This is a genomic window from Aeromicrobium sp. P5_D10 (assembly GCF_054049535.1).
On sequence record NZ_JBFUME010000008.1, the window covers coordinates 1 to 114,701 of the forward strand.

At 65.2% G+C, this 114,701-nt stretch carries 105 protein-coding genes and 1 tRNA gene (1 of these 106 running past the window's edge); 81 read left to right on the top strand and 25 right to left on the bottom strand.

The window, feature by feature from the left end; all coding sequences use genetic code 11:
* On the top strand, window positions 1-579 hold a 579-nt coding region (locus tag ACXJKC_RS15425), incomplete at its 5' end, for an aldehyde dehydrogenase family protein (protein ID WP_456697626.1).
* Between the two features lie 99 nt (window positions 580-678).
* On the opposite strand, the gene ACXJKC_RS15430 is transcribed toward ACXJKC_RS15425, so the two are convergent.
* The gene (locus tag ACXJKC_RS15430; protein WP_456697627.1) at window positions 679-2,112 is read right to left on the bottom strand and encodes an NAD-dependent succinate-semialdehyde dehydrogenase; all 1,434 of its coding nucleotides are present in this window, start codon (window positions 2,110-2,112) and stop codon (window positions 679-681) included.
* The gene (gene gabT / locus ACXJKC_RS15435) at window positions 2,109-3,443 is read right to left on the bottom strand and encodes a 4-aminobutyrate--2-oxoglutarate transaminase (protein WP_456697628.1); all 1,335 of its coding nucleotides are present in this window, start codon (window positions 3,441-3,443) and stop codon (window positions 2,109-2,111) included. Before gabT ends, ACXJKC_RS15430 begins: the two co-directional genes overlap by 4 nt.
* A 70-nt stretch (window positions 3,444-3,513) precedes the next feature.
* Here gabT and ACXJKC_RS15440 point away from each other — a divergent pair, with 70 nt between their 5' ends.
* Window positions 3,514-4,404 carry a LysR family transcriptional regulator gene (locus ACXJKC_RS15440; RefSeq protein ID WP_456697629.1) on the top strand — a complete coding sequence of 297 codons (891 nt, stop codon included), beginning with the start codon at window positions 3,514-3,516 and terminating at the stop codon, window positions 4,402-4,404.
* 260 nt (window positions 4,405-4,664) lie between these two features.
* Here the strand turns inward: ACXJKC_RS15440 and ACXJKC_RS15445 are convergent, their stop codons facing one another.
* The gene (locus ACXJKC_RS15445; RefSeq protein WP_456697630.1) at window positions 4,665-5,387 is read right to left on the bottom strand and encodes a hypothetical protein; all 723 of its coding nucleotides are present in this window, start codon (window positions 5,385-5,387) and stop codon (window positions 4,665-4,667) included.
* 230 nt (window positions 5,388-5,617) lie between these two features.
* Window positions 5,618-5,959, bottom strand: a complete 342-nt coding sequence (locus ACXJKC_RS15450; RefSeq protein WP_456697631.1) for a DUF3817 domain-containing protein — start codon at window positions 5,957-5,959, stop codon at window positions 5,618-5,620.
* Window positions 5,960-6,014: 55 nt separating this feature from the next.
* On the opposite strand from ACXJKC_RS15450, the gene ACXJKC_RS15455 reads away from it, so the two are divergent.
* Window positions 6,015-6,659, top strand: a complete 645-nt coding sequence (locus ACXJKC_RS15455) for an amino acid-binding protein (protein WP_456697632.1) — start codon at window positions 6,015-6,017, stop codon at window positions 6,657-6,659.
* A gap of 13 nt (window positions 6,660-6,672) precedes the next feature.
* Here ACXJKC_RS15455 and ACXJKC_RS15460 read toward each other — a convergent pair whose 3' ends face one another.
* Window positions 6,673-7,554: an SDR family oxidoreductase gene (locus tag ACXJKC_RS15460; RefSeq protein ID WP_456697633.1), complete on the bottom strand. Its 882-nt coding sequence runs from the start codon at window positions 7,552-7,554 to the stop codon at window positions 6,673-6,675.
* Between the two features lie 58 nt (window positions 7,555-7,612).
* On the bottom strand, window positions 7,613-7,996 hold the full coding sequence (locus ACXJKC_RS15465; RefSeq protein ID WP_456697634.1) for a DUF4180 domain-containing protein: 384 nt from the start codon (window positions 7,994-7,996) through the stop codon (window positions 7,613-7,615).
* 52 nt (window positions 7,997-8,048) lie between these two features.
* Here ACXJKC_RS15465 and ACXJKC_RS15470 point away from each other — a divergent pair, with 52 nt between their 5' ends.
* A complete protein-coding gene (locus tag ACXJKC_RS15470; RefSeq protein WP_456697635.1) occupies window positions 8,049-8,954 on the top strand; it encodes a 1,4-dihydroxy-2-naphthoyl-CoA synthase in 906 nt (301 codons plus the stop codon).
* A 92-nt stretch (window positions 8,955-9,046) separates the two neighbouring features.
* Here the strand turns inward: ACXJKC_RS15470 and ACXJKC_RS15475 are convergent, their stop codons facing one another.
* A complete protein-coding gene (locus ACXJKC_RS15475) occupies window positions 9,047-10,777 on the bottom strand; it encodes a glycine-rich protein (RefSeq protein WP_456697636.1) in 1,731 nt (576 codons plus the stop codon).
* Between the two features lie 165 nt (window positions 10,778-10,942).
* Here ACXJKC_RS15475 and ACXJKC_RS15480 point away from each other — a divergent pair, with 165 nt between their 5' ends.
* The 4 genes from ACXJKC_RS15480 (at window position 10,943) to pntB (ending at window position 15,511) form a co-directional block, all read left to right on the top strand.
* The gene (locus ACXJKC_RS15480; protein WP_456697637.1) at window positions 10,943-11,653 is read left to right on the top strand and encodes an APH(3') family aminoglycoside O-phosphotransferase; all 711 of its coding nucleotides are present in this window, start codon (window positions 10,943-10,945) and stop codon (window positions 11,651-11,653) included.
* A gap of 25 nt (window positions 11,654-11,678) precedes the next feature.
* Entirely contained in the window at window positions 11,679-12,497 is an 819-nt protein-coding gene (locus ACXJKC_RS15485; protein WP_456697638.1) for an SDR family oxidoreductase, read from the top strand.
* Between the two features lie 74 nt (window positions 12,498-12,571).
* Window positions 12,572-14,113: a Re/Si-specific NAD(P)(+) transhydrogenase subunit alpha gene (locus ACXJKC_RS15490; protein WP_456697639.1), complete on the top strand. Its 1,542-nt coding sequence runs from the start codon at window positions 12,572-12,574 to the stop codon at window positions 14,111-14,113.
* Window positions 14,114-14,122: 9 nt separating this feature from the next.
* Entirely contained in the window at window positions 14,123-15,511 is a 1,389-nt protein-coding gene (pntB, locus tag ACXJKC_RS15495) for a Re/Si-specific NAD(P)(+) transhydrogenase subunit beta (RefSeq protein ID WP_456697640.1), read from the top strand.
* A gap of 340 nt (window positions 15,512-15,851) precedes the next feature.
* On the opposite strand, the gene upp is transcribed toward pntB, so the two are convergent.
* A complete protein-coding gene (gene upp / locus ACXJKC_RS15500; RefSeq protein ID WP_456697641.1) occupies window positions 15,852-16,493 on the bottom strand; it encodes a uracil phosphoribosyltransferase in 642 nt (213 codons plus the stop codon).
* A gap of 41 nt (window positions 16,494-16,534) precedes the next feature.
* Between upp and tadA the strand changes: the two genes are divergently transcribed.
* From tadA to ACXJKC_RS15530, 6 genes are all read left to right on the top strand, one after another.
* Complete coding sequence (gene tadA, locus ACXJKC_RS15505; protein ID WP_456697642.1) at window positions 16,535-16,984, top strand: tRNA adenosine(34) deaminase TadA; 450 nt, start codon at window positions 16,535-16,537, stop codon at window positions 16,982-16,984.
* Window positions 16,985-17,031: 47 nt separating this feature from the next.
* Entirely contained in the window at window positions 17,032-18,003 is a 972-nt protein-coding gene (locus ACXJKC_RS15510) for an MsnO8 family LLM class oxidoreductase (RefSeq protein WP_456697643.1), read from the top strand.
* 50 nt (window positions 18,004-18,053) lie between these two features.
* Window positions 18,054-19,265 carry an acyl-CoA dehydrogenase family protein gene (locus ACXJKC_RS15515; RefSeq protein WP_456697644.1) on the top strand — a complete coding sequence of 404 codons (1,212 nt, stop codon included), beginning with the start codon at window positions 18,054-18,056 and terminating at the stop codon, window positions 19,263-19,265.
* A gap of 57 nt (window positions 19,266-19,322) precedes the next feature.
* A complete protein-coding gene (locus tag ACXJKC_RS15520; protein ID WP_456697645.1) occupies window positions 19,323-20,441 on the top strand; it encodes an acyl-CoA dehydrogenase family protein in 1,119 nt (372 codons plus the stop codon).
* Window positions 20,416-21,306: an alpha/beta fold hydrolase gene (locus ACXJKC_RS15525; RefSeq protein WP_456697646.1), complete on the top strand. Its 891-nt coding sequence runs from the start codon at window positions 20,416-20,418 to the stop codon at window positions 21,304-21,306. The genes ACXJKC_RS15520 and ACXJKC_RS15525 overlap by 26 nt, the downstream gene beginning before the upstream one ends.
* A gap of 70 nt (window positions 21,307-21,376) precedes the next feature.
* A complete protein-coding gene (locus ACXJKC_RS15530; RefSeq protein ID WP_456697647.1) occupies window positions 21,377-22,126 on the top strand; it encodes a FadR/GntR family transcriptional regulator in 750 nt (249 codons plus the stop codon).
* A gap of 15 nt (window positions 22,127-22,141) precedes the next feature.
* Here ACXJKC_RS15530 and ACXJKC_RS15535 read toward each other — a convergent pair whose 3' ends face one another.
* Window positions 22,142-22,978, bottom strand: a complete 837-nt coding sequence (locus tag ACXJKC_RS15535) for an SDR family NAD(P)-dependent oxidoreductase (protein ID WP_456697648.1) — start codon at window positions 22,976-22,978, stop codon at window positions 22,142-22,144.
* A gap of 65 nt (window positions 22,979-23,043) precedes the next feature.
* Between ACXJKC_RS15535 and ACXJKC_RS15540 the strand changes: the two genes are divergently transcribed.
* Entirely contained in the window at window positions 23,044-23,526 is a 483-nt protein-coding gene (locus ACXJKC_RS15540) for a MaoC family dehydratase (protein ID WP_456697649.1), read from the top strand.
* An 8-nt stretch (window positions 23,527-23,534) separates the two neighbouring features.
* On the opposite strand, the gene ACXJKC_RS15545 is transcribed toward ACXJKC_RS15540, so the two are convergent.
* The 4 genes from ACXJKC_RS15545 to ACXJKC_RS15560 are packed head-to-tail and all read right to left on the bottom strand — an operon-like array spanning window position 23,535 to window position 27,650.
* Window positions 23,535-24,314 (bottom strand): enoyl-CoA hydratase/isomerase family protein, encoded by a 780-nt coding sequence (locus ACXJKC_RS15545; RefSeq protein WP_456697650.1) that lies wholly within the window; start codon window positions 24,312-24,314, stop codon window positions 23,535-23,537.
* Window positions 24,311-25,339: an acyl-CoA dehydrogenase family protein gene (locus ACXJKC_RS15550; RefSeq protein WP_456697651.1), complete on the bottom strand. Its 1,029-nt coding sequence runs from the start codon at window positions 25,337-25,339 to the stop codon at window positions 24,311-24,313. Before ACXJKC_RS15550 ends, ACXJKC_RS15545 begins: the two co-directional genes overlap by 4 nt.
* Window positions 25,336-26,469: an acyl-CoA dehydrogenase family protein gene (locus tag ACXJKC_RS15555; RefSeq protein WP_456697652.1), complete on the bottom strand. Its 1,134-nt coding sequence runs from the start codon at window positions 26,467-26,469 to the stop codon at window positions 25,336-25,338. Before ACXJKC_RS15555 ends, ACXJKC_RS15550 begins: the two co-directional genes overlap by 4 nt.
* On the bottom strand, window positions 26,466-27,650 hold the full coding sequence (locus ACXJKC_RS15560; RefSeq protein WP_456697653.1) for a CaiB/BaiF CoA transferase family protein: 1,185 nt from the start codon (window positions 27,648-27,650) through the stop codon (window positions 26,466-26,468). The genes ACXJKC_RS15555 and ACXJKC_RS15560 overlap by 4 nt, the downstream gene beginning before the upstream one ends.
* Before the next feature lie 75 nt (window positions 27,651-27,725).
* Here ACXJKC_RS15560 and ACXJKC_RS15565 point away from each other — a divergent pair, with 75 nt between their 5' ends.
* The 3 genes from ACXJKC_RS15565 to ACXJKC_RS15575 are packed head-to-tail and all read left to right on the top strand — an operon-like array spanning window position 27,726 to window position 29,967.
* Complete coding sequence (locus ACXJKC_RS15565) at window positions 27,726-28,142, top strand: Zn-ribbon domain-containing OB-fold protein (RefSeq protein ID WP_456697654.1); 417 nt, start codon at window positions 27,726-27,728, stop codon at window positions 28,140-28,142.
* Window positions 28,139-29,305: a thiolase gene (locus tag ACXJKC_RS15570; protein WP_456697655.1), complete on the top strand. Its 1,167-nt coding sequence runs from the start codon at window positions 28,139-28,141 to the stop codon at window positions 29,303-29,305. The genes ACXJKC_RS15565 and ACXJKC_RS15570 overlap by 4 nt, the downstream gene beginning before the upstream one ends.
* Before the next feature lie 14 nt (window positions 29,306-29,319).
* Complete coding sequence (locus ACXJKC_RS15575) at window positions 29,320-29,967, top strand: GntR family transcriptional regulator (RefSeq protein WP_456697656.1); 648 nt, start codon at window positions 29,320-29,322, stop codon at window positions 29,965-29,967.
* Window positions 29,968-29,991: 24 nt separating this feature from the next.
* Here ACXJKC_RS15575 and ACXJKC_RS15580 read toward each other — a convergent pair whose 3' ends face one another.
* Both ACXJKC_RS15580 and ACXJKC_RS15585 read right to left on the bottom strand, forming a co-directional pair.
* Window positions 29,992-30,618: a cysteine hydrolase family protein gene (locus tag ACXJKC_RS15580; RefSeq protein WP_456697657.1), complete on the bottom strand. Its 627-nt coding sequence runs from the start codon at window positions 30,616-30,618 to the stop codon at window positions 29,992-29,994.
* On the bottom strand, window positions 30,615-31,079 hold the full coding sequence (locus ACXJKC_RS15585) for a nuclear transport factor 2 family protein (RefSeq protein WP_456697658.1): 465 nt from the start codon (window positions 31,077-31,079) through the stop codon (window positions 30,615-30,617). The genes ACXJKC_RS15580 and ACXJKC_RS15585 overlap by 4 nt, the downstream gene beginning before the upstream one ends.
* 76 nt (window positions 31,080-31,155) lie before the next feature.
* On the opposite strand from ACXJKC_RS15585, the gene ACXJKC_RS15590 reads away from it, so the two are divergent.
* Window positions 31,156-31,998 carry a TIGR03619 family F420-dependent LLM class oxidoreductase gene (locus ACXJKC_RS15590; protein WP_456697659.1) on the top strand — a complete coding sequence of 281 codons (843 nt, stop codon included), beginning with the start codon at window positions 31,156-31,158 and terminating at the stop codon, window positions 31,996-31,998.
* A gap of 58 nt (window positions 31,999-32,056) precedes the next feature.
* On the opposite strand, the gene ACXJKC_RS15595 is transcribed toward ACXJKC_RS15590, so the two are convergent.
* Window positions 32,057-32,785 carry an SDR family NAD(P)-dependent oxidoreductase gene (locus ACXJKC_RS15595; protein WP_456697660.1) on the bottom strand — a complete coding sequence of 243 codons (729 nt, stop codon included), beginning with the start codon at window positions 32,783-32,785 and terminating at the stop codon, window positions 32,057-32,059.
* A gap of 86 nt (window positions 32,786-32,871) precedes the next feature.
* Here ACXJKC_RS15595 and ACXJKC_RS15600 point away from each other — a divergent pair, with 86 nt between their 5' ends.
* From ACXJKC_RS15600 to ACXJKC_RS15660, 13 genes are all read left to right on the top strand, one after another.
* Window positions 32,872-34,041, top strand: a complete 1,170-nt coding sequence (locus ACXJKC_RS15600) for a thiolase domain-containing protein (protein ID WP_456697661.1) — start codon at window positions 32,872-32,874, stop codon at window positions 34,039-34,041.
* Window positions 34,038-34,484: a Zn-ribbon domain-containing OB-fold protein gene (locus tag ACXJKC_RS15605; protein WP_456697662.1), complete on the top strand. Its 447-nt coding sequence runs from the start codon at window positions 34,038-34,040 to the stop codon at window positions 34,482-34,484. The genes ACXJKC_RS15600 and ACXJKC_RS15605 overlap by 4 nt, the downstream gene beginning before the upstream one ends.
* Window positions 34,481-35,809, top strand: a complete 1,329-nt coding sequence (locus tag ACXJKC_RS15610) for a phenylacetate--CoA ligase family protein (protein WP_456697663.1) — start codon at window positions 34,481-34,483, stop codon at window positions 35,807-35,809. The genes ACXJKC_RS15605 and ACXJKC_RS15610 overlap by 4 nt, the downstream gene beginning before the upstream one ends.
* A gap of 140 nt (window positions 35,810-35,949) precedes the next feature.
* Window positions 35,950-36,711 (top strand): ABC transporter ATP-binding protein, encoded by a 762-nt coding sequence (locus tag ACXJKC_RS15615; RefSeq protein ID WP_456697664.1) that lies wholly within the window; start codon window positions 35,950-35,952, stop codon window positions 36,709-36,711.
* Between the two features lie 38 nt (window positions 36,712-36,749).
* Window positions 36,750-37,982: an ABC transporter substrate-binding protein gene (locus tag ACXJKC_RS15620; RefSeq protein ID WP_456697665.1), complete on the top strand. Its 1,233-nt coding sequence runs from the start codon at window positions 36,750-36,752 to the stop codon at window positions 37,980-37,982.
* 76 nt (window positions 37,983-38,058) lie between these two features.
* Window positions 38,059-38,988: a branched-chain amino acid ABC transporter permease gene (locus ACXJKC_RS15625; protein WP_456697666.1), complete on the top strand. Its 930-nt coding sequence runs from the start codon at window positions 38,059-38,061 to the stop codon at window positions 38,986-38,988.
* 24 nt (window positions 38,989-39,012) lie between these two features.
* Window positions 39,013-40,776: a branched-chain amino acid ABC transporter ATP-binding protein/permease gene (locus ACXJKC_RS15630; RefSeq protein ID WP_456697667.1), complete on the top strand. Its 1,764-nt coding sequence runs from the start codon at window positions 39,013-39,015 to the stop codon at window positions 40,774-40,776.
* Between the two features lie 58 nt (window positions 40,777-40,834).
* Window positions 40,835-41,584 carry an SDR family NAD(P)-dependent oxidoreductase gene (locus ACXJKC_RS15635; RefSeq protein WP_456697668.1) on the top strand — a complete coding sequence of 250 codons (750 nt, stop codon included), beginning with the start codon at window positions 40,835-40,837 and terminating at the stop codon, window positions 41,582-41,584.
* The gene (locus ACXJKC_RS15640; protein WP_456697669.1) at window positions 41,581-42,390 is read left to right on the top strand and encodes an SDR family NAD(P)-dependent oxidoreductase; all 810 of its coding nucleotides are present in this window, start codon (window positions 41,581-41,583) and stop codon (window positions 42,388-42,390) included. The genes ACXJKC_RS15635 and ACXJKC_RS15640 overlap by 4 nt, the downstream gene beginning before the upstream one ends.
* Window positions 42,387-43,160, top strand: coding sequence for an SDR family NAD(P)-dependent oxidoreductase (locus ACXJKC_RS15645; RefSeq protein ID WP_456697670.1), 774 nt, complete (start codon window positions 42,387-42,389; stop codon window positions 43,158-43,160). Before ACXJKC_RS15640 ends, ACXJKC_RS15645 begins: the two co-directional genes overlap by 4 nt.
* Window positions 43,161-43,197: 37 nt before the next feature.
* On the top strand, window positions 43,198-43,998 hold the full coding sequence (locus ACXJKC_RS15650) for an SDR family NAD(P)-dependent oxidoreductase (RefSeq protein WP_456697671.1): 801 nt from the start codon (window positions 43,198-43,200) through the stop codon (window positions 43,996-43,998).
* Window positions 43,991-44,794, top strand: coding sequence for an SDR family NAD(P)-dependent oxidoreductase (locus ACXJKC_RS15655; RefSeq protein ID WP_456697672.1), 804 nt, complete (start codon window positions 43,991-43,993; stop codon window positions 44,792-44,794). Before ACXJKC_RS15650 ends, ACXJKC_RS15655 begins: the two co-directional genes overlap by 8 nt.
* Before the next feature lie 39 nt (window positions 44,795-44,833).
* On the top strand, window positions 44,834-45,292 hold the full coding sequence (locus tag ACXJKC_RS15660; RefSeq protein ID WP_456697673.1) for a VOC family protein: 459 nt from the start codon (window positions 44,834-44,836) through the stop codon (window positions 45,290-45,292).
* A gap of 74 nt (window positions 45,293-45,366) precedes the next feature.
* Here the strand turns inward: ACXJKC_RS15660 and ACXJKC_RS15665 are convergent, their stop codons facing one another.
* Complete coding sequence (locus ACXJKC_RS15665) at window positions 45,367-46,293, bottom strand: SDR family NAD(P)-dependent oxidoreductase (protein ID WP_456697674.1); 927 nt, start codon at window positions 46,291-46,293, stop codon at window positions 45,367-45,369.
* A gap of 36 nt (window positions 46,294-46,329) precedes the next feature.
* Window positions 46,330-47,895, bottom strand: coding sequence for an acyl-CoA synthetase (locus tag ACXJKC_RS15670; protein WP_456697675.1), 1,566 nt, complete (start codon window positions 47,893-47,895; stop codon window positions 46,330-46,332).
* A 119-nt stretch (window positions 47,896-48,014) separates the two neighbouring features.
* Here ACXJKC_RS15670 and ACXJKC_RS15675 point away from each other — a divergent pair, with 119 nt between their 5' ends.
* From ACXJKC_RS15675 to ACXJKC_RS15720, 10 genes are all read left to right on the top strand, one after another.
* Window positions 48,015-49,178 (top strand): acetyl-CoA C-acyltransferase, encoded by a 1,164-nt coding sequence (locus ACXJKC_RS15675; protein ID WP_456697676.1) that lies wholly within the window; start codon window positions 48,015-48,017, stop codon window positions 49,176-49,178.
* A gap of 50 nt (window positions 49,179-49,228) precedes the next feature.
* Window positions 49,229-49,975 (top strand): enoyl-CoA hydratase/isomerase family protein, encoded by a 747-nt coding sequence (locus ACXJKC_RS15680; RefSeq protein WP_456697677.1) that lies wholly within the window; start codon window positions 49,229-49,231, stop codon window positions 49,973-49,975.
* A 13-nt stretch (window positions 49,976-49,988) separates the two neighbouring features.
* Window positions 49,989-50,597: a nitroreductase family protein gene (locus ACXJKC_RS15685; RefSeq protein ID WP_456697678.1), complete on the top strand. Its 609-nt coding sequence runs from the start codon at window positions 49,989-49,991 to the stop codon at window positions 50,595-50,597.
* A complete protein-coding gene (locus ACXJKC_RS15690; protein WP_456697679.1) occupies window positions 50,590-52,161 on the top strand; it encodes a class I adenylate-forming enzyme family protein in 1,572 nt (523 codons plus the stop codon). Before ACXJKC_RS15685 ends, ACXJKC_RS15690 begins: the two co-directional genes overlap by 8 nt.
* Window positions 52,162-52,253: 92 nt before the next feature.
* A complete protein-coding gene (locus ACXJKC_RS15695; RefSeq protein ID WP_456697680.1) occupies window positions 52,254-54,200 on the top strand; it encodes a flavin-containing monooxygenase in 1,947 nt (648 codons plus the stop codon).
* Window positions 54,142-54,822, top strand: a complete 681-nt coding sequence (locus ACXJKC_RS15700; protein WP_456697681.1) for a TetR/AcrR family transcriptional regulator — start codon at window positions 54,142-54,144, stop codon at window positions 54,820-54,822. Before ACXJKC_RS15695 ends, ACXJKC_RS15700 begins: the two co-directional genes overlap by 59 nt.
* A gap of 126 nt (window positions 54,823-54,948) precedes the next feature.
* Window positions 54,949-57,819, top strand: a complete 2,871-nt coding sequence (locus ACXJKC_RS15705) for an ATP-binding protein (RefSeq protein ID WP_456697682.1) — start codon at window positions 54,949-54,951, stop codon at window positions 57,817-57,819.
* 132 nt (window positions 57,820-57,951) lie between these two features.
* Window positions 57,952-61,617 (top strand): hypothetical protein, encoded by a 3,666-nt coding sequence (locus ACXJKC_RS15710; protein ID WP_456697683.1) that lies wholly within the window; start codon window positions 57,952-57,954, stop codon window positions 61,615-61,617.
* A gap of 73 nt (window positions 61,618-61,690) precedes the next feature.
* Window positions 61,691-62,782, top strand: coding sequence for an LLM class flavin-dependent oxidoreductase (locus tag ACXJKC_RS15715; RefSeq protein ID WP_456697938.1), 1,092 nt, complete (start codon window positions 61,691-61,693; stop codon window positions 62,780-62,782).
* Window positions 62,779-63,387, top strand: a complete 609-nt coding sequence (locus tag ACXJKC_RS15720; protein WP_456697684.1) for a CE1759 family FMN reductase — start codon at window positions 62,779-62,781, stop codon at window positions 63,385-63,387. The genes ACXJKC_RS15715 and ACXJKC_RS15720 overlap by 4 nt, the downstream gene beginning before the upstream one ends.
* A gap of 79 nt (window positions 63,388-63,466) precedes the next feature.
* Here ACXJKC_RS15720 and ACXJKC_RS15725 read toward each other — a convergent pair whose 3' ends face one another.
* Window positions 63,467-65,410, bottom strand: a complete 1,944-nt coding sequence (locus ACXJKC_RS15725) for an amidase (RefSeq protein ID WP_456697685.1) — start codon at window positions 65,408-65,410, stop codon at window positions 63,467-63,469.
* 122 nt (window positions 65,411-65,532) lie between these two features.
* A complete protein-coding gene (locus tag ACXJKC_RS15730) occupies window positions 65,533-66,153 on the bottom strand; it encodes a nucleoside/nucleotide kinase family protein (protein ID WP_456697686.1) in 621 nt (206 codons plus the stop codon).
* A 111-nt stretch (window positions 66,154-66,264) separates the two neighbouring features.
* Here ACXJKC_RS15730 and ACXJKC_RS15735 point away from each other — a divergent pair.
* Window positions 66,265-66,351 (top strand) — tRNA-Ser (locus ACXJKC_RS15735).
* 173 nt (window positions 66,352-66,524) lie between these two features.
* Here ACXJKC_RS15735 and ACXJKC_RS15740 read toward each other — a convergent pair.
* Window positions 66,525-66,959, bottom strand: a complete 435-nt coding sequence (locus tag ACXJKC_RS15740) for an NAD(P)H-dependent oxidoreductase (protein ID WP_456697939.1) — start codon at window positions 66,957-66,959, stop codon at window positions 66,525-66,527.
* Between ACXJKC_RS15740 and ACXJKC_RS15745 the strand changes: the two genes are divergently transcribed.
* The 3 genes from ACXJKC_RS15745 (at window position 66,944) to ACXJKC_RS15755 (ending at window position 68,834) form a co-directional block, all read left to right on the top strand.
* On the top strand, window positions 66,944-67,246 hold the full coding sequence (locus ACXJKC_RS15745; protein WP_456697687.1) for a hypothetical protein: 303 nt from the start codon (window positions 66,944-66,946) through the stop codon (window positions 67,244-67,246). The two genes, ACXJKC_RS15740 and ACXJKC_RS15745, sit on opposite strands and share 16 nt — an antisense overlap.
* Window positions 67,247-67,286: 40 nt before the next feature.
* Window positions 67,287-67,424 (top strand): hypothetical protein, encoded by a 138-nt coding sequence (locus ACXJKC_RS15750; RefSeq protein ID WP_456697688.1) that lies wholly within the window; start codon window positions 67,287-67,289, stop codon window positions 67,422-67,424.
* Window positions 67,425-67,595: 171 nt separating this feature from the next.
* Window positions 67,596-68,834, top strand: a complete 1,239-nt coding sequence (locus ACXJKC_RS15755; protein ID WP_456697689.1) for an amidohydrolase family protein — start codon at window positions 67,596-67,598, stop codon at window positions 68,832-68,834.
* A 25-nt stretch (window positions 68,835-68,859) separates the two neighbouring features.
* Here ACXJKC_RS15755 and ACXJKC_RS15760 read toward each other — a convergent pair whose 3' ends face one another.
* Window positions 68,860-69,780: a LysR family transcriptional regulator gene (locus ACXJKC_RS15760; RefSeq protein WP_456697690.1), complete on the bottom strand. Its 921-nt coding sequence runs from the start codon at window positions 69,778-69,780 to the stop codon at window positions 68,860-68,862.
* Between the two features lie 296 nt (window positions 69,781-70,076).
* Here ACXJKC_RS15760 and ACXJKC_RS15765 point away from each other — a divergent pair, with 296 nt between their 5' ends.
* The 5 genes from ACXJKC_RS15765 to ACXJKC_RS15785 all read left to right on the top strand — a co-directional run bounded on the left by ACXJKC_RS15765 (window position 70,077) and on the right by ACXJKC_RS15785 (window position 75,685).
* Window positions 70,077-71,504 (top strand): amidohydrolase family protein, encoded by a 1,428-nt coding sequence (locus ACXJKC_RS15765; RefSeq protein WP_456697691.1) that lies wholly within the window; start codon window positions 70,077-70,079, stop codon window positions 71,502-71,504.
* Between the two features lie 60 nt (window positions 71,505-71,564).
* Window positions 71,565-72,455: an SMP-30/gluconolactonase/LRE family protein gene (locus tag ACXJKC_RS15770; RefSeq protein ID WP_456697692.1), complete on the top strand. Its 891-nt coding sequence runs from the start codon at window positions 71,565-71,567 to the stop codon at window positions 72,453-72,455.
* A complete protein-coding gene (locus tag ACXJKC_RS15775; RefSeq protein WP_456697693.1) occupies window positions 72,452-73,291 on the top strand; it encodes a mycofactocin-coupled SDR family oxidoreductase in 840 nt (279 codons plus the stop codon). Before ACXJKC_RS15770 ends, ACXJKC_RS15775 begins: the two co-directional genes overlap by 4 nt.
* A 35-nt stretch (window positions 73,292-73,326) precedes the next feature.
* Window positions 73,327-74,853 (top strand): AMP-binding protein, encoded by a 1,527-nt coding sequence (locus ACXJKC_RS15780; protein ID WP_456697694.1) that lies wholly within the window; start codon window positions 73,327-73,329, stop codon window positions 74,851-74,853.
* A gap of 139 nt (window positions 74,854-74,992) precedes the next feature.
* A complete protein-coding gene (locus ACXJKC_RS15785; RefSeq protein ID WP_456697695.1) occupies window positions 74,993-75,685 on the top strand; it encodes a GntR family transcriptional regulator in 693 nt (230 codons plus the stop codon).
* Between the two features lie 22 nt (window positions 75,686-75,707).
* On the opposite strand, the gene ACXJKC_RS15790 is transcribed toward ACXJKC_RS15785, so the two are convergent.
* Window positions 75,708-76,643, bottom strand: coding sequence for a fumarylacetoacetate hydrolase family protein (locus tag ACXJKC_RS15790; protein ID WP_456697696.1), 936 nt, complete (start codon window positions 76,641-76,643; stop codon window positions 75,708-75,710).
* Window positions 76,644-76,821: 178 nt separating this feature from the next.
* Between ACXJKC_RS15790 and ACXJKC_RS15795 the strand changes: the two genes are divergently transcribed.
* The 17 genes from ACXJKC_RS15795 to ACXJKC_RS15875 all read left to right on the top strand — a co-directional run bounded on the left by ACXJKC_RS15795 (window position 76,822) and on the right by ACXJKC_RS15875 (window position 94,060).
* Window positions 76,822-77,982 carry a sugar ABC transporter substrate-binding protein gene (locus ACXJKC_RS15795; protein WP_456697940.1) on the top strand — a complete coding sequence of 387 codons (1,161 nt, stop codon included), beginning with the start codon at window positions 76,822-76,824 and terminating at the stop codon, window positions 77,980-77,982.
* A gap of 3 nt (window positions 77,983-77,985) precedes the next feature.
* A complete protein-coding gene (locus tag ACXJKC_RS15800; protein ID WP_456697697.1) occupies window positions 77,986-79,506 on the top strand; it encodes a sugar ABC transporter ATP-binding protein in 1,521 nt (506 codons plus the stop codon).
* Complete coding sequence (locus ACXJKC_RS15805; RefSeq protein ID WP_456697698.1) at window positions 79,503-80,546, top strand: ABC transporter permease; 1,044 nt, start codon at window positions 79,503-79,505, stop codon at window positions 80,544-80,546. The genes ACXJKC_RS15800 and ACXJKC_RS15805 overlap by 4 nt, the downstream gene beginning before the upstream one ends.
* Window positions 80,543-81,010: a MaoC/PaaZ C-terminal domain-containing protein gene (locus ACXJKC_RS15810; RefSeq protein WP_456697699.1), complete on the top strand. Its 468-nt coding sequence runs from the start codon at window positions 80,543-80,545 to the stop codon at window positions 81,008-81,010. Before ACXJKC_RS15805 ends, ACXJKC_RS15810 begins: the two co-directional genes overlap by 4 nt.
* Before the next feature lie 187 nt (window positions 81,011-81,197).
* Complete coding sequence (locus ACXJKC_RS15815) at window positions 81,198-82,142, top strand: SDR family oxidoreductase (protein ID WP_456697700.1); 945 nt, start codon at window positions 81,198-81,200, stop codon at window positions 82,140-82,142.
* On the top strand, window positions 82,139-83,575 hold the full coding sequence (locus ACXJKC_RS15820) for an amidohydrolase family protein (RefSeq protein WP_456697701.1): 1,437 nt from the start codon (window positions 82,139-82,141) through the stop codon (window positions 83,573-83,575). The genes ACXJKC_RS15815 and ACXJKC_RS15820 overlap by 4 nt, the downstream gene beginning before the upstream one ends.
* 45 nt (window positions 83,576-83,620) lie before the next feature.
* The gene (locus tag ACXJKC_RS15825; RefSeq protein WP_456697702.1) at window positions 83,621-84,154 is read left to right on the top strand and encodes a cupin domain-containing protein; all 534 of its coding nucleotides are present in this window, start codon (window positions 83,621-83,623) and stop codon (window positions 84,152-84,154) included.
* Window positions 84,141-85,151: an amidohydrolase family protein gene (locus tag ACXJKC_RS15830; protein ID WP_456697703.1), complete on the top strand. Its 1,011-nt coding sequence runs from the start codon at window positions 84,141-84,143 to the stop codon at window positions 85,149-85,151. Before ACXJKC_RS15825 ends, ACXJKC_RS15830 begins: the two co-directional genes overlap by 14 nt.
* Window positions 85,148-86,032: an SMP-30/gluconolactonase/LRE family protein gene (locus ACXJKC_RS15835; RefSeq protein ID WP_456697704.1), complete on the top strand. Its 885-nt coding sequence runs from the start codon at window positions 85,148-85,150 to the stop codon at window positions 86,030-86,032. The genes ACXJKC_RS15830 and ACXJKC_RS15835 overlap by 4 nt, the downstream gene beginning before the upstream one ends.
* Window positions 86,029-86,865: an SDR family NAD(P)-dependent oxidoreductase gene (locus ACXJKC_RS15840; RefSeq protein ID WP_456697705.1), complete on the top strand. Its 837-nt coding sequence runs from the start codon at window positions 86,029-86,031 to the stop codon at window positions 86,863-86,865. Before ACXJKC_RS15835 ends, ACXJKC_RS15840 begins: the two co-directional genes overlap by 4 nt.
* Before the next feature lie 6 nt (window positions 86,866-86,871).
* Complete coding sequence (locus ACXJKC_RS15845; protein WP_456697706.1) at window positions 86,872-88,410, top strand: class I adenylate-forming enzyme family protein; 1,539 nt, start codon at window positions 86,872-86,874, stop codon at window positions 88,408-88,410.
* 144 nt (window positions 88,411-88,554) lie between these two features.
* On the top strand, window positions 88,555-88,713 hold the full coding sequence (locus ACXJKC_RS15850; RefSeq protein ID WP_456697707.1) for a hypothetical protein: 159 nt from the start codon (window positions 88,555-88,557) through the stop codon (window positions 88,711-88,713).
* 369 nt (window positions 88,714-89,082) lie between these two features.
* Window positions 89,083-89,571: a hypothetical protein gene (locus ACXJKC_RS15855; protein WP_456697708.1), complete on the top strand. Its 489-nt coding sequence runs from the start codon at window positions 89,083-89,085 to the stop codon at window positions 89,569-89,571.
* A gap of 159 nt (window positions 89,572-89,730) precedes the next feature.
* Window positions 89,731-90,783, top strand: coding sequence for a lipoate--protein ligase family protein (locus tag ACXJKC_RS15860; RefSeq protein ID WP_456697709.1), 1,053 nt, complete (start codon window positions 89,731-89,733; stop codon window positions 90,781-90,783).
* 208 nt (window positions 90,784-90,991) lie between these two features.
* Window positions 90,992-91,909: a patatin-like phospholipase family protein gene (locus ACXJKC_RS15865; RefSeq protein WP_456697710.1), complete on the top strand. Its 918-nt coding sequence runs from the start codon at window positions 90,992-90,994 to the stop codon at window positions 91,907-91,909.
* A 58-nt stretch (window positions 91,910-91,967) separates the two neighbouring features.
* On the top strand, window positions 91,968-92,603 hold the full coding sequence (locus ACXJKC_RS15870; RefSeq protein ID WP_456697711.1) for a TetR/AcrR family transcriptional regulator: 636 nt from the start codon (window positions 91,968-91,970) through the stop codon (window positions 92,601-92,603).
* Entirely contained in the window at window positions 92,600-94,060 is a 1,461-nt protein-coding gene (locus ACXJKC_RS15875) for an MFS transporter (protein ID WP_456697712.1), read from the top strand. The genes ACXJKC_RS15870 and ACXJKC_RS15875 overlap by 4 nt, the downstream gene beginning before the upstream one ends.
* A gap of 13 nt (window positions 94,061-94,073) precedes the next feature.
* Here the strand turns inward: ACXJKC_RS15875 and ACXJKC_RS15880 are convergent, their stop codons facing one another.
* A complete protein-coding gene (locus ACXJKC_RS15880; RefSeq protein WP_456697713.1) occupies window positions 94,074-96,524 on the bottom strand; it encodes a LuxR C-terminal-related transcriptional regulator in 2,451 nt (816 codons plus the stop codon).
* Between the two features lie 429 nt (window positions 96,525-96,953).
* Here ACXJKC_RS15880 and ACXJKC_RS15885 point away from each other — a divergent pair, with 429 nt between their 5' ends.
* The 3 genes from ACXJKC_RS15885 (at window position 96,954) to ACXJKC_RS15895 (ending at window position 104,162) form a co-directional block, all read left to right on the top strand.
* Window positions 96,954-102,407 (top strand): DUF7927 domain-containing protein, encoded by a 5,454-nt coding sequence (locus ACXJKC_RS15885; RefSeq protein ID WP_456697714.1) that lies wholly within the window; start codon window positions 96,954-96,956, stop codon window positions 102,405-102,407.
* Window positions 102,408-102,674: 267 nt separating this feature from the next.
* A complete protein-coding gene (locus ACXJKC_RS15890) occupies window positions 102,675-103,406 on the top strand; it encodes a helix-turn-helix domain-containing protein (protein WP_456697715.1) in 732 nt (243 codons plus the stop codon).
* A gap of 12 nt (window positions 103,407-103,418) precedes the next feature.
* Window positions 103,419-104,162, top strand: a complete 744-nt coding sequence (locus tag ACXJKC_RS15895) for a hypothetical protein (RefSeq protein ID WP_456697716.1) — start codon at window positions 103,419-103,421, stop codon at window positions 104,160-104,162.
* Here the strand turns inward: ACXJKC_RS15895 and ACXJKC_RS15900 are convergent.
* Window positions 104,159-104,581 (bottom strand): GNAT family N-acetyltransferase, encoded by a 423-nt coding sequence (locus tag ACXJKC_RS15900; protein ID WP_456697717.1) that lies wholly within the window; start codon window positions 104,579-104,581, stop codon window positions 104,159-104,161. The two genes, ACXJKC_RS15895 and ACXJKC_RS15900, sit on opposite strands and share 4 nt — an antisense overlap.
* 43 nt (window positions 104,582-104,624) lie before the next feature.
* Here ACXJKC_RS15900 and ACXJKC_RS15905 point away from each other — a divergent pair, with 43 nt between their 5' ends.
* The 10 genes from ACXJKC_RS15905 to ACXJKC_RS15950 all read left to right on the top strand — a co-directional run.
* Window positions 104,625-105,032, top strand: coding sequence for a RidA family protein (locus ACXJKC_RS15905; RefSeq protein ID WP_456697718.1), 408 nt, complete (start codon window positions 104,625-104,627; stop codon window positions 105,030-105,032).
* A gap of 95 nt (window positions 105,033-105,127) precedes the next feature.
* Window positions 105,128-105,721: a glucose-6-phosphate isomerase family protein gene (locus ACXJKC_RS15910; protein ID WP_456697719.1), complete on the top strand. Its 594-nt coding sequence runs from the start codon at window positions 105,128-105,130 to the stop codon at window positions 105,719-105,721.
* 8 nt (window positions 105,722-105,729) lie between these two features.
* On the top strand, window positions 105,730-106,551 hold the full coding sequence (locus ACXJKC_RS15915) for a transketolase (protein WP_456697720.1): 822 nt from the start codon (window positions 105,730-105,732) through the stop codon (window positions 106,549-106,551).
* Window positions 106,502-107,458: a transketolase family protein gene (locus ACXJKC_RS15920; protein WP_456697721.1), complete on the top strand. Its 957-nt coding sequence runs from the start codon at window positions 106,502-106,504 to the stop codon at window positions 107,456-107,458. The genes ACXJKC_RS15915 and ACXJKC_RS15920 overlap by 50 nt, the downstream gene beginning before the upstream one ends.
* Window positions 107,455-108,837, top strand: coding sequence for a phosphomannomutase/phosphoglucomutase (locus tag ACXJKC_RS15925; protein ID WP_456697722.1), 1,383 nt, complete (start codon window positions 107,455-107,457; stop codon window positions 108,835-108,837). Before ACXJKC_RS15920 ends, ACXJKC_RS15925 begins: the two co-directional genes overlap by 4 nt.
* Window positions 108,837-110,060, top strand: coding sequence for a hypothetical protein (locus tag ACXJKC_RS15930; RefSeq protein WP_456697723.1), 1,224 nt, complete (start codon window positions 108,837-108,839; stop codon window positions 110,058-110,060). Before ACXJKC_RS15925 ends, ACXJKC_RS15930 begins: the two co-directional genes overlap by 1 nt.
* 223 nt (window positions 110,061-110,283) lie before the next feature.
* Window positions 110,284-111,102: a lysylphosphatidylglycerol synthase domain-containing protein gene (locus tag ACXJKC_RS15935; protein ID WP_456697724.1), complete on the top strand. Its 819-nt coding sequence runs from the start codon at window positions 110,284-110,286 to the stop codon at window positions 111,100-111,102.
* Window positions 111,103-111,218: 116 nt separating this feature from the next.
* Entirely contained in the window at window positions 111,219-111,992 is a 774-nt protein-coding gene (locus tag ACXJKC_RS15940) for a phosphatase PAP2 family protein (RefSeq protein ID WP_456697725.1), read from the top strand.
* Entirely contained in the window at window positions 111,993-112,652 is a 660-nt protein-coding gene (locus tag ACXJKC_RS15945; RefSeq protein ID WP_456697726.1) for a glycerophosphodiester phosphodiesterase, read from the top strand. It begins immediately after the preceding gene.
* A 172-nt stretch (window positions 112,653-112,824) separates the two neighbouring features.
* On the top strand, window positions 112,825-114,701 hold the 5' end (the start) of the coding sequence (locus ACXJKC_RS15950; RefSeq protein WP_456697727.1) for an SdrD B-like domain-containing protein. 2,512 nt of this gene lie beyond the right edge of the window; the window shows 1,877 of its 4,389 coding nt (coding positions 1-1,877); it begins with the start codon at window positions 112,825-112,827; its stop codon lies beyond the right edge, outside the window.

Here is a 114,701-nt window from a genome sequence, read left to right on the forward strand (position 1 = left end):
ATGTACAACACGGGGCAGGCGTGCAACTCCAACAAGCGGATGATCGTGATGGAGGACCTGTTCGACGACTTCGTCGGGAAGTTGACCGAGAAGGCACTGGCGCTGGAGTCGTTCTCGCCGTTGTCGTCACGTGCAGCCGCGGAGTCATTGGCCGAGCAGGTGCAGGACGCGGTCGATAAGGGTGCGACGTTGCATGCCGGCGGTGTGTTGGGTGAGGGGCCGGCGGCGTTCTACTCGCCGGCGGTGCTGACCGGCATCACCAAGGACATGCGGGCGTATTCCGAAGAGCTGTTCGGGCCGGTCGCCGTGGTCTACAGGGTCGGTTCTGACGAGGAGGCTCTGGCTTTGGCCAATGACACGGCCTATGGCTTGGGTGGTTCGGTGTTCAGCGCCGATCCGAAGCGGGCGGAGTCGTTGGCGCAGCGGCTCGAGGTCGGCATGGCCAACGTCAACACGACCGCCGGTGAGGGTGCTGAGATTCCGTTCGGCGGGGTCAAGCGCTCAGGTTTCGGCCGTGAGCTCGGCCCGTTGGGTATGGACGAGTTCGTCAACAAGCGGATGTTCTACATCGCCGACTAACCCCATGGGTTTCGAGGCTCCGCTTCGCTCCGCACCTCAACCACCGTTGGTTGAGGTGCGGAGGCCGCTTGCGGTCGTAGCCTCGAAACCACCCCTGGATTAGGCCTCGGGCCAGGCGATGCTCATGTACTGGGTCTCCTGGAACTCCTCCATGCCGACCCGGGCACCCTCGCGGCCGATACCGCTTTGCTTCATGCCACCGAACGGCGCCGCCGGATCGGAGACCAGACCGCGGTTGACGCCGACCATGCCGGCTTCGACCTGCTCGCTCAAGCGGATCGCGCGCTGCAACTCCCCGGCGAAGACGTAGGCGGCAAGACCCATCTCGGTGCCGTTGGCCAGCGCGATGACCTCATCGTCCGACGTCCAGGTGACGATCGGCGCGATGGGACCGAAGATCTCCTCCTGCACGACCGAGGCGTCGGCCGGAACATCGACCAAGACCGTCGGGGGGAAGTAGAAGCCCTTGCTGTCGGACGGAATCGGCGACTGGTGGGCGATCTTCGCGCCCGCCGCGACGGCGTCCTCGAGCAGTGCCGTGATCTCGTCGACCGCCTTGGCATTGATCAAGGGGCCGATGTCGGAACCCTCGCTGGCCGGACCGACAGTCAACGCCTCGACCTTGGCGCCGAGCTTGGCCGTGAACTCCTCGGCGACGTCGGCATGGACGTACAGCCGGTTGGCCGCGGTGCACGCCTGGCCCCCGCCGCGGAACTTCGCGATCATGGCACCCGCGACGGCTGCGTCGATGTCGGCGTCCTCGGTCACGATGAACGGGGCGTTGCCACCCAGCTCCATCGACGAGTTGATGACCCGGTCGGCCGCCTGCTTGAGCAGCATCTGGCCGATTCCGGTCGAGCCCGTGAACGAGATCTTGCGGACCCGCTCGTCTGCCATCCAGGTACCGACGATCTTCGATGCCGACCGCGACGGCACGATGTTGACGACGCCGGCGGGCACACCGGCCTCGACCATGAGCTTGGCGATCGCGAAGGCCGTCAGCGGAGTCTCCGAGGCGGGCTTGAGCACGACGGTGCAACCGGCCGCGAGGGCCGGGGCGATCTTGCGGGCAGCCATCGCGGCTGGGAAGTTCCACGGGGTCACGAGCGCTGCGACACCGACCGGATGGTGGGTGACGAGCGTACGGGTGCCACCGGCGGGCGCGGTGCCGTAGTCGCCGCCCATCCGGACAGCCTCTTCTGCGAACCAGCGGAAGAACTCCGCCGAGTACGTGACTTCGCCGATCGCGTCGGACAGCGACTTGCCGTTCTCGGCAGCGATCAGCGCACCGAGCTCATCCCGGTCGCGGATCATGAGCTCGAACGTCCGACGCAAGATTTCGGCACGCTCGCGCGGTGCGACCTTGCGCCACGACGGCAGAGCCGCAGCGGCAGCATCGACCGCAGCGGTGGCGTCGGCTTCGGTGCCGTTGGAGGACTGGGCGAAGGCCTCGCCGGTCGCGGGGTCGACGACGTCGAACTCGCCACCTTCGCTGGCCAGCCACTCATTGTTGATGAACACGTCAGTGGTCACTGTGCAGTCTCCTTGAAGAGGTTGATCAGGATGTCGAGCGCCTCGGTCAGCAGATCGTCGCCGATGGCCAGAGGTGGCAGGAATCGCAGCACGTTGCCGTAGGTTCCACACGTCAAGACGATCACGCCTTGCTGGTGAGCGCTGCTCGCGATGCTCTTGGCCAGATCGGCGTCCGGTTCGTCGGTACCCGATTTCACGAGTTCTACCGCGATCATGGCGCCGCGACCGCGAACATCACCGAGACGGTCATCGTCGGCCTGCAGCCGGTTCAGAGTGTCGAGCATCAGCCGCTCGATCTCCAGTGCCCGGTCGATCAGTCCGTCGGCCTCGATCGTCTCGATCGTGGCGAGGGCCGCAGCGCAGGCCAGCGGGTTGCCGCCGTAGGTTCCGCCCAAACCGCTGACGTGCGAGGCATTCATGATGTCGGCGCGACCTGTGACGGCCGACAACGGCAGGCCGCCGGCGATGCCCTTCGCGGTCACGATCAGATCGGGCACGATGCCTTCGCGGTCGCACGCGAACATCGCGCCGGTGCGGGCGAATCCGGTCTGCACCTCGTCAGCGACGAACACGACGCCGTTGACGGTGCACCAGTCGACGATCGCAGCCAAGAAGCCGTCGGCGGGGACGATGAAGCCGCCCTCACCCTGGATCGGCTCGATCACGACGGCGGCGAGGTTGTCGGCGCCGATCTGCTTCTCGATGACGTTGATCGCACGCTTCGCGGCGGCCTGACCGTCGATGTTCTTGTCGTCGCGGTAGGGATATGACAGCGGCGCACGGTAGACCTCGGGCGCGAACGGGCCGAAGCCACTCTTGTAGGGCATCGACTTGGCCGTCATGGCCATCGTCAGGTTGGTGCGACCGTGGTAGGCGTGGTCGAAGACGACGACGGCCTGCTTCTTAGTGTGCGCACGGGCGATCTTGATCGCGTTCTCGACGGCTTCGGCGCCGGAGTTGAACAGCGCCGAGACCTTCTCGTGATCACCGGGCGTCAGCCGGTTGAGCTGCTCGGCGACGGCGACGTAGCCCTCGTACGGGGTGACCATGAAGCAGGTGTGGGTGAAGGCCTCGACCTGCGCCTGGACGGCCTCGACGACGCGGGGAGCGCTGTTGCCGACCGACGTCACGGCGATGCCGGACCCCAGGTCGATCAGCGAGTTGCCGTCGACGTCCTTGACGATTCCGCCGCCGGCTTCGACCGCGAACACCGGCATCGTGGTCCCGATCCCGGCCGCGACCGCGGCGTTCTTGCGAGCCATCAGCTCGACGGAGCGGGGCCCGGGCAGGGCCGTGACGAGTTGACGACGTTGTTCGATAGTGGCGCTCATACCCCTATTGTTCCGCGCTAGTCCTATGCCGTCCAATACTCAATTTTGATCGAGGCTATGCTTACTAGGCATGGAACTGAGAACGCTTGGATACTTCGTGGCGGTGGCCGATTCCGGGTCGGTCAGCGCTGCTGCGGACGTCGTCCATGTGACCCAGCCGGCGATCTCTCGGCAGCTGAGGCAACTCGAGCGCGATCTGGGGGTCGACCTGTTCGTACGGTCGGCGGGCCGGCTGCGGCTCAGTGCTGCGGGACGTGCATTCCTGCCGCATGCCGAGGACGTGCTGCGGCGGGCGCGGGGAGCGCAGGACGCGGCTCGTTCATATGCGGCCGGCCGGCTCGAACGTCTCACGATCGCCACGCCGACCACGACCTTGACCGACGTCATCGCGCCGTTCCTCGCGACCTTGGAGGCCGACGACCCGATGCCGACGGTGCTGGAGTCCGATCCGAGTGAGGCCTATGACTGGCTACGGCGGGGCGCAGATCTCGCGCTCGCGACCGAGGCGCCGGCCGCGTCACTGGCCAGAGCCGCGGTCGCGGTGTTGCCGGTGTGGGCCTACGTGCGCCCGGACCACCCGTGGCATCGTCGCGACGCCGTGCCGATCGCTGAGCTCGCGGCCGAGACGATCCTGGCGCTCAGTCGGACATATAAACCGCGACAGATTCTCGACTCCGCACTGGAGGCCGCAGCTCTGTCGACCGAGCATGTCGTCGATTGCAGCAATCCGCAGGTCGCCCAGGCGCTCGCCGCGGCAGGACGCGGCGTCGCCGTGGTCTCCGACGATCCGCGGTTCGACCTGCACCCCTTGGAGATCATCGGCCGGGACGGACCGTTGAGGATCGAGCTGTTCGCTGCCTGGGAGCCGAGTCACCACGCGGCGGCGACGATGGTCGGCCTGGCCGCCAGGCTGCGAGAGTTCTGCATCGTCCGTTACGGCGCGGACGTGGCGCCGCCCTGAAGGCCAGGACTCGCTACTTGTGGGAATTTACCTCGAGGATCATTTCCTGTGCGCTCTTGAAGTAGCGCGAATGTGTACGCATCAGACTGTCTTGTGAGTCGGCTCCCAGCACCACAATCTCGATGTTGGGGTCGTTTCTGAACTCATCCTCGAGCTCGAAACGAAGTTGCATGGCATGAGGGCGGTCCTGTGAACTGAAAGTCCTTCGGACTGTCGATGCTCCAGACGAGCGGTCGTAGACAACTAGAAAGTAGTTCATCTCAGCTCCAACCTCCTGACGCATCTGCAAGAGAATTGAGTAGTTTTCGCAATTCGTCCTGCCGTTCGGACCGTTCTTGCGTCCGCTGAAGAACGCGAGCCTTCATATCGTCAACCTCTTCCAGCATAGCTTTCGAGTCAACGTCCGGGCCGAGCTCGTCGGGATCTTGTTGGAGGCGTCGCTCAAGATCTGCCAGCTGGTCACCAAAGGCCTCGTCTTCGAGCCCGGCCACTGAGTCGGCTTCCAGGGCGTCGCTGAACTGCATCAGCGATCGGAGCAATCCTTCACGCGTCAATTCGCCCAATGCTGACTTTGTCGGGTGTGGTGGGGGCTCGCCATAGCGGATGCCCCGGCCCCAGACGTCGCCCAGCTTTTCGATGAGCTGAGCCCAAGCATCTTGTCCTGCGGTGCGAATCTGTATCTCCACCGGCAGGTCGTGCACCACCACGATGACGTGTAGCGCCCGGTATCCGTGTGAAGGTTCAACACGCCGATCGGAAAGTCGCGGAGGACGGGTAGTCCCGGAGAACTCGTTCAACAAAGCCGCGCCGAGTTCGTTCTGCTGGCCGCGACTTAGGTCTCCGGCAATGCGTATGCCGGCGATGTCCTGCATTCCTTTGAGGCCCATCCCCGCCTGTCGACGGAGCTTTTCGCGGATGGTGCCGGTGGTCTTGACCCTGGTCGCGATTCCAAGGGTTGGTCCGCCGGATGAAAAGCCGGCCACGATATGTCTAACCCTTTCTTCGGACTCGGCCAATACGACGTCGTACGCTGCCAGTACCGATCGAAGAAGAGCTCGATTACTGTCGCTTGGCTCCCCATCGTCAGCGAGACGCTGTCCAAGTTTGTCCAAGGCTGATCTGGAGCAGGGGAGGGCAGACTCGTCGCCAGCGGACATTCGCCGATGGTCCCACAAATCTTCTGGCAGCGGGGCCTCTATCGCACAGCTGAAAGCTAGGGAGTAGCGCGCGCGGCGGCGGGTCGGAGCAGACCCTCGCGATCAGCCTTGAGCTCGAACCACAGGGTCATGAATGGCGGGATGGCCGAGACCAGCGCCAGAAGGGCGGTCTTCACATTCCACCTGAACGTGAAGTAGGCGACAACGCACATCACGACATATGCCACGAAGATGCCGCCGTGGATCGGACCGGCGGTGGGGACTCCGCCTTCTGCGAGTCCGAAGGGTTCGGTCTCGAGGATCCACTTGCAGAGCATGGCCAGCAACAGCAAGAGCCAGGAGATGGCTTCGGCAATGGCTACGACACGAAACAGGGTGCGGACGATCGAGGGATTCACGCCCACACGCTACCCGGGTAACAGAAACGCAACACGGGCCGGTGACAATGACGTTATGGCTTTCCTGCTGCGCGTCGAACTGCCCGACGTGCCCGGATCGCTGGGAGCGCTGGCAACTGCTCTCGGTAGTGCGGGCGCCGACATCGAGGCAATCGAGATCGTGGAGCGTCGAGCCGACGGCTTGGTCGTCGACGACGTGCTGTTGGAGTTGCCGCCCCAGGTCATGCCTGACGCTCTGATCACGGCGTGCCATCGTCTTGAAGGTGTCAAAGTCGCCTGGATCTCGCGGTATAACGCCGGAGCGAATCTGAGTATGGACCTCGAGGCGGTCGAACGGTTCACCGACGATCCGGCGCGTGCGATAGAGCGGCTCATCGAGGTGATTCCGGAGACCTTCCGCACCGATTGGGCCATGGCGCTGGATCGGGTCGATGGCCAGATGCACGTCATGGCGACGTCGTCCACGGCGCCTGAGCTTGTCGCCGAGGCAGCCGACTGGCTGGGTCTGCGTAAGGCCAAGGTGCTGCGTGAAGTGCCGGCCTGGGACTCCACGGTGCTCGCCGCGTCTCCGGCACGCGATCGCCGCGGTGACGGTTTCGTGGTTGTCGTCGGTCGCCACGGTGGTCCGGAGTTCCTGCCGTCGGAGGTCGCCCGCCTCGGTCACATGGTTTCGCTCGCAGCGAGCGTCCAAACCGTATGACGGTGGTAAACCGTCAGGCCTTCGGTGCGGTCCCCGGGACGTGGGCGTGGTGGAACCGTCCCAGCGCGTCGACCTCGGACTCCATCTGAGGGACGGTCTTGACCGCGATCTTCCTCAAGATCGGCCAGACGGCAGGGGAGTTCACGAGCGCCTTGGTCCAGTTGGACGCCCCGACCTTGCCCGGGACGTAGACCCGGCTCTTGCGCTTGGCGAACCCTGCGAGGATCAGCGACACACACTCCTCGACGCTCGTGGTGCCGTTGGCCGGCCAGGGCAGTCTCTTGCGGGTCTCGCGGAAGGACGGCAGATCGCTTTCGGCGTTGCGGACGATATCTGTGTCGATCCATGACGGATGGCAGATGCCGACAGCCACGCCCAAGTGGGCGACTTCCTGCTTGTAGGCGAGTCCGAGCGACTCGGCACCGGCCTTGCTCGCGTTGTAGGAGGCCAGTCCGGCCAGCGGGGTGAACGAGGCCTGCGATGCGACGACGAGCGCGTAGCCGCGGCTCTTCGCCAGATGCGGGGTGGCGTACTTGAGGGTGCGGAACACGCCATTGACGTTGATGTCGACCACGCGCTCGAATGCGGCATCGTCGATCTGGCGGACCGTGCCGTACGACGCGATACCCGCGTTCGCCAACACGAAGTCGATTTGGCCGAAGTGTTGGGCGGCGGCGTCGATTGCGGCTTCGACCGCGGCGCCGTCGCGCACATCGGCCTCCCACCAGGCGGCGCTGTCACCCAAGTCGGCCGCGAGAGCCGTCAGCAGATCGGGTTCGAGGCCGACGAGAGCGACCTTGCCACCTTGAGCAACGAATTCGCGAGCGACGCCGGCACCGATACCGCGCGCCGCGCCCGTGATGAGTGCGACAGATCCGGCAAATTTCAAAGTCATGGCATCAACATACCGTCGGTATCTGGAATGTGCCAGTGCTGATGTCACATAGACGCGACTACCGGGATTTGTGCCGTCGGTCGAGCCGCTCGCGCAAGTTGTCGAACGTCGTGCAGAACCACAGGTCCGTCCCGCGGTTGGACTCTGTGACCCAGCTGCTGAGTGACTTGCTGGTGTCGAGGTGACCGGAGATGTCTCCGACGATCGCGAGACGCACGTGGTAATTGACGAACTTCTGGGCGATATCGCCGGCGACACCGGTCCGCAGATCGAAGAACTCGGGGACCAGACGTTCGGCAGGAATCGCGACCAGTTCGGCACGCTCGCCCAATGCCTCACCGATGACATCAGTGGCGCTGCTGGCGTCCGCGATCGGCGAGCCGTCGGGTGCGCAGAGCATCACGGTCGTTCCATACACGGTGACGAGGTGCTCAGCGGTCATGCGAAGACGATACCCAGCAGGCGCGGTCGGCGGGCGCGATACCCTCACGCCCATGACCGTTTCTGACATCTTCGACCCGACCGCCTGGAAAGAGATCCCCGGATTCGAGGGATTGACCGACGTCACGTACCACCGCGCCGTCGATCACGGAACAGTCCGCATCGCGTTCAACCGACCCGAGGTGCGCAACGCATTCCGGCCGCACACGGTCGACGAGCTGTTGTCGGTGCTCGAGCACGCGCGGGCGTCGTCGGACGTCGGTTGCGTGCTGCTGACCGGCAACGGTCCCTCGTCCAAGGACGGCGGGCACTCGTTCTGCTCCGGCGGCGATCAGCGCATCCGCGGCAAGGTCGGCTACCAATACGCAGACGGTGCCACCGCCGAGACGGTCGACAAGGGCAAGCTCGGCCGGCTCCACATCCTGGAGTGCCAGCGCCTCATCCGGTTCATGCCCAAGATCGTCATCGCGGTTGTCAACGGCTGGGCGGCGGGCGGCGGTCATAGCCTGCACGTCGTCGCCGACCTGACGCTCGCGTCCAGGGAGCACGGCAAGTTCAAGCAGACCGATGCCGACGTCGGTTCGTTCGACGGCGGTTTCGGGTCGGCTTACCTCGCCCGGCAGGTCGGCCAGAAGTTCGCCCGCGAGATCTTCCTGCTCGGCGACGAGTATTCCGCCGAGGACGCCCATCGCATGGGCATGGTCAACAAGGTCGTCCCGCACGCCGAGCTTGAGGCCGAAGCGCTGGAGTGGGGCCGCAAGATCAACGCGAAGTCGCCGACCGCCCAGCGCATGCTCAAGTACTCGTTCAACCTGATCGACGATGGACTGGTCGGCCAGCAGGTGCTCCTTGGCGAGACAACCCGCTTGGCCTACATGACTGACGAGGCCCAGGAGGGGCGCGACGCGTTCCTGGAGAAGCGCGATCCCGATTTCTCCGAATATCCCTGGTACTACTGAGCTCCCTCAGCTGAGGGCGGTGCGTTGGCGTCCAAGATCCTGCGCCACGTGGACGCCAGCGCACCGCTCAGCGGGGAGGTGGACTCGCGGGGTCAGCGGCGCTTCTTCTTCGGCTTCTTCTTCACGTTGATGACCTGGATCGCGGTGTTGGACGGGTAGTAGTCGGCGTTGCCCGTCTGGGTGGCCGTCAGGACGCAGGTGCCGGCCTTGCGGAACTTCACCAAGCCCTTCGCGTCGACTCGGCACGACGAGGTCAGCGTCGTGAACTTGGCACGCATGCCGGACGGGCTGCCCTTGGTGCGCGCTTGGTACTTGCCTCCGACGACAGGCTTCTTGGCCTTGGCCGCGAACGCCAACGTGCCCTGCGGACCTCGGTACGCCGTCACGGTCTGGCTGACGGGCGGCGTGTCGAACAAGTTGGGATCGGTGCCACGCGCTGCCGTGATGACGCAGGCGCCGACATTCTTGAACGTGACCCGGGCCGAACCGTTGCGCGGGTCCGACACCGTGCAGCGCGACGAACCGGTGGTGAACTTGATCGGCGTCTGCGGCGTGCCTCCGGATGCCGCCACCTGATAGCTGCCACCAGCCAAGGGGTTGCCTGGGGGTGACGAGGTGATGGCGACCTTGCGGGTGCCCTTCGTGATGTTGAACGTTGTGCTGTCGGAGAGCCCGGCGGCATGCGCGGTCACGGTGACAGGACCGACGTTGGCCGTGGGACCGGCCATGACCTTGACCGAGTAGTGGCCGGACCCCTTGGTGAACTCGGTGAAGGTCACGGCGGGATTGGTACTGCTGAACGTGAAGTCCTGCCCGGAGATGGGAGTGTCGGCCTGGTCGCGCAGCTCCATCCACAAGAGCACGTAGGACGGACCGCCGACCGCGATGTCGAAGTAGCCGTCACCCACGGACAAACTGCCCGGCAGGGTCTCGTACGTGAACGAGACGCCGGGTCCTTCGGTGGTCACTTCGTTGGTCGTGAGGGTGAACACCGAGGTGTCGACGTATGACGAGCCGCCTCCGCCGCCGGCCTGGGACGCGCCACCTCCGCCGCCGTAGTAGCCCCCGCCGCCACCAGCACCGCCGGAGCTACCTGAGACGGCGATCTTTCCTGTGCCGCCGGCACCGAGGACGCCAGAGGAGCCGACCCCGCCGTTGAGCATGTTTCCGGGAATGCAGACATTGGCGACGGCGTCGCCGCCCGCGCCGCCCGCGGTCTGGCTGCCGCCGTGAGCCACGGTCGCGGTATTGGTGCAGTAGCCGGTGTCGCCGGGCTTGCCGCTCTGGCCCTCGCCTGCCAGCCCGGCGTCGCCACCGCCACCTTTGCCTTCGTTCTGGCCCGGGTAGGCCCCGCCACCGCCACCGGCCACCAGCTTCCGGTCGGTCAGCTCGTTGCCGGCGAACCGGATGTCGGACGCGCCGCCACCGCGTCCGTTGAGCGAACCGAAGTTTCCTCCGGCGGCGCCGCCGTTGTAGCCGGCCCCTTGGCCACCACCGCCGCCGGTGTCGCCGTTTCCGGCGGTGGTGACGTAGAGCTTCTGACCGGGGGTCACGGTCATCTTTCCGGCGAGCTTGACGCCGAGACCTCCGCTGACGCCGGTTGCATTGCGGAGCCCGCGGCCGCCGATCGCCACGAAGTCGATCGAGGTCACGCCGGGGGGAACGGTCCACTCGGTGCTGGCGGCGGGCTCGAAGTGCTTGGTGTTGGGGAAGGTGGTCGGCGCGGCGGACGTCGGCGAAGCGCCGACCAGCGCGAGTCCACTGGCCGCGAGGGCGAGGGCGGTGACCCGGGCAACAGTGGGCACGAGGAAGGGCAGGGTCATTCGGACTACTCCTGGCTTTGCGGCGGCGAAAGCAGGCCGACGGACGACGAGGTGATGGGCGGAACAACTCTATTCGCCGATGGGGTCGGGCGGTCCCGAATGCCAAGAACCAGCTCAACGCTCAGCGAGAAGAGTGCTTGGCTGCGATGGTGGCATGCTGGGGCCATGCCATGGGAGCCGGTTACGACGGGCCGATCCGGGGCCCTGGTCACCCGAGCAGGTGATGTTTTCCGCAAGCAGACCGCGGACGAGTCGGAGGACCTCCGCCTCGAGGCAGAGCGCCTGTCGTGGCTGCGGATGCACGACATCCCCGCGCCGGAGGTCTTGGAGAGCCGACGCTCGTTGATCGTGACGCGGGCTGTGCCAGGGCTGACCGCAGACGATCCATGGCCCGAGGCCCTGCGGCCGCGTGTCGTCGCCGCACTCGCACGCCTCACTGCAGACATTCACGCACTCCCGATCGAAGCGTGTCCCTTCGACCGGCGGCTTGCTGCGGTGATCCCGGAAGCGCTGGAAGCTGATGTCGATCTGGACGACCTGGACCCGGAGCGGACGGGTTGGAGCCGGGACCTACTGGTGGAGGAATTGCTCGGTCGGCGGCCCAAGAGCGAGGACCTCGTGGTCTGTCACGGCGATCTCAGTCTGCCCAATGTCCTGCTTGACCCCGAGTCGGCGGAGGTCACCGGCGTGATCGACGCCGGCCGTCTCGGTGTGGCGGATCGGTGGACGGACCTTGCTCTGCTGACCCGATCTCTCGACGATCCCGACAACGACCAGTTCAGTCCAGGAGCGGTCGAGGCGTATCTGGCCGGGTACGGCATCGAGCCGGACCGTGAGAAATGCGACTACTACCGGCTGCTCGACGAGTTCTTCTGACCGGCAGAACTCGTAGTGTGATCCCGTGGCCAGACTCAGCTTCGTCGTCGGTGGATCCGAGGGCATCGGTTCGTCCGTCGCGGGGCGCCTCGCCGCACGCGGCGACGATGTCATTGTGCTGTCACGCTCGGAGACGAAACTGGCGGCTGCCGTGGAGCGCCTGGAGGGCCTGCGCCGGCATCCCGATCAGACGCTCATGTCCAGCAGCATCGATGTCACCGATCCCGTAACGATGTCGCGGACGATTGATGAGCTCGTCGCCGCCCACGGTACGCCGGACCTCGTCGTGAACACCGCTGGTTATGCCCGGCCGGGTTGGCTCGGTGAGATCCCGGCAGATGACGTCCGCGGCATGGTCGAGGTCAATCTCCTCGGCACGATCAACCTGGCCAGGGCCGTCGTGCCGTACCTGCAAGCGTCCGGACGCGGAATCTTCGTCACGACCTCGTCGATGGCAGGACTGGCGGGCGTGTTCGGCTACACGGTCTACAGTGCGACCAAGTTCGGTGTCATCGGCCTGTCCGAGGCGCTTCGGCGCGAAGTCGAGCCGTACGGGGTGCGGGTTCTGGTGCTCTGTCCGCCGAACACCCTGACGCCGGGCTTCGAGACCGAGAACCTCCACAAGCCGGCCGAAGTGCTGGCGGTCGAGGAGAAGGCCAGCACGATGACGGCCGATGAGGTCGCCGACCATCTGCTGCGTGCGCTCTCGCGTCGACGTGGCTTCTTGATCGTCCCTGGCCGAAGCAATCGGCTCGCGGCGTTCGCGATCCGCCACCTGCCCCGACTGGTCGACCGTGAGCTTCGGCGTCCGGTAGAAGGCGTTGCCCGCAGCACTGAGGCATAGCCTGCTTCTCGTGCAATGAGACGCAGGTCTCACTGGGTGGTCGGCTCAGGTGACGAACAGATAACGTTCGCCGAATGAGCATCATCGGAGTGGTTACGGAATCGGTTGCGGGTGAGACGCGGGTGGCTGCGACCCCTGCGACGGTCGCTCAGCTGATCGGCCTTGGCTATCAGGTGTCGGTCGAGTCAGGAGCAGGGGTGAAATCGTCCTTCACGGATGAGGCGTACACCGCTGCCGGCGCGTCGATCGGCAGCAGAGCCGACGTGTGGCGCAGTGACATCGTGTTCAAGGTCAACGCACCCAACGTCGATGAGATCGGCCAGCTGGCAGATGGCGCGACACTGATCAGCCTGATCAGCCCCGCCCTGAACCCCGAGCTCGTCGAGCAACTGTCGACCCGTCCCATCACTGTGCTCGCGATGGACGCCGTCCCGCGCATCTCGCGCGCGCAGTCGATGGACGTGCTCAGCTCGATGGCCAATATCGCCGGCTATCGCGCCGTCGTCGAGGCCGCCAACGTCTTCGGCCGCTTCTTCACCGGTCAGATCACTGCTGCGGGCAAGGTTCCGCCCGCCAAGGTGCTCGTCGCCGGTGTCGGCGTCGCCGGTCTTGCCGCGATCGGCACGGCCAACAGCCTCGGCGCGATCGTCCGCGCCACCGACCCGCGTGCGGAGGTCGCCGACCAGGTCAAGTCGCTGGGCGGTGAGTACCTCAAGGTTGAGGTCGAGACCGAGCAGTCGACCGACGGCTACGCGAAGGCGACGTCCGAGGCCTACGACGCGCGCGCTGCGGAGATCTACTCCGAGCAGGCCGCCGACGTCGACATCATCATCACGACTGCTCTGATCCCGGGCCGCGCCGCACCGATTCTGATCACGGCCGACGATGTTGCCTCGATGAAGTCGGGCAGTGTCATCGTCGACATGGCCGCAGCCAACGGCGGCAACGTCGTCGGTTCGGTGCCCGGTGAAGCAGTCGTCACCGCTAATGGCGTCACGATCCTCGGCTACACCGACCTGGCCGGACGTCTGCCCACCCAGGCCTCGCAGCTGTACGGCACCAACCTGGTCAACCTGATGAAACTGCTGACCCCGGCCAAGGACGGCCAGCTGGTGCTGGACTTCGAGGACGTCGTGCAGCGCACCATCACGGTCGTGCGTGCCGGTGAGACGACGTGGCCGCCTCCGCCGGTGCAGGTCTCGGCCGCCCCGGCTGCTGCGCCCGTCGCGGCCGTCGAGCCCAAGCCCGCCAAGCAGCCCATGACGCAGAGCAAGAAGCTGACGCTCGTCGGGATCGGCATCCTCGCGCTGTTCCTGATCAATGCCTATGCGCCCGCGCCGCTGCCGCAGCACTTCACGGTGCTGACACTCGCGATTGTGATCGGCTACTACGTCATCGGCAAGGTGCACCACGCGCTGCACACGCCGTTGATGTCGGTGACGAACGCGATCAGCGGCATCATCGTGGTCGGCGCGATGTTGCAGATCGGGGTGGACGGCACTGAGAACGACACCGTCATCCGGGTGCTGGCGTTCATCGCGATCCTGCTGGCCAGTATCAACGTCTTCGGCGGATTCGCCGTGACCCGTCGCATGCTCAGCATGTTCTCGAAGTAGGGGCTGACCATGGATTCACTGAGTATCTCCACCGCGGCGTACATCGTCGCCTCGCTGCTGTTCATCCTGTCGCTGGCCGGCCTCTCCAAGCACGAATCGGCCTCGCAAGGCGTCCTGTTCGGCATCGCCGGCATGACGATCGCGCTGGTTGCGACGTTCATCGTGATCGCCGATCTCGCTGACGGGACTGCTGTGGTCCTGTTGCTGGTCGCGGTCGCGATCGGTGCTGCGATCGGCCTGTGGCGGGCCCGCGTCGTTGAAATGACCGGGATGCCTGAGCTCATCGCACTGCTGCACTCATTCGTGGGTCTGGCCGCCGTGCTGGTCGGCTGGAACGGCTACCTCGAACACGGTTCGTTCGCCCTGCAGTCGCTCGAAGACATCCACAACGCCGAGGTCTTCATCGGTGTGTTCATCGGCGCGGTGACGTTCACGGGTTCGATCGTGGCGTACCTGAAGCTCTCGGCGAAGATCAAGTCGAACCCGTTGATGCTCCCGGGCAAGAACTACATCAACCTCGGCGCCCTCGGCCTGTTCCTGATCCTGACGATCTGGTTCGTCATCAGCCCCGCGCTGTGGCTGCTCATCGCGGTGACGATCGTGGCGCTCGCGCTCGGCTGGCACCTCGTGGCGTCGATCGGCGGCGGCGATATGCCGGTCGTCGTCTCGATGCTCAACTCGTACTCCGGTTGGGCTGCTGCGGCCTCGGGATTCCTGCTCAACAACGATGCGCTGATCGTCACAGGCGCGCTCGTCGGCTCGTCGGGTGCATACCTGTCGTACATCATGTGCCAGGCCATGAACCGCTCGTTCATCTCGGTCATCGCCGGCGGCTTCGGCATCGAGGCCGGCCCTGCCGATGACAAGGACTACGGCGAGCATCGCGAGATCAACGCCGCCGACACCGCCGAACTGCTCAAGAACGCTTCGTCCGTGATCATCACTCCTGGCTATGGCATGGCCGTCGCGCAGGCGCAGTACCCCGTCGCAGAGCTGGTCTCCAAGCTCCGCGAGCGTGGGGTCGACGTCAAGTTCGGTATCCATCCCGTCGCGGGTCGCCTGCCGGGGCACATGAACGTGCTCCTGGCAGAGGCCAAGGTTCCGTACGACATCGTGCTCGAGATGGACGAGATCAACGACGACTTCAAGGACACCTCGGTGGTCCTGGTCATCGGCGCCAATGACACCGTCAATCCGGCCGCGACCGAGGATCCGACCAGCCCGATCGCGGGTATGCCGGTGCTGACGGTCTGGGAAGCGTCCGACGTCGTGGTGTTCAAGCGGTCGATGGCCACGGGTTACGCGGGCGTGCAGAATCCGCTGTTCTTCCGCGAGAACTCGCAAATGCTGTTCGGCGACGCCAAGGAGCGCGTCGACGACATCCTCAAGGCGCTGTGACCACGTGACGCCGTAGACGGTCGGTCGTTACTGATCTCAGTAGCGACCGACCACTGACGGAGGAACGCCGTGGACAAGCCCGAGTACGACCGCCCCGAGGACGACGAGAGCAAGGGCAGCCGGTCGTTGATCTTCCTGGTCCTGGCGATTGTCGTGGTGGGCATCTTCTACTTCGGCTACTACCGTTGACGCTCGTGCCCGTTGGTTGAGGTGCGGAGGCCGCTTACGGCCGTAGCCTCGAAGCCACCGGGCTCGTAGTCACGCCTGGTGGTTTCGACAAGCTGGCGGCTTCGCCGCGCTGCGGCTCAACCCGTCGTCGACGTTCGCTCGCGGGGCGAGCTCAGTCGACGACGCCGTACAGTCTGTCGCCAGCGTCGCCCAGACCGGGGACGATGTAGCCCAGCTCGTTGAGCTTCTCATCGAGCCCTGCCGTCACGAGCGTCACCGGCACATCGATTTCGGCGAGTTCCTTCTCAAGACGCGCGACGCCCTCCGGCGCGGCGAGCAATGTGATCGCGGTGATGTTGTCGGCACCCCGCTTGAGCAGGAAGTCGATCGCGGCGGCAAGTGATCCGCCGGTGGCGAGCATCGGGTCGAGGACGTAGCACTGACGACCCGTGAGATCGTCTGGCAGGCGCTCGGCGTAGGTGACGATCTCGAACGTCTCGTCATTGCGGACCATACCGAGGAATCCGACCTCGGCGGTGGGCAGCAGGCGCTGCATGCCTTCCAGCATGCCGAGCCCGGCGCGCAGGATCGGCACAACGAGCGGGCGCGGATCGCTCAGGCGGACGCCTTTGGCGGCGGCGACCGGAGTCATGACGTCGACCGGCTCGACCCGGACGCCGCGGGTGGCTTCATAGGCCAGGAGCGTGACGAGCTCATCGGCGAGACGCCGGAACGTGGGCGAGTCGGTGGTCTCATCGCGCAGCACCGTGAGCTTGTGCGAGATGAGCGGGTGATTGGCGACGTGTACCTGCATGTCACGAGACTAGTCGCCAGAGACAGTGAGATCGTTGTCCGGTGACGAATGACGAGTGGATGGGCGAGGCCCTCGACCTGGCCAGGGCAGCTGTCGCCGACGGTGACGTGCCCGTCGGTGCGCTCGTCATCGACCCCGGCGGAGTCGTGATCGGTCGGGGACGCAACACCCGCGAGCGCGACGGCGATCCGACGGGGCACGCCGAGATCGTCGCGATCAGGGAGGCCGCAGCCGTCCGGGGCGAGTGGCGGCTGGAAGGCTGCACGCTGGTCGTCACGCTCGAACCCTGCACGATGTGCGCGGGTGCGATCGTCGCCTCGAGGCTGGCCCGTCTCGTTTTCGGCGCCTTCGACGACAAGGCCGGAGCGGTCGGATCGCTCTGGGACGTCGTCCGCGACCGTCGGCTCAATCACCGTCCCGAAGTCATCAGCGGCGTTCGTGCGCCGGAGTCGGCCGCGCTGCTGCAGGAGTTCTTCGCCTCCCACCGCTGACGGTTGCCCGCGGGAAGAGGGGAGCGACCGGAGGCGTTGAACCGGGTATGAGGCTCTCGCTCCTGGACCGTTCACGGACCCGCGCGAACCGTCCCGAGGCCGAGGGGCTGACCGGCTCGATCGACCGGGCGGTGCACGCCGAGCAACTGGGTTACGACCGGTTCTGGGTCGCGGAGCACCATGCGGTCCCCGGTATCGCGAGTGGTTCTCCGGCCGTACTTCTGGCGGCGATCGGTGCGCACACCGAACGCATCCGCATCGGCTCCGGCGGTGTCATGCTGCCGAGTCATCAGCCGCTGGTCGTCGCCGAACAGTTCCTGATGCTGGAGGCGATGTATCCGGGCCGGATCGACCTGGGTATCGGCCGCTCGCTGGGATTCACCTCGGTGGTACGCCGGGCGTTGCGTCACGACCGTGACTCCCTCGACACGTTCGAGGACGATCTCGACGAGCTGGGTCAGTTGCTCACGGCCACCGGAACCGTCACGGCACAACCGCGTTCGCCGCGCACAGTTCCACTGGAGCTGCTCGCGACCGGGAAGGGCCTGGAAATCGCCGCTCGCCACGGACTGCCAGTCGTCGTCGGCGGTCCGATCCTCGCCGACGCGTCGATCACCGACGCACTCGACACCTACCGGCGTGACTTCCGTCCCAGCAAACAGTCCGCCGACCCCTATGTGACGATCTCGCTCGACGTCACGGTCGCGGCAGACGATGCAACGGCCCGAGAGCTCGCGCTGCCCGAGGCCTGGGCGATGGCGAGATCGCGGCAGATCGGCGAGTTTCCGCCGCTGGAATCTATCGCCGCGATCCGTGCGCAGTCGTGGTCGGCGCAAGTCAGCAAGCGGGTCGAGGACTCCCTCGCCGCGGCGGTCGCCGGATCACCGCAGACCGTCGCGTCGATGCTCGACGAGCTGACAACTCGCACCGGCGCCGATGAGCTCATGGCGTCGACTTCGACGTACGACAGAGATGATCTGCTGGCATCGGATGCGCTGTTGCGAGAGTTGATCGCCTGAGGGGCACAAAAGGGTGACAACTATTCCTTCTATCTAGTAGCATAGTTGTTATGAATAACGGGGCGATGCTTCAAGGTGAAGATTTCCGTGGTCGAGTGCGGGCCATGCTCGAAGAAGAGCTGCCGCAGGAGTGGGCGGGTGTCGGCAAACTCGATCCCGAGGCGGCCGACGCTTTCGCCGAACGCTGGCGAGGTGTGCTCTCTGAGCGGGGATTCCTGGCGCCTTCCTGGCCGACGGAATTCGGCGGTGGGGGCCTGACCGAGCTGGAGCAGGTCGTCCTGGCCGAAGAGTTCGCGCGCGTCGGCGTGCCGACGGGCGTGCAGAATGACGTGTTCAGCATCGTCATGATCGGCAATACGCTGCTTCACTGGGGAACTGAGGAGCAGAAAAACCACTTCCTGCCTCGCATCATCTCCGGGGAAGACCGCTGGTGTCAGGGCTACTCCGAGCCCGGTGCAGGCTCCGACCTTGCGGCGCTGGCGACCCGCGCCGTGCTTGACGGCGACGAGTGGGTCATCAATGGTCAGAAGATCTGGACCTCCGGAGGGCAACTGGCCAACTGGATCTTCGTGCTCGTCCGCACCAATCCGGACGCTCCCGTACACCAGGGCATCTCCTTGCTCCTAGTTCCTATGGACCAGCCCGGCGTAGAGGTCCGGCCGATCCGCAATATGGGTGGCGAGACCGACTTCAACGAGGTCTACTTCACCGATGCGCGATGCCCTAGAGCCAATGTCCTCGGTGAGGTTGACGCAGGTTGGCGGGTGGCGATGACCTTGCTCGGTTTCGAGCGAGGTGAAGCCGCCGCAGTCCTGCCGATCATGTTCCGCACCGAACTCGATCGCCTCTTCGCATTGGCCAATGAGAGCGGCGCAGCTAACGACCCGATCATGCGAGACCGTCTCGCCGATGCCTACATCGGGATCGAGGTCATGCGGTACCTCGGTCAGGGTTCGCTCGCGAAGTACCTCGACGGCCAGCCGCCGGGCCCGGACGCTGCGGTGTCCAAGCTGTACTGGAGCGAGTACCACCAACACGTCACCGAACTGGCACTCGACGTGCTCGATCGCGAGGCGCTCGTGGCCGAAGGGCGCCGTCCAACGAATGTGACGATGTTCCAGACCGACGACGTCGGGGCTCCGAACAGCAGCGCTTCGTGGATCACCACCGCGATGATTTCGCGCTCGGGCACGATCTACGCAGGAACCACCGAGATCCAGAAGTCGATCATCGGCGAGAAGCTGCTCGGACTGCCCAAGTGACGTCAACCGCCCATCGACTTTATTCTGCCTGCACCCCACATACTGAAGAGGGAAACCATGGATCCGCTGCTCGATGACGGACAACAGTCTTTTCAGCGCAGCTTGCGCAAGTTCCTGGAAGCGCACTGGGCCGATGAGCAGGTCCGCGCTTCGATGGAGGGGCCGAATGCCGCAGACCGGGCGACCTGGTCACGCCTGGCCGGAGAGCTTGGCGTGGCCAGCCTGAACATCCCCGAGGAGTTCGGGGGCGTGGGCGCTGCCCCTGTAGAGGGACTGCTCGTGGCCGAAGAGTTGGGCCGCGTGTTGTATGGCGGCCCGTACCTGAGCACCGTCGTCATGGCGGCGAACGCGATCGTATTGAGCGGTGATGACGCGATTTCTGCTGAGCTTTTGCCGTCGATCGTCGAAGGTACCGTCACCGCGACGCTGGCATTGGCCGAGAGCGGACGTGATCGTTCCGCAGGCGCGATCCCCGAAGCACAACAACGGGGTGAGAGCTGGACGCTGACCGGCACCGTCCGACGGGTCATCGACGGCAGTACGGCCGATCGTGTGCTTGTGGAAGCTATGACGCCCGCCGGCAGGTCGTTGTTCCTGCTCGACGGCGAAGAGGGACTTGAACGAATCGCTGTCGAAACGCTCGACCCCACTCGGCGGATGGCAACTCTTGAACTCACCGCGGCACCCGCGCGCCTGGTCGGAGCGGCTGGCGGAGCGCCGCAGATCGCGGCACATCTGCGCCCGATCGTGTCGCTTGCGCTGGCCGCTGAAGCCGTCGGGGGCGCTGCTCGCTGCGTCGAGACGACCGCCGAGTATGCCAAGATCCGCCAGCAGTTCGGCCGTCCGATCGGATCGTTCCAGGCAGTCAAGCACCGCTGTGCCGAAATGCAGGTGCGCCTCGAAGGGGCGATGGCCGGCGTCAGGCATGCGGGGCGCGTGAGTGTCCGGGGCGATGAGGACCTCAACCTGATCTCGTCGGTGGTCAAGGTGTTTGCCACGCAGTCCTACTTCCGGACTGCAGCCGACACCGTTCAGCTCCACGGAGGCATCGGCTTTACCTGGGAGCACATGGCCCACCTGCACTTCAAGCGAGCCAAGTCCCTCGAACTCCTCGGGGGATCCCATCAGGAGCACCGAGCGGCCATCGCAGATGTCGTCCTTGCGCCCGCAGGCTGACTCGGCCCCACAGTGGTTCCTGACGGCCGTCGGAAACCGCGGCGAGCAGCGCTCGGTCGAAGTGGCCGGAGCGGACATCGCCTATCAGGTCTGGGGGCCGGCCGAAGCACCGGTGGTCGTCCTAGTGCATGGAGGCGCGGCGCACGGCGGGTGGTGGGATCACCTGGGTCCTCTGCTCGCCGACGGCCGCCGTATCGCGGCGCTCGATCTGTCCGGCCACGGGTCGAGTGCCTCGCGGGACTCGTATGACTTCTTGACCTGGGCCGATGAGGTGCTGGCGGTCGCACGTGCCGAGGGATCGCACCGGCCGTTCGTCGTGGGACACAGCATGGGCGGGATCGTGGCGTTGACCGCTGCATTCCGGTACGCCGGACAGTTGGCGGGCGTCGCCCTGATCGATCTTCCGCCGTGGGTTCTTCACGGTAGGGTGCCTCCGAATGTCAACGAGCTGCCACCTCGGCGTCACCATGAGACACGGTCGCTGGCGAAAAGTCGTTTCAGGGCTACTCCGGATGACCCTGCCCGACTCGACTACGTCGTGGAGCATGTCGCGGACCGGTCGGTGCGGCGGACCGATCTCGGCTGGACCTGGCGTTTCGATCATGTGGTGACGACGCACGGCTCATTCCCCGACGAGCTCTGGGGCACCGACAGGAGCCAGATCGTGCTGATCCTGGCCGAAAGGGGTCTCCTCGAGGCTGGCGACGTCGACGAGCTCGTGCGCCGGCTGGACGGCGTCGAGACGCTCGCGGTGCCTGACTCCGGTCACCACATCATGCTCGACCAACCTCTTGCACTGGCCGAAACTCTGGAAGAGATCCTGGCCACCTGCTCGTTCGCACCGGAGAACAACCACGTGCCGTGATAGTGAATTCGCGCACACTGACCTTGAAGACGGCCCATCCGAACATCAAACTCTGCGTATGATTGTGAGAATGAAGCCAGTTGAGATGCGCGCCTTCAAGCAACGGACCCCTAAGGCCTCGGAGCGTCTCGCGCGCCACCTTGCGACGTCGATCGTCGAGGGCGAATTCGAGGAGGGCGCGCGGCTTCCGCACGAAGGCGAAATGTTGGCGCAGCTTCAGGTTGGCCGTGCGACGTTGCGAGAGGCACTACGCCTGCTCGAGGTGTGGGGTCTCGTCGTCATCCGGACCGGGCCTGGCGGAGGGCCCACCGTTCGTCGCCCCAGTAATGGTGAGTTCGCCGAGCAGCTTGCCCTGATGCTTCAGTTCCAGCAGTTGACCTTGCAGGACGTCTCCGATGCGCGTCTTGCCCTTGAGCCGATGATGGCTCGGTTGGCAGCCGAACGCGTCACGGCCGAACAGTTGGCTGATCTGCGTGATTCGATCGAGATCATGGAACGCAGCTACAACGATCCGCAGGAGTTCTGGACCCAGAACGCCCGCTTCCATTCGGCTGTCGCCGAGGCCGGCGACAGCCGGGTCATCAGCATGATCGTCGATGCACTGAAGTTCATCGGTGACGGTGCCTCGAGTGGCGTTCCATATGGCCCCGCCGAATTTGAGGAAGTCGTCAACGCCCACACCAAAGTCGTCGACATGCTGGAGGCCGGTGACGTCGAGGGTGCCGCCAGCGCGATGCATCATCACCTCGATGCGGGGCGGCGTTACATCCTCAAGAACAGCCCGGTCGCACTGAAGACCCGTATCCTCTGGCCCGAGTGAGCAGCGCCGCGTCACTCAGATGAAATTGCGTGGCACGTTGGTGAACCTCCTCTCGTCGCGCCGGAACCAGCCGGCTGAGGCAAGTGTTCCGCCGTCAACGCGAATTGTCTCGCCAGTGATCCACTGCGCGGCGTCCGAGGCCAGGAAGGCGACGACCTCACCGTTGTCCCGGGGTGTGCCGAAACGTCCCATCGGAACCCAGCGACCGATCTGGTCGTGATACTCGGGTGCGATGAGTTGATGCATCGGGAACTGTGGTGTGTCTGTCAGGTCCGGTGCTATCCCATTGACCCGGATGCCGTGCTGTCCGATTTCGGTCGCGAGGCCTGAGGTGAAGTTGACGACCGCGGCCTTGTGGGCCGCATAGATCGCGCAGTTCGGGACGCCGCGGAAGGCTTCGACCGATGAGACGTTGATGATCGATCCGGATCGTTGCTGGATCATGCCTGGCAGGACCATGTGTGTCATCCGAAGCACGTGCTCGAAGTTGACCCGGTAGATGTCGGTCCAGTCTTCCTCAGTGCTGTCGACGAACGGGCCCCATGGCTGGTGGTCGCCTACGTTGTTGACCAGGATGTCAACTCGGCAGGCAGGCGAGCTGGCTTTGATTGCTGCGGCGATCAGATCGACTGAGCTTGAAGTTCGTACGTCAGCCGTCACGCCGACAGCGTCCTGTCCGGCCGAAGACATTGCATCGACTGTGGACGTCAGCGATTCGGCGTCGTTGTCCACGAGTATCAGGCGTGCTCCCCGACGCGCCAGGGCGTCGGCGACGCCCGCGCCGATACCGGCAGCGGCTCCCGTCACCACGGCAAGGCGTCCGTCGAGTCGGGTCAGGTCATCGTTGTGCATCAAAGTGCCTTCCGGTTTGGGCGAGTGACTGGCGAAAATCCAAGAGACAGGGAATAATTATAATTATGACTATAGAAGCGGAGAAATCTCAACCAACGCCGTTCACGATCGACATGGCCGACCTCGACGGTGCCGTCGGCACGGAGCTGGGCCCGGGCCCATGGCTCGTGATCGACCAGCGACGTATCGATGCCTTCGCTGAAGCAACGGGTGACCATCAATGGATCCATGTCGACGTCGAGCGTGCTGCTTCAGGGCCATTCGGCGGAACAATCGCCCACGGCTACCTCACAATCTCGATGGTTCCGCTGCTGTTGTCGGGGATCCTCGAGGTCACGGGCCGCAGCAGCGGGGTGAACTACGGCATCGAGAAGGTCCGGTTCATCAGCCCCGTTCGCGAGGGCGCACGTATACGGATGCGTGGCAGGATCGCGGGGGTGACTCCCCGGTCAGGCGGTGTGCAGTACCGACTCGAAGCCGTGATCGAACTCGAAGGTTCGGAGCGTCCGGCCATGGTCGGCGAGTTCCTGGTTCTCGCCTACCCCTGACCGTCTGCTCAACGACCGGTGAAAACCGGGTCCCGTCGTTCCAGGCTGGCCGCGATCCCTTCTCGGCTGTCGGCGGTGTCCCATAGGCGTGCCTGTTCGGACGCCTCACGGTCGAGGGACTTCATGACCTGGTCGGCGAGACCTTCCTTGAGGGTCTCGCGGATCGACCTGACGGCCAGAGGTGCGCAGGCCGCGAGCTCGTGGGCGAACGCAACTGCGCCCGCGAGCTCGCAGCCCGGCTCAGTGAGCTGGTCCACAAGACCCACGGCCAAAGCCTCGTCACCCGACAGGCGGTGGGCAGCAACGAGCATCCGAGCCGCGACCTGGTCGCCCACGATGCGCGGCAGACTCACCGAGAGGCCGAAGCCCTGGTGGAATCCGAGGCGGGCGAAATTGGCCAAGAAACGTGAGGACGCTGACGCGACCCGGAAATCTGCTGCGCAGGCGAGCCCGAGGCCGCCTCCGACAGCTGAGCCCTGAACTGCCGCGACGACGGGGATCGGCGTGCTGAACAGTCGAAGCCCCTCGGCGTACAGCCGGCGAGATTCTGTGGCGCGATCAGAGCCCTCGGCAGTCGCCCCGAAGTTGGCGCCGGCGCAAAAATGCCGGCCTTGTGACGCCAGCACCGCCACGCGAGTGTTGCCGTCAGTGGCCAGGGCGTCGATCGTGTCGGCAATCGCGGTGATCAGCGGCCGGTCGAAATAGTTGGCGGGTGGACGTGCGATCTCAAGCACCGCGACGTGGCCGTCATGGGTGATGGTCAGTTCGTCGAATGAGGGCATGGTCATGAGGTGATCTCCGGTCGCTGGTCGTCGAGAATCAGTCGGGCAAAAGAGGGAGCCTGTGTGGCCGCAGCGCCCAGACGGACCGACAAGTCGATGGTTTGAGCGAAGTCGCCGCTCCAGGTGTGGAGCCTGCGGGTCAACAGGTGCAGCCGGTACTCGCGCGTCATCCCGATCGCACCGTGGGCCTGATGCGCAGCGCGGGCCGCAGTGACGGCGTTCTCATTGGCCACGAGCTGTGCTGCTGAGACGTCGAACGCGGCCAACTCGGGTTCGAGCGCGAGGCGGTCGGCGAGGGTCGTTGTCATGACCGCCATTTGCTGCAGTTCGACCACGTGTGCTTGCACGGCCTGGAACGTGCCGATCGGCTTGCCGAACTGCACACGCTCGCCGACGTAGCGCCGGGTCAGCTCGGCCGTGGCCTGGAGCGCCCCTGCGATGAGTCCGACCCGTAGGGCTGTCGCCCTGATGCGCAGGTCATGTGCTGAGACGCCCGATCCCAGTGCCACGGGCCCGACAGAAGAGAGCTCCACGGTGTCGCGTGGTTGTCCGGCCAGGTCGTAGCCGCGCCGGATGAGCGCATCGCCTGGCTGAAAGACCGCAGTTTGACCGTCATCGGTGATGACCACAATGCGGTTTACCGAACTTGCCCAGGGCACCTCGTGCATGATGCCGTCAAGCGTTCCGTCCGGCCCGACAGAGACGTTCGACTCTGCGACCGCGATCGAATAGCTCGCATCGGGTTCCAGGGCGATACCGGCCCGGGTGAGTGCCCAGGCTGCGGTTGTGGCCTCTGCGACGGGCAGATCCGCGGCATGACGACCGGCGAGGACGGCCACTGCCATCAGATCGGCGAACGTGCCACCAGATCCGCCGTAGGACTCATCGACTCCGACGAGGTGGAGCCCGAGTTCGCTGAACGACGCCCAGGCCGAGTCGGTGAGATCGCCGGGCTCCGGGGGTGCAGTGTCCTGGGGCCAGGTCTCGGCGAAAAAGTCGCCGAGCGCGCGGGACAGTTCGGAGGTGCTCATCGGCGAACCAGGCCTTTCGCGATCACTGAACGGAGGATTTCTGTCGTGCCGCCCCGAATGGTCCACGAAGGTCCCACAAGGATCGCTTGAGCGAGCAGGGCCTCCCACTGAACCTCGGACGTCAGTGACGGCGTGCGGCCGAAATGGCGACGGACGAGCGCCAACGACTCCTGTTCGAAGCGCGTCGCCATCTCCTTGACGAGCGCCGCTTCGGCCACCGGGTAGTTGCCCTCGTCGACGAGTCGTGCGATCGACAAGCTCATGCCGCGGAAGGTCCACAGTCGGGCCAGAATTCTCCCGAGGTCGATCTGTGCCGGGACGGAGTCACGGACGGAGTCGGATTTCGCCCATGCCTCCAGGATCGGCATGATCGACATCCAGCGGTCCACACCTCCGCGCTCGAGGGCAAGTTCGCTCGTGTTCTGCCCCCAGCCTGAACCGACGTCGCCGAGTCTCGTCGAGTCGTCGAGCTGGACGTCCTCGAAGGACACCTCGCAGAAGTGCTGAGTTCCGTCGATGAAGGGAATCGGCGAGACCGTCATTCCGGGGGTGTCGCGGGGGATGATGAACTGGGTCAGGCCGCCGTGTCGTTCGTCCGAGGTGCGGAACAGGCCCAGGATGTGAGTGGCCGTGGTGGCACCTGATGTCCAGATCTTGGTCCCGTTGATGTGCCAGGTGTCGCCGTGCAACACCGCTTTGGAGCGCAGCGATGCCAGATCGGATCCGGCGTCGGGCTCACTCATTCCGATAGCGAACGACAGTTCTCCGCGGGCGATCCCCGGCAGCAGGCCGCGCCGCTGCTGTTCGGTGCCGTTGTGCAGGATGCTGAGTCCGGACTGCCGGTCGGCCACCCAGTGGTATCCGACCGGGGCCCCACGGGTGAGCAGTTCTTCGACGACGATCTGTCGTTCGACGGCGGTTCGTCCGCCGCCGCCGTACTCGCGGGGCAGTGCCATGCCGACCCAGCCCTGCGCGCCAAGATCGCGTGAGAACTCGGCGTCGACATCGGCGCCCATACCAAGTCCTGGCGAGTAGGTTCCAGGAGCCAACCGGATGTCGAGGAACGCGCGAACATCGCTACGCAGCGCGCGCTCGTCCCGGGTCAACTGCGTCGGGGTCAGGTGGATCACGGGGCCTCCTTCGTGAGGCTGACTGAATGCAGGGCGAGCGCGTCGATGACGTCGTCGGTGTGCTCGCCGATGAGTGGAGCCGGTGTCGGGCAGGACTCCGCGGCCCCATGGAAGATGGACATGGGCGGGATGACCCGGTACTGACCAGCATGGGGATGTTCGGTCAAGGGCAGTTCGTCAACGAGATCTTGCAGGCTGTTGACCGAAGTCGCCGGAATTCCGGCGGTGCGGCAGTACTCGAGCCACTGTGCGGTGGTTCGCCCGGGAGTCATTCTCCGGATGTCGCGGTAGAGCGAATCGGAGTTGGCGATCGTGGCGCGCTGGTCTGCGTATCGTGGATCGTCTGCGGCGCCGGAAACGCCCACCTCGCTGAACAGCGCGGCATAGTGTTGCGGGCGGTACGGCAGCAGGTGGATCCAGCCGTCGCTGGTGGGGTGAGGACGGCGGTCGGGTGACAGGACCCGTGGATAGCCGGTTGCTGCCCGGTCGGGCGCATTGACGGGCGGTTCGCTGATGGCGCCTGAGCCGTGCTCGACGAGCATGAATGCAGTCATCGCCTGGTTCATGGGGACCTCGACGTGTCGACCCCGTCCTGTCCGTGCACGATCCACAAGAGCCGCTGTGATCGCCTGGGCCATCACCAGACCGCACACTTTGTCGGCGAAGATCGTGGGGATGAGTCCGGGTGCCCCGGTGACCCGCTCCATGATGTCGGAGACTCCTGTCGCGGCCTGGATGATGTCGTCATAGGCCGGTTCGTCTGCCTGTGGGCTGTTGAGCGCGAAGCCCTGGGCCTGGCAGTAGACGATGTCCTCGCGCATGGACCGCACTGACGCATAGTCGAGTCCCAGTCGAGTGAGCGCCATGGGGCGCATGGTCGAGACGACGACGTCGCAGGTCTTGACGAGGGCTTGGAGTACTTCGCGTCCGCGATCGGACTTGAGGTCGACCGCAACGGAACGTTTGTTGCGCAGCAGGTTCAGTGCGATGCCGGAAAGTTCTGCGTGTGGTCCTGGACCCATGACGCGGTTTGTGTCGCCGCCGTCGGCTTCGAGGAGGATGACCTCGGCGCCCTGATCTGCGAGGACCTGGGTTGCCAGCGGACCCATCACGACCCGCGTGAGGTCGAGAATCCGAATGCCGTGCAAAGGGCCGTGTGTCGGTGCGTCGTCAGTTCTCATCTGCTCTATTCGGGTAGGTGGACTCAGAATGTATGCTTAAATGTATTCATTGTCAACGATGGTGGGAGTGACGGCATGACAGCAGATCTACCCGGCAGGGCTATCGAGGATGCGCCGCAAGGGGTATCTCCACATGCCACATACCTCGCTCTGCTCGACGCCGAGATGCTGGTGTTCCAGGGCTGTCGCGGGTGTCGCGCAGCGGTGTTCCCGCCGCGCCAGCGCTGCTCCTTGTGCGGTGCCGACGAGTTGTCGTGGCGCCGGTCCGCAGGATTTGGGACCGTGTACTCGACGACCGTGATCCGCCCACGCAACGAGCCGGCGTACTGCGTTGCCCTGGTGGACCTCGACGAAGGATTCCGGATGATGTCGAATGTCATCGAGACAGAGGCCGATCAGGTGCACATCGACGACCGGGTCGAGGTGCGTTTCGCGCGCGACACGGATCAGGTATTGCCGCTGTTCGCTCCGGCCGCAGGAGGACCCCGATGAACCACGAACGCGAATTGCGTGGCAAGACGGCCATAGTTGGCGTCGCCGAGTCCGATCTGGGCGAAGTGGGTCCTGGCGTGACGGCGCTCGATCTGGCGGCCCAGGCCGCCTATCGGGCACTCGATGACGCCGGACTGACCGTCAAGGACGTCGACGGGCTGTTCGCCCACTCGGCGTTCTTCGCGATGCCGACGGTCACCCTGGGTGAGCACCTAGGAATCCGACCGCGTTTCAGTGATGCGACGGCGACCGGGGGCAGCTCATTCCTCGCCCATGTGCGTCATGCGTCGGCTGCGATCGCTGCGGGACTGTGCGAGGTTGCGCTGATCGTCTACGGGAGCAATCAGCGATCCGCGTCCGGTGGCCTGATCGCCTCGGGGCAGTCGCTGATCCCGTCGTACGAGACTCCATTCAAGCCACGTCTGCCGGTCTCGGCCTATGCGCTTGCTGCGGCGCGTCACATGCATCAGTTCGGAACCACTCGAGCGCACCTGGCCGAGGTCGCCGTTGCTGCGCGTCGTTGGGCACAGCTCAATCCGGCTGCGTTCGAGCGGGGAGATCTCACGATCGACGATGTGCTGGGATCGCGGATGGTTTCGTCGCCGTTGACGGTGCGTGACTGCTGCCTGGTGACCGACGGCGGTGGCGCCATCGTGATCACGTCGGCCGAGCGGGCCCGCGATCTGCGGCACAAGCCCGTCTTCTATTTGGGCGGTGCCGAGGCGCAATGGCACATGAACATCTCCCAGCTGCCGGATCTGACCGTCACTGCGGCATCGGAATCTGGGCCCCGGGCATTCGACCTAGCGGGCCTGCGGCCCAGTGATGTCGACGTCGTCCAGTTGTACGACGCTTTCACGATCAACGTGCTGCTCTTCCTGGAGGATCTCGGATTCTGCGCGAAGGGCGAGGCGGGTGACTTCGTGAGCGCCGGAGGCATTGCCCCTGGGGGGCATCTTCCGGTCAACACGAATGGCGGCGGACTTTCGTACTGCCATCCGGGTATGTATGGCATCTTCTTGCTGATCGAGGCCGCACGGCAGATTCGGGGGACGGCTGACCAGCGTCAGGTCCCCGACGCCCACGTGGCACTCGCGCACGGCAATGGTGGCATGCTGTCGAGTCAGGTGACGGTTTTGCTTGGCGACGAGTCGGTGCTCTGAGGGGGTTTGGCCACATGAGCGCAGAGTCCACGGCGGGCGGGGATGCGTCCTGTCTGACCCGGATCCGCCAGCTCATCCTGACTGGCGTCCTGCTGCCGGGGGAGAAGGTCAATCAGGCTGATCTCGCGCAGCGCCTCGGTGTGAGCCGCGTGCCGGTGCGCGAGGCGCTGGCCTCATTGAGATCAGAAGGGCTGGTCGAGTCGCGGACCAACACGGGGTTCACGGTGGTGCGTCCGACGGTCGAGGACTTGGTCGAGATCTATCTCATGCGTGGCCTGCTCGAAAGTGCGCTGCTCGAGAGCGTCGATCTTGAACTGGTCGACGTCGAGGAACTGCGGCGGCTCAATCGGCGGCTGGGCAGCCTTGATCCCGTGGCCGACTTCGCGGCATATCGCGAGGCCAATGAGCGCTTTCACTTCGCGATCTTTGAGCATTCGCCCCAGCGAATGGTGCGACGCCAGGTCGAACAGTTGTGGACGTTGTCGGAGTTCTACCGGTCGATCTACATTCGCGGTGTCGGTGCGCATGAGCGTGTCATCGACGACCATGAGCGGATCATCGACGCGATCGCCCGCGCGGACCGTGACGAGCTCATCGCCATGAGCAATGAGCATCGGTCCGAGACCGAGGCCTGGATGGCGCAGGTGCTCGGACGGCGCTGATGCTCACCGCTGCGGTTGCAGAGATCAGCGCCTTCCGATTGCGGCGATGACCTCTGCCGACGTGGTGAGGGTGGCGAGTGCCGCAAGGATGTGCTGGAACGTGAACTCCTGGATCTCGGGCGTCGTCGCAGCAGTGGCATCTTCGGCTATGACAACTGGGAGACCGCGATTGACGGCTTCGACCGTCGTGCCGGGGATGGCGACGTTGGTCGAGATCCCGGCCAGCACCACGGTGTCGACACCGCGCTCGCGCAGGGCCGCTCCCAGGCCGCTGCGGAAGAAGGACGTCATGCCGGTCCGCCGTGGGAACACCAGATCGCCATCGTGTGGGGTGAGACCTGGGTGGATCTCGGGCATTGGCGTGCCTTCCCTGAATTCGCCGCGCCGTTGCGTGTGAACGGCCAAGGGGGACGAGAGATCAAAGCCGGCGAAGTCTGCGGCTGGATTGATCGTCGCGTGGGCAACGGGCAGACCCGCGGCCCGGAAGGTGTCGGCCAGCGCGCTGATCCGTCTGACGATGCCGCGCTCTTCGGCCTGCTGAGCCAGCGATTCCATGGTGGTCGCGAATTCGGGGTTGATCAGACCGTTCTGGCACTCCGAGATCAGGAGGACGGGATGGCGGCCGGCGCCGAGCCAGCGGTCGATGTTCATGCGTCCTCCTGTTGTCCGCGGGCAGCTTCATGCTTGTCGAGCCAGCCTCCGGGCGTCCGGCCCTCGAGTTGCAGCAGTCGATGGGTGATCTGCCAGCTCGCCCCGTCGTGCTTCAAGGTGTCGCGGTACCGCCCCCAGTGGTCGGGACCGGCGTCGGTGATGGCCAGGAAGTAGGACGTCGTGCGGGCGGCGCCCGGACCGGTGAGTTCGATGTTGATGCTGGAGAGGTGGTGACGCAGGGCAGGGCTGGTCATGTGGTGTCGGATGCTTCGTCCGGCTCGCTCGAAATAGCCGCGGATCTCGTCGCGTCCCGTGCAGGCGGGGTCTCCGGTCGCCTCCATGACTGCGTCGGGCGCGAAGAGTTCGAGCATGCGTGCGGTGCGGCCCCCATCGGCGCACTGTACGTATTCGATCAGCAGGGAGCGGATTTCCTCGCGGGCGATTGCGTCGTCTTCAGTCATGAGGCTCCTAGTTACTCGGCGAAGTATGCTAATTATAGTACTAATAATTTACCTACTTTGCGATAGCGAGACGACCATGCATATCGGCATCATGATGTTCTCCACCGATCAGACGGTGCAGCCCGCCCCATTGGCCCGAATGATTGCCGAGCGTGGCTTCGAGGCGATGTTCCTACCCGAGCACAGCCACATTCCGCTGGCCCGGACCACGCCGTATCCGCGTGGAGGGGACCTGCCTCCGGAGTACTACCGCACGCACGACATGTTCGTGGGGCTCGCCGCGGCCGCGGTGGCGGCTCCGACGCTGACCTTCGGTACCGGGATCACGGTCGTGCCGCAGCACGATCCCATCTATCTGGCCAAGCAGGTCGCAAGCCTCGACCACATCGCACAAGGGCAGCTGATCTTCGGTATCGGGTTCGGCTGGAACCAGGACGAGATCGAGGATCATGGCGTGGAGTACAAGAAGCGCCGGGCGGTTGCACGCGAGAAGATGCTCGCAGTGCGACAGCTCTGGACCGAAGAGGTGGCGTCGTTTGAAGGCGAGTACGTCAACTTCGGGCCGTCGTACATGTGGCCCAAGCCGCTTCAGCAGCCTGGCCCGCCGGTCGTGGTGGGCGGCGCAGCTGGTCCCAAGCTGTTCTCCCATATCGCCGAGTACGCCGATGGCTGGGCGCCCATCGGGCCCCGCACGATCATGGAGGGTCTGCCCCTGTTGCAGAAGGCGTTCGAGGACGCCGACCGTGATCCGGCGAGCATCCGGCTGCATGCATTCGACAGTCGCAGCGAGCCCAGCCTGGTCGAGCACTATGCAAGCCTCGGGGTCGAGCGCATGGTCATCAACGTTGCGCCGCATGACGCTGACGGTTTGGCCCGGACGCTCGATGGGCTGGCACCTCTCGTGGATCTGGTCCGTTAGGCGGCAGTGGCAACAGGGCCTCGGAACGCCTGTGTTCCGAGGCCCTGGTGTGGCGCAGTCAGCTCGCGGTGTGTCCGCCGTCCACGACGAACTCGGCGCCGGTCACGAATGACGCCTCATCGCTGGCGAGGAAGACGATGACCGCAGCGACCTCATCGGCTGTGCCGAGACGCCCCGACGGTGTCGCGCTGGCGATGCGTTCGCGGTGGTCCTTGAGTAGCGGGGTGTCGATGAAACCGGGGTGCACCGAGTTGACCCGCACTCCTGCAGGCCACCAGGCGATCGCGGTGTTCTTGGTCAGGAGACGGACCGCGCCCTTGGCGGCGTGGTACGCCGGGCTCGTCCCGGTGCCGCCGACCAGGCCGTAGACCGAGCTGATGTTGACCACTGAGCCATGGCCGCTGGCATGCAATGCGCTACTCGCGGCGCGGGTGCCCAAAAAGACGCTGGTTTGACTGAGTGCGATGACTCGGTCCCAGGTTTCGGTCGAGGTGTCTTCGATTGATTCGTAGTGACCGCCGCCGGCGTTGTTGACCAAGATGTCGAGGCCGCCGAAGTGGTTGACCGTCTTGTCGATTGCTCGCTCCCAGTCCTTTTCGCTCGTCACGTCGAGGTGGAGGTAGTGCGCGGAATCGCCCAAGGATCGGGACAGGGATTCGCCCGGCTCGTCCTGGATGTCGGCAAGGACGACGCGTCCTCCCTCGTCGACGATCCGGCGAGCCGTCGCGGCACCGATGCCGCTGGCTCCGCCGGTGATGAGCGCTACGCGCTGGTTGAAGCGAGTCACGGCTTCTCCTCAAGTCTGGTGCATTTAGATGGTTTATGCATATAGTAATGAGAAATCACGAACCTGGCGAGAAGGCGGACTTACTGGTGGACAGTCTCAATGGGGCGGCGGTGATCGTCGGGGCCTACGAGCACCCGGGTCGCAAACTTGCCGGACACACGCTCGCGGGCGTGCACCGTGATGTCGTCGCAGGCGCATTGGCCGATGCGGGTCTTGGTCTGCGTGACGTCGACGGCTTCTTCTGCGACTCCTCGGCACCTGGGTTCGGCGCGAATGACCTCATGCAGTACCTCGGGTTGCAGTGCACGTACACCGAGTCCTCCGAGATGGGCGGGTCGAGCTACGTCGCGTACGTGGGCCATGCCGCAGCCGCGATCGCGGCCGGTAAATGCCGGGTCGCGGTGATCTCTCTGGCGGGTCTTCCCAATCAACGCCAACGGGTCTCCCCGCCCGACACGCCGTCACCGTCCGCGGCCTTCCAGGTCAATGGATACCTCGGCGGATACGGACCGGTCGCCGACTACGCGATGCTCGCGCGGCGTCACATGTACGAGTACGGGACAACCTCTGAGCAATTGGCGTGGATCAAGGTGGCCTCATCGCGGCACGCGAGCCACAACCCGAATGCGCTGTTGCGTGATGAGGTCACGCTCGATGAAGTCATGGCGTCGCCCCTGATTGCCGATCCCCTGCATCGTATGGACTGCTGCGTCGTCACCGACGGTGGCGGAGCTCTGGTCGTGGTCCATCCGGACGTCGCCCGGGAGCTGGGCCGGACCGGTGCGGTCCTGCGAGGCCAGGGTGAGAGTCACAAAGCGTCGATTGCCGGCGAGGTGGACCTGACGTACAGCGCAATCCGACGTTCGGGAGAGTTGGCCTACGCCGAAGCCGGCGTGAAGGTCGACCGCATCAAGTACGCCTCCCTCTACGACTCTTTTACGATCACGGTGCTCATGGCATTGGAAGATCTGGGCTTTTGTGCTGCAGGCGAGGGCGGGCGCCTGGTCGAAGACGGCGGACTGGTCAGCGGGGTCGGCCGGATCGCGGTCAACACCGATGGCGGAGGTCTGTCGAACAATCACCCGGGCAATCGCGGGGGGATGACCAAAGTCATCGAGGCCGTCAGGCAACTCAGGGGAGAGGCCCATCCCGCAGTCCAGGTGCCTGACTGTGACTGGGCCCTCGCCTCCGGCACCGGCTTCCGCCTTGCTACCAGCCACTACAGCTCGACGATCATCCTGGAGCGATTCTTGTGACCGAGTTCTATCCTGCCGGGCTCCCGACTCCCCGACCGTCGGTCGATCCGGCGACACAGCCCTACTGGAACGCTGCCGAACGCGGTGAGCTCGTCGTGCCGTACTGCGATGGGTGCGAGCTTTTGTTCTGGTACCCACGCGGCTTCTGTCCACGGTGCGGCGACGCCGCGGTGAGTTGGCGCAGCGCCTCGGGTCGCGGCGAGGTCTACAGCTTTTCTGTGGTCCGGCGGGCGGCCGGCCCCTGGGCCGAGCACACACCTTTCGTCCTGGCGTTCGTGACCTTGGACGAAGGAGTCACGGTTCAGGCCAACGTCGTTGATTGCCCGGCGGACCGGCTCGCCCCCGGGCTGCGCGTGAGCGCAGTGTTCGAGCGCGCGGACACCGAAGATCTGCCGGTGCTGAGATTCGTGCCACTGACTGACGAGAAGAAGGAGCAGCCATGACTGACGTTCTCGACGAGATCGAGACCTGGGAACCTGCGCGATTGCGTGAGCACGAGTCCGGGCTGCTTCGAAGTCAGCTCGCGTACATCGCCGAGAACTCGCCGTTCTATCGGCAAAAGCTCGCCGCCGCAGGCGTCCGGTCCGGTGCCGTCAGCACAGTCGATGATCTTCGGCGGCTGCCGTTCACCGAGAAGGAGGAGTTGCGTCACAGCCTGGCCCAGCATCCTCCGCTCGGTTCGCACCTGGCCGCGCCGTTGACGAGTCTGGCGCAGATCCAGGCGACGTCCGGAACGAGCGGCAGCCCGTCGTACTTCGGCCTGACGCACCACGACCTCGAAGTCTGGGGTACCGCCGGTGCGAGGGCGTTCTACGCGGCCGGGGTGCGTCCCGGCGATCTCGTGCTGCACGGCTGGGGCATGAGCAAGGGGTTCGCGGGTGGTGTTCCGGCCGTCAGGGTTTTGCAGCAATTGGGGTGTGTCGTCATCCCGATCGGTGGTGAGGCCGGTGCCGAGCGCCTGCTCACGGTGGCGGGCTCGCTGTCGCCGAAGGTGTTCTGTACAGGCCCGAATTTCGCGATGCACGCAGGACGCCTGGCCGAGGAAGTGCTCGGGCGCTCGGCGGCTGAGCTCGGCGTCGAACGGATCGTGGTCGGCGGTGAGCCGGGGGGAGGTGTCCCCGCTGTCCGTCAACAGATCGAGAGCATCTGGAACGCGACCAGCTGCGAGACGCTCGGCAATTCCGACGTCGTGCCGATCGTGTTCGGAGAGTGTCTGGAACGCGACGGCATGCATTTCGTGGCCCAAGGGCTGGTGCACATCGAGCTGATTGATCCCGACACGGGCGAGGACGTCCCGTTCGAGGCCGGCGCGAGCGGGGAGCTGGTGATGACCGCATTGGACCGTCAGGCGTCCCCGCTCATCAGGTTCCGCACCCGCGACCATCTGGAGGTTTTGGCGACCGAGTGTGTGTGCGGTCGTAGTAGTCCGCGTGTGCGGTGCGTCGGTCGTACCGACGACATGTTGATCGTGCGTGGCATCAATGTGTGGCCGTCTGCCGTGCGTGAGATCGTGATCGGCTTCCAGCCCAGACTCACGGGCAATGTGCGCATTGTCGCCGACTTCGAAGGTCACGCGACCGAGCAGCGGCTCAAGGTCCGGGCCGAATACCGTCCGGAGCTGTCGCACGATGAGCTGGCGACCGTGACCGACGAACTCGAACGCCGCATCACTCAGGTGCTGGCGTTTCGACCGCGGCTCGAAATGGTGCCGGTCGGAGTTCTGCCCGAGGCCGGAGTCAACAAGACCGCGCTGGTCGAGCGTCCCTGAGCCCGTCTCGTCCGGCGTGATGTCAGCAATGAGAAATTCTCGTCGAATACTCGGCTAATCATGCTAAGTATGATACTACTTAGCATGAACGTGATGTACCTAACATTCAGGCCCGTGAGGGCGGAAGGAGTCCGGCTGACATGGCTGAGACCGAAGGTCGGACCGTGAACGGTCCAGGAGCGGTGTCCACCGAAGCCCCGATGCTCAGGATCGACGACGTCACGGCAGGCTACGGGGCACACACGGTGCTCCGAGACGTTTCGCTGGCCGTGGGTGGCCAGGAGATCGTCTCCCTGCTCGGCCACAACGGAGCAGGCAAGTCGACCCTGCTCAGGGCCATCGCCGGAGTCATCGGGGTCGAGAGTGGCGACATCAGTTTCGGCGGAGTCAGCCAGATCGGTCGCGGCTCGGCGAAGATCGCCCAGGACGGCATGGCACTGGTCCCGCAGGGGCGCGGAATCTTCCCGACCCTCACGATCGGTGAGAACCTGCAGCTCGGCGCGGGCGTTGCGCGCCACGTCACCGACCGTGAAACCGTCACGATGGACTTCGTCCTCGACCTCTTCCCAGCGCTCGCACACCGTTTGCACGAGGACGCAGGCACGCTCAGTGGCGGCCAGCAGCAGATGGTCGCGATCGGCACCGCGCTGATGGCGAGCCCGCGATTCCTGCTGCTCGACGAGCCGTCGACCGGGCTCGCCCCCGTGCTGGTCCAGACGATGCTCGAACAGATTCGCTCGGTGCATCAGGAGTTGGGTATCGGGGTCCTGATCGTCGAGCAGAACATCAACGAGGCGCTGAAGGTCTCAGACCGCGCCTACGTACTCAGGCTCGGGGAAATTGTGCGGGAAGGTCCCGCTTCGACACTTCTGGACGACCCAGACATCTGGGGGCTGTTCTGATGTGGCGGCTGTCAGCACGACAAGAGATAGGAACACCAATGCGATTGATTCGATCGACACAGATCGCCGTTGCTGTGGCGGCGTTGTCGCTTGCGGCCGCGTGTACGACGGCCAGCGACGGCTCGGGATCCAAGGGTTCCGGCGACGTCAAGGACGCCAGCGGCAAGGCCGTCACGTCCAAGGAAACCTACAAGCTGGGTCTTGGCCTTCCGCTCACCGGCGCGGCGGCGTCCTACGGCGAGGAATACCGCGCAGCAGTTCAGGTTGGCATCGATGATGTCAACAAGCAGTTCGCCGCTGACGGCATCACGCTCAAGCTGGTCACTCAGGACACCCAGGCCACCGCTGAAGGCGGCGTGAGTGCCATGAACAAACTCGGCGCCGTCGAGAAGGCTCCGGCTGTGCTCACCGCGTGGAGCGCGGTCGTTGCCGCCGGCATGCCGGTTGCCCAGGACCTCGGCTTCGCGTTGTTCAACGCGGGTGCCCAGAGTCCGACGTTGATCGGTGCCAGCCCCAACCTCGCCAATGTCCTGCCCATGAACGATGAGCAGCTTGCGAACTTCACGCAGTACCTCGTCGAGGAGAAGGGCTACAAGAACTTCGCCACGATCTTCGTCGACAACGAAAGCGGCCAGGGCACCGCGAAGGCGTTCAAGGAAGCCATCGAGAAGCGCGGCGGCAAGATGGTCGCCGAAGAGTCGATCCGCCAGGACGCCACGGACGCGACGACTCAGGTCGCCAAGGTCAAATCCTCAGGTGCTGACTTCGTGTACGTGCAGACCCTCCTCGTCGAGGGTGCGGCCACCATGAAGTCGGTCCGTGAGGCCAAGCTCGACATACCGATCGGCAGCTACGCCGGATTCGGTGAGAGCCGGGTCATCCGCGATGCGGGCCAGGACGCGATGAACGGCCTGATCTACATGTCGCACATCCCTGAGGACATTTCCGGCGTCCGTAAGCTGCTCGAACGTATTCAGGCAGATCACCCGAAGATGGTGTTGGCGAACCAGTCGTACAACAGCTACTTCTACGCGGTGCCGTTCCTGTACGCCGAGGTCATCAAGAAATTGCGCGCTGAAGGTGCGCCGGTCACGGGCGAGAACATCCTTGCGCTCCTCAACAAGGACTCTGATTTCACAGTTCCGATCATCGGCTCGATGGATCTGACGAACAAGCTCACGTACACCGGTCCGACCCTGATTCAGGAGATCCAGGACTGGAAGAGCGATCCCTTGGATGACAAGACGATCGACGCAGTCACCGCCAACTGACCCATCTCCCACCGTGCCTGCCCTCCGTCCGACGGCGGAGGGCAGGCCCCCCAACACCTAGACGGAAGGCGTGAGCGTGGACCTCCTCATCACCCTTATCAAGACCGGGCTGGTCATGGGCCTGCTCTACGGTCTGTTTGCCTACGGCCTGAGTCTGATCTTGTCGGTCAACAAGGTCTTCCACGTCGCGCAGGGCGCCACATTCGTCCTTGCGGGATACGTGTTCTACACGCTCGGCACCAAGCTTGAGTGGCCGACGATCTTCGCCTTCCTCGGTGCCGTGGCATCAGCTGCGCTCGCGGCAGTGGCGATGCAGTACCTGATCTACAAGCCGTTGGCACGTCGCGACGCCGATCCGATGGTCGTCCTGGTCGCTTCGTTGCTCGTGGTCGCTTTCGCGGCCTATCTCATCGAGTTCATCTGGGGAGCCGGTGTGATCTCAACGGTCGCCCCATCGTGGTTCTCGTGGCAGACCGAAGTCTTCGGTGTCCGCATCGGGGTCTACGACATCAGTGTGCTCGTGATGAGCATTCTGCTATTCGTTCTGATGCACTGGTTCTTGACCAAGACGCACGCGGGGCTGGAGTTCAGGGCGGTCGGCGACAATCCTGAGCGTGCTCAGGCACTCGCGATCAATCTGGACAAGGTCTACCTGCGCTCGATGATCCTCGGATCAATCCTGGTCGTTCCGGCTGCGGTCCTGCTCGCCCTCAAAGCGCCGATCCACCCCAGCATGGGATTCGATCTGCTGCTCAAGGCCGTCATCGCACTCACGATCGGCGGAATGGGCCGCATGAGCGGTGCTCTGGTCGGCGGCATTCTGGTCGGTCTCACCGAGACTCTTCCGTTGTACTGGCTGCCCACCGAATGGGGCGAGTTCATCTTGTACATCGTCGCGTTCGCCTTCGTGATCTTCCGTCCGGCGGGTCTTGTCGGTGCCAAGAAGAAGCCGCGCAAGTCCCGGTCCACCACTACGACTGCGGCCGCGCCGGCTGTGGCCTCCTGACTTCGTCCGACCGAGAGAAGAGTCATGAGTTACTACCTGACCAGCCTGATGGGCTTGCTGCCCATCTTCATCATCCTTGGAATCTCGTTCAACTTGCTGTTGGGCTATGGCGGGCTTCTGTCCGTTTCGCACGGTGGCTTCTTCGGTATCGGTGCTTATGCGACCGCCATCTTGATCAAGGACCATCAACTCGAGTTCCTGCCCGCGGTCTTTGCCGGCGCACTACTGGCCGGTGTCATGAGCTTGTCGGTGGGATATGCCGCCGGCCGATTATCCGATGAGTTCTTGTTCATCGTGACGATCGCGGTTCAGGTCGCGCTCGTCGAGTTGTTCAACAACCTCGAGTTGACCGGCCGTTCGGCCGGCATCGCGGGTATCCCGCGTCCGACCGTGTTCGGCATGCAACTCGACAGCAATCTCAAGGTCGCGATCTTGTCGTGGATCTTCTGCCTCGTGGTGGCAGTCGTGTGCTGGCGAGTCGTCCGCTCGCCGTACGGACGCCTGCTCAAGTCGTTGCGAGAAGACGTTCCGGCCGCCCGGTCCTTGGGCAAGCGTGCCCTGTGGACCAAGGTCACGGTTTTCGCTTTCAGCTCGGCTATCGCCGGTATCGCCGGCGGACTCTATGCGGTGCACACGCTGTACATCAGCCCGTTGGAGTTCACCCTGGACCGCTCGGTCGAGATCTTGTCGATCACGATCATCGGCGGCATGGCCGCGTACTGGGGGCCGTTCCTTGGTGCCGCAGTGGTTCTGGCGCTGCCCGAGGCGCTGAGCTTCGCCAACATTCCCGACTCGGTGGCCGGTCCCATCAACGGGCTGATCTACACGCTCGCGGTGCTGTTGCTGTTGATCTACCGCCCGCGCGGACTTCTGGGACGCGATCCTGTCGTCGAGGCGCAGCGGAACGCGGCTCGACGTGACGCACGGACGGGCGCGAGGTCAAGCGATCGAGCGGATGACGCGAGCGAAGTCTCGGCCGCCAGTTTGCTGGCGGCGGTGCGTGGTCCGGGTGCCGAGGCTCCCGCCCTGAAGAGTCTGCGGTCCGAAGGAATCGGTATTGCCTTCGGTGGTCTCAAGGCGGTCGACGATGTGACGCTTGAGATCCGTCCGGGTCAGATCACCGCGTTGGTGGGCCCCAACGGTGCCGGCAAGACAACTGTGTTCAACCTGTTGAGCGGCGCACTCAAGTCAGACACCGGCCGCACATTCTACGGCGACCAGGACATCACCAGGCTCAGCATCGAAAGGCGCGCTCAGCTCGGCGTCGTGCGTTCGTTCCAGGAAGTCAGGCTCTTCGAGGGCATGACGGTCCAGGAGAACATTCATGTCGCGGTGACCGACATCCGCCATGAGAGCCTGATCGCGCAGTTCTCGCCACGTGCCCTCAAGGGCGGTGACGATGTCGACGAACAACGGGCCGAACAGATCTTGCGGAGCCTGGGACTTTTCGACAAGCGCCACATGCTGGCCAAGGACCTGTCGTACGCGGAGCAGAAGATGCTCATGATGGGACGCCTGTTGGCCACGGGTGCCAGCTGCTATCTGCTCGATGAGCCGATGTCCGGCCTCGACCAAGCCGCTCGCGCGCAACTCTCAGAGCTCCTGCGGCAGATCGTGTCCGACGGCAGCACGTCGATCTGCATCGTCGAGCACAGCATGCAGGTTGTTCGCGAAGTCGCGTCGTGGGTCATGTTCCTCGACCGGGGGCGTCTGCTCACCGAGGGCACGCCCTCTGAAGTCATGGAGAACCCCGAGCTCACCGCGATCTACTTCGGCCGGCCCATGTGACCGGATCACACGCACGAGCCACAAAGCACACGTCCCACCATTGCAAGGAGAAGTTGATATGAATCAGTCCAAGGTTGTCGTCGTCACCGGTGGCGGTGACGGCATCGGCCGCATCATCGTCCGCCAATTGGCTCAGGACGGGTGGGCTGTGTGTGCCGCCGACATCAACGAGACAGCGGTGAAGAGTGTCGCCGCCGAGCTGACCGACTCGGGTCATCGGGTCATCGCGGTCGGTGCGGACGTCTCCAGCGAGGGGGACATCCGTCGCATCGCCGATGTGGCAGAGGCAGAACTCGGACCCATCTGGGCGTGGATCAACAACGCCGGCAACACCCGGCCGGCGATGTTGCTCAAGATGGAGGCTGACGCCTTCGACAATGTCATCGCGGTCCACGCACGCGGCAGCTTCCTGGGCGTTCGAGAGGCCGCGCGACGCATGGTGGCAAGCAAGACACCGGGGGTCATCGTGAACGTCACTTCGGCGGCGGGTCTGGGTGGAACCATCGGTCAGATCAACTATGCGTCGGCCAAGGGCGCGATCATCGCGATGACCAAGTCGGCGGCCAAGGAGCTTGGCCGCTACGGCATCCGGGTCAACGCCGTTGCGCCGTCGGCCTCGACCGAGATGACCCACAAGATCATGAATGATGAGAAGTTCGCGAAGACTTATCTGTCACGTATCGCGCTTGGCCGATTCGCGGAGGCTGAGGAGATGGCCGGGACGTTCGAGTTCCTGCTGTCCGACGCGGCCAGCTACATGACCGGACAAGTCCTGTCGGTCGACGGCGGCACCTACATGGTGTCGTGATCGACGTGGCGCAGCGATTCGACGGCAAGGTGGCTCTGGTCACCGGCGCTTCGGGCGGTCAGGGTGAGTCGGAGGCTCGGTTGTTCGCGGCCGAGGGGGCCGGGGTCGTGATTGCCGACGTATTGGTCGAAGCCGGCCAAGCATTGGCTGACGAGCTGGTCGGCCTGGGTCATCGTGCGGTGTTCGTCGAGCTGGACGTGGCTGACGAGGCGCGGTGGGCCGAGGTCGTCGAAGGGATCGAGCGGGACTTCGGTCGGCTCGACATCCTGGTCAACAATGCCGGCGTCGGTGACGGTCGAGGCATCGTCGACCAGGGGCTGCGCGGCTGGGACCGGGTGCTCGACATCAACTTGTGGGGTCCGGTCGTCGGTATGCGTACGGTTGCACCGCTGATGGCAGCCGGGGGCGGTGGATCGATCATCAACATCTCGTCGGTCGCCGGGCTCACGGGCTACGACCACGCGGCCTACACGGCCAGCAAATGGGGACTTCGAGGAGCGACCAAGGTCGCGGCTCTGGAATTCGCCGATGCAGGTATTCGGGTCAACTCGGTGCATCCGGGCACGATCGTCACTCCGATGATCGCCGCGATCCCCGACGACGTGGTGCAGAACTACGTCCGGGTCAACCCGAATCGGCGGTCCGGGGTGTCCGAGGAGATCGCCTGGGCCGTGCTTCACCTCGCCTCGTCGGAGTCGTCGTTCACGACGGGCGCCGAACTTACGGTCGATGGTGGATTCATTTCCGGAGGGCTCAACCGAGCACTTGAGCTTGCAGTTGCTTCGGCCAAGGAGGAAGTGCGATGACCGCCGCTGTTCGGCAGTACCCGGACCGTACGGATCTGACCGGCAAGGTCGCGGTCGTCACGGGCGCTGCCCGCGGGATGGGCGCAGAACACGTGAAGATTCTGGCGGCGAGGGGAGCGACGGTGCTCGCGGTCGACCGCGACGACGATGGTCCGTCAGGTCACTCCGTGCTCCGGTGCACTGCTGACGTGTCTTCCTCGGAGGACTGGGAAAGGATTCGTGTGCAGGCCACCGACCTGGGCGCGGTCAAGATCTTGATCAACAACGCCGGGGTGGTGAGCCACCGCCGCATCGCTCAGACCGATCGGGCCGGGTGGGACCGGGTGCTTGATGTCAATCTCAAGGGAGTCTTCCTGGGAATGCAGATGCTTGCCCCAGCAATGCGCGAAGTCGGCGGCGGGTCGATCGTCAACGTCTCGTCGGCCGCCGGACTGGATCATCACCCTGATGTGGCCTACACGGCCAGCAAGTGGGGAGTGCGAGGGCTGACCAAGACGGCCTCGCAGGAGTTCGGTCGGTGGGGTGTCCGCGTCAACAGCATCCACCCCGGCTACATCGACACTCCGATGAACGATTTCGCCTCGCCCGAACTTCGGCAGGCCATGGTGTCTCTGCTGCCCTTGGGACGGCCGGGCGAGGCGTGGGAGGCCGCCGAGCTCGCAGCCTTCCTGGCGTCGGACGCCGCAGCATTCATTACCGGTGCCGAGATTGCGATCGACGGAGGCTGGACCTCGGGTGCTCAGGCCACCGCAGCTCGACGGATGTCGTGAACACGAGATGTGGGACGACTGAGAGGCAGGAGACTGCATGAGACGCATGGACGGCAAGGTGGCTCTGGTCACGGGGGCCTCGGGTGGTCAGGGTGAGGCCGAGGCGCGGTTGTTCGCAGCTGAGGGTGCTGCGGTGGTGATTGCCGATGTTCTTGTAGAGGCCGGCCGGGCTTTGGCCGATGAGTTGGTGGCTGCGGGTCATCGGGCGGTGTTCGTTGAACTCGATGTGGCCGATGAGTCTCGGTGGACCGAGGTGGTCGAGGGGATCGAGCGTGATTTCGGTCGGCTCGACGTCCTGGTCAACAACGCCGGAGTCTCGGACCGCCGCGGAATCCTGGACCAGGACGAGCAGGCCTTCGACCGGGTGCTCGACATCAACCTGTGGGGTCCGGTGGTGGGCATGCAGGCCTGCGCGCCGCTCATGGGCCGAGGGGGCGGCGGGTCGATCGTCAATATCTCGTCGATCGCGGGTCTCACGGGCTATGACGCTGCGGCGTACACGGCCAGCAAATGGGGCTTGCGGGGAGTCACCAAGTCAGCGGCCCTTGAGCTTTCGGCGCTCGGCATCCGAGTCAATTCGGTGCACCCGGGCGCGGTCCTCACGCCGATGCTGTCAAATGTCGCGCCAGAGATCATCGACAATTTCGTGCGGGTCAACGCTGATCAACGGGCCGGCGAGCCCGAGGAGATCGCCATGACCGTGCTCCATCTGGCCACGGACGAATCCTCGTACACGACCGGTGCCGAGATCGTTGTCGACGGCGGATTCGTCGCGTCGGGAGCCCACCGGTCATTGGCCCTTCTGACGGCTTCGTACCAGGAGGCAGCACATGACTGAGAACTACGCGGACGTTCGCACACGTACTGACCTGACCGGCAAAGTTGCCGTCGTGACGGGCGCTGGCAAGGGAATGGGCGCCGAGCATGTGCATGCGCTCGCAGCCCGTGGCGCCGCAGTGTTGCTGACGGACCTCGACAAGCAGGCGGGTCGGGCGGTTGCTGCCGCAGCCGCCGCCGAGGGTGCAGACGTCGCCTTCGTGGCCGGTGACGTGCGTCGAGCAGATGACTGGGCGCGGTGGCGTGACGTCGCGCGTGACCGGTTCGGCTCAGTGCATGTGTTGGTCAACAATGCGGGTGTCTTCGGCGAGGAATCGTTCGCGACTGTCGGGCGTGCCTCCTGGAAGCGGATCGTCGACATCAATCTCAAAGGTGTCTTCCTGGGTATGAAGACGATCGTTCCGCTGATGCGGGAGGCCGGTGGCGGTTCGGTCGTCAACGTCTCGTCGGCGGCGGGGCTCGATATCAATCCCGATCCTTCGTACACCGCGAGCAAGTGGGGAGTGCGCGGTCTGACCAAGACCGCCGCCCAGGAGTTCGGCCCCTGGGGCGTCCGGGTCAACAGCATCCATCCGGGCTACATGTTGACGCCGATGGCCGAATTCGCTCCCGACGCGATGCGAGAGGCAAAGATCGATCTGACGCCGTTGCGTCGTGCTGGCGAGGCGTGGGAGGCCGCCGAGCTGGTGGCCTTCCTGGCATCGGACGCTGCGGCTTTCATCACGGGAGCTGAGATCGCAATCGATGGCGGCTGGACCTCGGGATCACAGGCCACAGAGGCTCGCCGGACCCGGTGAGCCTGCTTGCCCGCTGTCATTCACGATCGGAGAACAGATATGAAGCTGGAACGTATGGAGCTTGTCGGCCTGGAGGTTTCAGACCTCGACGCGGCGATGAGGGAGTTTACGGATCTACTCGGGGTCGAATTCATCAGGATCGAGTTCGATGACACCCCGGTCATTGAGGAGTTGCCTGCCGACGAGCCCCCGCATGCTCAGGGCACGCGTATGAGCATGGCGATGGACAAGTCCGGCTATCTCGAGCTGATTCAGGCCCACCCTCCGACGAGTCGGGAGCGGGTGCGCAACATCCACTTCAAGGTCGATGACATCGAGGAGGCCATTGTCGAAATGCGTGCCAAGGGCTACCGGCTGGTCTCCAATATCCGTATCGGCCGCATGCGCGAAGCCGTCTGGGGCGCCCGCGAGGCACACGGCCTCCGGATGTGCATGGTTCAGTACGAGGGCCCGAGCATGATCGAGGCGATGCTCGACGGCGGCCCAGTGCCTGTCTGAACAAGTAAGAGAACTGCCCGGTCACGATGGTGACCGGGCAGTTCTCTTTGGTCTGGGGAGGAAACCCCACAGCGTCAGGCTGACGGGCTGAGTGCTCCAGCCTCGACCGCCAGCTTGTGCAGCAAGCCCATCTCGTCGATGCCGTTGTCGAACACGTGCAGATCCTCGATGTCGCGGATCTGGTCGATGTTCGACAAGACGTCATCGGCCGATGCCGGGCCGTCGGGCGTGAACCAGCCGGCGTTGACGCCCACGACGTAGCGAGCGAATCGGCCACCGCCGGCTGAGAAGATCTCGTGGGTCTGGGTGCACTGCGGCGATGCGAGGTACACCGCCATCGCGGCCACTTGCGCCGGATCGAGCAGTGCCTCCATGTCGCCGAGCATCCCTTCGGTCATCCGGGTGCGGGCGCCCGGGGCGATCACATTGGCCAAGATCCCGTGCTTGGCTCCTTCGATCGCGGCGACGTGCACGAGGCCGACCAGCCCAGTCTTGGCCGCACCGTAGTTGGCCTGGCCGAAGTTGCCCAGCAGCCCGGACGATGACGAGGTCATGACGATCCGTCCGTACCGGGCCTCCTTCATGACCTTGAAGGCTGGGATCGTGACGTTGAATCCGCCCTTGAGGTGCACGTCGATGACGTCGTCCACTTCCTGAGCGGTCAAGTTGTGCAGCGACCTGTCGCGCAGGATTCCTGCGTTGTGGATGACTGCGTCGACTCGGCCGAATGCGTCCATCGTCGAGTCGACGATCGACTGACCGCCTTCGGGGGTCGAGACGCTGTCGTGATTTGCGACGGCTTCTCCTCCGAGATCGCGGATCTCCTGCACGACTCCGTCGGCCATGCTGGCGCTTCCGCCTTCGCCATTGACTGTGCCGCCCAGGTCGTTGACCATGACCCGCGCCCCGTGTCGGGCCAGTGCAAGGGCATATTCGCGACCCAGCCCGCCTCCGGCGCCGGTGACGATGACGGAGCGACCTTCGTATTCAACCAAGCTCATGCGTGTTATCTCCTGTTGGTGAGTTGTCCAGCTGGATCAGATGATGCGCGAATCGTGGCCGGCCCAGTACGTGTCGCGCAGGGGGGCCTTGTGCAGCTTGCCGGTGGGTGAACGGGGGAAGTCGCTGAGGAAGTCGATCGATCTCGGCCACTTGAACTTGGCCAGATACTCTTCGCAGTGGGCCATGAGCGCGGCCGTGGTGGCATCGCCTTCGAGGGCCGGATCTACGAGTTGCACCACGGCCTTGACCTCTTCGCCCAGGTCTTCGTTGGGCACGCCGAAGACCGCGACGTCCTGGACCAGGGGGTGTGAAATCAGGACGTCTTCGATCTCCTGCGGGTAGATGTTGACGCCGCCCGCGATGATCATGAACGACTCTCGATCGGCGAGGTAGAGATAGCCGTCCTCGTCGAGCCGCCCAAGATCGCCCAGCGCGGTCCAGTTGGGGTGGTCAGGATGGTGTGCGCCCGCAGTCTTTTCCGGCTCTCCGTAGTACTGGAATCCAGCCACGACTTCGGAGGTTTCGAAGTAGATCCGTCCGACTTCGCCGACGGGCAGCTCGCGTCCCGTGGGATCGCAGATGTGGATCGTCGACTCCAGGGCGGCCTGTCCGACCGATCCCTTGTGCTCGAGCCATTCGTGGGAGCTGATGACCGTGGCACCGGTGTCTTCGGTTCCCGCGTAGTACTCGTAGAGGATCGGTCCGAGCCAATCGATCATGGCCTGCTTGATCGGAATAGAACAGGGTGCGGCGCCATGGATCACGTAACGCAGGCTCGACAGGTCGTACTTGTCGCGTACTTCCTGCGGAAGCTTCAGCATGCGACTGAACATCGTGGCCACGAACTGCACATGGGTCACCTGATACTTCTCGATCAGCGCGAGCGACTCCTCGGCGTCGAACTTCTCCATGATCACGACGGTCGCCCCAAGGGCCATCGAGTCGGTGCTGAAGAGCAGCGGTGCCGAATGGTAGATCGGTGCAGGGGACAGGTAGATCGTGTTCTCGTCCATGCCGTAGAGCGTTTTGTAGACCGGGATGAGCGCGGGCTTGCCTTCTTGCACGGTCCGTCCGGTGAGTGGCCTCCACACGCCCTTGGGCCGGCCCGTGCTTCCCGAGCTGTAGAGCATCGTGCGGCCGAGTGGTTCCTCGGCGAGCGCTTCGGCCGGGTGGGCCGCGATGGCATCTTCGTAGGCGTCGTAGCCGGGCACCGTGCCGTCGACCATCAGCCGACGGCGCACCTTGGGGGTCAGGGGAGTCAGCGCAGTCGCGAGTTCGCCCTTGTAGGCCGACATCACGAGGACCTGCGCATCGCTGTCGTCGATGATGTAGCCGGCTTCGCTCGGGGTGAGATGGCGGTTGACCGCAGTCAGGTAGAGGCCTGAGCGGAACGCCGCCCAGAACACCTCGATGTAGCGGATGTTGTTCTCCATCAGGATCGCGACGTGATCTCCGGGGCGGAGCCCTTCGGCCCAGAACAGCTGGGCCAGTCGCTTGGATCGTTCGTCCAATTCGGCCCAGGTCAGCGTCTCGCCGCTGCCCCCCATGATCACTGCGGGCCTGTCGGGCCATGTCTGTGCGTGCGACGTGGGGTCGTACATTCTGATGCTCAGCCTTTCCTTGGCGGATGAACTGCACTGCAATTCCAGGGTGGTTGCGAATCTCTGAGCATTATTATAATGTAAGTTCAATCACATTGCCAGAGTGTTCAGGAGTCTTCATGCCCGAAGCAGTCATCGTTTCTGCGACCCGTAGCCCGATCGGCCGGGCCTTCAAGGGCTCGCTGACTAGTATTCGGCCGGACGACCTTGCCGGATTGATCATCGACGCCGCCATGAACAAGGTCCCCGAGCTTGATCGCTCAGAAGTCGTTGACGTGATGATGGGAGCCGCGAGCCACGACGGGGAACAGGGCCTGAACCTTGGCCGCAACGCTGCAGCGCTCGGCGGCCTGCCCGCATCGGTTCCGGGCACGACGGTCAACCGCGGTTGCGGCTCGTCGTTGCAGACGATCCGGATGGCGCACCAGGCCATCGCGACGGGCGAGGGACACGCCTTCGTCGCGGCGGGCGTCGAGAGCGTGAGCCGCTCCCCCTTCGTCTACGACCCGGTCGCGATGAACCCGCGGTTCACCGATCCGAGCCGGCCCGACTACATCAACGACATGTACATCCAGATGGGCCAGACGGCCGAGAACGTCGCGGCGAAGTGGGGCCTGACCCGTTCCGAGCTGGACGAGTACGCCCTGCTGTCACAGCAGCGCGCGGCGGCCGCGATCGAGGCGGGCTTCTTCGCCAAGGAGATCACCCCGGTGACACTGGCTGACGGCACCGTCGTCGACAGTGACGACTGCCCGCGACCGCAGACCACGTTGGAGGGGCTGGCCAAGCTGCCGACCCCGTTCCGTGAGGACGGCATCGTGACGGCCGGCAACTCCTGCCCGTTGAATGACGGCGCCGCTGCGGTGGTTGTCATGTCTGACGTTCGGGCCCGCGAGCTCGGCCTCACGCCGCTGGCGCGGATCATCGGCTCCCACGTCACCGGCCTGGAGCCGGAGATCATGGGCGTCGGGCCGATCAAGGCCGTTGGACAGCTGCTCGAACGTCACAATATGAAGATCAGTGATGTCGACGTCGTCGAACTCAACGAAGCCTTTGCCGCGCAAGTGCTGCCGATCGCGCGTGAATTGGGCATCTCGATCGAGGATCAGCTCAATCCGCACGGCGGCGGCATCGCCCTGGGACATCCGTTCGGGATGACGGGTGCGCGCATCATGACGACCCTGATCAACGATCTGCAGACGCTCGACAAGCAGATCGGCATCGAGACGATGTGCATCGGTGGTGGCATGGGTATTGCCATGATGATCGAGCGTCTGTCCTGACGATGGCGTTCTCGACGATACGCGTTGAGCTGTCGGGTCCGGTGGGGGTCGTGACCCTCACCCGGCCGGACAAGCTGAATGCGCTCAGTCGGCGCATGGTCGCCGAGCTCACTGAGGTGGCCGAGCAGCTCGGTGCTGATCCGGCCGTACGTTGCCTCGTGCTCGCCGCGGAGGGCCGGATGTTCTCGGCGGGGGCCGACCTTGAGGAGTTCCGCGACGACTTCGGACGCGGCGAGGTCGACCCGGCCGAGACCGAGGCGGAGTCGAGGAAGGGCTCGCGGCTCACCGCGGCTTTTGAGTCTCCGGACCTCATCACGATCGCGGCGATCCAGGTCGCCGCGATCGGGGGTGCGGCTGCACTTGTCGCTGCCTGCGATCTGCGGATCTTGGCCGAAGGTGCGCGACTCGTGGTTCCGGAACTGGCGATGGGCGTCCCGCTGGCCTGGGGCGGAATGGAGCGACTCGTTCGTGATCTCGGCCCGGCGGTCGTTCGTGATCTGGTGTTGACCGGCCGCCCGCTCGGCGCCGACGAGGCGCTGAGTCGCGGCTTCGCGTGCGCCGTCGTGCCGGGACCTGAGTTGCTTGACCGAGCTCGTGAACTGGCCGACCTGATTGCAAGTCGCCCTGCGTACGGAACCACTGTCGCGATGCGTCGCCTGCTCGCGATATCTGACCGCAGCACGGCTACCGGGGTTGATGACGATGCTGTCTCCCTGGCCCGTTCGGCAACTGATCCGCAGGCCATCGCGGCGACGGTGGCCTATCTCGATTCACTCTCCGACCCCCGAACCACTTGAACCAGGAGCTGTCATGGAACTCTTTGAAGCGATTCGAACCACCCGGGCGATGCGTCGCTTGGATCCGGAACGTCCGGTGTCCGACGACGATGTCCGCACGATCTTGGAAGCGGCCCTCAAGGGCCCGACCGGAGGCAATCAGCAGCCGATCAGGTGGTTGGTCATCCGCGATGCCGACACCAAGAAGGCGATGCAGGAGATCTACCAACGTTGCTGGAACCGCGGCCGCAAACCCTATGTCGCCGAACCTGGGAAGATCGCGCCCGCGGTGCTGAGCTCAGCCGATCATCTTGCGGAGAACCTGCACCTCAGCCCGGTGCTGATCCTGGCCTGCGCCGACACCGGCTCTTCCGGACGTCGGCATGACGCATCGGTCTACCCGTCGGTGCAGAACTTGTTGCTCGCTGCGCGGGCGCTGGGACTTGGTACGACGCTCACGACTGCGCATCTGTTCGAGGAAGAGCTCGTCAAGGAACTGCTCGCAATTCCCGAAGAGGTCACGACCTATGCGCTGATCCCGGTGGGGTATCCGCTCGGCAAATGGGGCGAGGCCAAGCGTCGTCCGCTCGATGAGGTGAGCTATCACGACCGCTGGGGTCAGGCGGGTCCCGCAGGTGACTGACGACAAGGTGATCGACGGGCTCACGATCGACGGATTGTTGCGCCGTGCCGCCCGCTTGTGGCCGGAGCGGACGGCTTATGTCCATGACGATCTTCGACTGACCTGGGCGGAGTTGGCCGTCGAGGCCGATCGCCACGCCCGGGCACTGATGGCCTGGGGCCTGCAGCCCGGTGATCGGGTGTCGGTGTGGATGGGCAACACCCTCGACTGGATCCTCGTCGAACTGGGCATCATCCGGGCCGGTGGGGTGGTCGTGCCGGTCAACACGGGTTTCACGGTTTCTGAAGCCGCGTTTGTCGTGGGCCAGTCGGATTCGGTCATGCTGATCACGACCGGCAGCCTCCGGGGTCGCGATCTCGCGGCCGAGTCGGTAGCGGTGGCCACGCACGACGGCGTTGCAGTGCGCTCGGTGGTGACGACCGGCCCGGCTGTTCCAGGTGCCATGGGACTCGACGAACTCCTGGCCCATGCTGACGAGGTGAGCCGCGAGGAAGCCGATGATCGTTCTTCGGGGATCGCTGCGGACGACATCGTGCTCACGCTCTACACCTCGGGCACGACGGGCTTCCCCAAGGGCGTCATGCATTCGCACCGGATCATCGGCAACATGACCGATGCGGCCGATCGCATCCAGCTGACGCCGGACGACCGCGCCGTGATGTACCTCCCGCTGTTCCACATCTTCGCGCTCGCCGCGACGGTGACCTTCATGTCGCGTGGCGCGACGATGATCCTCCTCGAGGTTTTCGAGGGCGGCGCATCGCTGGATCTGATGGAGCGCGAGCAAGTCACGCTGGTCTACGGTGTGGCACCGCACTACCTGGATCAGATCAGGCACCCGTCGTACGATCAGCGCGATCTGTCGTCGATCCGGTTGTGCCTGTCACCGGGGACGGCTGACCTCGTGCGGCTGGTCTCCGAGCGCATGGGTCCGGCGGTCAACGTCTACGGCATGACTGAGACCACGTCGATGACGTCGCTCGGATCGATCGACGAGCCGCTTGAACTGCGCGCTGCCAGTGTGGGGCGTCCCCTTCCACGATCGAGGATCCGCGTGGTCGACGAGCGCGGAGTCGATGTGGCTCCCGGTGTGGTGGGGCACCTGTTGGTCAAAGGTCCGCCCGTCATGCAGGGCTATTACAAACTTCCCGAAGTCACCGGCGAAGCGATTGTCGACGGCTGGTTCCGCACGGGCGACGCCTTGACGATCGACGAGGCCGGCTATCTGCGGTTCGCGGGTCGCATCACCGAGATGTTCAAGGTGGGCGGCGAGAACGTCGATCCGATCGAGGTCGAAGAGACGTTGATGCGGCATCCTGCCGTGGCCTTCGCTTCGGTGCAGGGCATACCCGACGAGCGTCTCGGAGAGGTCGGTCTGGCTCACGTGACCCTGATCGACGGGGAAGGGCTCAAGGGCGATGAACTGCGTCAATTCGCCCGCGAACGTCTCGCTGCGTTCAAGGTTCCTCGCCATGTCGAAGTCGTCGATCAGATGCCGATGACGGCAAGCGGGAAGGTCCGCAAGTTCTTGTTGCGCGAAGCCTTTCTGGCTGATCGCCCCTGACACGCCGCCGCTGATCCGGGTGGCTGTGATGGGGCGCACATTCCGGATCTCATTTTTTAATCTATATTAGATTCAACAACCGAGGAGCATCCATGAGTCCTGAACCCATGCCATACGAGGAGCAGGAGCTGCGCGCTGCGCTCGCGGTCGCCAATCTGCCCACGCTGTTGATGGTCATGTTCCAGCTCAGCGGCGACCGCCGCTGGTTGAACGCCCCTTACCGCCCTGTCCGCACCAAAGGCATGAGCGACAACGACACGGGTGGATTCGAGCAGGAAGTCCAGGACGAGATCCGGTCGTCCGCATTCGACATCCTCACGGCGTGGGGCCGCGGTGAGCCGATGGCGCTGCCCATGCCTGATGACGAACTGCTGGTCGAGATGATCACGACGTGTATGGGCGAGCAGGTCCCGGAGGAGTTCGGCCCGATGTTCGCCGAAGATATGCGGGCGGTGACGCAGGGCGGTCGCACAAGGGACCAGGTCGAGGGCGCGGAGGACTTTTCGGTCCTCATCGTGGGCGCCGGGATCTCCGGCCTGTCAGCGGCGGTGGAGCTCAAGGCAGCAGGAATTCGCGCCACGATCTTCGAGAAGAACCCCGACGTCGGCGGCACCTGGTTCGAGAACCGTTACCCGGGATGTGGCGTTGACACCCCGAGCCACGTCTACAGCTTCTCCTATCAGTCACGGCGCTGGTCGACGTACTACGGCAAGCGCGACGAGGTGCTTGAGTATGTCCGCGATGTCGCCCGTACGACGGGTGTCATCGAGCAGGTGCAGTTCGAGACCGAAGTTGCCTCAGCGGTCTACGACGAGATGGCGCAACGCTGGAACGTCACGGTCCGGGCCGCGGACGGCACGCTCACCGAGCACGTTGCGAACGTCGTCATCACGGCCGTCGGTCAGCTCAACCGTCCTGCAGTGCCGGTCATCGAGGGTTCAGACTCGTTCGGGGGGTCGCAGTTTCACTCGGCCCAGTGGCCCGAAGGCTTTGACGTCACGGGGCTGCGCGTCGGCGTCGTTGGTGCGGGAGCCAGCGCGATGCAGATCGTGCCGGCAGTCGCCGATCAGGTCGAGCATCTGACGGTTTTCCAGCGTTCGCCGCAGTGGATCGCACCGAGCTACAACTACTCGACACCTGTCCCGGAGCACGTGCACTGGTTGATGGAGAACGTGCCCAACTATCACCTCTGGTATCGGCTGCGCTTGTCGTGGCTCATCAACGACCGCCTGCACCCTTCGCTTGAAATCGACAAGGACTGGGAGCACCCGGAGCGGTCGATCAATGCGGTCAACGATGCCCATCGCCGGGTGCTGACGGCGTACATCGCGAGCCAGCTCGAGGGCCGTGACGATCTGCTCGAACAGTCGCTGCCGACTTACCCGCCGTTTGGCAAACGCATGCTGGTCGACAATGGCTGGTACGAAGCGTTGCGCAAGCCTGGCGTCGACCTCGTGACCGACGCAGTTGCCTCGATCGATGAGAACGGTCTGACAACGTCTGCGGGTGATCATGTCGACCTCGACGTGATCGTCTACGCGACGGGCTTCGAGGCCAAGAAGATGCTGTATCCGCTCGACATCCAGGGGCGTGGCGGCGTGACGATCCGCGAGCGGTGGGGAGATGAGGATGCTCGTGCGTACCTGGGCCTCACGGCACCGGACTTCCCCAACTTGTTTGTGATGTACGGGCCGAACATCAATCTCGGGCACGGCGGCAGCTATATGTTCGCCGGTGAGTGCCAGGCCCGCTATGTCGCCGAGCTGTGCGTCCAGATGATCCAGCGAGGTGCTGGCTCGATCGAGGTCCGCCAGGATGTGCACGATGAGTACAACGACAGTGTCGATGCGGCGCACGCGCGTATGATCTGGAGCCACCGCGGGATGGACACGTGGTACCGCAATGCCAATGGCCGCATCGTCACGAACTCCCCATGGCGGGTCGTGGACTACTGGAAGATGACCCGGGAGGTCAATCCTGATGACTTCGTCTTCGAGCCCGCTGTCGGCCGGCGCGCACTTGTCGGAGCCGGCGGGTGACGTGGGCGGTTCGGCGGTGCCCCGCACGCTGACGGAGAAGTCGGCGAAGACGCAGGAGCGTATCCGAGCATCGGCGGCTCGAGTGCTCAGCGAGAAGGGCATTGCCACGGCCCGATTGGGTGACATCGCAGCAGAGGCCGGCGTGCAGGCGCCGGCCATCTACTACTACTACGCCTCGCGCGAGGAGTTGATCGAAGACGTCATCCGAGCTGGCCAGATCGGCACCGAGACACGAGTCACCGCTGCCGTTGAGGCGCTGGACCCCGACCTTCCTGCGATCGACAAGATCTGTGTTGCTGTCGAGGCTCATCTGCGTGCACTTCATCAGTTGTCGGACTACACGACCGCTGCAGTTCGCAACGTCGGGCAGATGTCGCCGGACATGCGCGAGAGCATGCGCGTCGATCAGCGTCGGTACGGCCGGGTATGGAAACGGCTCTTTGAGGAGGGGCGAGAACGAGGCGAGATACGTCCGGACCTCGACCTTCGTACGGCGCAGCTGCTCGTGATCGGAGCGCTCAACTGGACCCCTGAATGGTGGGCCGATAGTCCGGTTTCGCTGGAGACATTGGTCTCGACCGCCTGCGAGCTGACCCGCCGGGGCCTCTCCGCGAACCAATGACTCCCCCCGCCGGTATGTCGGTTTCCCAGGTGGCGGGGCGGATGTAACGCAGCCGTGTGCCGGGCGGATGCATCGACCTCGAAGGTCGCGAACCACTAGGATTCGCAGCGGAAAGGTCACTCCCTGATGCCAGCCCATTCCTCCCGAGAGCCGAGCGCCAGCGCGTTCGCGACGGTGCTCCGCTACCAGCGGGAGTCCGCAGGTCTGACGCAGGCCGAACTCGCCGCGCGTTCTGGAATCGGCGTGCGGACCGTGAGTAATCTGGAGCGCTCGATCAACGTATCGCCGTATCCGAGCACTGTGCGGCTGCTGGCCGATGCGCTTGACCTGACCGAGCACGCGCGCCGCGATCTCATCGCTGCGGCCGGACGACGTCGACTCGCAGACCATGACGGTTCGCCGGCTATCGGGGGTTACTTGGGGGCGAAGCCGCCCGCTCGACTTGTTGCCCGTGACAGGGAGTGCGGGGCGATCACGGCGGCCCTGAATGCTGCGGCTTCGGGGACGGCGGGGGTCGTGCTGCTTGCGGGCGAGCCCGGGGTTGGTAAGACCCGATTGGCTCAGGAGGCCACCCTCTTCGCTGAGGATCGCGGATTTCTGGTTGTAAGCGGACGTTGCTACGAGCAGCAGCGAGACACGCCGTTCGTCCCGTTGTTCGAGGCGTTCGGAGCGCTGCACGACGCCGCTCCGTCGTCGGTCCGCGAAAGCCTGGTCGAGCGTTGGCCCTCGCTGGTGACGCTCCTTCCCGATCAGTTTCCGTCAGCGGAGCCGCGGGTTTGGACGTCGCCTGATGCGGCGCAGCTCCTCCACCGGGCGGCCACCGGTCTCGTCCGGCAGCTCGCGGAACACCGGCCGGTTGCGATCCTCATCGACGATCTGCACTGGGCCGACGCCGCCACACTGGAGTTGTTGACGCACCTGGCGCGACACACCACGACCGATCGGCTGTTCCTGCTCGGGACGTACCGTGACGCCGAGGTCGGTCCGGCGCATCCTGTGCGGAAGCTTGCGCATTCGCTGCACCGAGAACGGTCCACCCAGGCGATCAGCGTCAGGCGCTTCGACCGAGACACGACTGCCCGCCTGATTACCCAGCGGCTCGACGAGTCCCAGGTGTCGGCCGAGCTGAGCGATCTCGTCCATCGCCACTCCGAGGGCAATCCCTTCTTCACGGTGGAGATACTGACAGCGCTGATCGAGCGGGGAGACCTCGCTCAGGTCAACGGTCGATGGGTCTGCCGTGAGCTGGTCGACGTCGAGGCGCCGGCGAGTGTGCGTGAGGCGATCGGCGAGCGGTTCTCCCACCTCTCCTCTGCAACGCGTGACGTCCTGGCGGCCGCCAGTGTGCTGGGTACAGTGTTCGATCCGCAGGATGTGTCGATCGTCGATGCCGAGGAAGACGCGTTGGAGGAGTCGCTCGACGAGGCGGTCGCGTCGGGACTGCTCACCGTCGAAGAAGGCCGGTACGCCTTTGACCACAGCTTGACTCAGCAAGCGCTCTACGCGGACCTCTCCCCGGTACGTCGCAGGCGTTTGCATCGATCGATCGGTGAGCGCCTCGAATTTCGACCGCCTGCCGCGCGCAGGCGCCGTTCGGCCGAGATCGCACGTCACCTGGAAGCCGGAGGACTGCCTGATCGGGCGATCCCCTTCGTGCTGCTGGCCGGAGATGTGGCGGCCGGGGTCTACTGGCAGTCAGAGGCGATGCGGCTCTACCGCCATGCAAAGGATCTGGCCGAGGAAGTCGGCGACGAGACGGCCGTCGCGGTGGCTCTTGAGCGGCTCGGACAGGTCGAGCTGATGATCGCCCGGTACGAGGAAGCGGTCGACCACTTGATCACGGCGGCCGATGGCTATCGACATATCGGCGATCGTCAGGCGAGGCTGCGCGTCGAAGGCCTGATCGCGGAAGCTCAACACCGACGAGGAGAGGGCGAGGCAGCAGCGGTCCGGCTCGATGAGGTCGTCGCGGAGCTGGAGGGCGTCGGAGCGGACGGGCAACTCTCTGGGGTCGCAGCGCTCAGCACGGGTTTGGCGCGGGTGCGGCTCTCGCTGGGACAGCATGAGCTCTGCCTAGACGCGACAGAACGCGCCGCGCGTCTGGCGCGGAAGGAGGGCTCCGTCCCCGTCGAGGCAGATGCTGATTCGGTCCGGGGCACTGCCTTGCTCTTCCTCGATCGGCCCGACGAGGCGGTCGACGTTCTCGAACGGGCTATCTCACTCGCCGCCAGTGTCGATGCCCTGACCATCGAGAGCGGGGCGACCCTGGCATTGCAGTGGTCGGTCACGATGCGCGGCGAGCTCGACCGCGCGCGAGCCCTGGGGGAGCGCGGACTGTCGATCACCCGCCGTACGGGCAACGCCGACGCTGAATCACTCCATGCCGCGAACCTCGGGCTGACACTCTTCTATAGTGGCGACTGGGAGCAGGCGCAGAGTCACCTCGAGCGCAGCGTCGAACTCGCCCGGTCGGGATCGCCCACCCTCTTCTCCGGAATACCGCCGGCCTACCTGGGTGTGCTGCGGGCCGGTCAGGGCGACGTGGTCGCTGCCGTCGCGTGCTACGACGACGCCGCGACGGCTCCTGATCTGCAGACCTTCGAGTTCGTCAGCTACCTCGAAGCGCGCCGCGCTCAACTCGAGCTGAACGACGCGAACCTGTCGGCAGCGCTGGCCCGACTGGAGCCGTGGCTGGGCGAGGAAGCACCGACCCGTATCCACGACGTGATGTTGCTGTCGACCGCGGCCGAGGCATGTCTGGCCCTCGGTGATGTCGACCGCGGTGAATATCTCGTGGACAGGGCATTGCGACGGGCGGCCGCGACGCGCAACCAGATCGACGGGATCGACGCCCAGCGGGTGAAGGCGCGCTGCCTCCTGCTGCGTGGACGTCGCCGCGAGGCTCGACAGCGTTTGGGCGAGGCGCTGTTGCGGGCCTCCGCGGTTCCGTACCCGGGTGCCCAGTCGCGGATCCAGCTCGCGCTCGACAAGGTCTGACCCACCGAGTACCCACCGACTCCGTTCATTCGCAGCACGGCCTGCCTCCGCAGCTTCATACTCGCGAACAACAGGCTGCTCGACCTGTGCGCCGTCGGGGCGAGTGGCGAGCCGATCAACGGGGGCTGCATCGTGAAGATCCGACCGAAGCTGCGATCCGCAGGAACCTGTCTGCTGGCCTCGGCCCTTGTGGTGACCCTGACCCAGGTCACGACCCAGTCTCCGGCCAGCGCCGATGATCCGGTCACGGTCATCACCTCGCCACCGGTCGACGTCGGCGGCGGCACCCAGCCACCGCCACTGACGGTCACCGTCGGCAATCCGGTCAATGGCAGCGCGTCGGTGGTCATCGACAACCCCGGCGGCACCGCGCCGACGCCGAAGCAGTGCTTCACGATCGAGGTGACGAAGGAGACGGTCTGCACGGGGCTCTCGCACGACACGGTCTACCCCAACGGGACATTCTTCTCGCCCGAGGACGTCAAGATCACGAACGCCCCGACAGCCCCGGGAGGTCTGCCCGGCGACAAGATGGACTGGATCATCGACGAGGCCTACACGGTCCTCGCTGACGTGCACGGCGTCCTCAACGACGACCTCATCAGGTCGTTCGCGCGTCCGGACGTTCGGGCCTACGTGGAGAAGCGGCTCAACGGCATCGTCAACAAGAAGCTGTACGGCAAGCCCATGACCGCCCAGGAGGAGTCGGCGTACGACGCCCTGGAGGAGTACTACAAGACCAACCAGGTCCAGGCCGCCAACGCGGCGCTCGCCGAGTACAACCTGTGGACCAAGAACCCGTGTCTCTACCGGGTGCCGGCCCCGCCAGCGGGCAGCGGTCTGCCGGAGGTGCCCAACCCCGTGATCGGCACCATCAAGTGCAGTGCCGCAGCCAAGGTGCAGGCGGCGTACACGATCACCAACGGGACCCCGCCGTCCGAGACGTTCGAGAAGTGGGCGTCGTACCGCCATCCGAAGGCGCTGGTCCTCCACGCGAACGATGCCAAGGTCCGTTACATGATCGGCAAGACCCGCGAAGCCGCTATCGCAGTCGGCGTCATGGGGGTGGCCGTGGTGGCAGGTATCGGCATCGGCATGGCTCTGGCGGTGTCGGCGACGGTGGTCTCGACAGCCTTGGCTGCCGTGGCTTATGCCGACGTGTCCGCCCTGGCCTTCGGCGCTACGGCCGCTGCGGCCGGCCCGTTGATCATCGTCGTCGCCGCCCTCATCGTCCTGGCGGTCGCGATCTGGCAGGTTACCGAAGACGCCAAGCCGGGCGAGGAGGTCACCGACCGGGCTGCGCAGGCTGCGGCCAACACCGACCCGCTCGGCGTGCGGGGGCGGATCGCCGATTACGCGGGCCTCGACATCGAGCACTCGGTGGACCCGGCGGGACAGGAACCCGCCATCGTCCACACGACTGCCTTCAAGGACGGGCTCGAGGCGCTGGTCGCCGAATGGATGATGTTCGACGAGGGAGGTGACCCGATCCTCGACCCGGTTGCCGGTTACACCGTGACCGAGTCCAAACCTGACGACCTGCACTTCGCGGACGACGGCACCTCGCTGCCGCGTGTCGATGTCAAGGCGCCGTCGGGCGCGCTGAACCGTGACGGCAAGGCGGTCTCCGACTACCGGGTGCTGTTCAGCAGGGGGTGGCTCATGGTCTCGGAGCGACGCAGCGACACCGGCGCCTGGAGCGCCTACCGACCGCAGCTCGCGCTCACCTACGTCGACCAGACCGGTGAGCTGGCCCAGATGTCGCTGATCCGCCACCAGGAAGGCGACGACCCCGCAGAGCTGCAGTTCTCCGTGACCCGGCCCAAGCTCCCAAGGGCCGACCAGGTCAAGTTCGTCGACGAGTGGACGTTCACCAAGACGGGCGGGGGCACCAGGACGGTCACGCTGTTGCCATTCGACCCAATCCTGCTGCCGGTCAACGTGCTGCCGAGCGTCCAGGGGATCTTGACTGCGGACAATGTGGTCCGCTTCGACGACAATCTCTCCACGCCTGGCCAGAGCCTCACGGGTACGCATTCGTGGACGCTCGAACGGCTCGATGACAAGGGGGCGGTAGTGGAGACGATCTCCCTGCCGGATGAGCAGGCCGTCTCGAAGCGGCTTCTGCACCCCGGTCGCTACCGGGCCACGGCAACGTTCACGACCACGACTCTTCCGTCGTTGACGAGGACCGGCACCGTGGAGTTCACGATGGACGAGCCGGCGCCGGAGGTGCTCAGTGCCGAGGTGCGCGACGACCGTGTCCTCGACGGTTCGTTGTTCCTCGACCTGCGAATGCTCCAGTCGACGCGGTCCGACACGTTCACGGTCGACGTGGACTGGGCTGACGATGCCCGCGGCAACAAGATCAGCAAGACGTACACGGTGCAGTGCGAGGACACGGAGAGCGCTATCGCGTCGTGCGACACGGGGCCGATGATCCTGCCTGACGACGCCCCGACCAACGGCAACTGGTCGGAGTCGCCGACGTTCCGTATCCCCGACGATCAGGACTTCCTGCCGGAGGTGACGGTCAAGATCACCAACAGCTACGGCCACGTGACGACCAAGACCTTCCCCATCGAGGGCGACCACCGGCCGAAGTACGCGAGCCAGACGCCGTCCGTCGTGATGCCGGCCGGGAAGTTCTCCCGCATCGACGTCGTGGAGGTCTTCCCGTCGCCGCTGCTCACGGAGAGTCAGAATCTGACGATCCTGCCGTACTACGACTCGATCGTCGAGCAGCTGCCCGAGGGCGTCCGGCCCGACCTCGAGAAGCGCGGCAGCCGCTGGTTCCTCCAGATCACCGGGACGCCTCAGGCCGATGCGATCGGTCCCTACATGTTCTACTTCCCGTTCGAGCAGGAGCCGCAAGGCAAGGCGCTCCGGCCGCCACCGGCGCTGGCCTCGGTCGAGATCAAGGCGGCCGCCGAGCCCGGCTACCGCAGCATCCTGCGTGGCACCCCGACGGAGTTCCTCAACCGGCAGTACCGCAACAAGTACCCCGACTACACAGTGCAGGTCGCTCAGGTGCTCGCCGACGGGCAGAGTGAGTTCGGGAAGTTCACCGGCAAGGTCAAGTGCAAGCTCACGACCGGGCCAAATGTGGTGTTCGACAAGGTCTGCGCGGCTGACAAGCCGTTCCCGTGGCCGGCGGAGCGCATCAGCGACACGATGGTGGCATCGACGTACCTGCAGTCATCGAACCAGCTGGTGTCGGACGACGGTGCCTACGAGGTCAACCTGTCGACCAAGTTCGTCGATCCGACGGTCAGGCAGGTTGCGGGAACGTCCAAGCTGGCCCGGTTCGCGATGGCGCTGCGCGATCTCAATGTCGTGCTGCCGCCGTTCAAGGCCAAGGGGTACACCGTGAAATGCTCGCGCGACCGCGGGGCGTACGCGTCCTGCTTCGACAACGGCGCGCTGTCGCTCCCGCGTGTTCCGGGGCGTCACACCCTCGACGTGCGGGTCACCGCTCCCGACGGTGCGAGCACCACGACCCGGCTGCCGTGGGTCGTGACCACGCCGAAGGCCTCTTTCAAGGTCAAGGTGACCGATAAGCGCAAGAAGCGCGGCGCGAAGATCTGGGTCACGGCGACCAGGCTGTTGCCGGGCGAGTCGTATGTCGTTCGGATCAACGGGCGCAAGGTCGTCTCGGGCAAGGCTTCGCTCGACGGGGGCGTTCGTAAGAAGGTGAGGATCCCGCGGGCCACGCATACCGGCAAGGTCAGTGTCACCGTACGGGGTGCGACGGCCAGCCGATCGGGGAAGGACATGCTGCGGGTGGTGCGGGAATAGTTCACGCCGTGATCTAGTTTAAACTTCAACAAGCTACTATTGGGACTTGGTTGAAGGAGACGAGATGACCGGCATGCAGTTCGGACTGTTCACGGTGGGCGACCTCACGACCGACCCCACGAACGGCACGACGCCGACCGAGCACGAGCGCATCAAGAACACGATCACGATCGCCAAGAAGGCCGAGGAGATCGGGCTCGACGTGTTCGCGACCGGCGAGCATCACAACCCGCCGTTCGTTCCGTCCTCGCCGACCACGACGTTGGCATATATCGCTGCGCAGACCGAGAAGCTCATCTTGTCGACGTCCACGACGCTGATCACGACCAACGATCCGGTCAAGATCGCCGAAGACTATGCGACGCTCCAGCACCTGTCGGACGGCCGTATGGACCTCATGCTCGGCCGCGGCAACACCGCGCCGGTCTACCCGTGGTTCGGCTACGACGGTTCCAAGGCAGTCGAGCTGACCGTCGAGCACTATCACCTGCTGCGCAAGCTCTGGGACGAGGACGTCGTCAATTGGGAGGGCAACTTCCGTTCGCCGTTGCAGGGATTCACCGCCACGCCGCGCCCGCTCGACGGTGTTGCCCCGTTCGTCTGGCACGGTTCGATCCGTACGCCCGAGGTCGCCGAGCTGGCCGCGTACTACGGCGACGGCTACTTCGCGAACAACATCTTCTGGCCCAAGGAGCACTACATCCGGCTGATCGACTTCTACCGCAAGCGCTACGCCCACTACGGGCACGGCGATCCGGAGCAGGCGATCGTCGGGCTCGGCGGACAGTTCTACATCCGCAAGAACAGCCAGGACGCGATCAACGAGTTCCGGCCCTACTTCGACAATGCCCCTGTGTACGGGCATGGCCCGTCCTTGGAGGACTTCTCGTCGCAGACGCCGCTGACGGTCGGCAGCCCGCAGCACTTCGTCGAGAAGACGCTCGCCTTCGCCGACTACTTCGGTGACTACCAGCGCCAGCTGTTCCTCGTGGATCACGCGGGCCTGCCGCTCAAGCTCGTGCTGGAACAGCTCGACGAGCTCGGGGAGGTGTTGCCGACGCTGCGTGCTGAGTTCGCAGCTCGGCGGCCCGCAAACGTCCCGGATGCTCCGACCCACGCTGCTCGCGTGGCCGCCGCTGTCGAAACCACGGAGGTGAACGCATGACGCGCATTGTCGCGATCTCGTCGGGCCTGAGCGATCCGTCGAGCACCCGGATGCTGACCGACCGGTTCGTCGCGTCGCTGCAGGAGCAGTCGGGTGACGTCTCGGTCGAGGTCGTGTCACTGCGTGAACTGGCGCATGACATCACCGACGCGATGCTGACCGGTTTCGCGGCGCCTCGACTGCAGGATGTCATCGACAAGGTCGTGGCCGCAGACGGGCTCGTCGTGGTCGTGCCGATCTTCAAGGCGTCGTATCCGGGACTGTTCAAGTCGTTCATCGACGTGCTCGACGCTGACGCGCTGATCGGCAAGCCGGTTCTGCTCGCGGCGACCGGTGGTACCGCGCGCCATTCGCTGGCGATCGACCACTCCCTGCGTCCGCTGTTCGCCTACTTGCAGGCGCTCGTGGTGCCGACGGGTGTCTTCGCGTCCTCGCACGACTGGGGCACCGAAGGGGCCAATGCGCTGAACGCGCGCATCGACCGGGCGTCGAGCGAGCTGATCAGCCTGCTCAAGGGCGCCGGGACCGGACGCGCGAAGGACGATGACTTCGATCTGTTCAGCGAGACGTTCCTCGCGGCGTCCAATCCGAACCCGGCTGGTTGAGGCGTGATAGCTGAGTCGTCGAGCCTGATGGTCGATCCCAGAACGACGTCATAACTGCCGTTCTGGGATCGACGGAGCATTACCTCTTGCGCACCTTGCCGACCAGATGTGTCCTGCTCGCCGTGATGTAACCCGACTTGCTGACCGTGACCCGCACGCGGATCTTCTTGCCGACCATCTTCTTGGTCAGTCGCAGCGAGCGCGCCTTGCCGACGTACTTGCCCGCGGCGGTCCACCGGTAGATCACCTTCGCTCCCGTGACGGTGCTGCTGCCCGACCGGGTCTTCGCCGTGGCGACCAACGTGCGTCCGACTTTGCGCGTCCCCTTGACCTTGGTCGTCACCGTCATCGCCTTGGGATGGCTGAGTTCGGGGGTCGTCTTCGGCGCCTTGCGCAGGTGGGTGGCCTGCTCGTAGTCGTAGGCGTACGACAGCAAGTCGGCCTCTGACCACAGTGCGCCGATGAGCTGGACGCTGACGGGCAGGCCGGCTGCGGTCTGGCCGACGGGCACCGCGATGGCCGGCACGCCGAGGCCTGATGCGTATCCGGCGTTGGTCGACGACTCGGAGTAGCCAGCGGGGTCTGCCGTGACATCGCTCGCGGCGAGGGTGTCATTGGGCAGGGCGACAGCGTCGGCGTCGTAGCCGTTGAGCAGGTCTTTCCAGGCGGCGCGCGCCGACGCTTCGCGAGCCTGCTGGGTGTCGAGCGTCTGCTGAGTGACGTCGACGGTCGACAGCAGCCAGCTGGCATCGGGCGCGATCTGGTCGGTGTAGCGGCCGTCCGCGACGTAGTCGGCCGTCGTGAGCTCGTCGATCGGCTCGGCCTTGGCGGCCAGACCCTTGGGCCAGACGGCATCGTTGCCGGCGAAGAACTCGTCGAGGTAGTGACCGAAGCCGACCCAGCCACGTCCGCTGATGGACGTGATCTGCTCTGGGGTCAATTCGACCTCTTCGACCGTTGCGCCCTGTTCTTCCATCTCGGCCAGGGCCGCGGCCTGGATGCCGGCCACCTCGGCTCGCTCCTCGGGCCGGTTGGTGTTGGTGCCGCCGTGGAAGCGCGCATTCGTGAAGGTGAGGATCTTCTTGCCCTGCAGGGACTTGGTGCTGAGCTCGTCGACGTACGACTCGGGCACCTTGCCGATGGTCTTCTTGGTGTACGGGTCGCTCGGGTCGTAGCCCGCGATCGCGTCGAGGATGATCGCGGCGTCCTCGACCGACTTGGTCATGGGGCCGACCGTGTCGAGCGGCGAGATCTGCGCGGTCACGCCGGTCAGGCTGACGAGGCCGTGGGTCGGGCGTACGCCGACGAGTCCCTGATTGCCGCTGGGGTTGCGGATCGAGCCGTACGTGTCGGTGCCGAGACCTGCGGTCGCATAGCTCGCAGCGACGGCCGATGCCGTGCCACCGCTGGAACCGCTCGATGTCTTGGCGCGGTTGTACGGATTACGCACCTCGCCGCCGAGCCCGCTCTTGGCGTCACTTCCGCTCCAGGCGAACTCCGACAGGTTGGTCTTGGCGATGATGATGGCACCGGCCGCGCGCAGCTTCTTGACGACGGTGGAGTCGTTCTTGGGCTTGTAGGTCGCGAATGCGATGGCGCCGTTGGTCGTCGGCATCCCCAACAGATCGATGTTGTCCTTCACGACGATCGGGACGCCGTGCAGTGGTCCGCGTACCTTGCCGGCGGCTCGCTCCTTGTCAAGTGCGATGGCATCGGCTGCTGCCGCGGAGTTCGAGGCGATGACGGCATGCAGGCCCGGTGTCGTGGTCGTGTCGCCGTCGTAGGCGGCGATGCGGGCCAGGTACTCCTTGACCAGCGCGGCCGAGGTGGTCTTGCCACTCGACAGCAGCTTGGTCGTCTGCGCGATCGTCAGCTCGACGACGTCTGGGCGAACTGCCGTCGCCGCGGTTGCGGGCGCGGTCGAGGCCGCGATGACGGTGCTACCGATGAGGGCGGCCGTCGCAATGGATGCGACCGCCCGTCGACCGGATCGTCCTGGACTTCCTGGGGTACTGATGTGCACGAGCGCTCCCTGTCTCACCAATGTCGATGTTGCCTGAGACAGAAGTTAGGTCACTGTTGTGACCTGGGGATTTCGTGTGTATCCGTGATGTTTCCTGGAGGCGGGAAGTATTGGAATTCCGGTCATTCTTCGATGATGAGATCAGCTTCCTCGCGCCGTGCGATAACCCTGACGGCATTGGGTTCGTCGACCTGGTCGACCCACTCTTGGGCCTCATCGCGCGACTTGCCGAACTTGACGTGCCGATCGACCAACCGGGCCCGGCGACGGTTGTCGTCGAGGTCGCTGAACCACACCTCGTCCAGCTCGGTCCTGACCTGCGACCAGGGCTCTTCGGCGTCGAGGAGGTAGTTGCCCTCCGTGACGATGACCTTCACTCCTGGATCGACCGCGATGGCCGCTGCGATCGGCTGTTCGAGATCGCGCTCGAAGCCCGGAGCGTAGACCGGATGGCCGAGCTCCTGACGCAGTCGTCGCAGCAACGAAAGATATCCATGCGCGTCGAATGTCTGAGGCGCACCCTTGACGTCGAGCAGTCCGCGTTGTCTCAGGACCTCGTCAGAAAGGTGGAATCCGTCCATGGGGACACGGACCGCTGGGAGTCCGGCGTTGGTCAGACGGGTCGCCAGCTTCCTGGCGAGGGTGGTCTTGCCCGAGCCCGGTGCCCCGCAGATGCCAAGCAGAATGCGCCCCTCACGTGGGAGTGCGGACGCCCGGGCAACGAGTTCGTCGACCGACGGCATGATGACTCCTCGGAAAGTGGAATGGCTTGATCCACGGTATGACGATTGTGGTGCGATGGCCCGCGTCCCCCGACGGGGTAGGCCTCGTAACCGTCGGGTAAGGTTCTTCGCGGTGACGTGTCCGAGCGGCCGAAGGTGCAACACTCGAAATGTTGTGTAGGTTCACGCCTACCGTGGGTTCAAATCCCACCGTCACCGCACGACAGAGGCTCCGCTTCTCCCTGATATTGCAGGAAGAAGTGGAGCCTCTATGCGATATGTTGTGCTCGCTAAACACAATGTGCCCGCATCTGTGTAGTGTCGGAGAGGTTCGGGCTGCCATGCGGGGGATCCCACGGCCACAGCGACGTTGTTGAGTGGGTACGGCGATGCTAGTCGCGATGGATGCTCAGTCCGCCTTCACTGGATGCGAGCTCAGGCCGCAACACGAAATCGCTGTCGTAGTCGCTGATGGGTCGGAAACTGATGGGATCGGTCGTGGTGAGGGACAGCACCCGTTCGGTCAGCGCCATCGAAGCCGCCTGCGCTTCGTCGGTCAGCCCGTACGCGTAGCCCTGGACGAAGACCTGCTCGAACCAACCCCTCAGGATGGCTGGCATGCCGAACCACCACATGGGGAACTGGATGACGATGGCGTCAGCCCAGTCGACCTTGTCCTGCTCGGCGCGGATGTCGTTGCTCAGGACGCCGCGCTGGACTGCCTCCTTGGCAGCGGTAGCGACGTGAAGCCGCTCGGCCGGGTCGTGTGCGTAGTCGGCCGCGGAGACGTGACGGCCGTCATTGCGTCGCCGTGCTGGTCCGGCCAGGGGTCCTGCCGTTCGAGCTGAGCATCGTCCACCGGCTGTTCGGCCACGCGGTCAGCGATGCGGGCAGCAACCTGTACGAGGTCGTGACGTGCTCGCTTAGCCCGGGCGAGATCGCCACCGACGCCGACTTCACGATCGCTGTCCCGCACGGGCCCAGGGCGCTCGACGAGGCTGACAGCGTCGTGATCCCCGCATCCGCGCCGACTTCGGCACCTCGGTCGCCAACGAGGCGGCCCGCAGTACGCTGGTCCCGCCCCACCGGGACGGTGGGCAGTCGCAGTACTTGACCCGTCCGGTGGCCGAGCCGCAAGGCTCGTCCACCAGCGCGTGGAACGAGCCTGTGCTCTGCTCGAGAAGACCGACCTCCCCATCGAGCGGATCGCCGCCGACTCCGGTTTCGGCACCGTCGAGTCGATGCAGTTGCACCTGCGCGCTGAGCTGGGCGTGTCGTCCGGCGCATACTGAACGACCTTCCGCGGTCGCGTCCAGGACATCCCCGGGCAGGTGAGCTGAGGCGGGGGAACATGAGTTCGCGGAATGCCTAGCATGCCGAATTCGTATGCCTGTGCAGGGCAGATCCGCTGCTACGTTCGGCGCGATCCTGGAACTCCAGGGCATTGACGAACAGGACTTGGCATGACGTTGATCGACGACTCCAGCGACACCCGCACCGGCGGAACCTCCTACGACTTGGTGATAGCCAACTGTCGTGTCTTCGACGGCCGCACGGAGCTGCCTGGCACCCACCACGTGGGCATCCAGGGACGCATGATCGCCGCCGTCTCCGACACGCCGCTGGAAGGCGCGACCGTGGTCGACGGGCACGGAGGCTGGCTGATGCCAGGACTGATCGACACGCACATGCACCTGTTCGACTTCGTGCGCATCACGGACGAGGAGTCGATGCGCGACTACCTCGACAACGAGGTGCCGGCGGTCCTGGAGCTGTTCCTGCAGCACGGCGTCACAGCCGTGAAGTCAGTGGGTGACCCCACGACCGAGATTCTCGGCGTGCGGGCGCAGATCGCGGCGGGATCGCTTCGCGGTCCGCGACTGCTGGTGACCGGCAGTTCGATCACGGGACGTGACGGGCACCCCATCTCGACCGTCTTTGGAGGCAATCGGTTCTATTCGGAGGCCGCGGTGGGAGAGGTCGACAGCCCCCAGTCCATGCGCGACCTGGTCCACGAGCTGGCGGATCGCAACGTCGACGCCATCAAGCTGGTCTCCGAGGGTGGGTGCTGCCGCCCCGGCTCGCCGTCCTACGTTTGGCAGAACCCGGTCTTCCCGGTCGAGGTCGAGCTCGTCCGCCTTCCGCAGGACGTCCTGGCAGCCGGTGTGGCCGCAGCCCACGAGCGCGGCCTGCGGGTGACGGTCCACACGGTGCAGCAGGAGGCGGCAAGGGAGGCCGTCGAGGCGGGGGCGGACGGTCTGGAGCACGGGATCACCCTCGATCCCATCACGGACGAGGAGCTGGTCGCGATGATCTGCGATCGCGGCGTCGTCTATACGCCGACGCTGTGGATCAAGGGCGAGATGCATCCCCTCTCGACGCCTAACACCAAGCTCGTCAGCGACGCCGGGGTGAGGATCGTGTGCGGCACCGACAGCTTCGCCGGGCGAGGGAAATTCGGCGAGAACACTCTTGAGGAGGCCGAGCTCATGGTCGGGGCGGGCCTGTCGGCGGAGCAGGTCCTCGTGGCCGCGACCAGCGAGGCCGCCGCGCACCTGGACCGTGGCGACATCGGGACGGTGGCGGTCGGTAAGACTGCGGACCTGATCCTGCTGGGCGCGAGCCCACTCGACGACATCAGCAACCTGCGCCAGCTCCGTATGACCGTGCTCAACGGCGACGTCGTGGTCGATCGCCGCTAGCCGAACCCGGTCGCGGGCGGCGGACTCAGCGCGACTCCGCCGCCCGCGAAAGCTCGAGCTCCACCAGCCGGCTTCTCGCCGAAGAGATGATGGCCCGGACCGCGGAGCTCCGGCCGCGTCCCGCTCGGGTCACAGCGACGATCTGGCGATGGATGGCCGGTTCGAAGGAGGTAGCCACGAGCGACCCGTCGACCAGGTCGTCCCTGACGTAGGCATAGGGCAGGGCCGAGCAGTACTCGCCTCGAAGCACGAGATTGCGCACCATGTGCAACGAGTCGATCTCGGTGACGTTGACCGGCTCGGGAGTGTCGGTGCCCCGCAGGCCGGTCCGCAGCAGGTCTCGGAACCCCGGCGTCAGGGCCAGGGGGACAGAGCCGAGATCCTGGGTGCCGATCGCATGACCTGGGGGGATCGCGAGTGTGTCAGGCGTGCCCACCAGCAGTACCTCGTCGAGCGCGAGGTCGGTGAACTCCAGACGAGGCAGGTCGTCGTGCGGCGCCCAGCGCGTGAAGATGCCGACGTCGAGTCGACCCATGTCGAGCCACTCGCTGAGGAACATGGGCAGGCCCTCCGTCAGCTGCACCTCCAGCTGGGGATGCTTCTCGGCGAAGGCTCCCGTCAGCTGCTGGGCGAGCTCGGGCATGAGCGAGGGCGAGACGCCGATCGACACGGTGCCGCGCAGGTCGGTCGCGGCCTCCAGCACAGACGAACGGATGTCGTTGATGTAGTTCAGGATGAAGTCGGACATCTCGCTCAGACGCTGTCCGGCGTCGGTGGGTACGACTCCTTCGGGCACGCGGGTCAGGAGCTGTACGCCGAGTTCGTGCTCCAGTGACTGGATCTGCTTGCTCAGTGCCGGCTGGCTGACATGCAGTCGTCGGGACGCGCGGCTGATACTGCCCTCGCGGACGATCGCGACGAAGTACTCGAACTGCCTGATTTCCATGTCATCAATCTGCTTGCAGGGTTGTCGTCGGGTCCGATCGAGCGTCCTGGGGACTGCTCGAGTGGATCGGCCTTGGACCGCGAGTGTAGTTGTCCGTGCTCCGTCATGGCGCTTGTTGGAGCGCTCGGCGCGTTCGGACTCGCCATTCATTCGGCTGATGTGGGACATGAGAATTCGGCATTGGCGTGACCCACGCCACGCTGTTACGTTTCAGGTCTGTGACGCCGCAGAGCCCGCCACTGGAAGCGTTTTGGCCTGCCGCGGCGGTCTGTGCCGAGCGAGAGGACCACCCCTTCATGCCCATCGAAACTGCCGACCCCGGCGCCGCCGAGCGTGCCTTCGAGGCGTTGCTCGACCGGCACTCCTCGACAACCACGGTCGACCCGGACCAGCGCATCTTGCTGCGCGGCGGAGCCGTCCTGACGATGGACCAGACAATCGGCGACTTCGGCGTCGGAGACGTCCTGATCGTCGGGGATCGCATTGCCGAGGTCGGTGTCTCGCTCCAGGCCGAGGGAGCGACGGTGATCGATGCGCGGGGTCGGATCGTGATGCCCGGGTTCTGCGACCCGCACATCCACTGCTGGGAAGGCACCCTAGGTCGCCTCATCCCGGAGAACATCCCGCAGACGACCGACGACCCCGTCGCCGGTGCTCCGACGTCGAGCCGTAGCTACATGCACGCGGCCCACCGGCTCCTGGGACCGGCTCACCGCCCCGAGGACATCTACGCGGGAACGCTGATCTCTCTCCTCACGGCGCTCGACGGGGGCATCACGACCGTTGTCGACAACATGCACAACGCCAGGTCTCCCGAGCACTCTGACGCGGCCGTCGAGGCCATGTTCGCCGCCGGCGGTCGTGGGGTCCACGCTGTGGGCCACCCACGCTCCGGGGACTGGTCGCAGCACCTCCCGCGGGGTGCCGCCCGATTGCGGGAGAAGTACTTCAGCAGCGACGACGACCTGTACACGATGCGTCTTTATGGCGTGGGACTCGATGACCTCACCGAGCTTCTCGCGGTTCGCAAGGAACTCGACGTCTGGGTCTCGTTCGACAGCGGTATGGAAGGCCAGGCAGTGGAGCAGCTGTACGCCGAGGGCTGGTTGGACGGTCGCGAGGCCATCAACCACGCCAACTTCCTGTCAGCCAGCCAGCGGCAGGCAATCATCGACCACGGCGCGCAGGTCAACGTCTGCCCGCGCATCGAGACGCAGTTCCGCTACGGGCAGATCCCGTACACCGAGTGGGTCGACCAGGGGTTGCGGCCCGGGATCAGCAACGACAACCCCATGACATTCGGCATCGACATGTTCAGCGAGATGCGGTCGCTGTACACGATGCAGCGGGTCGACGAGCACCGTGGCGGTCCGAAGTCGGCGTCGTTGCGCGAGATCCTGCAGTCCGCGACGCAGAAGGGAGCGGACAACTGCGGGCTCTCCGACGTCGTCGGCTCGCTCACCCCCGGCAAGAAGGCCGACATCGTGCTGCTCGATGCGGGCGACCTGCGGCTGTTCCCGCTCAACAACGTGGTCTCGTCCGTGGTGCAGGGCGCTGACATCGGCTCGGTCGACGGCGTGCTCGTCGACGGACGCATCCGCAAGTGGGACGGCCGACTCCTCGGCGTCGACGTCCAGCACGTGCGCGCCCTGGTCGAGGAGTCCCGGGACTTCCTGCTGAGCTCGGTCGGCTGGCCGCACGACCGTATCGACTTCGATGACTGAGCCGGCGGCCCATGCCTGTCGACGGCTGACCCACCCCATGACCTGTTCGAGGAGTAGTGCATGACCGATTTGACCATCGTCCTAAAGGACGCATGTTTCCTGGAAGGCTCACGCTGGCTTGACGGCCGCCTGTGGGTGAGTGACTGCTACACGCAGCGCGTCATCAGCGTAGAGGAGGACGGTTCCGACGCCCGGATCGAAGCGCACGTGCCGGGTCAGCCGTCGGGACTAGGCTCGCTCCCGGACGGTCGGCTGCTCGCGGTGTCGATGCGTGATCAGCAGATCGTCCGGCGCGAGGCCGACGGGACCGTGGTCACTCACGCGGACCTCCGGGGCATCGCGAACAGCCAGATCAACGACATGGCGGTCGATCCGCAGGGTCGGTGCTGGGTGGGCTGCTTCGGCTTCGACATCGCCGCCGGTGCGCCGATGGATGCCGCCGTGCTGGTCCGGGCCGATCCGGACGGTCACGCCGAGGTCGTGGCGACTGACGTGTGGTTCCCGAACGGCGCCGTGTGCGACGGGCGTACGCTCGTCGTCGCCGAGACGTTCGTCAACCGCATGACGGCGTTCGACGTGGAGCCCGACGGCTCGTTGAGCAACCGTCGCGAGTGGGCGAGGTTCGGCGACACCCCGACGTCCCTCGAGCTCGCCGAGGTCATCCCGGTGCTCGACGTGACACCGGACGGCTTGGCCGAGCCCGATGCCGAAGGAGCCATCTGGGTTGCCGACGCCTTCCACGGCCGCGCGTTGCGAATGCGCGAGGGAGGCGAGGTGCTCCAGGAGGTCGCGGTGCCCGAAGGTCAGATCTACGACGTGACCCTCGGCGGCGCCGACGGGCGCACACTGTTCCTCGCCACGTCCCTCAACGGGCCGGTGGAGGCCGAGCGCGACGACACCCGGCACTCGACGTTGTTCGCGACGCGGGTCGACGTGGCGCTGGCCCGATGAGACGCCTCGAGGGAAAGGTCGCCGTGATCACCGGCGGTGGGCGTGGCCAGGGGCGCGCGCACGCCGTGGCCATGGCCGCCGAGGGGGCCGACGTCGTCGTGTGCGACATCGACGCGCAGCACGAGCTCGTGCCGTATCCGATGAACGCACCGGATGATCTCGCTGAGACGGTCGCGGCCGTCGAGGCGGTCGGCGGACGGTGCATCGCCAGGGTCGCGGACGTCCGTGAGCTGGATGCGGTCCAGTCGGTCGTCGACGGCGCGATCTCCGACTTCGGTCAGGTCGACATCCTGGTCGCCAACGCCGGCGTCTTCGTCGGCAAGCCGATCGTCGACCAGACGGCCGGCGAGTTCGCTGTGGTCGTCGACACGATGCTCACCGGCACGTTCAACTCCATCAAGGCGGTTGCGCCGCACATGATCTCCCGGGGTTCCGGACGAGTCATCGCCACGGCGTCGGGCATGGGTCGGCACGGTGGGGCCAACATGGCGAGCTATGTGGCTGCCAAGTGGGGCGTCATCGGTCTGGTGAAGTCGGCCGCCAAGGAGCTGGGTCCGCACGGAATCACCGCGAACATCCTCAACCCGGGCCTGGTCGACACCGGCATCATCCGCAACGACCACCTGCGCCGGCTCTTCAACCCCGAGCTGGAGAACCCGACCGACGCCGACGTCGACCAGAAGATCCTCGCGTTCGGGCTGCATCACATGCCCATCGCAGCGCTTCCGGTCGAGGACGTCGCGGCGGCGGCAGTCTTCCTGGCGTCGGACGAGGCTCGGTACGTGTCAGGGGGAACGCTGGACGTCGGCGCCGGATACGCGGCAAACCACACGTGACAACCGACCTCACTTCCTAGGAGCCACAGCAGATCATGCAGTACCCCCTCAACGTCAAAGACTTTCTCGACCGCGCGGTGACGGTGTACCCCGACCGGGTCGCGATCGTCGACGAGCCCGACCAGCCAGGCCCCTCCTGGGGGAGCCTCACCTACGCCCACGTCGATCGCCTGGCGCAGGCGCAGGCGGCCAATCTCGATCGCATGGGCGTCGCGGTGGGAGGTCGGGTCGCCGTGATGTCGCAGAACAGTGCGCGACTGCTGGTGTCGTTCTTCGGGGTCTCCGGCTACGGCCGGGTCCTCGTGCCGATCAACTTCCGGCTGGCGCCGGACGAGGTGCAGTACATCGTCGACCACAGCGGGGCCGAGATCCTCGTGCTCGACCCAGCCTTGCGGCACCTCGTGGAGCAGATCACCGGACCCCGGGTCCTCGTCATCGGCGAGGACGACGACGAGCTCTGGGGCGACGCCGGCGCTCCGACCCCGTGGGAGGGGGATGAGTCGGCGACCGCCACGATCAACTTCACGTCGGGCACGACGGCCCGCCCGAAGGGTGTCGAGCTCACCCATCGCAACCTCTGGCTGAACGCCACGACATTCGGTTGGCAGCTGGGAGTGAACGACGACGACGTCTACCTGCACACGCTGGCCACGTTCCACTGCAACGGCTGGGGCATGCCCTACGCCGTGACCGGCATGGGAGGCAAGCACGTCATCCTGCGTCAGGTCGACGGTCGGGAGATCCTCGAGCGGGTGCAGCAGCAGGGCGTCACGTTGCTGTGTGCCGCTCCGGCGGTGATGCACATGATCCTCGACGCACTGCCCGACTGGGAGGGAGAGGTGCCTGGCAGGGACCGCGTCCGCGTCGTGGTGGCTGGTGCGCCGCCGCCCACCCGCACGATCGAGCGGATTCGTGACGAGCTGGGATGGGAGTTCATCCAGATCTACGGCATGACGGAGTCCTCCCCGCTGCTCACGATGTCGAGGATGCGCCGGGAGTGGCGTGACCTGGCACCGGCGGAGCAGGCGGTGCGACTGGGCCGGGCGGGAGCGCCGGCCGTCGGGGTCCGGGTGCGCATCGACGGCGACGGCGAGGTGCTCGTCCAGTCCAACCACAATCTCGCGCGGTACTGGAACGATCCCGAGGGGACGGCACTGGTGCAGGCGGGCGGCTGGTTGCACACCGGAGACGGCGGCACGATGGAGGACGGCTATCTCACGCTGGTCGACCGCAAGAAGGACATCATCGTGTCCGGTGGGGAGAACGTCTCCTCGATCGAGGTGGAGGACGCCCTGATGTCCCACCCGGGTGTGCGCGAGGCCGCCGTGATCGGCGTCCCGGACGAGCGCTGGGGCGAGCTGGTCACGGCGCTGGTCGTGCTCGCAGACGATGCGGTGACGCGCGAGGAGCTCGTGGCCCACTGCAGGACGCGTCTGGCCGGGTACAAGTGTCCCAAGGCCGTGGAGTTCCGCGACGCCTTCGAGCGGACGTCGACGGGAAAGCTGCAGAAATTCAAGTTGCGTGAGCCCTACTGGGCGGGGCTGTCGCGCGGGGTGAACTGAACCGGTCCCGACTCGCGTCTGGCCGTGTCATGGCCAGTCGACTCCCGCGTCGACACGTCCTCAGAGTCGTGTGCGCGTAGGGTATGGCCATGAGTAGACTTCGACGATTCTCTGTAGATATTCACGCCGAGGCTAGCCGGTGACCGATCTGGCCACCGGACCGACCCCGCGCATCGAGCGCATCGTCGACGAGCTTCGCAACGGCATCGTCTCGGGCAAGTACCTGCCTGAGACCAAGCTGCGAGCAGAGATCCTGGCCGTGGAGCTGGGCGTCAGCCCGACGCCGATCCGCGAGGCGTTCCAGCGCCTCACGGCCGAGGGTCTGGTCAGCTACTCGTCGCAGCGAGGTGTGCGGGTGAGCGCAGCGACGCGTCAGGAGCTCGAGGAGCTGTACGAGCTGCGTCAGGTGCTCGAGCCGTGGGCGCTTCGGCGGAGCATGGCGCATGCCACACCGCAGTTCAAGCGCGACATCCGCGCGCAGCTCAAGGAGCTGAACACCTGGTACCGCCCGCGCAAGAACCCTGCCGACCTGATGAGCCAGGAGTACGAGGAGGTGCACCAGGCGTTCCACCGTTCGCTGCTCGCGGGCTGCGACTCGGCCTGGCTGCTCAAGATCACCCAGATGCTGTCGGCGACCTCGGCGAGGTACCGCAACCTGGCCAACGCGAACTCCCTGCGCGAGCGTGTCCGGGACGAGCACAATAACCTCGCGAGGCTCGTGATGTCCGGTGACGCCGACGCCGCTGCGACGGCGCTGTCGGGGCACCTGAACCTCACGTACGTGCCCGTGGCAGCGGTGCTCGACCACAGCGCTGGCACCACCGGCGCGTGAGCGCCTGAGTGGCGCGGGTCGTTCAGCGCAGGGGATGGACGGGGTCGCCGGCAGTGATGGTGTTGATGGTCTGGCCGAGGCCTTCGACCGTGAGGGTGACGGTGTCGCCGATGCCGAGAGGCGGGTGGGCGTCATAGCCATGGCGGCCCCAGAGCTCGGCGAGGCAGCCCATGCCGCAGGTGCCTGAGCCCAGGACGTCGCCCGCTTTGACCTGGGTTCCGCGGCTGGCGTAGGAGACGAGCTGGGGGAACGTCCAGGCCATGTTGGACACGTTGTCGGTGCCGAGCAGCTCGCCGTTGATGTGGCACTGCATGGTGAGGTCGTAGGTGGACCCGGTGCGGTGGGGTTCGAGCTCGTCTTTGGTGACGAGGTAGGGGCCGAGGGTGGTGGCGGTGTCCTTGCCTTTGGCGGGTCCCAGGCCGACGCGCATCTCCTTGAACTGGACGTCGCGGGCTGACCAGTCGTTGAGGATTGTGTAGCCGATGATGTGGTCTTCTGCTTGTTCGACCGTGAGATTGCGTCCTGGTCTGCCGATGACGGCAGCGACCTCGAGCTCGAGATCGAACAGCTCGCAGCCGGGAGGGAGCGGCACGTCGTCGTGGGGTCCGACCACGGCGTGCGGATTGGTGAAGTAGAACGCCGGGATCTCGAACCACATGTCGTCGGGCTTGGCGCCCAGCCCGGCCAGCTGTGCGGTGCCCTCGATGTGGGTCTGGAACGTGATGAAGTCTCGGATGCTCCGCGGCTCGGGGATGGGGGCTCGCAGAGTGGTGTCCGCACGCTCGAGCACCACGTACGGATCGGACAGTGCTCGCCTGCCTGCCTCGTGGAGCCGCTCCCCGTCATCGCCCAAGAGGTCGATCAGCGCGACGCCCGGCTCGAGCGTCTGCACGGTGTCGTCCGAGACGACGCCGACCAGATCTCCGTGCGCGGCTGTGGTGCAGGTGACGAAACGCATCTGTGACTCTCGATTCTTCGAAGGGGTTCGTGCGACCGCTACTTTGTCACATGCACTCCCCAAAATCTACAGATTAATCTCCAAATATCTATAGATACCTATTGTGCGCCAGATCACAGACTGATAGAAACGACCCTCGACAGGCATTCGGGGACAACTGGTGAGGGCGAACAACGTGATGAGATCTCAGATACTTTCGGTCGCGGCGGCAGGACTGCTGATCGCGGCGCTGACGGCGGCGTGCGGGTCCGGTTCAGAGGCGGGCGGCGGCGGGTCCGGCAACGCCGACGACCTGGCGTCTGCTCAGGCCGCGCTCAAGAAGGGGTACGGCGGCACCGACGGAGACGTGCCCAGCAAAGGTCCGGCCGCGGCCAAGGGGAAGGACCTCTGGATCGTCTCGTGCGGTCAGGCGGCTGAGGGCTGCTCAACCCCCGGTGCAGCTGCCGCCGATGCGGTCAAGGCGATCGGGTGGACCAGCACCACCTGCGACGGCAAGCTCAACCCGACGACGTACGGAGAGTGCGTGCGCAGCGCCACGGCGGCCAAGCCGGACGGCATCCTGCTCATCTCGGTGAGCTGTGACGTCGTGCAGGAACCGCTCAAGGCCGCCAAGGCCGCGGGCATCAAGATCTACGGGATCGACTCGTTCGACTGCGACGAGGGCGGCGGCAAGCCGTTGTTCGACGGCGACATCACGTATCACGGGTACACGTCGATCAAGGATCGCTACCTCAACGGGATCGGCCCCGCCATGGCCAACTACCTCATCGCCAAGCACGACGGAGCGCCGAAGACCTTGCTGCTGCGTGAGGACGATCAGCAGGCGCCGAAGTACATCGCCGACGGCATCGAGAAGGTGCTCGACGATTGCGCGGCGTGCAAGACCTACACGCTGAAGATCAGTCTCCAGGACTTCGCTGACGGCTCCTTCTCGAGCAAGGTGTCGGCGGCGCTCGTGCAGCACCCGGACGTCAACGCGGTCGCTGCACCGTATGACGCGACGGTCAGCCTCGGCGTGGGTCAGGCCGTGCTGAAGGCCGGACGCCCGATCACCCTGACGAGCATGGAGGGTCTGGCATCGAGCATCGCGCTGATCCGCAAGGGCACGCAGACGATGGACGCAGGGTCGCCGGCCGGCTGGGTCGGCTGGGCCGCAATCGACGGGCTCAACCGCATCTTCGCCGGGCAGCCGGATGTCGACTCGGGCATCGGGCTCCAGACGATCGACAAGGATCACAACCTCCCTCCCGAAGGTGAGGCCTACGACGGCAACGTCGGACCTGACGGCAAGCCGCTGCAGGACTACAAGGCGATCTACACGCAGAGCTGGGGACGCTGAGCCATGGCTGTCCTGAGACTCCAAGGCGTGCGAGTGGCCTTCGGGTCGACCCTTGCCCTGGCTGGGGTCGACCTCGACCTGGAACCCGGGCGCGTCCACGCCCTCCTGGGAGGCAACGGCTCGGGCAAGTCGACGTTGATCAAGGTGCTCGCCGGGGTGGTGACGGCCGAGGACGGGCGGCTTGAGCGTGGAGGGCAGGCGATGACCCTCGACGGGTGGAGTGCCGGCGATGCTCATCGGGCGGGAATCCACTTCGTCCACCAAGACCTCGGACTGTTCGCGGAGCACACGGTGGCCGAGAACTTCTCGGGGTCGTCGTGGCCCACGCGCGGACCCCAGATCCGCTGGACGGAGCTGCATGCTCGAGCGCGCAAGGCTCTCGACGCGCTCGAGGTCGGCATCTCGACGAGAGCCGTCGTGGCCTCGCTGAGCCCCGCGCAGCGGGCACTCGTCGCCATCGCCCGCGCGTTCGCCGAGATCGAGAAGCGCGGGAAGCCTGGTGTCCTGGTCCTGGACGAGCCCTCCGCGACCCTGCCCGACCACGAGATGCAGCTGCTCGTGGACCGGGTGCGCAGGATCGCCGCGCAGGGTCACGCCGTGATCTACGTCAGTCACCGGCTGGAGGAGATTCGAGCTGTCGCAGACGACGTCACGGTGTTGCGCGACGGGCACGTGGCGGGGCGCCGCACCGTCGACTCCACGACGGTGCACGACCTCCTGACGCTCGTCGCGGGCGACGAGATGGACCGCGTCTACCCGGCGCACGACCATCAGGTCGGGTCGGAGGTGCGGCTTGCGGTCACCGGCCTGTCGACCGAACGAGTCGAGCGCCTCGACCTGGAGGTCAGGACGGGCGAGATCGTCGGGATCGCCGGCCTCGAGGGCTGCGGCGCGCCGGAGGCGCTTCGGGCGTTGTTCGGGCTCATCCCCTCCAGTGGAACCGTTGCCGTCGACGGGGTGGCGATCGACCATGACGACCCGACCGCCGCGATGGACGCGGGGATCGGCTTCGTCCCGTCCGACCGACTCAACGACGGGGTGCTCACGGGGCTCGGTGTGCACGAGAACGTCAGCGTGGGCTCGCTGCGAGGTTTCTGGCGCCGGGGTCGGTTCGCCACCCACCGGTATCGCGTCGACGCCGAGCGCCTTCTCGACGGTCACGGGGTGAGGCGCCGAAGTGGAAATCCCGACATGTCGACTCTTTCGGGGGGCAACCAGCAGAAGGTCGTGATGGCCCGCTGGCTGCGTCTCTCGCCTCGCGTCCTGCTGCTCGACGACCCCACCCAAGGCGTCGACGTGAAGGCCAAGAGCGAGATCTGGGGTCTCGTCCGGCAGCTCACCGACCACGGGTCGTGCGTCGTCGTCCACAGCACGGACTACGAGGAGCTCGTCGAGATCGCCGACCGGATCGCCGTGATGGCGGAAGGACGTCTCGTGGCGATCCTCGACCACGGGGCGATCGACCGGCCCCGACTGACAGCACTGACCTACACCTCCCCAAGCCAGGATCGAGAAGCCTCATGACGATGACGAACGACACCGCGCCCGACACCCAGCCGACGACGGCTCATGAGTCCGCTCGGGGCTCGCGGGCCGACGGCGCACGGCGCATCGCCGTCGCCGCACTGGAGAAGTACGCCCTGGTGATCCTGGCGGTGGCCATGGCGGTCCTCTTCTCCTCGTTGGCCGAGTCGCGCGAGGCGTTCGCGTCGACGGCCAACATCCAGGCGCTGCTGGGCAACCAATCCGTCGTGGCGCTGATCGCGATCGCGTCGATCATGCCGCTAATCACGGGTCAGATCGACCTGTCGGCGGGTCCCGTCGCAGGTCTGACGGGAGTCGTGGCAGCCGGTCTGTGCTCGTTCCAGGGCATGCCCTTGGTCCCAGCGATGGTGATCGCGGTCCTGGTCGGAGCCTGCATCGGTGCCGTCAACGGGGTGCTCGTGGCCTACCTCGGCGTGGGGGCCATCATCGTCACGCTCGGCACGGCCACCTTGATCCAGGCCGGAGTGTCCTGGTACACCGACGACCAGACGATCGTCTCGGGGATCCCCAGCGGCCTGATCTCGCTGGGCAGCGGCTCATGGCTGGGCGTGCCGCGCGCGGTCTTCTACGTCGTCGCCGTGAGTCTGATCGCGCACTACTTCCTCAGTCAGACCCCTGTCGGTCGACACCTGCACTTCGTGGGGGCGAACGCGCGAGCATCCAGGCTGGTCGGACTCCGCGTCGACCGACTGACCCTGGCCAGCTTCATCACGTCGGGTGTCATCGCTGGGCTGGCGGGCATCCTGCAGGTGGCGCTGGCGGGGAGCGCGAGCCCGCAGGTCGGACCCGGTTTCACGTTGCCCGCTCTTGCGGCCGCCTTTCTGGGTGCCACTGTCATCAGGCCGGGATCGTTCAACGTGCCGGGCACGATCGTCGCGGTGCTGTTCGTGGCCATCGTGGTGAACGGTCTCACGCTGCTCGGGGCGGCAAGCTGGCTGCAGCCCGCCGTCAACGGCGGAAGCCTCTTGGTCGCGGTCGTCATCGCCACTGTCGCAGGACGCCGCAGGGCCTCGGCATGACACGCCGCGACGCGGCGACGTGGTGGCTGGAGGACTTCGAGGTGGGCCAACGGTTCGTCTCGCAGGGACGGACCGTGACGGAGGCCGACATCGTCTCCTTCGCGGGATGGAGCTGGGACACGAACCCGGTACACACCGATGCCGTCCATGCCGCCACCGGACGCTTCGGGGCGCCGATCGCCCATGGCCTGCTGGGCCTCTCGGTCCTGATGGGGCTGGTGTCACGCATCGGCGTCTTCGACGGATGCTCCATCGCTCTGCTCGGCATCGACGAGTGGCGCTTCCTCGCCCCTGTCATGGTCGGCGACACGGTCAGGTGCGAGGTCCAGATCGTGGGTGTCCGGCGCACGAGCAGCGGCGTCTCCGGCGTGCTTGACCGCTCCCTCGTGCTGCTCAACCAGCGCGACGAGTCGGTGCAGGCCGGACGCATCGGACTCATGGTCGCTGCTAGGCCGGACCAGTGACGTCCACCTGCTGCAGACCCACGAAAAACAACTGCAATTTCAGTCAGTATCGCCATCGGTCGAAGGAATGGCTGGCATAGCGAATCGGCATTAGCGCGCCTCCTCGGCCGCTGTTACGTTCGCACTCGGTGCTGCCCGTGAAGGCGCAGACCGACCCCTTTCACGCCTCACGCGACAGGACGACACCATGACCACCAGCAGTGACCAGATGCGCATCTTCGTGACCGGAGGATCCGGTTGGATCGGCTCCGCGGTCGTCGCCGAGCTCGTGGAGCGGGGGCACGCCGTGCTCGGCCTGGCCCGCTCGGCCGCCTCGGCCGAGCGACTCAGCGCGGCAGGCGCCAAGGTGCACCGCGGCTCGCTCGACGACCTCGACAGCCTGCGCGAGGGCGCGGCCCAGGCCGACGGTGTGGCCCACCTGGCCTTTCAGCACGAGATTGCCTTCGCGGGCGACTTCGACACCGCCGCCGCTGCTGACCTGAAGGCGATCGAGGTGTTCGGGGACGTCCTGTCCGAAGGTGGCGGCCCGCTCCTCGTCGCCTCTGGAACGGGCGGGGTGGCGATCGGACAGATGGTCGCCGAGACCGACCGCGGCACACCCGCCGGAGGACCCAGCGAGAGGTTCCGGTCAGAGCAGGTCGCCCTCGACCTGGCCGAGCGCGGAGTGCGATCGGGCGTCGTGCGCTTCGCGACGACGGTCCACGGCTTCGACGATCCCAACTACATCTCGATGATCGCTGCCGCCGCCGTGGCCAACGGTGTCTCCGGATATCTGGGTGACGGCAGCAACCGGTGGCCGGCGGTTCACCGCAGCGACGCTGCGACCCTCGTGGTCGACTTCCTCGAGCGCGGGCAGGCCGGCACGGTGATCCATGCCGTCGGGGAGCAGGGTGTGCCGTTCCGGGAGATCGCCGAGGCGCTCGGGCGGCAGCTCGACCTTCCGTCGCGCGCCCTCAGCGACACGGAGGCGGAGAGTCTCGGGATCCTGCGCGGCTTCGTCGCACTCGACATCCCGGCTTCCAACGAGCTGACGCGCAGGGCCTTGGGCTGGACCCCGACCGGGCCGACCTTGATCGAGGACATCGAGGCTGGCGCTTACACAACCGCCACGTTCGATCGCCAGGGCGCGTGACCGGCCTCCAGAGCCGCGCGGACGTCGGCGAGCAGGTCCGCGCGCTGATCGAGCGTCACGCAGCAGACGACACGCGTATCGAGCCAGCCGAGCGCATCCTGCTCAAAGGTGGCTCGATCCTGTCGATGGACGACCGCGTGGGCGACCTGGCCGTCGGCGACGTGCTGATCGTGGGGGATCGAATCGCCGAGATCGGTCCTTCCCTCTCCGAGGACGGAGCGACGGTCATCGATGCACGTGACCGCATCGTCATGCCGGGATTCTGCGATCCGCACATCCACTGCTGGGAGGGTGCGCTCGGTCGGATCATCCCGGAGAACGTCGCCCAGACCACCACTGACCCGGTCGCCGCCGTCAACGCCGCGCCGACGTCCAGCCGCAGCTACATGCACGCGGCGCACCAGCTGTTCGCCCCGGCCTGCAGGCCCGAGGACATCTACGCCGGCACCCTCGCGACATTGCTGACCGCGCTTGACGGCGGCATCACGACGGTGGTCGACAACATGCACAATGCCCGCTCCCCGGAGCACTCCGACGCCGGTGTCCACGCGATGTTCGACGCCGGTGTGCGGGGTGTGCACGCGGTCGGCTCGCCGCGCTACGGGTTGTGGTCGGAACACCTGCCGAACGATGCGTTCCGGCTGCGTGACACCTTCTTCTCGGCGGACGACCCGATGCGCAGCATGCGGCTCTTCACCGCGGGGCTCGACGACAACACCGAGCTGTTCAGGCTCCGCAAGGACCTCGACGTCTGGATCTCGTTCGACAGCGGCATCGAGACCCAGCCGATCCAGCGGTTCTACGACGAGGGCTGGCTGGACGGGCGCGAGGCGATCAACCACGCGAACTTCCTGTCCGCCGATCAGCGGCAGGCGGTCGTCGACGGGGGCTCCCAGGTCAACGTCTGCCCTCGCATCGAGACGCAGTTCCGGTACGGGCAGGTCCCCTACACGGAGTGGGTGGACCAGGGGCTCCGACCGGGGCTGAGCAACGACAACCCGATGACCTACGGCGTCGACATGTTCAGCGAGATGCGCGCGCTGTACCTGCTCCAGCGGGTCGACGAGCACCGGGGCGGGCCACGTGCGGCATCGCTGCGGGACGTCTTGAGGTCGGCCACGCAGCAGGGCGCTGCCAACGCCGGGCTGGGCGACGTCGTGGGCTCGTTGACGCCGGGCAAGAAGGCCGACATCGTCCTGCTCGACGTCGGACGACTGCCGCTCCTGCCGCGCAACAACGTGCTGTCGACGATCGTCCAGGGAGCAGACATCGGCTCGGTCGACACCGTCATCGTCAACGGCCGGGTTCGCAAGTGGGGAGGCGAGCTGATCGGGCTCGACGCCGCGCGCATGAGACGCCTCGTGGAGGAGTCGCACGACTACCTGCTCGACGCCGTCGGCTGGCCGCACGACGCGATCGACTTCGATGACTGATCGTCGCTCCCACCCATCTGCACATCACCTGCGAGAGGCACCTCGATGACCTTCAGCTTCAGACGCGTCGTCACCGCTCACGACGACGAGGGACGCGCAGTCGTCGCGTCGGACGAGATCGTGGACTCGGAGCCGCGGCTGCCCGGCTACGAGGCCAAGGTCGTCTGGTGCACCAGCCAGTTCCCGCCGAGCAACGACGCGGACGCTTTCGACGACGGGATGCCGGGGCCCCCAGGCACGCGGGTGCTGTTCCGCACTGCCGAGTTCTCGCCCGAGGAGTTCGACACCCCGAGCATGCACCGCACGGAGACGCAGGACATCGCCCTGATCTTGTCGGGTCAGCTGGACATGGTGCTCGACAGCGGCGACGTCGTGGAGAGCCTCGGGCCCGGCGACTTCGTGATCCAGCGCGGAACGATGCACGAGTGGGTCCCGCGCGGCGCCGAACCCATCCGGCTGCTGTTCGTGCTGATGGACTCACCGCCGGTGCGCATCGGCGACCTGGTGCTGGGTGACGACCTGTCGGCCCTCGGAGGTGCCGTGTCGCCGATGCCGAGAGCAGACGATGCGACCGGCTGAGCCGGTGCCGTTCACGGCCATCGACGTGCACGCCCATGTCGTCGGACGCGACACCCGGTTCGCTGACGAGGACGCTCCGCACCTGGTCGTCGAGTCGGGCGAGGGCGCGATCGTCCGTGGAGGCATGGTCCTGCGGACGCTGGCACCTGGTGCGTGGGACGTGACCGCGCGCCTCGCCGAGCTGGACTCGGCTGGCGTGTCGCACCAGGTGGTCTCGCCGTTCCCCGTGTTCATGGAGCATGCGTGGACGGCCGATCCCTCCTACGCTCGCGATGTCAACGACTCGATCGCCGCGGCGGTGGACGAATCGGGCGGCCGACTCATCGGCCTCGGATGCCTGCCTCGGCAGGAGCCGGAGACCGAGCTCGCTCGTTGCCTCGCGATGGGGCTGCGCGGAGTTCTCGTGGGCACGCGCATGGGCGGGCTCGATCTCGACGAGCCGGCCGTCGCCGGACTGTGGGCCGCCTGCGAGCGACTCGACGCCTGTGTGTTCGTGCACCCGGTGGAGGGCGGACGCGGTGTCGTGCGCCGAGGCGGTGCGCCTTTCGACGTCGGCATGGGGATGCTGGTCGACACGGGTCTGGCGGCAGCGGCCCTCGTGCTTGGCGGGGTCCTTGCCCGTCACCCCGCGCTGCGGGTGGCGCTCGCCCACGGTGGCGGCACCTATCCGTGGGTCTACCCGAGACTCCGTCTTGCCGCCGAGCAGAGCGGCATCGCCGACGGCGACTGGTCCGCGGCAACCGCCAGGCTCTACGCCGACTCGATCCTGCTCGACCCGGTCCATCTCGGGCTCGTCGAGCACCGACTGGGGCCGAGTCGGCTGATGCTCGGGAGCGACGCCCCTTTCTTTCCCGTGGCCGACGCCCTCGCCGCCGTCGACGATGCCCTTGCCTCGGGCGCCTTGCGGGCCACGACCAGGGCCGACCTTCTGGTGGCCAACGCCTCACATTTCCTGGGCCTGCCGCCCTCCGACCATCATTCAAGGAGAGTCAGATGAACCAGATGTCGGTCGTCCTCGACGACGCAAGCTTCCTCGAGGGCTCACGCTGGCTGGACGACCGCGTGTGGTTGAGCGACTGCTACACGCAGCGTGTGCTGAGCGTCCGTGAGGACGGGAGCGACCGCCGCGTCGAGCTCGCGGTCCCGGGCAATCCTTCAGGCCTGGGCAGGTTGCCGGACGGACGACTGCTGGCGGTCTCGATGCAGGATCAGCGCATTGTCAGGCGTGAGCACGACGGCACCGTCGTCACCCACGCCGATCTGAAGGGGCTGGCCAAGTGGCAGATCAACGACATGGCGGTCGATCCCCAGGGCCGCTGCTGGGTCGGGTGCTTCGGATTCGACATCACGAACGGCGCACCGATGGAAGGTGCTGTCGTGATCCGGGTCGATCCGGACGGAGGCGCCGCCGTCGTGGCGGACGACCTGTGGTGCCCGAACGGCTCGGTCTGCGACGGCGAGACGCTGATCGTCGCTGAGTTCCTCGGCAACTGCCTGACGGCGTTCGACGTCTCCACCGACGGCTCGCTGTCGAACCGGCGTGAGTGGGCGCGGTTCGGCGAGATGCCTGCGACCCGCGACATGGGCGAGATCTCGCCATTGCTGCACGTCACTCCGGACGGCATCTCCGAGCCTGACGCCGAGGGTGCGATCTGGGTCGCGGACCCGTTCCATCACAGAACCCTGCGGGTGCGCGAGGGAGGCGAGGTGCTGCAGGAGATCACGGTCGACGACGGCCAGATCTTCGACGTGACCCTAGGCGGTGCTGACGGTCGCACCCTGTTTCTTGCTGTCTCGCCAAGCTTTCTGGAGAGCGAGCGCGGCCACACCCGTGACTCCACGCTTCGCTCCGTCCGCGTCGAGGTGCCGCTCGCATGAGCGCCGGGTCCCTACGCGGCGCCACGGCGATCGTGACCGGGGGCGGCTCCGCCGACGAGGGTATCGGCAACGGGCGCGCCGCGGCCATCAGGTTGGCCGACGAGGGGGCCACGGTGGCCGTCCTCGACGTCGGCGCCTCCGCGCGCGTCACCGTCGACATGATCGTGCAGAGGGGCGGCCGGGCCTCCGCACACGTATGCGACGTGACCGATCCGGCCCAGGTGCGTTCCGTCGTCGACCACGTCGCTGCCGTCACCGGTCAGGTCGACGTGCTGTTCAACAACGTCGGTGTCGCCGGCCCCCCGGGGAGCGTCGTCGATGTCGACCTTGCCGGCTGGGAGCGCTGCCTGTCGATCAACCTGACCTCGATGGTGATCGTCTCGCGCTTCGTCATCCCCTACATGGCGGCCGGCGATGGTGGCTCGATCGTCAACATGTCGTCCCTCGCGGGACTGCGGGGTGGACATGCCGGCATCGCGTACGCGACCACGAAGGGCGCCGTCGTGAACCTGACCCGAGCCATGGCCAGCCAGCACGGCCGACAGGGAATCAGGGTGAACGCCGTGGCCCCGGGCCTCGTCCACACACCCATGGTGTCGACCAGGTCGGGACCTGATGCGGGCTTCAGGACGAGGCGGGCAGAGCTCAACGTTCTCGGCACAGAGGGCACGGCCTGGGACGTCGCGGAGGCCGTGCTGTACCTGGCCGGCCCCGCGGCACGGTGGGTCACGGGCACGGTACTGCCGGTCGACGCGGGTGCGTCGTCGCACTCCGAGGCGATCCAGGTGTCCGTCACGGACGACGGCTCGACGCCCGTCCCGGTGAGGGGCTGAGGAGCAATGACCGATCACACCTCGGGAGCTTCTCTGCTGAGTCGGTGGACCGAAGCGGTCGCCGCGGATCCCCAAGCGCCCTTCCTGATCTGGGAGGACCCCGACGGCCACGTCTACACCTACTCGTACGGGGAGTTCGACCAGATCGTCGACTCCACCGTCGACGTGCTGCGGCAGAACGGCGCTCGGGAGGGCAGTCGTGCCCAGCTGTCGTTGGCCAACTCGCCCCAGTTCGTCGCGATCTGGCTCGCGGCCGTCAAGATCGGTGCCGTGATCGTGCCCACCGACCCGCGAGGCACGTCGGCCGAGTTCGCCCGGCAGCTGGCCGTGGTGCGGCCGGAGCTCGTGGTGACCAGCTCGGACAACGCGGCGAGGGTGGCCGAGGCTGTCGGATCCTCTGGCCAGCGCCCTTCCACGATCGTCCTCGACGAGCGCGACAGCGCCCTGCCGAGACGGGCTCCGCGGGCGGCGACGTCGACCGACCCGGTGCCGAACGGCGACACCCCCGCTGCGGTGCTCTTCACGTCAGGCACGACCTCGGCGCCGAAGGGCGCCGTGGTGACCCAGGCCAACTTCGCCCGGGCTGGCGACGTCATGGCTGCTGCCGCGGCGATGAGGCCGTCCGATCGGATGCTGGTGGTCCTGCCCCTGTTCCACGCCAACGCGCAGTACTACTCGTTCGCGGCGGCCATCTGCTCCGGCGCATCGGTGGCTCTCACGTCGGCCTTCTCGGCCACCCGCTTCCTCGAACAGGCGGCGAGATTGGAAGCGACCTGTGCGAGCCTTTTCGCGGCACCAATCAAGATGATCCTCGCCCGCGCGAGGCGCCCAGAGCAGCCGCTCAGGCTGCGCCACGTCTGGTACGCCCAGGGTATCCCTCACGAGCAGTACGAGGAGTTCGCCGGGCTGGTCGGATGCCGGCCCCGGCAGCTCTACGGGATGACCGAGACGATCGTCGCGCCGATCACGAACCGGGCGCTGCACCCGCGTCACGACTGCCTGGGCGAGCCCACGCTGGGTGCCGCGGTGGCGCTGCGGGATCCGTTGAGTGGCGGGCCAGTGACGGTGGGCGGCGTCGGTGAAATCGTCGTGAAGGGCGTTCCGGGGCGTGACATCTTCCTGGGCTACCTGGCGGACGACGGGGTCGCTTCACCGCTGCGGGACGGCTGGTTCCACACGGGCGACCTCGCCCGCACCGACGCCGACGGCTTGTACTGGTTCGTGGGACGACGGGGCGACATGCTCAAGGTCAGCGGCGAGAACGTGTCGACCGTCGAGGTCGAGGACGTCATTTCGTCGCACCCCGGTGTCCTTGAGACCGCCGTCGTCGGGGCTCCGGACGAGATCCGCGACGAGGTGCCGGTCGCCTTCGTCGTCCTTCGCGACCCCTCCGTCACGATCGACGAGATCGCGCAGTGGTGCGAGGCGAGGCTGGCGCCGTCGAAGCGACCGCGGGAGATCATGATCACGGACACACTGCCTCGGACGTCGGTGGGCAAGATCCGCAAGTTTGCCCTCAAGACCGGTGCCAAGGCCGCGCCTTGACCGACGTGCGGAGCGCGAACGCGGCGTCCTCGGGGGTCGGCCTCCAGGGGTGCAGCTGGTCGCCTGGCTGGGTGCGAGCCCGATCATCACTACGACTAGAGGGCCGGAGACGACGGATGTCCTCAGATCGTTGGGGCTGACCGCGTGATCGTCGTAGACGACGGCCGATTCGCGCAGGCGGTCCGGCAGGTCGCGGGCTGCGGCACAGGGGTCGACGTCATCTCGACCACGTCGGCGGCCCGTACCTTGCCGAGAACACCCGATTGTCGCGCAGTAGGACACAATGAGCAGAAGGAAGGCTGAGGCCAGACTGATCGAGATCGGGTGAAGCGAGTTCGCCTCAAGAGACTCGCCGCCTTTAACTCTCATAATTGCGAACCTCTTCAGCTCTGAGTCATTGCGAAGACCACGACGATTCCGGCGACACCGTCGGCGTTGCGCAACGAGAAGGCGAACGCGGGAACTAAACCGATGGTGAACTCTGCCACGGTCGCGTGAACTATCACGGCCAGGCCGATCGTTCCGGTGACAGCGCTCGGGTGAGGGAATGTCCGAAAATCGGGGGAACGTGACGACGGGTGCTCTCTTGCAGAAGATGACGTCCGAGGGCTGGCGGATGCCGCTGTCTGCACCTGTCGCGAGCCCCTGGAGTCTGCGCATTAGGCTTCAGGTGTGAGCCGCCGATCCCATGCAAAGACCCGGGAGTTCGCTTCCCCCTTCGGCTGGCCGGCGACCATCGATACTGCCGGAGTGGTGACAGTCTTTGATACTGCCGGGCAGGTGCGAGCGACGTATCAGGGCGGCGTCGGCAAGTACTCGGGCCCGAATCTGTCGGGGGGCGGCACCCACACCATCCGACTGCCTGAGGGCGACGTCGTGCTGAACAACGGGGCAAAGAAAGCCACGCGGCGCCACACCCACAACGGTCACCTCGATCTGCACGGACGGCACTACGAGTTCCTGCACACCAGGCGGTGGAAAACCGAAGTGCGCTGCGAGGGCGTGCGGGTCGCGTTGCTGCGCCGCCGGTCCAGCCGGACCTTCAAGATCCGGGTCAATGCCATCCGCGACGAGACGGATCTGCTTGCCACCGTGCTGTGTTGGTACGCCGTCCGGCCAGGTCGCCAGGGTGCGATCGCGTCGGCATTCGACGGACTCTGACCAGACCAACTGCGTGCCACGACGCCGATTTTGGTAGTCGGGCATTGCTGACATATCGACGGTTGCGGACGTCGCCTTCGCTTCGAATCTGGGCTACATGGTGTGCGTGGTGCCGGCACGCACCGGAATATCCCCTCCCCGCTGATCATTGAAACCTGTATGACGAGGCATGGCGAGTACAAGGTCCCTGGCGGCAAGCTCGTGGTCGTTGATCTTCAGGTGATCGACGGTGTCATCCGCGACGTCGTGCTGAGCGGAGACTTCTTCCTGGAGCCTGACGAGGCACTCGGCGACATGTCGAACGCCCTTGAGGGTCGGTCGGCCGAGGCAAGTCTCGGCGAGCTTGTACAGACGGTCGACCGCGCTCGTGGTGACGCGGTGATGGTGGGTTTTGATCCGGCGGCCGTCGCGCACGCCGTGCTCCGCGCCCTCGGCCGATCGACCGCGTGGCACGACCACGACTTCGAGCTGCTCGTCGCCGGCCCACAGCACCCGCCGATGCAGATGGCGATCGACGAGGTCGTGGCGCGGCAGGTCGGGGAGGGCGTACGTCCCCCGACTCTGCGCGTCTGGGAGTGGGCGTCCAATGCCGTGATCATCGGGTCATTCCAGTCGCTGTCCAACGAGGTCGACGTCGAGGCGGCGACCCGTCACGACGCCACGGTCGTGCGACGCATCTCCGGTGGCGGCGCGATGTTCGTCGAGCCGGGCAACACCATCACGTACTCGCTCTATGTTCCGGCGACCCTGGTCGAGGGGCTGTCGTTCGCCGACTCGTACACCTTCCTCGACGCGTGGGTGATCCGGGCGCTGCGAGAGCTGGGCGTCGATGCGAGCTACGTCCCGCTCAACGACATCGCCTCGCCGCTCGGCAAGATCGGCGGTGCCGCCCAGAAGCGTCTGGCGAGCGGGGCCGTGCTGCACCACGTCACGATGTCGTACGACATGGACGCCGCGAAGATGCTCGACATCTTGCGGATCGGTCGCGAGAAGCTCAGCGACAAGGGGCACGTCAGCGCGGCGAAGCGGGTCGATCCCATCCGCAGTCAGACGGGCCTGAGCCGGGAGAAGGTCGTCGATGCGATGCTCGAGCACTTCCGCATGAGCTACGGCCTGACGGAGACGCAGATCGACGAGACGACTCTGGACGAGGCGCAGGCGCTGGCCCAGACCAAATACGTGGATCCGGCCTGGACCGCCCGCGTCCCCTGACCCAGAACCCGCTCGAGACGTGGCATGACGTTGCTTGCCCGCCATCTCACCGCCGTGTTAGCGTTCCGGCGAATCGTGATCTATCTGTAGGAGGTGGGACCCCATGAACGCAGTATCCACAGTGGGCGCTCCCCTGCAGTCCACGATTGTGCGACTGAGTTAGTCGCCATGGGGAGTGCCCGATACGCAATGTGCGAAAGGCAATCCCATGAACACAACACCTTCTACTCCGCAGTTCACGACTCGTGAGCGAGCGTTGGTCCTGGGTGGCGGCGGATCGACCGGCAACGCGTGGCTGATCGGCATCATCGCCGGCCTGTTCGATGCCGGGCTCGACGTGACCACTGCTGACCTGACGATCGGGACATCGGCCGGATCCACCGCCGTTGCTCAGATAGCTGGCGCGCCCCCGTCCGAGCTGTTCACCGCCACTCAGGAACAGCAGGCCCCAGCCAGATCTGGGCAACGGCCGACTGGGCAGACGACAGATCACCTCGAGAGGTTCCGCAAGATCATCGCCTCCTCCGAGGATGTGGCCGATATGCGGCGCCGAATGGGTGCGATGGCGTTGGTCAGGGAGGCGGAGTCGGATGGCGCTTGGCAGACGCAATGGCGCAACATCGTCGCCTCGCGGTTGCCGAGTGACCGTTGGCCAGAACGTCCGGTGCTCATCACCGCGGTCGACGCCAACACCGGCGATCCAGTGGCGTTCGACCGGCGCAGCGGGGTCGATCTGGTGGACGCTGTGGCCGCGAGCTGCGCCGGCGGTGGACTTCCCTACCGGATCGGCGGCACGCCCTATATCGATGGCGGCTATCGGGCCAACGCCGAGAATGCCGACCTGGCTGCTGGTTGCAAGCGGGTCCTGGTGCTGTCTCCGCTCGGTGGTCGAACGCTGCATCCGTTGGAATGGGGTACGCAACTCGCAGCACAGGTCGACGCGCTCCGGGCAGGTGGCAGCCAGGTCGAGACGGTCGTCCCGGATACCGATGCTGAGCACATGTTCGGCGCCAATGCGATGGATCTGTCGCTGCGACGACCCGCCGCCCAGGCCGGTTACGACCAAGGTCAGGCGCTCGCCGACCGACTCACCGAGGTGTTCCGGGGGAGCCCAGATAGACAGTGACCCACGCCTCACGAAGATTACGATACGAACCCGTTCCGTATCGTGCTAGCCTCGCAAAGTGGAAACCGACATCACCGACGAACCGCAGCGGGGCCGCCCTCGCGACCCGAGTCGCGACGAGGCGATCATCGATGCGGCGATCGAGGCCCTCGTGCGGGACGGCTACGACCGTTTGTCGATGGAGGGTGTTGCCACCGCGGCCGGCGTCGGCAAGGCCACGGTCTACCGCCGTTGGAGCAACAAAGCCGACTTGGTCATCGACGCCATGGCCTCCCTCAAGCCGGCAGTCGACACGATCGACACCGGTTCGCTCGAGGGGGACATCGAATTGTTGATCGCCGCCTCGTGCAATCCTCACTCCCACCAACTGCAGCAGGTCATGGTGAGCATCTGTTCCGCCCTGCCACGGGAACCCGAGCTGCTCGAAGCCTTCAAGAACCGCTTCACCGAACCGCGCATCGCACTCATCACCGGGACGCTCGAACGTGCGCGGAGCCGTGGCGAGCTCGGCCCCGAGGTCGATGTCGCCATGGCCGCAAGCCTCGTGCCATCCCTCATGCTGCAGCGGGCGCTCATGACCGGCCAGCCCGCTGGCCGCGCCTATGCCGAGCAGATCGTGGGCAGCGTGCTGCTCCCGGTACTCGGCCACCCCGCACGACCCGTCTCGGCACCTCAGACGAAAGACATCCCATGACCTCCCCACAGACAACCCGCAACGGCGGGCTCGCCCTCGCCGTGATCTGCGTCGCGCAGCTCATGGTCGTGCTCGACGCGACCGTCGTCAACGTCGCGCTGCCGAGCATCCGCGCTGACCTCGACTTCTCGCTCGACAACCTCACCTGGGTCGTCACGGCCTATTCGCTGGCTTTCGGCGGACTCCTGCTCTTCGGCGGACGCACCGGCGACTTTTTCGGTCGCAGGCGCATGTTCATGATCGGCATCGCGATCTTCGCGGCCGCGTCGCTTGTCGGTGGACTCGCCAACAGTGAGCCGATGCTGATCATCGCCCGGGCCGTGCAGGGCGCCGGTGGCGCGATCGCCGCACCCACTGCGCTTGCACTCTTGGCCACGACGTTCACCGAGCCGGCGGCACGTGCTCGTGCCTTCGGCGTGTTCGCGGCCATGGCCGCATCCGGCGGTGCGCTGGGGCTGCTGGTCGGCGGTGTGCTGACCGACTACGCCAGCTGGCGCTGGGCCTTGTTCATCAACGTCCCCATCGGCGCGATCGTGCTCTTCCTGGCCCCGCGCGTACTCAACGAATCGCAGGGATCTGGCACCAAGCTCGACCTGCCAGGCGCGATCACTGTCACAGCCGGCATGTCGACGCTGGTCTACGGCCTGACCGAGGCCGCGAGTGACGGCTGGGGCTCCACGACCACCGTCGTGTCCCTCGTTTCCGCTGCGGTGCTGCTGATCGCGTTCGTCGTGATTGAGCACTTCTCGGAGCATCCGCTCATGCCGTTCCGGATCTTCGCGAACCGGAACCGCACCGGCACGTACCTGATCATGCTGTTCCTGGCGGCAGCGCTGTTCACGACGTTCTACTTCATGGCGCAGTACCTGCAGAACGTGCACGGATGGAGCCCGCTGCGCACCGGTCTCGGCTTCCTGCCCATGCCGGCGCTGATCATGTTCATGTCGATCGTGGTGGTCCGGCCACTTATCCCGAAGATCGGCATCCGTCCGTTCCTCACAGCCGGCCCGATACTTGCCATCGCCGCGATGATCGCGTTCACGCAGCTCGACGCAAGCAGCAGCTACTGGCCGTTCCTCGGGTCCATCCTGCTGCTCGGTGTGGGCATGGGCTGCAGCTTCGTGCCGCTGACCATGACCGCCGTCAACGGCGTCGCCCCGCACGAGACCGGCCTCGCGTCAGCGCTGCTCAGCACCGGCCAGCAGGTCGGCGGCGCGATCGGCCTCGCCGCTTTCGGCACGGTCTTCGCCCACGCGGCGGCCGACCGGGCCAGTGAGCTTGGCGCTCGCGCGAGCACCGCCGCGGGGCAGGCTGACATCTTCGTGGCCGGACAGCAGCACGCCTTCCAGGCAGCGATCGCGGTGACGGTGCTTGCGCTGATCGCGTCGCTGGCGCTCATCCGCGTCAACAAGGTCGCCCCGCCGGCCGCAGCCACCGCCCCGGCACTCGCGGACTGACGGTCAACCGCCCTCACTCCGGCGCAAGCAACCCCAGTTGCCGCGCGCGAAGCAGCGCGGCCCGACGATCGTGGACCCCGAGCTTGGCGTAGATCGAGACTGTCTGCTTCTTGACGGTGTTGACCGACACTGTCAGCGCGCGGGCCATCTCGGCGATCGAATCGTGTTCGGCGAAGAGCTCCAGCACAGCTGTCTCTCGTGGCGAAAGACGCACGACCGTGACCGCCTCGGGAAACGGGCGGTTCGGCGAGATCCCTGAGACGCCGCAGTCAGGAGGCGCGGCCGGATCGGCGAACCTGTCGGCGACGGTCTTGGGCACCAGGAGCGACGCACCTTGGATGCGGGCGTAATGCGCAAGCCCCATGGCGCGATCGAAAAGGGTCTGTCCGCCGGGGGCATCGCCCATCGCCAGTGCGCCGGCCGCCTGAATCATGAGCAGGTCGATACGTGCGCGAACGCTGGTCGACTGTTCCCACGAATCGGCCGCGGCCACCTGGCGGGCCCGCTCAGGATGACCTGTGATGAGCTCGATCCGGGCCGATGACGCCTGGAGCGACGGCCGGGATTCAGGAGCCCCGTCGATCAGCCGCTGAGCAGAATGCACTCTCCCGAGCGAGATGAGAAGGTCTGCCCGGCAACGGTGCACCACGCGACGTCCTGCACCGTCGTGACGTAAATGCTGTGCGTGGGCGGACGCCAGGTGGTCGATCTGGGCGAGCATCCCGATGGTGTTACCGAACAGGAGAGCACGCCGCGTCGCCGCGAGGGCGATGAACGGCCACAGCTCAACGCCGCTGACGCCGTCGCCCACCGGCTTCAGTTCGGCGTCTGCGCCAGCGACATCGAGTTGATCCAGATGGAGCAGGGCACGAGCGATGTGGGCGGGCAAGGTGATGAGGTGATGCATCCACTGGCTGCTGGTGTCGAAGCCGTCGTGGATGTCGAGCCAATGTCGAGCATCAGAGGTCGCACCGGTCAACGCATGAATGAGCGCCAGGTGCGCCGATGCATTCGACGCGATGTAGACCGACTCCCGGCCTTCCGCCACCTCGAAGGCCTTGATAGTCAGCTGCGTGGCCCGAGGCAGGTCATTTGCCAGAAGCTCGGTCATCCCCCATTGCAGGTAGAACCACGCCTTGAACGCCGGGGTGACGGGCGGGTTCCTGCTGGGTCGTTCGAGCTCGGCGTTGAAGCGAAGAGCAAGGTCACGAGATTCGGCGGGGTTCCCGTCGACTCGCTGCGCGATCATGGCAGCGGCGAAGGTGATCCCGAGTTCCGTGAGATTGGTGTACGCCGTCCTGTTGGTGAGGGCCTCTGTGCCGATGTCCATGTATTTGCGTAACAGCATCCGCCATTCATCGCTTTCGGGGCGACCCACCAGCGAGTGCACGATCGTTCCGGGAATCGTCAGTGCAGGCCTGGTGGCGAGGGCTGACTCGGGGATATCGGAGTACGCGAAGACGGCATCGTCCGGGTGGTCGACGGTGAGTTGAAGCATGTTGACCGTCCACAACGAAGCGAGCCTTGCCCAGTCCTCGCCGCGGCGAGCATGCCACAGCACCTGGCCCAGATCGGCGCCGGACTCGTGCAGCGACCGTGCCAGCGCTCGATGACAATCACGAGCCTCGTCTGGGTGTTCCCGTTCGAACGCGGCGACCAATGTGTGCCTGACGAGGGTGGGGAAGTGCCAGGTCTGCGAGCGTCGTTGAAGCAGCCCGATCCGCTGGAAGTCTTGTAAGACGGCGAGGGGCGTTCCGTGAATCTCGGGCATACCGGCCAGGGTTGCTCCCGCGGTCTCTTCGGTGATCGATCTGGCCAGTGCCAGGCGCATCGCCAAGCTGACTGCATGGGTGTCGAGCACCCGAGCCATCACGTCGTGCTCGAGGAACTCTTGAGCCGCATCAGTCGCGAACGTCGTCGAACCGATGGGGTTCGTGTCCAGCACCAGGCGGAGCGGGAGAAGCCATCCTCCGATGAGGTGGTACAGCTGGTCGGCCTGTTCCTCGCAGACGTCGTGTCCCCAAGCCTCGGCGAACGGACGTATGTCAGCACGGCCGATCGTGAGGTGGACGCCGAGGATCGTGTTGGTCTCGATGTGGTGGCGCCGGGCCGCCGCAGCGAGGGAGTGCGGCGCGTCGACGCAGGCGACGAGATGAATGTGGGAGTTCTGGCGAATGGTCGTCGCGAGGGCCTCGACGATCGCGGGATCGTCGAGATGTTGCAGATCGTCGATGACCACGACCACGCGCTCATCCGGGGACAGCGAACTGGTGGTGCCGAGAGCGGCGTGTAGGCATGAGAGGAACGCGGCAGGCCTATTGACTTCGACCGACGCGTGGAGCCACACGACGTGATCGCCACGGTCGCGGCAGCGTTGTGCCCACATCGCCGCGAGCGTCGTCTTGCCGTTGCCACTGAGTGCTTGGACGAAGGTGATCGGCGCGAACCTGTCCAGGCGTCGCATGAGTGCATCGCGTGGTGCCAATCGAATTGGCAGACGCGGTAGATCGAACAGATGGTCCGACTGATGCGAGGGCGACAACTGGTCCACCGCTCGGCCCCCGTCGAGTTCGCTGGCGACGGAATATCGCGAGGAAGGTAGGTACACCCGTTTGCAACCTAGTTGATTCGCGATGAAAAAAACAATTCGCTTTCGACAGTAGCGACCGGGGACGGTCAGAGGGCCTTTCCAGTGGACCAACCGTGGACCAAATCTCCTTCACTCGCGATCCCAGACCGCTCCGCGCCACTTAGATGAATTGGACTCACCCTCTGGTGGTGGGTCCATGTCTTTGCGAAGGGGTTCATGTAGATGCACGCGTTCAGGACGATTCCGACCCAGCCTGGGTCGAGGCGAGGGCGCACGCGGCTCGTCGCCACGGCTACTGCGGCCATGTTGCTCACGAGTCTGCTGTCGATTGCGACAGTACTGACCACACCCACACCTGCGCAGGCAACCAACGCGAATTCCGCCGGTGCCAACACGATCGGCTGGGGCGACAACAGTCCGCAGAACTCGAGGAACGTCTTCTACGCGTACGTCAAGGCAGGCGAGACGATCTGGGTCACCGGTTCGAAGTACTCCGCCGCCGGGGCGAACTCGAACTTCAGGCTCGTCGATCAGGGGGGAACCGCGCGCGCTTTGGCTACGCGGCACACGGCTACAGCGGACGGGATATGGACGTTCACAGTTTCCAACCCCGCTGGCCAGACCGTCGACCGCTACCACCATTGGAATATCGAGGTTCGCACCGGCAACGTCGACATTCCGGGCCGGGTGTGGTCGAACGAGTACAAGCTCAACAACCTCAGCGCCAGCCCGCTCCTGAACTATTGGGCGGTCAACGATGTCGGTTACATCTACAAGATCGACCTCAAGAACTACAACGGCATCAACTCGATCATTCAGGCGAGTGCCTCGGGTAACCCTGTCTCGCAAGCAGAATGTGCAGTGCCGAGCTACAAGTCTGCCGTTGTTACGGGCCTCCCCGCCTCATGCAGCTCGCCGTACCGGTTGTTCTTCGAGCCCCCCGCGAATGACCTGCCCGTCTCGGCGACCAGCGCTTCGGGCCAGCTCATCGTGAAGCCGGCGCCGCTCTCTGAGAGCGAGCTGACGGTCGAGGACCTCGCATTCGCGCCGCAGTCAGGGCAGTCCGCCGCTGGATCGTTCTCCTGGAAAATGCCGTCCCGCTTCTCGGGCTCGTACACCCTCGACATCGACGCCAACGGAAACGGCGTCTACACCGACAGCGTCGACCGCTCGATCGTCATGGGCGCTGACGGAGTAGCCCGCGACGCGACGTACGCATTCGATGGCCGCGACGCCAACGGCGACCCGATCTTGAACTGCCAGCTGCTCAACGCCCGCGTCCACTTCGACAAGCTCGGCGAGATCCACATCCGCCAGGAAGACGTCGAAGGACGCGGCGGTATCACCGTCAACCGTCTCAACGGCCCCAACCTGCCGAGCAGCACGCTCTACTGGGATGACCGCAGCCTGTCCACCACCGGCGTCGTCAACCAGACCCCGACGATCGACGGCCGTGCCGGCGTCAACAGCAACACCGGCGCCGGAGTGCACGGCTGGGGATTCGGCGGAGATTCGTGGGGCGACAAGCGCTCGATCGATGACTGGACCTACGCCACGGTCGACACGACCGGCGATGAGATCGCGATCGGCGGACAGTGCCTCGATCTCGTGAAGACGTCGACCGCGACGGCCGACACTCGTGTCGGTGACACCGTGACCTACACCGTCAAGGCCACCAACAACGGATCAGTCGACTACACCAGCGCCAACCCGGCAGTCGTCATCGATGACCTGACTGACGTGCTCGACGACGGCACTCTCGACGAAGCCTCGATCACCGCCAGCCGCGGTGACGACCCGGCCTACGCCGCTTCGAAGCTCACCTGGAAGGGTGTGCTGCCGGCCGGCGAATCAGTGACTTTGACGTATGACGTGAAGTTGAAGGCCGGCGGCAACGGCAAGGTTCACAACGTGGCCTTCAGCCCCGATTGTGTGCCCGGCGATCAGGGCTGTGCCCCGGTGACACCGGAGACGTGCGCCGATTCAGATCAGCCGTGCGCCGAGGTCGACTTCGACCTGCCGCGACTGTCGATCACCAAGACCGCAGACCGTACCGACCTGCCCGCTGTGGGCGATGAGGTGACGTACACCGTCACGGTCAAGAACGAGGGACCGGGCGACTACACGTCAGCGGCTCCGGCGACGTTCGAAGACGATCTGACCGACGTCCTCGACGACGGCACGCTCGACCCGGCAGACATCGATTCATCGGTTGGCACAGCAACACTTGTCGAGCCGAAGCTTTCTTGGACGGGCGCGCTCGCAGCCAACGAGGTTGCGACAGTCAAGTACAAGGTCGTCTACTCCGGTGCCGGCGACAAAGTTCTGTTCAACCAGGCGTGCGTCCCGGCCAACGAAGCGTTGGACCCGGATGCGACCTGTGGCGAGGTGCAGATCCCCGGTTCAGGCCTGGTGCAGACCAAAACCGTCGACCCGGCTTCAGGCAGCAGTGTCAGGGCGGGGCAGGAAGTCACCTACACGTTGACGTTCGAGAACATCGGCCGTGCACCGGCAACCGTCAACACGTCCGACGATCTGACCGGCGTCATCGATGACGCGGATCTGATCGAAGGACCGAGCACCGATACGCCGCTGACCGCGACGCTCAACGGTCCCGGCAACAAGATCAACATCGGCGGAACCGTTCCAGTTGGCCAGACCCGCACCGTGGTTTATACCGTGAAGGTTCTGCCGTTCGCCGATCAGGCAGATCACGTCCTCGGCAATGTGCTGGCCTGCCAGGCTGGTTCGGCCCCGGACTGTGAGCCGATCACGACCGAGAACCCGGTCAAGAACCTCGACATCGAGAAGACGTCGAACGCGACCGCGAACTCACGACCCGGTGACGTCATCACTTACTCGGTGACGGCGACCAACACCGGCGAGGGGGACTACACGACTGCCGATCCGGCAATCGTCCTGGACGATCTGACCGGCGTGGCCGATGACGGCACGTTGGACGAGGACTCCCTTGCTGCTGACCTCGGTGACGATCCGACCTACACCGAACCGCGGATCACCTGGACCGGTGCATTGTCGGCCGGAGCCTCGGTCACGTTGACCTATGACGTGAAGCTCAAGGGCGGTGGCGACGGCAAGGTGCGCAATGTGGCATTCGTGCCCGACTGCACGCCAGGCGATTCGGGCTGCAACCCGCCCATCCCCGTCTGCACCGACAACCTCGACCCGGTCACCGGGATGCCGTGTGATGTCGTCGAATTCAAGCTGCCGAAGCTGACGCTCAGCAAGGCCGCGAACAAGACCGAGCTGCCCGCCGTGGGCGAGACGGTCAAGTACACCGTCACGGTCAAGAACGAAGGCCCGGGCGACTACACGACCACGGCTCCGGCAACGTTCGATGACGATCTGTCCGACGTGCTCGACGACGCAACGCTCGACGAGGCTGACATCACTTCATCGGTCGGCGATTCCTCACTGGCCGGGACGAAGCTGTCCTGGTCGGGCGTTCTGGCTGCCGGCGAGTCGGCGACTGTGACCTACACCGTCAAGTACACAGGAGCAGGTGACCAGGTGTTGAACAACCTGGCCTGCGTCCCTTCCGGCGAGGCTCAGGATCCGACCGACGCATGTCGAACCGTTTCGACCCCCGGATCGGGTCTGCTGCAGACCAAGACTGTCAACCCTGCTTCGGGTACCGCGGTCGATCCGGGACAGGACATCACCTACACGTTGTCGTTCCAGAACATCGGTGGCACCGCTGCGACGGTGAACACCTCCGACGACCTGACAGGTGTCATCGATGACGCCGACCTGACCGATGGTCCGGACGCGGATGCGGGCCTGACCTCAGTACTGAACGGCGCCGGCGACAAGATTCTGATCACCGGGAGCGTTCCGGTCGGTAAGACGCTGACAGTCACCTACACCGTCAAGGTCAAGGCATTCGTCGATCAGGCTGATCACATCCTGAAGAATGCGCTGGCCTGCCAGCCGAATGCGCCTGTCGATTGCGAGCCGCAGACGACGGAGAATCCGATCCGGCACCTGTTGCTCACGAAGGTCTCCGATGCGAAGTCGGACGTCAACACCGGCGACAAGGTCACGTACACCTTGGTCGTGACCAACAACGGTGAGGCCGACTACACGGCGCTCGATCCGGCGAAGTTCACCGACGATCTGACCGGTGTGCTGGACGACGCGACCTACAACAACGATGTGGCGTCGACCAAGGGCGCGGTCTCGTACTCGAAGCCGACCATGACCTGGACCGGTGCGCTGGCGAAGGGTCAGTCGGCCACGATCACGTACACCGTGACCGTTACCAACGCCGGTGACCACGAGCTCCGTAACACCGCCCAGGTGCCGGGTTGTGCCGATAACGGCTGCAATCCGCCCACCGTGGTAACTCCGTTGCCACACGTGGTTCCGGCCAAGGTGTCCGACCCTGAGTCGGGCAAGGCAGTCAAGGCCGGTCAGGTCGTCAAGTACACGCTGACCTGGACGAATGACGGTAAAGCGGCCGGTCCGGTGGACTCGACCGATGATCTGTCGAAGGTGCTCGATGACGGTGACGTCACCTCTGAGCCGGTCAGCTCCGCTCCGGGAGTCACAGCCACAAGAACTGCTGACAAGATCCGCATCGTCGGCGAATTGGCCGCAGGTGAGACGGTGACCGTCACGTACGAGGTCACGATCAAGGCAGACGGCAAACGAGGCGACAACATCGCCAAGAATGTCCTGACACCTGACGTCCCGGTGATCAAGTGTGAGGTTGACGGCGATTGCACCGAGGTGCCGCCGCCAACGACCGAACACAAGATCGGTGAGCTGGACGACTGGAAGACTGTCGACCCGGCTTCGGGTTCCACAGTTCAGCCGGGCCAGAAGGTGACCTACACGCTGCACTTCACCAACACGGGTGAAGCCGCAGTCGCTGTGAACCGCGATGACGTCCTGACCCAGGTGCTGGACGACGCCAAGGTGGTGTCTCAGCCGAAGTCTTCCGACAGCGCGCTGGCAGCATCCAAGGTGGCTGATGGCCGGTTCAACGTCAACGGCAGCCTGAAGCCCGGTGAGACAGTCACCGTCAGCTACATCGTGCAGGTCTTGGCCGACGGCAAGCGCGGTGACGACCAGCTGGGCAACTTCCTGGTCGACAAGGGCGCGACGCCTCCGGCCGAGTGCAAGCCGGTCGACGACAAGCGGGCCGACTGCACGATCAACCCCGTGTCGAACGTGACCGTGGTCAAGTCGTCCAACCCGAAGTCGGGCGACGAGGTCAAGCCCGGCCAGAACGTCCAGTACACGTTGACGTTCACCAACGTGTCGAAGAGTTCCAAGGCCGAGCCGGCTGATGTCGACTACACCGACCACATGGCCGGCGTGCTCGATGATGCTGAACTCACCAAGGGACCGAAGGCATCGAACGAGGCACTTGCCGCGACGAAGACCGGTAGCAAGATCCGCATCGTCGGATCGCTGAGATCCGGTCAGGTCGTCACGGTGAAGTACACGGTCAAGGTCAAGGCGTACGACAAGCAGGGCGACCACGCTCTGGACAACGTCGTGGCCGTGACAGGCCAGCCGCCGGTGTGTGCAGCCGACACTCAGCTGTGCACCAAACATGAGACTGCAGAGGCCCCGCCGGCGCCGTCGGACAACGGGCTGCTGCCTGATGCAGGAGCGCCGGCGACTCTCGGCATGATCGGTGTGGCACTTCTGGTGCTGCTCGGCGGAGGCGGACTGTTGCTCGCCGGACGTCGTCGCCGCGAGGAAGAAGCACCGATCGGAAGCTAGTCGATCGCACGTAGGTCCGCGCTGCCCGTCCCATGGTCCTAGACCGTGGTGCGGGCAGTTTGCTTGTGGAACAACATGGCCGAAAAGGATCTGCGAGCTGTCACTGAATCGGTCCTTACTCTCGCCGCGCTCAAAGCTATTCAGTACGAGTCGAAGGCATAGTCACTTCTGATATCTCATCTAGCGCGCACCGTTTCAGGCCGAAGTGTTGTTTGAATCCTATAAAGTCTTATAGAATTACGGCAATACTTCAAGGTCGATAGGAATGTGGCTATCGTGGGTCGGGTAAGCGTGGCGCAGGCGGCGAGGCTGTTGGGTGTCCACCCGCAGCGAATTCATCAGCGGATTCGCGCCGGTTCGCTGCCGGCGATGCGCATCGGGAACCAGTGGGCGATCGAGGAAGCTGACCTTGAGCTGGTCAGACACCGCAAGGCGGCGGGGCGACCGTTGTCGGCGAGGTCTGCGTGGGCTTTAGTCGCAGTTGCGTCGAGTTATGAGGAGGCCATTGCCCGTTTGGCTCCGTCAGAGCGGTCGCGTGCGCGAGCTCGGTTGCGGGCTTTGATGGCATTGGAATCTGCTGATGATTTAGGTGAAGCGTCAGCAGTCTTGGCGGTTGCGTTGGGCAACCGGGCGCGTCGAATGTTGCTGGTGGCCTCGGTTCGAGACCTGCCTGACCTGCGTGACGATGATCGGCTGCGGCAGTCGGGGGTCTCAGTTCCCGGATCGAAAATCTCGGCCGGCCAGTTGGTTGAAGGCTATGTCAGAGCCATGGACTTTGATGGTCTTGTGGATCAATACCTGCTGTCGCCAGCCGATCGACAGCGGGCGAACGTGGTCCTGCATGTTGTGGACATCGAGGTTGAAGATGAGCTGCTGGATGGCGTGGCTGAATCGCTGCTGGTCCGTGCGGTGGACTTGTCCGAGCATTCCGGCGTGCGGGAGAAGAACGAGGCGGTGAGAGCGATTGCTGAGCTTCAGGCTGCGCGTGGAGGTATGTGAATAGGGGGTTCGATGGTTGACCTGATCGAGTTGCCAGCGATGGGAGAGGCGCAGGGGCAGGCGTGGCATGCGCTCATGGACTTGTATGAACGCCTCAGTGAAGGTTGGGCGCTGATCGGAGGGCAGTTGATTCATTTACATTGCGCCGAACGTGAGGGGCTCCCGACTCGACCGACAGACGATGTGGATACCGTCGTAGACATTCGGACTTCGACCTCCATGCTTCAAAAATTCACTGGAATCCTGGTCGATATGGGTTTCGCGCCTGAGACATCTGGTGAAGGGCTGCAGCATCGGTGGCGGCGTGATCTAGCGCAAATCGACGTTCTCATTCCCGAAGGCGTTGGTGAGCGTGCTCGACAACGCCTGGGCGCAGGGGGCGCACCTACTGTTTCGGCGCCGGGCACAACCCAGGCGTTGAACCGCACAGAGGCTGTCGCGGTATTGGTCGAAGGACGCGAAGGTACTGTGCTGCGTCCGAACCTGGTCGCGGCTTTGGTTGGGAAGGCTGCGGCGCGGACCGAGATCGCGTCGAACCGGGCGAGCATTCGACATAGCATCGACTTCGTCATCCTCGCGTCGCTCATCGCTGCGCGGGACTTGCGCGAGACTGAACTGACCAAGAAGGACAAGCGCCGCCTGAACGCGATGCTCGATTGTTGTCGAAGGGAGCCCGCGGCGATGAGTGTTGGGCGTGCCGCGGAGTCCTTGGATCGGCTGGCCCGGGCCGCGGGACTCGACTCGCTCACGAACTAGGTAGTCAGCACCATCGCCATCCCCACGGATGTCGGTGCGCTCTCGGTGAATCCGTGCCGTTCATAAAGCCTTCGCCCAGGTGGATCGGCCATCAACGAGACGTAGGCACCAGGAGGTGCCGCGTCGCGGATGGTGTCGAGCAGATGGGTGAGGATTCGGTCGCCGAGCCCACGCCGTTGGTGTTCGGGCAGCACAGCCATGTCGACGACATGGAAGTACCAGCCGCCGTCACCGATCAGACGACCCATCGCCACGGTCTGACCGCTCTCGACGTGCACCATGTGGCAGGCCGCCCAGCTTCCCGGCAAGGCCGTCTTGGCTTGGTCAGTGGTGCGTGGACTCAGCCCCGAAGCGCGTCGCAGGTGCAGATAGTCGGCCGCGGCCGGGGTCGAAGCCACCAGCAAGTATTCGTCCGTCACGTGGCCAGCCTGTCACCGATAGGGCATCTGGGAGGATAGCGAGGTGCCGAGTTCTGTGGAGTTGATCCGTGCTTCGACCCTTTCCGACGTCGCCGAATATGCGTACGCGGCGACTGCGCCGAAGGACGCCCGGCTGATATTTCTGGCCGGTTCGTGTCCTTTGGATGAAGACGGCGTGACCGTGGCGGTCGGCGACTACGCCGGTCAGGCGGCGGCATGTATCGACACGATGAAGGCAGCACTGACGGCTGCGGGGGCGACGATCGAAGACGTCATCAGTACGCGGGTGCTGGTCGCATCGTCTGATCAGGCCGACCTCGTGGCGGCATGGGAAATCGTGCGGGCTGCATTCGGAGATCACGATGTGCCGAGCACATTGATGGGCGTCACCGTGCTGGGCTACGACAATCAGCTGGTGGAACTCGAAGCGGTCGCGGCAGTCGTGGATTGAGAAGTGGCTGTGGCGATATTTTGATCCCGTTCGCCGAGTAGTACAACCTGTCGAAATCGGCTGACGACTGAGTCTGCGGGCGATAACGTAACCGCATGACCAGCGACCCCTCCGGCGATAGCGGGCAGCTTTTCGGTTTCGCTCACCTGGATATTGCGTCCTGGTCGGCTCGCGAAGGGCTGGGTGTCGTAGAACTCTCTACGATGCGTGACTCGTTCGCGGCTTCTTCGAACCTGGTTACTCGCGACACTCCGGTGATCTACAGGACGTGGCGAGTGCGGGGGATCCCCGATCACAGCACGCCGGAGTTCTCGCTGACCAAGATCGAGGCAGGGACGGTTGACGGCGAGTTCTATATGACGCGGGGACACGAACACCGTCAGCCCATCGGCGAATCATATTTCGGGATCTCAGGTCGGGGCGGACTGATCGCTCGGCGTGACGATGTAGTGCACTGGTATCCGCTCGTGTCAGGAAGCGTTGTACAGATGCCGGCGGGTTGGGCGCACCGCACGGTCAACTGCGGACACGAACCTTTCGTGTTCTCGGGTCAGTACTCCTTGCCGTTCGATTCAGACTATGAAGTCGTCAGGCTCCACGGCATGGGTGTTCGCGTTCTTAAAGGCGAGTCCAACCGACCACGCATCCTGGTCGACGACAACGTCACCTTCTACGACCATTCGAAGTGACGACGACTGTGAGTGATGTTGCCGAGGCTGCGATGGCGGAACACTGCCGGACCACCCGAAACGACATTCTCGACATGGTGGAGAACGCCGGATCGGGGCATATCGACAGCAGCTTCTCGGTGGTCGAGATCCTTGTCGTGCTCTACCGGAGCGTCATGCGGCATCGTCCTTCGGATCCGAAGTGGGCGCATCGCGATCGCTTGGTGCTGTCGAAGGGGCATGCTGCGCCCGCTCTCTACTCGGTTCTGGCCAGGCTGGGGTACTTCGACGTTCAGTATCTGCAGTCGTTTCGCCAGTCCGGTTCCTTGCTCCAAGGACATCCGAAGCCGCCGCTACCGGGGATCGAGGCCGCCAGCGGCTCCCTGGGACAAGGGCTTTCGGTGGCATCGGGAATGGCGCTCGGCCAGCGCGCGACGAGTCCCGGAAGCCGGACGTACGCGATTCTCAGTGACGGCGAGCTCGGCGAAGGGCAGACCTGGGAAGCCTTCTTGTTCGCCGCGAAGTACGTGCTGGCCAATATCACCGTGATCGTCGACGCCAACGGGCTGCAGTACACCGGCCGCTGCGACGAGGTGCTGCCGACTGCCCCGCTGCTGTCTGAGTTGACCTCGATCGGGTGGTCCGTGTTGACGTTGGACGGTCACGACATCGCAGCGCTGCTGACCACACTGAGTCTGCCCCAGTCGGCCCCTACTGTGGTGATCTGTCGCACGGTCAAAGGCAAAGGAGTCGACTTCCTCGAAGACAGTCTGATGAGGCATGGCAAGGTGCCCACCGACGGTGAATTCAGCAGCGCACGCGCACAATTGGCAGGACCTCGCGATGCGTGATGCCTTCGGAAGCGCGCTCCTCGACCTCGGCCGCCAGGATCTGAATCTGTTCGTCGTCGATGCAGACAACGCGCCGGCGACGAGAGTGTCTCTGTTCGCGCATGAGTTCCCCGAGCGGTACATCAATGTCGGATGTGCCGAGCAGAACATGATCGGCGTCGCGGCGGGCCTTGCAGCCACCGGCGCGACTGTTGTGGCCTCGACCTTCTCGATCTTCATACTCGGCCGGGCCTATGAGCAGCTTCGAAACACGGTCTCCGGCAGTTCGTTGTCCATCGTCGCGGTGGGGACGCACTCGGGCATCAGCGTCGGTGCTGACGGACCGTCTCATTCGTGCCCCGAAGATATAGGGCTGGCCCGTTCGATTCCGGGCTTCTCAGTGGCAGAAGCGAGCTGCAGCCAGCAGATGGGCGACGCCCTCAAGTGGGCCATTGCTGTCCCCGAACCGGTGTATCTGCGAGTCCCGCGCGCTTCTCTGGTTCCCTCCTTCGAGGGCAAACCGTGGTCGGCAGACGGAGTCAGCCATCGAGAGGGGCGCGACCTCACTCTCGTCACGTACGGTCAGCTCACGCCGCTTGCGTGTGCTGTGGGCGAGGAACTTTCGCAGGTGTGGGGAATCGAAACCGATGTGATCGAGACAGCGCGCATCTGGCCCGTTCCCACCGATGTGATCGAGAAGAGCGCGCGGACGACGGGCCGGGTGGTGGTGGCAGAGGAGCACCGGTCCGCCGGCGGCATAGGTGAGGCCATCGCATTGCTGTCGGCCAGCTGGGGCCTGAGCGCGTTCGGGCACCTGAGCGTACCTGATGGTTTTGTGACGACGGGGACGATGCAGCAGGTATTCGACGGATGCGGCCTGACACACGACACCCTCATGAGTCGATGCCTTGCGGCGGTGAGATCGTGACTCGATTGGACCCGGCGATCGTTCGCAAGTACGACATCCGCGGAATCGCCGACACGGAACTTGGAAACGACGTCATTGCCGAAATTGCCGACCGCTTCGCGACGTATCTGAAGCACCAGGGTCTGTCCCAGGTCATCGTGGGTCATGACAACCGAATCAGTTCCGAACGCATACACCGGGAACTGATCAACGTCCTGCTGCGCCGTGGTTGTGGGGTCGTCGACCTGGGTGAGACGACGACCCCTGTTGTGAGTTTTTCAGCGGCAACTTTGGACGTGTCCGCGAGCGCCATGATCACCGGAAGCCACAATCCTGCTCCGTACAACGGCATCAAACTGCAAGTCGACAGTGCTCCACTCTGGGGTGATCGACTGCAGTCGATCTTCACCGCGGAAAGATCTGCCGAGCTGCTGGGGACGGGGACGTACTCACGTCGCGAGATGAACTCGTTCTACGTGAACTGCGCCGCTCAGTCGATTTCGGCCCTTACTTCGAAGGTTGTCGTCGTAGATTGCGGCAACGGCTCTGCGGCAACGGTGGCTCCCGCGATCCTTCGCGCCGTGGGATGTGATGTGCGCGAGTTGTTCTGCGAAAGCGACGGCCGGTTTCCCCATCACCACCCTGACCCGGCCGATATCGGGAACCTCTCATCTCTGGTGGAGGAGGTGCGTCGACAAGATGCCGACCTGGGGTTCGCGTTCGACGGCGACGGAAATCGTATCGGCGTGGTGGCGGCTGGGGGCCGCATTCTGTCCAGTGATGAGACGTTGGCCTACACCGCGAAACAGCTTCTCGATTCCGATGGCGCGGGCGGGGTCGTCGTCACCGAAGTGAAGCTCTCGGACGCGGTGGAGAAGGTCGTTGCCGCTGCAGGAGGACGAGTAGAGGTCTCGCCTGTGGGATATCCGTACATCTTCGAGCAGATGATCAGAACCGGTGCCATCGTCGCAGGAGAGGGCACCGGTCACATATTTCTCAACACTCCGCCGTTCCACCAGGGAGACGTGACTTATCTGGCTGCCTGGCTCTCGACCAGACCCGGAATCGTCGAACATCTCCGCGACGGGTGGGACTATCCGGAGTTCTGGACATCCAAGGAGCTTCGTGTAGCGCTGAATCCCTCGACAGCTGAACATACTCGTTCGCGGGTCGAGGGTTTGCTGGCGCAGATGGGACCCACCTCGACTCTGGATGGCACCAAAGTACGTCTCCCAGGCGCTGGCTGGATCCTTGCACGGGCGTCGAACACGGAGCCGGTTCTGAGCCTTCGTTTCGAAGGTTCATCGGAGGCAGCGTTCAAAGAGATCCAGAAGTCGCTTTCTCGTCTGCTGGCCGCGCAGGGTCTGGTCGTCGATCTCTCGGAACCAAGGTCGCCATGATGGACGGCCTCAACACGACCTTTTGGGTCGGTGCTCTGATCGGTGCTGTGCTGTCGTACATCGTTCCCAAGCTGATGGATCTTCTGACGATCCTGGCCCGCGGCAGCGTGGGTAGATCGGTGAAAAGGCTGCACGGAGCGATCGATATCGCTCGACTGGTTGAGCGAGTACTCGGTCACTATCCACAAGAATCGCGTGCGGTGTCCGGCGTCTACACCGATGCCTCGTGGCCAGGAGCCATCGTCACCCTTCCGTTCTTGACCCCAGCCGAAGCCCTGACGCCGGTACGTATTGACGACCGCGCGGCTCTGCGTAACCTGCTTTCGGTCGACTCGGCGCCGCAGCCTTCGCCGAAGAGGCGTAAACCGCGCGGCACGACATTTCGCATCCTCCTCGGCAAGCGGGTGTATGAAGCACCGACGTTGAGATTCGTCAGTGCTTCGTACGGGAGCGGGTCGATTCCGTCGATCTCCTGCACCAGGTCGACGTTCTTCAGATGCGTTCGAACCTGGTTCAGGTTGGAGGACTCCTCCCTGATCGACACGATCACTCGCACCGACATCACCCGGTTCCGAGGCAGGAACTTCACCTCGTTCGACAACGCCGCGCAGTCCAAACCGCCGAAAATGGTGGGCGGCAGCGTCGCGGTGTTCTTCACCCCCAAGGCGGGCCAGATGCCCGAGGTGCTCGTGGCGTCGGCGTCCTCTGAAGTGGCCGGCAGCACTTCCGGCAGTCACACGCTGGTGCCGTCGTTCGCCTATATTCCTATGCGTGAGACCGCCGAGTTCTCGATCCTCGAGCTCAATGTCTTGAGAGAACTGGGAGAGGAGCTTTTCGACCTCGAAGAGCTTGAGGCCTACTACTCGAAACCTGCTGTGAACCCGGCGTGGTTCACGGACTCGAAAGCGATCACCGCCATCACGGCGTCGATACAGAGCGGCAATTCCCACTACTGGTATCTGAGTTCAGGGTTTAACGCGCTCAACGGAACGTTCGAAATACACCTCGCGTTGGAACTGGCCGACGAAGCTGGTCTTCGGGAGGTGATCGGCGGTGCCATCGGCAATTGGGAGATCGCGCGAGGTGACGATAGCTCGACTCTCGAATTCATCTCGCTTGACTCCGAACGGTTCGCCGACTGGTTCGCTCGGGCCGATATGCATGCGGGCGGCGCGGTCGCGATCTGCCAACTGCGATCGGAATTCTTGTCGGCCGCAGACTGAGGCGGGCCCTCTGAACGTGTGTTTCGAGACAACCTGGGAGACAACCTGCGACACCGCCGATCGGTATCTGCGCTGCAATCCGAGGAACTTTTCTCAGGAAGGCCCCGTATTCTTGTCGGTAGGGAACGCATGACTTCGACAAGTGATTCCTCGAAAGGTCTCGATGCACATACGGTCCCTCCTGCATTCCTTCCTGCATTCTCGTGTAGTTCTCGCCCTGACCATGGCACTTGCCCTGGCTGTGCCGGCGCTGACGCTGCCGCATCTCCCCGACGTCACCTGGTGGCCGGTGCTGCTCGGCCTGCTGCCGTGGGTTGTCGGCAAGTACGTGCTGTGCCCGTTGCGCTGGCGGGTGCTGACACCGTCCGGCATGAGTCGCTGGTGGTTCGTCCGGGCGAATGCCGAGGCAGAACTGCTTGGACTGTTCACGCCCGGCCACATCGGCACCGAGCTGTGGCGGATCCGCCGCCTCAACCGCAGCGGCCTGAGCGGAGCCGATGCCCTGGCCAGCGTCGGCCTCGACCGTCTGGTCGGCGCGATCGGGCTGACTGCCTTCGTCGCCTTCGCCGGATCGGCACTGCCGATGAGGATGATCGTTGTCGCGGTCGGCGTCGCGGTACTGGCTCTGGTCGCGGCCTTGATCCTGCGACGGGCCCGTCCCGATCTCATGCCGAGCCGTCCGCTGCCGCCGCCGAAGGCTCTGGCCCATGCGCTGCTGCTGTCCGCGGCGTATCAACTATCGATCGCGGCCCTCCTGCTGGGAGCGGTGTCGGCCACGGGGCATCCCATCTCCCCATTGGCGCTCCTCGGCGCATTCGGTGCGAGCCAGTTGGCTGGGGCAGTGCCTGGTCCCAATGGCGCCAGTCCGAAGGATGCCGCACTGATCCTTGCGCTGGTCGCACTCGGCATACCGTGGTTGGCTGCTGCGGGCGCCGTGACGCTGAAGGCTTGCCTGGCCTGGCTGCCCGCCCTGACGATGGGTGGCATCAGCCTGATCGTCACCCGTCGCGAACTGCGCCGTACTGCTGCAATCGCGGTCTGAATCCCCCGTTCGCGTGCTATGTGGCAGCGCGCGATGGATGATGGGGAGAAGTCGAGGTTCGAGCGTCCGGCATCCGAGTCGGTCGGCCGTCCTCGTTCTACCGACACCGGATGCGCATGGCCGACAAGCAGGATCATCAGCCCCCAGGCTTCTGGGTCCTGCGCCAAGCCGCCTTGGTCTTGTTGCTGGTCGTCATCTACTTCGGGGTGCGCGGACTGACTGTAGGGTCGACTGCCGATGCCGTCGCGAACGCCGATCGGATACTTGAGCTCGAACAGCGGGTGGGTATCGACGTCGAAGGTTCCATGCAGACGCTCATCACGAACTCGGGCGCCTTGGCGACAGTTGCCAACTGGATCTACATCTGGGGTCACTGGCCGGTCATCATCATCACGATGATCTGGCTGGCGACCCGGCACCGGGATGTCTTCCTCCGTTTGCGTGACGCGATGATGCTTTCAGGAGCCGTAGGGATGGTCATCTTCGCGACGTTCCCGGTGGCACCGCCGAGACTCGCCGATCACGGCATGATCGACACGGTCAGCGAACGCTCGCACGCCTACCGGGTGCTGCAACCCCCGGCCTTCGTCAATCAGTACGCCGCGATGCCGAGTCTGCACGCCGGCTGGGATCTCCTGGTCGGTATCGCGATCGTGACGGCCGCCTCGACCCTTGCGCTGAAGATCATCGGTTACGCGATGCCGATCCTGATGGCGTTCGCGGTTGTGCTGACCGCGAATCACTATGTCCTCGATGTGGTCGCCGGCGTCGCACTGGCACTCGCCGCTCATGTTGCCGCCTTGGCGCTCGAACGCCGTCGGCACCGACAGCGAAGGGCGCGGACAGTGCTGGCTCGGCAGGACGAACGTGCTCTGGAACCGGGGGAGTGAATGACAGTGCTCGCGATCGCCCACCGGGCTGGAAACTCCCTTGCAGCTCTGGAAGTCGCCAAGCGCCTCGGCGCTGACGTCATCGAGTGCGATGTCCACGAACATCGCGGCCAGCTCGAGGTCAGGCATCTGAAAACGGCCGGACCGCTGCCCTTTCTGTGGGACAAGTGGGAGCTGGCCCCGGCGTCCGCGCCCCGCTTTGGTCTCGCCGAACTGCTGGATGCCGATCTGAACGGTACCCCGCTGATGCTCGACCTGAAAGGTCGGCGCATTTCCACCGCATTGGCGGTTCAGAAGCTGTTGCACGACAGCGACTACCGGCGTCCCGTCCTGGTCTGCAGCCGTCACTGGCCGCTCGTCGACGTCTTCGCCGCGACGGCCTCGGTCCGCCGGGTGCTGTCGGCCCGCAACCGTGTCGAACTCGCCCGCCTGCTGCGGCGATTGTCGTCGACGGGACCGGTCTACGGCGTCTCGGTCCACCGGTCGCTGTTGAATCGCGATGTCGTTGCCGAGCTGAATCGCCGGGTCGAGGTTCTCATGACCTGGCCGGTCAACGACCTGTCGGTCCTCGACGAGGTGTTGGACCTAGGCGTCACCGGCATCATCAGCGATGAGGATGAGGTTCTGGCCGAGCTCATCCGGCGGCAAGCCGCATCGTGAGGGGGCGCTGCTCGGCGTCCATCGTGACTAGGCAAGTAGTTCTTTCGGGCCGTATCTGAGAGTTTCCTTCACAACTGGCGTCATGGATGCGGAGTTGGCGCGTTCCTGATCTGAAGTCGTTCTGGCCTGTCGTCCGACAGCCCGATATGCGACCGAGCGCGATGGAGGATTCATGGGAGCACACAGGTATCGAGCCGTCAGGCGACGTCGGAGCTGGCAGGCACGATCTGCCTGGCTGGCCGTTCCGCTGGCCCTGACGTTGGCAGTCATGACACTGCCAGCGACCGGCGACGAGGTGGCACCGGAAGCGGTCGCGACCTCCGCCGCACCGAGCGAGCCGGACGTCGCACCGTCGCCGACCACAGCCGAGCCGGAGTCGACTCCGCCAGCCAAGGACGACGCGAAGGACGACGCGAAGGACGACGCGAAGGACGAGCCCGAGGAGGCTCCCGCCGCTGCAGATCCTGAGCCGGCCAAAAAGGGCCTGATCAAGGCCACACTCGACGCCTTGGCGACGGGCAACGAGACCCTGACCCTGACACTGAAGCAGAAGACCGGCACCGAGCCGTTCACCCCGGGCGACGACAGCGCGGGCAATGACTCCGGTGCCGACAACGACATCGTCCGGACCAACGACACCGTGACCTACACGGTAGGCATCCGCTACGAAGGCGGCGACCAGACGAAGCCGACGATCAAGTTCACGCTGCCCAAGGGACAGGAACTCGTCTCGCTGCCGCCGTTCTGCCTGACCGGTTCGAGCGTCTCGCCCGAGAACGTCCCGGCCCCCGTGGTCCCGGTGACGACGACATCGTGGCAGTCTCTCCCGGTCCAGGAGATCACCTGTGTCGTGGACGACCAGGCGATCGGCACGAGCCTCGATTACAAGTTCATCGCCAAAGTCCGTTCCGAAGTCCCCCACGGCACCTCGATGACCCCCGTCGTCGCGACCGCCACGAGTGAGCAGGTCACGACCCCGGCGTCGTCGCCCTCCGTCTCGCAGGTTGTGTCCGCCGCCGCGAACTTCGATGTGTCCAAGCGCGCGATGTCGACAACCGACACGACCGGTCCGCTCTACGGCTACTGGGGACTGTGCTCGTTCGACACGAGCCGCTCCTGCCGCATCGTCGACTATCCGTTGACCCTCAACACTCCCGCCGGCGGCAAGGGCATCACCCCGTTGGCCTCACCGATCACGCTGAAAGACGATCTGCGTCCTGACTCGTTCTACGGTGCGGGCACGACGGCTTCCGCGGCATGGACCGCTGCCGGCGCGGCAGCACTGGACAAGTACGGCGCTCGGCTGACCCGCTGCAACAACGGAGCCTTGAACCTGTGGGGGTCCATCCCGAACTCCAAGATCGCCGGGGGCGGCACCAGTGAGAACTCGGTGCGTGACAACGGCACGATCACGTGTGACTCCTCGGGGCCCGGCACAGTCGTCGACATCACGATCACCGACGCCGACACAACCGCCTACACCGTCCCGACCAAGGCGTCCGCAGGTGCGGCGCTGCCGGCCGACAGCGGCTACGTCATCTCGACGGCAGTGCGCGTCGAGATCCCGATCGACGCGGTCCGCGACCTCGGCGAGGAGGTCAGCGGAACCTGGACGCTCGGCTTCAAGAACGAGTTCACCGACGTGAAGGCCGACGACATCAGCGGCGAGCCCAACCAGGGCGAACGCCCGGAGAACAACGTCCGCGAAGCCACGACGAAGCTCGAGGTCGCCGGCGGCTTCGGCAAGGGCTTCTCCGGCATCACCGGCAAGCCCGGCAACACGCCGACCGGCGGTGGCTTCAGCAGCTGGGAATACGAAGGTCCGCCCGGATCGGGCAGCTTCCGTGACGGCAACACCGTCGTCGTGGCCGGCCAGACTGTGCTGAGCAACCTGATCTCGACCGAGCAGATTCCGCCCAACACGGGCACCGAGCTGTCACGCAGCAAGCTCATGTGCGACACCTGGGATGACACCAAGCTGGCGATGCCGACGACGTTCGACTACGCAGGCAGCCCGTACACCAGGATCCAGTTCCCCTCCAACGGGTC

What these genes read in the sequence shown, in the direction of transcription:
- ACXJKC_RS15645 (WP_456697670.1), top strand. Translation starts at nt 42,387, where the DNA reads ATGACCGCCGCTGTTCGGCAGTACCCGGACCGTACGGATCTGACCGGC.
- ACXJKC_RS15530 (WP_456697647.1), top strand. Translation starts at nt 21,377, where the DNA reads ATGAAGCCAGTTGAGATGCGCGCCTTCAAGCAACGGACCCCTAAGGCC.
- ACXJKC_RS15930 (WP_456697723.1), top strand. Translation starts at nt 108,837, where the DNA reads ATGGACGGCCTCAACACGACCTTTTGGGTCGGTGCTCTGATCGGTGCT.
- ACXJKC_RS15580 (WP_456697657.1), bottom strand. Translation starts at nt 30,618, where the DNA reads ATGAACATCGACCGCTGGCTCGGCGCCGGCCGCCATCCCGTCCTCCTG.
- ACXJKC_RS15805 (WP_456697698.1), top strand. Translation starts at nt 79,503, where the DNA reads ATGACGATGACGAACGACACCGCGCCCGACACCCAGCCGACGACGGCT.
- ACXJKC_RS15440 (WP_456697629.1), top strand. Translation starts at nt 3,514, where the DNA reads ATGGAACTGAGAACGCTTGGATACTTCGTGGCGGTGGCCGATTCCGGG.
- ACXJKC_RS15755 (WP_456697689.1), top strand. Translation starts at nt 67,596, where the DNA reads ATGACGTTGATCGACGACTCCAGCGACACCCGCACCGGCGGAACCTCC.
- ACXJKC_RS15865 (WP_456697710.1), top strand. Translation starts at nt 90,992, where the DNA reads ATGAACACAACACCTTCTACTCCGCAGTTCACGACTCGTGAGCGAGCG.
- ACXJKC_RS15575 (WP_456697656.1), top strand. Translation starts at nt 29,320, where the DNA reads ATGAGCGCAGAGTCCACGGCGGGCGGGGATGCGTCCTGTCTGACCCGG.
- ACXJKC_RS15460 (WP_456697633.1), bottom strand. Translation starts at nt 7,554, where the DNA reads ATGACTTTGAAATTTGCCGGATCTGTCGCACTCATCACGGGCGCGGCG.
- ACXJKC_RS15760 (WP_456697690.1), bottom strand. Translation starts at nt 69,780, where the DNA reads ATGGAAATCAGGCAGTTCGAGTACTTCGTCGCGATCGTCCGCGAGGGC.
- ACXJKC_RS15480 (WP_456697637.1), top strand. Translation starts at nt 10,943, where the DNA reads ATGCCATGGGAGCCGGTTACGACGGGCCGATCCGGGGCCCTGGTCACC.
- ACXJKC_RS15620 (WP_456697665.1), top strand. Translation starts at nt 36,750, where the DNA reads ATGCGATTGATTCGATCGACACAGATCGCCGTTGCTGTGGCGGCGTTG.
- ACXJKC_RS15935 (WP_456697724.1), top strand. Translation starts at nt 110,284, where the DNA reads ATGGCACTTGCCCTGGCTGTGCCGGCGCTGACGCTGCCGCATCTCCCC.
- ACXJKC_RS15790 (WP_456697696.1), bottom strand. Translation starts at nt 76,643, where the DNA reads ATGCGTTTCGTCACCTGCACCACAGCCGCGCACGGAGATCTGGTCGGC.
- ACXJKC_RS15560 (WP_456697653.1), bottom strand. Translation starts at nt 27,650, where the DNA reads ATGAGAACTGACGACGCACCGACACACGGCCCTTTGCACGGCATTCGG.
- ACXJKC_RS15780 (WP_456697694.1), top strand. Translation starts at nt 73,327, where the DNA reads ATGCAGTACCCCCTCAACGTCAAAGACTTTCTCGACCGCGCGGTGACG.
- ACXJKC_RS15475 (WP_456697636.1), bottom strand. Translation starts at nt 10,777, where the DNA reads ATGACCCTGCCCTTCCTCGTGCCCACTGTTGCCCGGGTCACCGCCCTC.
- ACXJKC_RS15525 (WP_456697646.1), top strand. Translation starts at nt 20,416, where the DNA reads ATGTCGTCCTTGCGCCCGCAGGCTGACTCGGCCCCACAGTGGTTCCTG.
- ACXJKC_RS15705 (WP_456697682.1), top strand. Translation starts at nt 54,949, where the DNA reads ATGCCAGCCCATTCCTCCCGAGAGCCGAGCGCCAGCGCGTTCGCGACG.
- ACXJKC_RS15570 (WP_456697655.1), top strand. Translation starts at nt 28,139, where the DNA reads ATGAACCACGAACGCGAATTGCGTGGCAAGACGGCCATAGTTGGCGTC.
- ACXJKC_RS15550 (WP_456697651.1), bottom strand. Translation starts at nt 25,339, where the DNA reads ATGAGCACCTCCGAACTGTCCCGCGCGCTCGGCGACTTTTTCGCCGAG.
- ACXJKC_RS15730 (WP_456697686.1), bottom strand. Translation starts at nt 66,153, where the DNA reads ATGCCGTCGGTCGACGAACTCGTTGCCCGGGCGTCCGCACTCCCACGT.
- ACXJKC_RS15860 (WP_456697709.1), top strand. Translation starts at nt 89,731, where the DNA reads ATGACGAGGCATGGCGAGTACAAGGTCCCTGGCGGCAAGCTCGTGGTC.
- ACXJKC_RS15615 (WP_456697664.1), top strand. Translation starts at nt 35,950, where the DNA reads ATGGCTGAGACCGAAGGTCGGACCGTGAACGGTCCAGGAGCGGTGTCC.
- ACXJKC_RS15665 (WP_456697674.1), bottom strand. Translation starts at nt 46,293, where the DNA reads ATGAGCTTGGTTGAATACGAAGGTCGCTCCGTCATCGTCACCGGCGCC.
- ACXJKC_RS15590 (WP_456697659.1), top strand. Translation starts at nt 31,156, where the DNA reads ATGCATATCGGCATCATGATGTTCTCCACCGATCAGACGGTGCAGCCC.
- ACXJKC_RS15770 (WP_456697692.1), top strand. Translation starts at nt 71,565, where the DNA reads ATGACCGATTTGACCATCGTCCTAAAGGACGCATGTTTCCTGGAAGGC.
- ACXJKC_RS15535 (WP_456697648.1), bottom strand. Translation starts at nt 22,978, where the DNA reads ATGCACAACGATGACCTGACCCGACTCGACGGACGCCTTGCCGTGGTG.
- ACXJKC_RS15660 (WP_456697673.1), top strand. Translation starts at nt 44,834, where the DNA reads ATGAAGCTGGAACGTATGGAGCTTGTCGGCCTGGAGGTTTCAGACCTC.
- ACXJKC_RS15875 (WP_456697712.1), top strand. Translation starts at nt 92,600, where the DNA reads ATGACCTCCCCACAGACAACCCGCAACGGCGGGCTCGCCCTCGCCGTG.
- ACXJKC_RS15945 (WP_456697726.1), top strand. Translation starts at nt 111,993, where the DNA reads ATGACAGTGCTCGCGATCGCCCACCGGGCTGGAAACTCCCTTGCAGCT.
- ACXJKC_RS15715 (WP_456697938.1), top strand. Translation starts at nt 61,691, where the DNA reads ATGCAGTTCGGACTGTTCACGGTGGGCGACCTCACGACCGACCCCACG.
- ACXJKC_RS15545 (WP_456697650.1), bottom strand. Translation starts at nt 24,314, where the DNA reads ATGACCATGCCCTCATTCGACGAACTGACCATCACCCATGACGGCCAC.
- ACXJKC_RS15565 (WP_456697654.1), top strand. Translation starts at nt 27,726, where the DNA reads ATGACAGCAGATCTACCCGGCAGGGCTATCGAGGATGCGCCGCAAGGG.
- ACXJKC_RS15880 (WP_456697713.1), bottom strand. Translation starts at nt 96,524, where the DNA reads ATGCGACGCCTGGACAGGTTCGCGCCGATCACCTTCGTCCAAGCACTC.
- ACXJKC_RS15685 (WP_456697678.1), top strand. Translation starts at nt 49,989, where the DNA reads ATGGAACTCTTTGAAGCGATTCGAACCACCCGGGCGATGCGTCGCTTG.
- ACXJKC_RS15510 (WP_456697643.1), top strand. Translation starts at nt 17,032, where the DNA reads ATGAGGCTCTCGCTCCTGGACCGTTCACGGACCCGCGCGAACCGTCCC.
- ACXJKC_RS15655 (WP_456697672.1), top strand. Translation starts at nt 43,991, where the DNA reads ATGACTGAGAACTACGCGGACGTTCGCACACGTACTGACCTGACCGGC.
- ACXJKC_RS15515 (WP_456697644.1), top strand. Translation starts at nt 18,054, where the DNA reads ATGAATAACGGGGCGATGCTTCAAGGTGAAGATTTCCGTGGTCGAGTG.
- ACXJKC_RS15455 (WP_456697632.1), top strand. Translation starts at nt 6,015, where the DNA reads ATGGCTTTCCTGCTGCGCGTCGAACTGCCCGACGTGCCCGGATCGCTG.
- ACXJKC_RS15650 (WP_456697671.1), top strand. Translation starts at nt 43,198, where the DNA reads ATGAGACGCATGGACGGCAAGGTGGCTCTGGTCACGGGGGCCTCGGGT.
- ACXJKC_RS15835 (WP_456697704.1), top strand. Translation starts at nt 85,148, where the DNA reads ATGAACCAGATGTCGGTCGTCCTCGACGACGCAAGCTTCCTCGAGGGC.
- ACXJKC_RS15465 (WP_456697634.1), bottom strand. Translation starts at nt 7,996, where the DNA reads ATGACCGCTGAGCACCTCGTCACCGTGTATGGAACGACCGTGATGCTC.
- ACXJKC_RS15540 (WP_456697649.1), top strand. Translation starts at nt 23,044, where the DNA reads ATGACTATAGAAGCGGAGAAATCTCAACCAACGCCGTTCACGATCGAC.
- ACXJKC_RS15840 (WP_456697705.1), top strand. Translation starts at nt 86,029, where the DNA reads ATGAGCGCCGGGTCCCTACGCGGCGCCACGGCGATCGTGACCGGGGGC.
- ACXJKC_RS15675 (WP_456697676.1), top strand. Translation starts at nt 48,015, where the DNA reads ATGCCCGAAGCAGTCATCGTTTCTGCGACCCGTAGCCCGATCGGCCGG.
- ACXJKC_RS15490 (WP_456697639.1), top strand. Translation starts at nt 12,572, where the DNA reads ATGAGCATCATCGGAGTGGTTACGGAATCGGTTGCGGGTGAGACGCGG.
- ACXJKC_RS15940 (WP_456697725.1), top strand. Translation starts at nt 111,219, where the DNA reads ATGGCCGACAAGCAGGATCATCAGCCCCCAGGCTTCTGGGTCCTGCGC.
- ACXJKC_RS15635 (WP_456697668.1), top strand. Translation starts at nt 40,835, where the DNA reads ATGAATCAGTCCAAGGTTGTCGTCGTCACCGGTGGCGGTGACGGCATC.
- ACXJKC_RS15910 (WP_456697719.1), top strand. Translation starts at nt 105,128, where the DNA reads ATGACCAGCGACCCCTCCGGCGATAGCGGGCAGCTTTTCGGTTTCGCT.
- ACXJKC_RS15885 (WP_456697714.1), top strand. Translation starts at nt 96,954, where the DNA reads ATGTTGCTCACGAGTCTGCTGTCGATTGCGACAGTACTGACCACACCC.
- ACXJKC_RS15470 (WP_456697635.1), top strand. Translation starts at nt 8,049, where the DNA reads ATGACCGTTTCTGACATCTTCGACCCGACCGCCTGGAAAGAGATCCCC.
- ACXJKC_RS15700 (WP_456697681.1), top strand. Translation starts at nt 54,142, where the DNA reads ATGACTTCGTCTTCGAGCCCGCTGTCGGCCGGCGCGCACTTGTCGGAG.
- ACXJKC_RS15765 (WP_456697691.1), top strand. Translation starts at nt 70,077, where the DNA reads ATGCCCATCGAAACTGCCGACCCCGGCGCCGCCGAGCGTGCCTTCGAG.
- ACXJKC_RS15610 (WP_456697663.1), top strand. Translation starts at nt 34,481, where the DNA reads ATGACTGACGTTCTCGACGAGATCGAGACCTGGGAACCTGCGCGATTG.
- ACXJKC_RS15810 (WP_456697699.1), top strand. Translation starts at nt 80,543, where the DNA reads ATGACACGCCGCGACGCGGCGACGTGGTGGCTGGAGGACTTCGAGGTG.
- gabT (WP_456697628.1), bottom strand. Translation starts at nt 3,443, where the DNA reads ATGAGCGCCACTATCGAACAACGTCGTCAACTCGTCACGGCCCTGCCC.
- ACXJKC_RS15695 (WP_456697680.1), top strand. Translation starts at nt 52,254, where the DNA reads ATGAGTCCTGAACCCATGCCATACGAGGAGCAGGAGCTGCGCGCTGCG.
- ACXJKC_RS15895 (WP_456697716.1), top strand. Translation starts at nt 103,419, where the DNA reads ATGGTTGACCTGATCGAGTTGCCAGCGATGGGAGAGGCGCAGGGGCAG.
- ACXJKC_RS15670 (WP_456697675.1), bottom strand. Translation starts at nt 47,895, where the DNA reads ATGTACGACCCCACGTCGCACGCACAGACATGGCCCGACAGGCCCGCA.
- ACXJKC_RS15825 (WP_456697702.1), top strand. Translation starts at nt 83,621, where the DNA reads ATGACCTTCAGCTTCAGACGCGTCGTCACCGCTCACGACGACGAGGGA.
- ACXJKC_RS15630 (WP_456697667.1), top strand. Translation starts at nt 39,013, where the DNA reads ATGAGTTACTACCTGACCAGCCTGATGGGCTTGCTGCCCATCTTCATC.
- ACXJKC_RS15800 (WP_456697697.1), top strand. Translation starts at nt 77,986, where the DNA reads ATGGCTGTCCTGAGACTCCAAGGCGTGCGAGTGGCCTTCGGGTCGACC.
- ACXJKC_RS15815 (WP_456697700.1), top strand. Translation starts at nt 81,198, where the DNA reads ATGACCACCAGCAGTGACCAGATGCGCATCTTCGTGACCGGAGGATCC.
- ACXJKC_RS15795 (WP_456697940.1), top strand. Translation starts at nt 76,822, where the DNA reads ATGAGATCTCAGATACTTTCGGTCGCGGCGGCAGGACTGCTGATCGCG.
- ACXJKC_RS15720 (WP_456697684.1), top strand. Translation starts at nt 62,779, where the DNA reads ATGACGCGCATTGTCGCGATCTCGTCGGGCCTGAGCGATCCGTCGAGC.
- upp (WP_456697641.1), bottom strand. Translation starts at nt 16,493, where the DNA reads ATGCAGGTACACGTCGCCAATCACCCGCTCATCTCGCACAAGCTCACG.
- ACXJKC_RS15830 (WP_456697703.1), top strand. Translation starts at nt 84,141, where the DNA reads ATGCGACCGGCTGAGCCGGTGCCGTTCACGGCCATCGACGTGCACGCC.
- ACXJKC_RS15845 (WP_456697706.1), top strand. Translation starts at nt 86,872, where the DNA reads ATGACCGATCACACCTCGGGAGCTTCTCTGCTGAGTCGGTGGACCGAA.
- ACXJKC_RS15520 (WP_456697645.1), top strand. Translation starts at nt 19,323, where the DNA reads ATGGATCCGCTGCTCGATGACGGACAACAGTCTTTTCAGCGCAGCTTG.
- ACXJKC_RS15585 (WP_456697658.1), bottom strand. Translation starts at nt 31,079, where the DNA reads ATGACTGAAGACGACGCAATCGCCCGCGAGGAAATCCGCTCCCTGCTG.
- ACXJKC_RS15775 (WP_456697693.1), top strand. Translation starts at nt 72,452, where the DNA reads ATGAGACGCCTCGAGGGAAAGGTCGCCGTGATCACCGGCGGTGGGCGT.
- pntB (WP_456697640.1), top strand. Translation starts at nt 14,123, where the DNA reads ATGGATTCACTGAGTATCTCCACCGCGGCGTACATCGTCGCCTCGCTG.